We start from the raw sequence: 115,343 nt of genomic DNA, 5'->3' as shown, positions 1-115,343 counted from the left end.
TCGGCCCGACGGACGTCTGCTTCGATCCGCCGAAGCAGAAGCCCGTGCCGCACATCAACCACGTGACGACGGACAAGGCCGTCGAGCACACGTCCGGTAAAACCCTCTTCCAGAACGGCAACGTCGTGCGCGTGGGCGAGGCGATCACGCCGAGTGATCCCGCGCATGGCGACTCGGGCGGCGGCGTCGTGAGCGGCACGTACCGCGAGGAGGCGCGGGCCACGGCCGGCTCGCCCGACGTCCGCGCCGAGGGCAAACCGCCCGCGCGGACCGACGATCCCACGACGCAGAACCACTCGAACACGACGGGCAAGATCCTGCAGGACGTGCCGCCGGAGCTGCTCACGGACAACCCCGAGGAGTTCTTCAAGCGCTGCTCCTACGACACGTCGGAGATCAAGGGCGGCGACGAGGAAGCCCCGTTCGTCGGCAACATGCCGCAGATCGACATCAAGCGCGGCGACGAGATCAAGATCGTCGCGAAGCGGAAGAACGCGAAGGTGCCCGACGCGCCGCCGGACTGCGTCCAGCCGCCGCACATGAAGTGGCTGCTCACCCGATCGGGCGGCCTGACCGCGCTCGGCGCTGCGATCCCGGACAAGACGGGCGAGATGGACGGCGACGAGATCACGCTCGGCGAGGACTGGAACCCGAAGTACGGCGGCCCGATCGAGTTCTCCGGCGAAGCCTCGCAGAACGACTCCGACGCGACGAAACGCCGGCGCATCAACGACAAGAACAACTACGCGCGGCAGAACGCGGCGGCGCGCGGCTCGTCGCGCGTCGAGAACCAGGACGGGCGGCGCGCGTACCAGCAGATCCAGTACGACAAACGGCTGGAGGAATCGGCGCTGAACAACCTGCGCACGCTGGCCGAGTTCCTCTGGGCCTGGCGCGCCTACCAGAACCCGGTCCGCATCCTGATCACCGGCCGCGCGTGCAGCGGCGGGGTCAGCTACGAGGTGCACTGTTATCCCGAGGGCGAGTTCACCTTCGAGCTCCCGCTCGAACCCATCATCCGCGTGGGCCGCTGGATCAACCGCAGCCTCGAGACCGTCCAGCAGTTCGCGCGTCTCGGCCGGGTCGAGACCGAGGGCAGCATCAAGGCCCCCGGCGACGACTTCAAGGTCGAGATCCAGTTCAAGTGGGAGCCGGGCGAGGACGCGGATCTCTACCGGATGGTGCGCACGACGGAGGTCAGCGTCAGCGGCCTCCTCTTCGAGCTGAAGTTCGAGGGGAGCTGCCCGCTCACGAACTTCCTCGCGATCGTCCCGTTCGTCGGCGGCGTCGCCGCGAGCGCGGTCGGCTGGATCATCCAGCGCATGGGCGCCGAGGCGAGCATCGGGTTCGGCGTCGAGGTGAGCATCTCCGCGGCGGCGTACATCTCGTTCAAATGGACGAAGGCGCGGGGCTGGCAATGGGACACGGCGGGCGTGAAGCTGCCGGTCGAGGTCAAGATCTACGCCTTCATCCGCGTCCAGGTGCGTGATTGGCTGCAGATCGAGGGCCGGATCCAGGTCGAGTCGAAGTGGGAGCTGCTCCTCGAAGCGAGCGACGCCGGCCTCGCGCTCAAGTCGGGCGACGGTGAGCTCAAGGCCGGTCTCACGGGCCTCATCAAGATCGACGTCTGGTTCTACAGCTACGAGCAGACGGGCGCGTGGTGGCCCGACTGCCTCAAGACCGAGTTCAAGAAGACCGACCTCGCAACCCTCATCAGCAACTGATGCCCAAGGCCGCGCCTTTTCGCCGCATCCTCGTCGCGGAGTCGCCAGTTCGTCCCCCCGGAGAGCGCCGCGCCAAACCCCTGCCTTGCCATGTCGGCGTCTTGCCCTGGAGCGTCGATCGGAACTGGCTATCGATCTTCGTCGTCGCCACGTTCCGCTTCGATCGGAGCGCGGCGCACCGGCCGATCCCGCTCGAGCCCGCGCCGCCGCGGCGCCTGCATGCAGGCCCGAGCGCGCCCGGCGAGCCCGTGCGCATCGACGATTTCGTCCCCTTGCGCCTCACGGTCGATCTGACGCTCGCGGGGCACGTGGAGATCGTCCCCCTGCCCTCCGGCACGCTCGGGCCGAGCGCCTTGCCGCGCCTCGCCGAGGTGGGCCTCGGGGCGCGGCGCCTCCCGTTCATGGTGCAGGCGGACAAACCCGGGCGAATCCCGCTCCGGCCGCCGCACACGCGGACGCCGCACGGCCGGGAGATCGATCTCGGGCCAGAGGCCTGCCACGACGGATCGAGGCACGATTTCCTGCACCCGGAGACATTCGACCTCAGCGTCTACCAGGCGGGTACGAAGGAGATTTCGTACGAGGTCGACGAAGTGACGTCGATCTACCTCGCGGGGCTCGGGCCGGATCCCGCGGCGGCGTGGGAGATCGCGCTGCCCATGTACGCGCCGCGCGCGCTCGTGGACTATAGCTCCGCCCGCGTGCGCCGCGGAGACGTGGAGCTCTTCATCGACGGCGTCGCGATCGATCTGGATCAATCGACGGTGGACGTGACCTGGCGGGGGCTCGTCGAGACCACGGACAAACCGGACCTCGACGTGGACCGGATCGTGATCGGCTGGGCTCCTCCGCGGCGCTGGAGCGAGGACGCGGCGGGCGCGTGGGACGATGTCCTGCGGGAGCTTCCGCGCGGGCGGTTCCGCTACGCCGTGGAGCGCGAGGACGCGCAAAAGGGCGAGGATCCGCCCGCCCTGAGCCAGGAGGAGCTCCTGATGGCGCGCTACGAGACGTGGGGACACCCGAACGCGGCCGAGCCGGAGATGCTGCCGCACGAGGCCGCGCAGGTAGCGGCCGAGCTCGCCGAGCAGCGGTGGCCCCGCGGCGAGGTGCTCGCGAAACACGGGATCGACGACTACACGTGGGGGATCGAGGAACGCGCGTGGGCGCAGCGGCTCGCGAGCGTGCGCGAGGAGGCCGACGGCGGGCCGAGCGCGGAGTACGTCCGGGCCTACCAGCGCGCCTCGCAAGCGCTCGCGACGCCGCGGGAGGCCGAGATCACGCCCAAGGAGTTCGTGGCGATCGCGGCGAAGATGCGGCGCGAGGATCCGACGAAGGTGCTCGCGAAAGCAGGGCTCGGGATCGCGGCCTTCGGGCGGCTCGAGCGGCGTTTCCGCGAGAAGGCGGCCGAGGACAAGGCGTTCGCCGCGGAGCTCACGCGCCTCGCGGCCGAGGAAGAGGTGCGGTACGAAGGGCCGAAGCTCGGTGAGGCACGCGAGGAGGGCGACCGATGACCACGATGGGCCTCGTCGCAGGCGTGGGGATGTCGACCCCGCTCGGGCTCGACGCGCGGCAATCGGCGCTCGTGCTGCGCGCGCGCAAGCTCTCGCCCGGAAAAACCGGGCATCGGGATCGGCGCGGGAACACGATCGGTGACGTGCGCGCGATCCGCATCGACGACGCCTGCAAGGGGCGCGAGCGGCTGATCCAGCTCGCGGCGCCGGCGCTCGTGGAGGCGACGCGCGGGATCGGCGCGGCGAAGGGCCCGATCCCGCTGTTCCTCTCACTGCCGCCGCGGCGCGCGGAGGAGGAGGAGCCGCTCGGGCCGGACTTCCTCGATCTCCTCGGCAAACGCGCGGGCGTGGCCGTGGCGCTCCCGGCCTCGGAGGCCGTGGTGCTGGGGCACGCGGGCTTCGCGGCGGCGCTCGCGCGAGGCCTCGCGGCGCTCGCGGCGCCCGGGGCGGGGCCGTGTGTGGTCGTGGGCGGCGTCGACAGCCATCACGATCCGGCGGTGCTCGCGGCGCTCGACAAGGAGCGGCGGCTGCACGCGGAGGGGGCGTGGAACGGCTTCATCCCGTCGGAGGCCGCGGCGTTCGTGGTGCTCGCGCGGCAGGACGCGGCGCCGCCGATCGCGCGCGTGATCGCGGTCGCGACGGGGATGGAGCGCGAGGACGGGACGGAGATCGGCGAGGCCGCGACGGAGGTCGCGCTCCGCGTGGCGGGGGCGATGCGCGCGCCCGTGCCGTGGGTCCTGCCGGACGTGAACGGGGAGCGGCACCGCGTGAAAGAGTGGAGCTTCGTGCGCATCCGGAACCGGTCGGCCTTCGACGAGGCCAAGACGATCGAGACGCGCCTCTACGACGAGCTCGGTGACGTGGGCGCGGCGAGCGGCGCGGTGCACGCGGCGTACGCGTGCATGGCGTTTCGCCTGGGGTTCGCCCCGGCGCCGGAGGCGCTCGTCACGCTCGCGTCCGAGGGCCCCGCGCGCGGCGCCTTCGCCCTGGGGGCGCCATGATGTTGCAAGGTTTGCCCGGAACGACGTCGACGCGGCCGCTGCTCGAAGGCGTGCGGTCCGCGCTCGAAGACAGCTTGCTCGCGATCGCCGATCGTTCGGACGCGAACGAGCTCGCCGAGGTGCTCCGCGAGGGGATCGCGCTCTTGAGCCGCCTCGTCGCGGACGAGCCGCGCGACGCGGACGCGCTCGAAGCCCTGTCGCGCACCTCGGCCGCGCTGAAGGCGGCGCGCGAGCGGATCTCGCTCGACGAGGTGGTGGGAAACCGCATCGAAGGCGCGGCGCGCTGGCTCGCGGACGCGAGCGAACGGCTGCGTGGACGGCTGCCGGCGCGCGCGTTGGGAGCGGCCGCGGAGGCTTCGCAGAACAACGAGGAGATCGTCGCGAGCATCGGCGTTCCGCGGGCGCATCCGGTCTTCGTGCCGCCGCCGCGGGTGCTCTCGCGCGAGGAGGCGGCGGCCGCGGCCGGGGCGCGCGGGCGGGCCTTGCTCGAAGCGTCGCGGAGCGCCGCGGGCGACTTCGCGCAGATCCGCGCGATCGCGCGCGATTGCTTCGAGGACATCGCGAGCCTCGGCAGCCTGCGCAGGCTCTACGATCACGAGCCCTGGGTCGACGCCGGCCCCTTCGAGCAGCGCCTGCTCGACAACCTCGACGCGCTCGTCGCGCTCGAACGACCGCTCGATCCGGCCGCGCCTTCGCTCGGGCTCGTCGAGTCGCTCTTCGCGTATGCGATCGAGTGGGTCGTGCCCGATTTCGGCCGGACCTTCGCGCTCGCCTTCACGCTTTGTTGCCTCGCCTCGGAGACGGCCATGCGCTGGGTCGTGCTGGCGCTGCGCCGCTCGCACCCGCGGACGTACCCGGCGTTCGTCGATGCGTTCGCGCTCGGCTCGAACGAGGCGATCGATCGCACCCTCGTCGAGCTCTGCCGCGAGGACGATCCCGCGCTCGTCGAGGTCGCGCTCGCGGCGATGGCGCGGCGCGGTCGTGTGGACGTGGCGAGCGCGGTGCTGCTCCTCATGCGGCCCTCGCCTTCGCCGGCCGTCCTCGACAAGGCGATCGACCTCGCGGCGCGTTTGCCGGCGCAGGCGGCCGCGCCGCTCCTCGCGCGCCTGCTCGACAGCCCCGATCCCGACACCGGCGCGAGCGCCGCCGCGGCCCTCGGCACGCTCGGCGACGCCCGCGGCCCGAAGCACCTCCGCGCCTTGCTCCAGCGGCCCCGCACGGACGACGTCCCCACCTTGCGCGCGCGCCGCATCGCCCTCGAAGCGCTGTGCCTCCTCGGCAGCCCCTTCGATCGGAACCTCGTCGGCACCGAGGCGAGCCTCGATCGCGAGGGTTTGCCCTGGCTCGGCTGGCACGGGCACCCCGATCACGTGCCCGTGCTCATCGAAGGCATCCGCCGCGCGGCCGCGAATGGGGCGTTCGACGAGGCGGATCGGATCGGGCGGGCCCTCGAGCGGATCGGCGGCGGTTCGGCGCCGCGCCCGGGCGCGCTCGCGGGCGGCGATTTCGAGGAGCGGCTCGCGGCGTGGCTACGCGCGTTCGAGGAACGCCGGCCCCTCGACAACCCCCGCATGCGGTTTGGCCAGCCGTGGACGCCGTCCGCGATCGTCACCGAGCTCTCGGCGCGCGGCACGCGCCAGGGCGAACGGCCGATCCTCGCGCGTGAGCTCGCGCTCGTGACGCGCAGGGCCGTGCACCTCGACGTCGCCGGCTGGATCGTCGTGCAGGAGCGCGCGCTCGCGGCGGCCCGCGACGCATTGCCCCGCCAAACCTGACCGAAGGATTCAGTTCAGCCGGAGCATGCGCCCGACGATCTTGTGCACGCCTTCCGCGCGCGACAGGATCCGCTCGGCGTACGTCTCGACCTCGCCGATCGCGCGCAGCACGACGGCCGCGGTTTGCGCCGAGAGCGAGAGCTCCTCGCCGGCGTCGAGCGCGATCCGCTTCGCTTTGATGGTGTAACTCTCGGCCGCGTCCACGCCGGGCGTGGGCTGCGTGCGCAGCGCGCCGATCACGACGAGCGTGCCGTCCGCGTTTTCCTCGACGAGCACACGCTCGCACCGCGCGCGGGCGCCTTCGATCACGGTCGGGTGGACCGACGGATCGAGCTTCGCGGGCGCGGTCGAGTGGCCGATCCCGAGCACGACGCCGTCCTCGCGGAGCGCGTGGACCTCGGCCGTGAACAAGGCGGGACGCCGGGCCGGCCCCGGTACGGGCTGGAGCCGCGGCCCCCGTTTCGCCGACGCTGCTTCGATCCCGCGCACGTTGGTTGCACGCTTCATGGCTCCTCCAGGTGCTTCGATTCTATACGAGTCCGCGGCGCACGCGGATCGCTTCCTCGCGTCATGGCTTCACGCGATTCCGCCGAGGGTCGGCGGCGCGACGCCCGGGGCCTTTGCGGCCTCGAACGCGGCGCAGAGCGCGAGGGCGAGATCACACCGGCCCTCGCGCGCCTCGCCCGCGAGCGCTTCTGCTTGCTGCCGCTCGTGCACGCGCCACGCGACCTCGTCGATCCCGTAGCGCGAAAGCACCTCGTGCAGCGCGTCGCGCGCGCCCCAGAGATCGACCTTGATCCGCGCATACCGCTCGATCGAGAGCTCTCCGCGTTTGACGGGCGGAGGCTCTGGTTCCTCCTTGGGCGGCGCGGGTGCCGCAGGTGCGGGCGACGTCGCAGCAGGCGCGGCGAACGGGAGAGGCGCGGGGCTCCCGAGCGGCGCAGCGAATGCGGGCGCCCCTGCGCCGAGCGGCGCTGAAAAGAGCGGCGTCCCCTGGACCGCAGGCGACGCAGGGATCGCGGGCGGCGCGGGGATCACGGGCGCAGCGACGACCGGCGGCGCAGCGACGACCGGCGTCGGGCGCGCGGAGCTCACGGGCGGCGCGTTCACGGGCGGCGGCGGGGCCGCGGCCGGCGCGGAGAGCACGAACAGCGGCGACGCCGCGGGGCTTGGTTTCCCGAAGGGCAACGCGGCATCGGGCTGGAGCTTCGGCTTCCGCTCGGTCTCCGGATCGGGCTCCTCCGCCGCGGGGGCCGGCGCGGGTGCGGGCGCCGGTGCGCGGAAAGGCAACGCCGACGGCGCGGCTTGCGGACCTCCGAGGACCATGCCTGCCGCCTCGATGCCCGTCATGGTATGCGCGCGCTGGAACGGCAGCGCGGGCGCTGCCGCGGGCTTCGCCGCGGGGACGAGCGTCTGCGTGCCGTCGTCGTCCGGATCGATCTTGCCGGCCGCGACGAACGGCAAGGGCGCGGCCGCGGCGGCCCTCGCCTCGGGGACACGCGTCTCGGTCCCATCGTCGTCCGGATCGAGCAGCGGCAAGGTCCTCGCCGCGGCGGGCGCGGACGGCGAGCTGCTCTCCTGGATCGGGCGCAACGGCGAACGCTGGAACGGCAGGGTCGAAAACCCCTCGGGTTTGCCCACGTTCCCGGTCAGCGTGGGCTCGTCGTCGTCACGCGCGAACGACAGCGATGGGCGCTCTCGCCGCGGCTCGGGCGGAGGCATCGCAGGGGCGCTCGAGGGCGTGAAGGGAAGCGCGGCGGAAGGCTTCGGGGCCGCGTCGCCCAGCATCGTGAGCGTGCGTGGTCCGCGCGGCTTTTCGGGCATCGTCGGGGCGTTCGGGACGCTCGGCGGAACGTTCGTCGGCACGCTCGACACAACGTTTGTCGGGACGCTCGGTGCAACACTCGGCGCAACGTTCGCCGGCACGCTCGGCGGAACACTCGGCGCGACACCCGGCGCCGCGATCCCCCGCGTCGGCGCGACCACCACGACCCCTTCTTCCTTCGCGTACCGGAGCGGCACCGCCGCGCGCCACGTCACGCTGCAGACCCCTCGATCCGTATCGATGAGCAGCGTATCCGCGCGCAGCCACACCTCCTGCGGACTGCCCCCGCTCCGCGTCACCATCGCCCGCGGCCGGACATCCTCGACCACCGCGATCATTCGCGGCAGCTCGGGATGCAGGTGTTCGAGCAGGATCTGCGCCTGCGCAGGCAGCTCGGTGATCTGCTGATCCTTCGGCGCCGCGTTCCAGTACGACGCATCCACGCCCGCCGGCAGCGGCTGCTCGTGCCATCCCTCGTGCGACCACGCGTTCCGGTGCGCCCGCAAATGCTCGGCGCGCGTCGGCCATCGCGCCGCGATCGGCCCGAGCCCGACCGGCGGGATCTCCTGCGTGGGACTTCGCAAAACGAAGCCCACCGGCTCGAAATTCGGCGGATGTCCCGGCGCCTGGGGGTCGACGCTCAGCGGGATCCCCACGGGATTCCACGATCTCGGCCCGCCCGCCGCGCGCATCCAGCGGAGCGGCATCCGCGTGAACGGCACCGCGTCCGACAGCCTCCCTTCCGGGAGCCAATACCGATCGCCGTACACCACGATCGCCTTGTTCACGCCGCCCACCGCGAGCCGCGCCACGAGCGACGGCACGGCCTGGCCGTGGGGCGCCCACGCGTGCCCCACGACGATCACGTCCACGTGCCGCTTGAACGGCGCGAGGTCGTTCGGCAGGCGGACGCTGCGCGGCGAGCCGTCCTGCCAGTACATGTCCATCATCTGCGGCGCGTCCGGCGTACCGAGGAGCTCGCACGGCCCGTTCCGCAGCGCGTACGTCGCCTTGCAGACGACCGTCATCACGAAGGCGTCGGGCCGCGGCTGCCAGACGAGCTTCGCCGCGGCGAGCGGGGGTTTCGCGGAGACGTGCACGGCTCGAGCTTACCATCGCGCCGCTCGCTCGATGGCTCGATGAGGCCTCGGATCACGCGCTGCGGCGCGACTTCCCGGGCCCGGCGCGCGTCATTGACAATCGACCCCATCCGCGCCATCTCGGAGCGCCATGGCCAAGGTCCCCCTCGATCACGCGACCGTCGACGCGTGCCGCGCAGCGGCGGCCGCGATCGCCGACGACGTCCAGCGCTTCATCGACCGCCACACCACCGTGGGCATCGAGCGCACCGTCGCGCGCGCCTACGGCGTCACGGGCGCGGATCCCGAGGGCACGCCGCTGGCGAACGCGCTCGTCGACCGCATCCACAAGGCGGGCCACACGGGCCGCGGCGTCGCCTACTTCCTCGGACGTGCGCTCCTCGAAGGCGCGAGCTCCGCGCAGGAGGCGGCCGAGCAGATCGCCTACGGCGGCGCCACGCTCGACGTCGAGGGAGGCCCCACCACGAACGAATGCCGCGGCGCCCTGGAGCTCGAAACGCAGAGGGCGATCGCCCGCATCGACGAGGCTCGCCGCGCGCGCGAGCGGTTCAAGAGCCGCTTCCCCGAGCCCGAGCTCCCGCTCAAATACGTCATCGTCGCGACCGGCAACATCTACGACGACGCGGTCCAGGCGAAGGCCGCGCGGTTTGCCGGGGCGGACATCGTCGCGGTCATCCGCGCGACGGCGCAATCGCTCCTCGATTACGTGCCCGAGGGCCCGACCACCGAGGGGTATGGCGGGACGTACGCCACGCAGGAGAACTTCCGCATCATCCGCAAGGCCGCGGACGAGGCGAGCGAGGAGACCGGCAAATACCTCGCGCAGACGAACTATTCTTCGGGCCTGTGCATGAGCGAGATCGCGTGGATGGCGGCGGTCGAGCGGCTCGACATGCTCCTCAACGACGCGATGTACGGCATCCTGTTCCGCGACATCAACATGGAGCGGACGTTCGTCGATCAATACTTCTCGCGCCGGATCGTGGCCCGGAGCGGCATCGTCATCAATACGGGCGAGGACAACTACCTCACGACGGCGGACGCGGTCGAGAAAGCCCACACCGTGCTCGCCTCGCAGTTCATCAACGAGGCGTTCGCGCGGCGGGCGGGGCTCTCGGACGATCAGATGGGCCTCGGGCACGCGTTCGAGATCGACCCCTGGCTCGAGGACAGCTTCCTCTTCGAAGTCGCGCAGGCGCAGCTCATCCGGCAGATCTTCGACAAGCACCCGATCAAATGGATGCCGCCCACGAAATTCAAGACGGGCGACGTCTTCCACAGCCACGTGCACGACGCGATGTTCAACCTCGCGGGCATCATGACGCACCAGTCGATCGAGCTGCTCGGCATGTTCAGCGAGGCGATCCACACGCCCCTGCTCATGGACCGGTTCCTCGCGCTGAAGAGCGCGAAATACATTTTCGGCACGGCCAGGCACCTCGGCGACGAGATCCAGTGGAAGCCCGGCGGCATCGTGGAGCGGCGCGCGAAGGAGGTGCTGCACAAGGCGCACGAGCTCCTCGACCAGGTGAAGGGGGACGGCATCTGGGACGCGATCGGCGGGGGCGCGTTCGGCGACGTGAAGCGCAAGCGCACGGGCGGGAAGGGCCACGCCGGCGTGGCGGCGCGTGATCCCGAGTATTTGAACCCGATCCTCGACGAGCTCGAAGGAGGCCGCTGACCATGGCGAAATGGCTACGCGCTTACGGAGACCGTGAAGGCGACGGGATGGTGCAAATGACCTTCACGCTCGCGATCCTGCCTGGGGATCGCGCGCGGGAGGCGGCGAAGCGCTTCGCCGAGGCCCACGGCCTCAAGGATCCGCTCGTCACCACGATGGAGCAATGCTCCCAGCAGCACACGTATTTCGTGGCGTACGGGCACTCCGCGCACCAGGTCGACATCGACGACATCGACGTCGCCGAGCTCGCCGCGAAGCCGCTCTCGCGCGAGCAGATCGAGGCCATGGGCAAGGAGCTCGGCCGCAAGATCGTCGTGGTCGGCGCCTGCACCGGCTCGGACGCGCATACCGTCGGGATCGACGCAATCCTCAATTACAAGGGGTTTGCCGGGGAAAAGGGGCTCGAAAGCTACAAGTGCTTCGACGCGCACAACCTCGGCGCGCAGGTCGAGAACGTCGAGCTCGCCGAGCGCGCGAAGGCGCTCGGGGCCGACGCGATCCTCGTCTCGCAGGTCATCACGCAGAGGAACTGCCACAAGGAGAACGCGGCGGCGCTCATCGATCTCCTGAAAAAGCAGGGCGTCCGCGACAAGTTCCTGCTGCTGCTCGGTGGCCCGCGCATCGACAACAAGCTCGCGCTCGAGCTCGGCTACGAAGGCGGCTTCGGCCCTGGCACGAAGCCCTCGACGGTCGCCGCCTTCGTCGCGGAGGAGATCCTCCGCCGCGCCCGCGGAAAACAGGTCGATCCGAGGCGCTAACGTAATGCCGCCGTGTGGTGCTCCACGTGGTCGCGCATGAACGTCGCAATGAAATAATAGCTGTGGTCGTACCCCGGCTGCATCCGCAAGGTCAGCGGATGCCCCGCGGCCTCGCACGCCGCGCGGAACAGCTCCGGCTGCAATTCCCGCGTGAGGAATTGATCCGCATCGCCCTGATCGATCAAGATCGGCAGCCGCTCCTTCGCCTCGCGCACGAGCGCTGTCGCGTCCCACGCCTTCCACGCCTCCCGGTCCGCGCCGAGGTACGCGGAAAACGCCTTTTCGCCCCACGGCACCCGGCTCGGCGCCACGATCGGCGAAAATGCCGACACCGATCGATACCGCCCCGGATGCTTCAGCGCGAGCACGAGCGCCCCGTGTCCGCCCATCGAATGCCCGAAGATCCCGCGCCGGTCCGGAAGCGCCGGCAGGTGCGCCTCCACGAGCGCCGGCAGCTCCTCGGCCACGTATTCGTGCATCCGATAATGCCGCGCCCACGGCTCCTGGGTCGCGTCCACGTAAAACCCGGCCCCTTGCCCGAGGTCGTAGGCCGGATCGTCCGCCACGCCCTCGCCGCGCGGGCTCGTGTCCGGCGCGACCACGATGATCCCGTGCCGCGCTGCGTGCTCCTGCACGCCTGCCTTCGTCACGAAGTTCTGCTCCGTGCACGTGAGCCCGGACAGCCAGTAGAGCACCGGGCAGCGGCCGGACTCGGCCTGCGGGGGCAGGTAGACGCCCACGTTCATGCTACAGCCGAGCGCGCGTGATTCGTGCCGCAGCACCTTCTGGTGGCCGCCGAAAGAGCGGTTCGTCGAGACCTGGGTGAAGGGGTTCGTCATGGCGGGCGTGAGACTACCCGAGACCGCCCCCGCCGTGCAATTCAGAGCTCCGCGCTCGTCAGCCACTTCGGGTTCTTCTCGGTCCCGTCGAACTGCTTCGTATTCTTGAACGGCTCGTATTGCCCGCTCCGACCCGCCGGCGCCGTCCGCGCGAGCAGCGCGTCCCTCTCCTCGCGCCGCATCGGCTCGAACGTATAGGCCGTATGCAGCGCCTGCTCCAGCACGCCCACCGTGTCGCAGCCCGTGATCACCACCGACGTCGGCAGGGACATCGCGTACCTCAGGCATTCGGGCGCGCTCACCGCGCCGCTCTCCAGAAGGATCCCGGACGCCAGCGGCTTCATCCCGAGCACGCCGATGTCGTGCGCGGCGAGCACCGGCAAGACCTCCTTCTCGAAGCTCTTGTAATGCGGATCCATCGGGTTCAGCGGCATCTGCACCGTGTCGAACGTGAACCCATGGTCGAACCCCGCCTTCAGCATGGCCAGGTGATACGCCGGATCCTTGTGCCCGGTAAAACCGATGTACCGCAGCTTGCCGGCCTGCTTCGCCGCGAGCAGCGCTTCCATCATCCCGTCCGGCCCAAAGACCCGCGCCGGATCGCTTCCGCGGATCACCTCGTGAATCTGCACGAGATCGATCACGTCCGTCCGCAGCCGCTTCAACGATTGATCGAGCTGCTCGGCCGCCGATTGCCGGGTGCGGCCGTCGAGCTTCGTCATCAGGAACGCCTTCTGCCGGTATCCATCCTGCAGCGCCAAACCCATGCGGCGCTCGCTCTCGCCGTCGTTGTAATCCCAGCAGTTGTCCAGGAAATTGATCCCGTGATCCAGCGCCGTGCGGATGATGCGAATGCTCTCCTGGGGGTCGTCCTGCATCCCGATGTGGAACCCGCCGATCCCCACCATGCTCACGCGCTCGCCCGTCCGGCCGAGCACACGCGTCGGCATCGTCGCGCCGGCCGGCAGCTCGATGTCCCCCGCCCGCGGCGCGCCGGGGCGCGGCCCCCGCGGCGGCGTATCGGATGAACCCGACGCGCCGCCGTTGTCTCGCGTGGATGCGCATGCAGCGAGCGCGAGGCCCGCGCCGACCGAACCGATGAACGTACGCCGCGTAAATCGTGCCACCATGCGAGCCCCCGAGGAGGCCGGCATTGCAGGGGCCGTACCGCGGCGCGGTCGGGCGAGCCCAGGCCGCGGCGAAATCGATTACCCCGCCCGCTCGATCGACACGAGCCACGCCTCCGCGTACCCCTTGCCGCCGAGCATGTGCTCGTATCGCGCCGGTCGGATCTCCCGCACGTTCCAGCCGGACGAAAACGCCGCCCGGATCTCCGCCTCCGAGAGCCGCCGCGGCCCCTCCCCGCCCGGCTCCTTGTCGCTCCATACGAGCGCGTAATACATCCCGCCCGGACGAACCACGCGCGAAAGGCTCTCCACGTAGCGCGGCCGCATGTCGCTGCCGAACACGTGCAAGAGCCCCGAATCCAGCACCGTATCGAACGTCCGCCCGAGCATGTCGAGCTCCAGCGCATTGCCGTGCACGAATTGCACGGACACCCCGCTCCGCTGCGCGCGCGTCCGGGCCTTCGAAAGCGCGTTCTCCACCATGTCGAGCCCCGTCACCACGTGCCCCCGCGCCGCGAGGAAAATCGCGTTGTCGCCCGGCCCGCAGCCCACGTCGAGCACGTCCCCGCGGAAGCCCCCTGCCTCCGCCAGCGCCACGATGTCCGATTGCGGCCTGCCGATGTCCCAGGGCGCATGCACGCCCTCCTCGTAGGCACGGTAGAACGCGGAGGGCTCCGGTGCGGCCGTCCTGTCCCTCGTTTCTTCGCCTTCGCTTGCCATCACACGCCTCCTCGGTGTCTCGGGTTGGTCCCCTCTCCATGTGGCGGCGCCTGCTCGTCGGCAAGGTTTTGCGCGCACGCTTTCGTGCGCGACCTCTTCGCGTGGCGCGCCTTTCGGAAGGCTCGACGCCGGCGAGCACGAGCGGTAGGAAAGAAGGCTCCGGCGTCGCCGCCCCAGCGCCATGCGTCTCTCCCAAGCGCCCCTTTGCCTCCTTCCCTTTGCCCTCGCGGGCCTCGTCGGGGCCTGCCCGCGCGCCGCGGCGGCCGCGCCTCCGGAGTCCTCCGCCGAGCAAAAACAGGCTTGCGCCGACGCCTCCGAGCAGGGCCAGGAGTTACGCGACCAGGGCAAGCTCCTCGCCGCGCGCGAGCGCTTCCTCGCTTGCGCCGCGGAAGCTTGTCCGCCCATCGTCCGCAAGGACTGCGCCGACTGGCTCGCCGACCTCGACGAGCGCACCCCCTCCATCGTCCTCGATGCCCGCGGCCCCGAGGGCCAGGACCTCACTGACGTCCGCGTCCTCGAAGGCGAACGCGAGCTCGCCTCGTCCCTCGACGGCAAGGCGATCCCCCTCGATCCCGGCGAGCACCGCCTCCGCTACGAGTGGCCCGGCGCCCCTGCCGTCGAGGAGCGAATCGTCCTCCGCGAAGGCGAACGCCGCCGCCGCCTCTCCGTCCGATTCGCGGCTCCCGCGCCTCCTGCGCCGAAATCCCCCGCGCCCGCCGCGCCTCCGCCGCGCCCCCTTCCCCTCGCGCCCCTCGTCCTCGGCGGCGTGGCCCTCGCGGGCGCTGCGGCATTCACCGGCCTCGCCGTGAGCGCGAAGAGCGATTACGACCACCTCGACACGACCTGCGCGCCGCGCTGTACGGTCGACCTCGTCGATCCCGTGCGCACCAAGCTCATCCTCGCCAACGTCTCCCTCGGCGTGTCCGTCGTCTCCCTGGGTGTCGCGACATTCCTCTGGCTCACCCGCCCCCAGGCTCCGCCCGGACAAACCCCCACGACCGCCTTTGCCATCACGCCCCTCCCCGGCGGCGCCGCGGCCTTCTTCGGCGGCACCCTCCCGTTCGAGCGATCCTCCCGCGCCAGAGTGATGGCCCCGATCACCCCCCCGTGAACGGTTCGATCATCCCCCTCGCCTCGCCCCTCTCTTTCCGGCCGATTTCCTGATCCTGCGCCCCGGCATGCCCGTTGCGATGCGGCTGGGGCATGAAGCACTGGAACCGTCGACGCTTCCTCTCGGGCATGGGCGCGGCCCTCGTCGCCGCCCCCGTCCTCGGCCTCCTCTCGCGTGACATCCGCGCCGAAAATGCGACGCCGGCCCGCCGCCTCGTCGTGTTCTTCTCGCCAAACGGCACCATTCACAAGCACTGGCGCCCGAGCGGCAGCGGGGCGAACTTCTCCTTCCCCGCGGGCAGCATCCTCGAGCCGCTCGCCGCGCACAAGAGCCGCATCATCGTGTGCGACGGCCTCGATTTCCACGGCGTCGACAACCACGAAGCCGGCATGGGCGCCATGCTCACCGGCGGCGGCACCGTCGGCACGGAGACCGCGGGCAAGAGCCTCGATCAATACGTCGCCTCTCGCATCGGCCAGGAGGATCGATTTTCCTCCCTCGAGCTCGGCGTCCAGACGAGCGCCTGGGGCGGCGGCATCCAGACCCGCATCTCTTATGCGGGCCCCGGCCAGTTCGTCCCGCCGGACGACAGCCCCAAGAGCGTCTATACCCGCATGTTCGGCGACGCCGTCGGCGGCCCGGGGGAGCTCGACGCGGCCCTCGCGCGCAAGAAGAGCATCCTCGACCTGCTCCGCGGCGAGCTCGGCACCTTGCGCGGCCGTGTCGGCTCGCAGGAGCGCGAAAAGCTCGACGAGCACCTCGAATCGTTGAAAAAACTCGAAGCCGGCCTCGAAGGCCCGCTCTGCGCCCCGCCCGCGGCCCCGCCCGCCGTCGGCACCTACGACAACGACGCGTTCCCCACGATCGGCAAATCCCAGATGGATCTGCTCGTCCTCGCGCTCGCCTGCGACATGACGCGAGTCGCCTCCGTGCAATGGAACCACACCGTCGGCCCCGTCGTCATGAGCTGGCTCGGCGTCGCCGAGGGGCACCATGGCCTCTCCCACAGCGACGACAGCAACACGAAGGGCGTCTCCGAATTCATCGCCACCGAGCGCTGGTATGCCGAGCAATTCGCCTACCTCCTCGAACGCCTCTCCACCACGGCCGATCCGCAGGGCGGCATGCTCCTCGATTCCACCGTGGTCCTCTGGTGCAAGGAGCTCGGCGACAGCCGCCTGCACGATTGCAAGTCCGTCCCGTTCGTCCTCGCGGGCGGCGGCGGCCTCAATACGGGCCGGTATCTGAACTTCGGCGGCGCGCCGCACAACCGCCTCCTCGTCTCCGTCTGCCAGGCCCTCGGCCTCGACAACAAGACCTTCGGCGATCCGGCAAAAGGCTCGGGTCCCCTGCCGGAGCTCTTCGCGTGAAACCTTTTTTCAGAAACGTGGGAGCCATGGCCATGCTGCGCACTGTCCTTCGCTCGAATTCGATCCGGATCACGGGCGCCCTCGCCCTCACGGCTGCCTTTGCCGGCTGTCTCGGCGGGGAAGACGAAAAAGAAGGGGCGCCGGGCGTCGTCGGTTGTCCGGACGACCTCGCGTTCTTCGAGAACAACATCTATCAGCCGCTGCTCGAAAAGAAATGCTTCGTCTGCCACAGCGCGACGGGTATGGCCGCGGGCAGCCGCCTCGTCCTCACGCCGCGGAGCGAGCCGGACGCGCTCGAAAAGAACCTCGAGGTCGCCCGCGCGCTCGCCGTCGATCAGGTGGGAGGCCTCTCCGTCCTCCTCTCGCGCCCCTCGGGCCAGCACCCGAATGGCCACCCCGGCGGCACCATCTTCGAGATGGGCAGCCCCGAGTATGCGACGCTGAACCTCTTCGTCACGCGCACGACCCGCGGCGAAGGCTGCGCCGCGCCCTCCGCCGCTTGCACCACCGTGCAGCCGGGGCCCCGTGTCCTCCGCCGCCTCACCCGCCGCGAATACGACGCCACGATCCAGGAGCTCTTCGGCATCGACTCGCAATGGGGCGCCTCCTTCGTCCCCGACATCGTCATCGGCGGCTTCGACAACAACGAAGACGCGCTCCGCGTGAGCCCGCTCTTCGCCGACCAGGTCCGCCGCGCCGCCGAGGAGATCGCCACGATCGCCCTGACGAACCCGTCGAGCATCCTGCCGTGCGACCCCGTCGCCGACGGCCCCGAGGCGTGCGCGAAGACGTTCGTCGAGACGTTCGGCAAGCGCGCCTTCCGCCGCCCGCTCAGCGCGGACGACGCCCAGCGTTACGTCGCGCTCTACCAGACGATCGCGGCCAAGGAGGGCTTCAACGAGGGCATCGAGGCCGTCATCACGGCCATGCTCCAGTCGCCGCATTTCCTCTATCGCACCGAGCTCGGCGATGAATCCGTCGCCAGCGAGGGTGGCCGCGTTCGTTTGACCCCCCACGAGATCGCCACCGAGCTCTCCTACATGCTCTGGGGCACGATGCCCGACGACGAGCTCTTCGCCGCCGCCGACGCGAATGCGCTCGGCACGCCGGAGCAGATCGAGGCCCAGGCCAAGCGCCTCCTCCAGGATCCTCGCAGCGACGAGATCCTCGAGCGGTTCGCCATTGCCTGGCTCGAGCTCGACAGGCTCGACGCCGCGCCCAAGGACGCCGCCACCTACCCCGAATGGAACGCCGAGATCCGCGCCGCCATGATCGAGGAGACGCGCCGTTTCGTGCGGCACGTCATCCGCAACGGCGAAGGCACGGTCGCGGAGCTGCTCGACGCCCCCTACACCTTCGTGAGCCCGAAGCTCGCGGCTTATTACGGTTTGCCCGCGCCCGCGGGCGCCGGGGGCGAAAACGATTTCGGCATGGTCGAGCTCGAGGGCTCCGGCCGCGCCGGCATCCTCACGCACGGCAGCGTCCTCGCCACGCACGGAAAGCCGGCCGGCTCCTCGCCCGTGCATCGCGGCAAGCTCGTCCGCGAGCGCCTGCTTTGCCAGCCCTTGCCGCCGCCGCCGCCCGGCGTCGTCGCCGAGCCGCCGCCCATCGATCCGACGAAGAGCACCCGCGAGCGCTACGCGGCACATACCACCGTCGCGCTCTGCAGGAGCTGCCACGACCTCGTCGACCCCATCGGCTTTGCCTTCGAGCATTTCGACGGCATCGGCCGGTATCGCGCCGACGAGAATGGCCTGCCGATCGACGCCTCCGGCGAGATCCTCTCGGCCCCGTCCACGTCGGGCTCGTTCGTGGGCGTCCCCGAGCTCGCGGGCGTCCTCGCGGACAGCCCCGACGCGCAGGGTTGTTATGCACGCTCGTGGCTCCGTTATGCGTACGGACAGCTCGACGAGGGCCGGCTCGCTTGCCTCTCGAGCCAGGTCGCCGACGAGTTCCAGAAAGGAAACCTCCGCGTCCTCGACCTGCTCGTCGCGCTCACCCGCACCTCGCATTTCACCGAGCGTGTCGCGGATCCCCCGGAGCCCGGCGGCAATCCCACGGGCGCGGGCGGCTCCGGCGCCGGCGGCGCGGGCGGCGGTGATCCCACCGGCTCCGGCGGCGCGGGTGCGGGCGGCGGCGATCCCGGCCCCACGCTCCCGTACGTCGTTGCGACCACCGTCGACAGCGATTGGGGCAGCGGGTATCAGCTCACGGTCCAGGTCACGAACATCGGGAAAGAGCCGCTCACCTGGTCCATCCCGATGCAGGTCGACGGCGAGATCGCCAATATCTGGAATGCGAGCTACACGGTGACGGACGGCACGACCCACTTCGTCGGCGCCGACCACAATGCCACCATCGCGCCGGGCATGGCCACGAGCTTCGGCTTCGTCGCGAATCGCTGAACGAGACAAGGCCGACTTTCGATCCGGACGGGCGGGCCCTACGGTTCGCGGGAGACCATGGTCCCCGCGCCGCCCGCCCTCGCCGATCCCGTCGTCGATCTCCCCACGACGTGGTACGGCCCCGCCATCGCGCGTTTCGAGGCCGATTTCCCGGGCAATCCTTACGACCCCGAAGAAAACGACGTCCGCGTCGTCTTCGCCTCCGCGAACGGCGAGCGATTCGAGCGTATCGCCTACCCGGACGGGACGTCCGGCTACGAGGCCGTCCTCGTCGCGCCGAGGCCCGGATCGTATCGGCCGTTCCTCTTTCGTAATGGTGTCCTCCAGTCCATCGAGGCCCGGAGCGGGGACGTTCGTCTGGACGACCGCTTGCCGCGCGGCTTTCTCCGCATCGACGCGCGCAATGCGAACCGTTTCGTATGGGACGACGGCACCCCGTATTATCCGCTCGGCTTCAACCTGGGCTGGCAGATGCCCGACATGCCGCCCATGGCCGAGCAGCTCGCGCGCATGGGCGCGGCCGGGATCCAGTGGACGCGCATCTGGGCGAGCTCCTGGGACGGGAAAAACCCCTTCTGGCCCGTGGACGACCCGGCGGCGCCGCGCGATCGCCTCTGGCAGCCGGCGCTCGCCAAATGGGATGCCCTCTTCGAGGCTTGTGAAAAAGCCGGCATCTCCATGCAAATGGTCCTCTTCAACCACGGCGCCTTCAGCACCCGCGTCAACCCAAACTGGCCCGATCATCCCTGGAATGCGGCCCGCGGCGGCTTTTTGACGGACGCGGCGGACGTCTTCACGGACGCCGAGGCGAAGCGGCGCATGAAGATGTGGCTCCGCCACGCCGTCGCCCGTTTCTCGCATTCACCGTCCCTCTTCGCCTGGGAGCTCTGGAACGAGGTCGAGTGGACGGACGCCTCGTTCGCCGGGCGATTTTCGGACATCACGGCCTGGCACGAGGAAATGGCGCAATTCATCCGATCGCTCGATCCCTACGGCCATCCGGTGACCACGAGCGCGCTCCTCGCGCCGCCGTCGACGTGGCGCACCATGGATTTCCTTCAACCTCACCTCTACACGGACGCCGTCACGCTCTTCGCCCGCCTCGGCTGGCTCCCGACCCGCGCGCCGGCTTTTTTTGGCGAGATCGGCCCATCACACCCCGACCGCGTGAACCTGCGGGCCTTCGTCCGCGACGCCACCTATGCCGGCATGCTCCGCAATCAGGCCGGCACGCCCATGTTCTGGTACTGGGATCTCGTCGAAAAAAACGACCTCTACGGCGAATTCCGCACCGCGGCGAAGGTGCTCGACGCGAGCCGCCTGGTCCTTCATCCTCGCGCCGAGGAGCGAACCGTCGTCGTGATTCCGCCGTCGCGCGCGTTCGCGCTCGCGGAGCGAACCTGGTTGATGATCCGGATCACGGCCGCTTCCCCGGGGGCCGTTCGTATCCTCGGCGCTCGCCTCGACGAAGGCGACTACGATCGCACGACCATCGACCTCGACACAGGACAATCGTTCGGGGGCGTGGTGCATGTCGGACAAACCGGCCTGGAGGTCACCCTCCCGGGGGCCGACGTGGTCATGGTGCTCGACAAGCGCCCCTCACCGTCGACCCTTTGACCTCGTACGTTCGATCGAGCAGGCGCCCGCGGAGCGCCCGGCCTTCGGCGGGGCTTGAAGCCGACCTCAGCCGAGCCCTCGCGCCACGAGCAGCACCCCTCCGCCCACGAGCAGCGCGATTCCCAGGATCGCCCCGACCCTCTTGCCGAGCGCGCCGCCTCCGACCACGACGGCGATCGTCGCTTTCACGATCGTGTTCGTCACGGCCGCGAGCGTGATCGACGTCGCCGCCACCGGCCCCGACAGGCCCATGCGGTGCATCTCGGCGACGGAAAGCGTGATCGCGTCGACCTCCATGAGCCCCGCGAGCACGCTCGACACGTAAAGCCCCCCGGTCCCGAAAAAAACCTTTGCGGCCTTGGCGACGAAGAGCACGACGCCATAAATCAGCCCGAACGTCACGGCCTGCCGGAGCTCGAAGGGATTTCGCAGCTTGAGCTCTTCCTCCGTTCGTTTGTCCTCGGCCGACCCGGGCGCCGCCTTCGCCGCCCGCGCCCCGTGTGTCCAGCGATGATAAAGCAACAGGGACAAGGCGAGCCCCACCCCGCCCATCGTCCCGAGCGCCGGCGTGAGCAGGGGCAAAAGCGGGCGATCCACCACGGCGACGACCGTGATCATGCGGGGGAACATCACGGAGCAGGCGACGGCGATCGCCACCGCGCAAACCGCGGCGATCTTCGGGTCCTTCTTGACCCGCCCCGCGTACGTCAGGGTGACGGCCGTCGACGACACGAGCCCGCCGAGCAGCCCCGTGAGCAAGAGCCCGCGATTCGGGCCCACGAGCCGCGTCGCGAGATACCCGGCGAAGCTGATGCCCGCGACGAGCACGATCATCATGCCGATCTTGAACGGATTCAGCACGTCGAGCGGCCCGTACGTGCGGTTTGGCAGGACAGGCAGCACGATGAGCGCGAGGATCAAGAACTTCACCGTCGCGTACACGTCGTCGGCGGACACGCGGCCGGCGAAGCGGTGCATCGGTCGCTTCAGCGCGAGGAGCGCGAGCGTCGCCACCGCCGAGCTCGCCACGAGCAGATATCGTTGTTCGGGATGGGGCACGAGATCGGGCGTCACCGCGATTGCGCCGAGGACGAACGTCACGAGCCCCGCGATCTCCGAAGAAATGCCGAGTTCGCCGCGGGCCCCGCTCCACAGGTGGGAGACGGCCATGAACGCGATCACGCCGAAGAGCAGCATCCCGAGCAGCCACGCCCCCACGATGGGCCGAGCGAGCGCGCCGAGCGCGCCGAGCAAGGCGATGAGCGGGAACGTCCGGATCCCGCCGAACTCCTGGGGCCGCTCGCGCCCCTCTTGCGCCCGCACCTCGAGGATTTGCGCCTGCTGCCGCTCCGCCCCGATGAGCCCCCCCGCGCCCACGGCCACGGCGAGCGATATCAATGTCTCCTGGAACGTCATCACGCCCCCCTCCGAGCGTACGATGTTCCATCCGACGTACCATGGTAAACTCGTATCGGAGGAAACCCGTGACCGAGATCCCGCTCTACCAGATCGACGCCTTCACGCGCCGCCCCTTCGCCGGCAACCCCGCGGCCGTTTGTCCTCTTTCCGCGTGGCTCCCGGACGAGACGCTCCAGGCGATCGCCGCGGAGAACAACCTCTCGGAGACCGCATTCATCGTGCAGAAGGGCGATCGCCACGAGCTGCGCTGGTTCACGCCCTCGGTCGAGGTCGACCTCTGCGGCCACGCCACGCTCGCCGCGGGATACGTGGTCCTCGAGCTCCTCTCGCCGAGCCTCCCTTTCGTCTCGTTCCACACGCGGAGCGGTGAGCTCGTCGTGCGGCGCGCCGAGGGCCTGCTCTCGATCGACCTGCCCGCGCGCCCGCCCGCGCCCGCGCACGTGACGGACGCGCTCGCCGAGGCGCTCGGCAAGCGGCCGATCGCGGCCCATGCCGCGCGTGACATCGTGGCCGTCTACGAGAGCGCCGAGGACGTGCGCGCGCTCCGGCCCGACATGGCGAAGATCGCGGCGCTCGACACGTTCGCGGTGGGCGTCACTGCAAAAGGCACGGGAATCGACGCGGACGTCGATTTCGTGTCGCGCTTCTTCGCGCCGGCGAAGGGCGTCCCCGAGGATCCCGTGACGGGTTCGCTCCATTGCACGCTCGTGCCTCTCTGGGCCTCCGCGCTCGGCCGCGCGCGACTCCGGGCGCGGCAGGTGAGCGCGCGTGGGGGCGAGCTCGACTGTACGCTCGCGGGTGATCGCGTCCTCCTCGCGGGCGGCGCCGTGCTCGTGATCGAAGGCCGGATGCGCTTCTGAACCGGCTTCCCTGACGCCGCGCGGCAAGGTATCGTGCGGGCGGCTCATGATTGACGTTCTGCGGTGCACCGACCTCGAGCTCACCGATCTCGCCGACGACAAACCCGCGCTCGTCGACCCCGAGACCGGCGAGCCCTCGGGCCTCTCCCTCGTGCAGTGGCTCGGCTCCGGCGGAATGTCCGCCGTATTCCTCGCCGAGCGTGACGCGGATACGCCGGCGCCCGGGCTCTCGGACCTCACGCCCTCGCGGGTCGCGGTGAAGCTCGTCAAGCCCGGGACCGAGCAGGGCCTCGCGCAGATGGGCATGACGAGCCGGGATCTCGCGCAACGCGAGATCGAGGCGCTCGAACGGGTGAAGAACCTCGTCCCGCCCAGCGAATTCGTGATCGGTTATTACGGGCACGGCAGCGCCAAGGTCGCGCTGGACGACGACTCGCCCCTCGTGCTGCCCTGGATCGCGCTCGAATACGTGGAAACGTCGAGCGAGGGCGCGACGCTCACCGACCGCGTCGACAAGGCCCGCGAGACCGGCGTGGATCCGGTGCGCGCGCATCGCCTCGCGCGGGGCATGCTCGAAGGCGTCCGCGTCCTGCACGGCCTCGGCATCCTCCATCGCGATTTGAAGCCCGACAACGTATTCGTCGCGGGCCCGCTGGACGACGAGACGCCGAAAATCGCCGATTGCGGCATCGCGCGGGTCGACGGGCTCGCGCTCGCCACGGTGCAGGGGATCACGCTCGGGTATGGCGGACCCGAGCAGGCGCTCTCGTCGGTCGCGCCGTCGCGGCGCAATCCGCTCGTCGGCCCGTGGACCGACGTGCACGCGCTCGCCTCCACGATCTGGTTCATGCTCACGGGCGAGGAGTGGTGCCGCTCGATGCCCTCGTGGTACGTCGGCGAGCGTCGCAGCCTGCGCACGGCGAAGAAGCTGCACCGCGGCTTTCTGGCGGCCGAGGAGCTCTTCGGCGCGATCGATCTCGCGCTCCGGCAGGGCGCCTCGCCGGTCTTGCCCGAGGGGACGTGGGACCTCGACGGCGCCGCGTTTTACCAGCCACACGCCCGCAAATTGCTCGGCGCCTCGATGTTCGAGGGCGCGCCGCCGCGATTCCCCTCGATCGACGCCTTCGCCGAGGCGCTCCTGCCGCCTCTCGAAGCGGCCGCGACCCGGTGGATCGAAATCGCGGCGCGCGAGCACCAGCCGATGACCTCGTTCCGCAAGACGCGCATCTTGCCATCCGAGGAGGAGGTCTTCGCGGCGATGGATGCGCTCGCGCCGCCGCGCACCACGAGCGAAAAACCCCTCCTCCTCGAGCCGGGCGGCGTCGTGTTCCTCCCCGGCCCCTGGGGATTCGCGCGCTCGGGCAGTGAGCTCCATGGTTTGTCCAAAAAGGAACCACGCACATTCTCCGTCGACGTCCCCCGGCCTTATCGAGCGCAGATCGCCGCGTCGCGGTGGCTCGTGCGTGGCCCGGGCGGCGGCATCGCGCTCGTGGGCCCGGCGCACGTCCTTCTGCAACGAGGCGAATCCTTCGTGCAGGGCACGCTGCCTCGGCGCGCGGACGAGGGGCCCGTCGGCCCGATCGTGGCGGCGCTCGGCGACGGCCGTGCGTTCGGGGTCGTGACGGCCGACGCGGGCGAGGGCGGGCCGGAGTTATGGCTCTCGAACGACGGCGTGCGCTGGGGCGAGCCGCTGCTCTTGCCGCTCGGCGGCGAGGTCTCCGCGATTGCCTCGGGCCCGCTCGGCTTCTTCGTCGCGGGAAGCCTGCGCGGCAAGAAGGCGCGCGCCTTGTGGATCGGATACGACCAGGAGGTCCGCTCCTCCGCGGCGAGCTTGAACGACAAACCCGCCTTGCTCCTCTGCGTGGCGGGCGCCGAGGGCGAGGCGTGGGCTGCGGGCGTGGGCATCGTGATGCGCTTCGATCGCGGCGGCTCCGCGGTCGAGGCCTCTGAAGCGGAGGGCATCCCCGTGGCGATGGGCCTCGACGATGAGGGCGTCCCGTGGCTCGTCACCGAGCGCGAGGTCTTCCGGCGTCACGGCGGCGGCGTCTCGCCGGTGTGGAAGCGTTATCATACGCAGCCGAAGGGCGCGCCGCGGCTCGTGGCGATCGGCTTTCCGCCGGGCGGGGTGCGCGTCGTGGACGCGGTCGGCGGCGGCGCGGTTTTGCGGACGTAGGAATTTCAGCCTTTCCGCAATTGCCGGCGTCGCCAATGGTTTGGCAGAAAGTAACACCACATTGCCCTCACGACCGCAGGCCCCCGTCCTGCTGAACCTTACAAACTCAGGCACTTCCTGAGACGAGTATGGGGGTGTATCCTAGGAAGAACCTTTCTCGCCGCGCGGGGGACCATGACCACCCACATCCTGACCCAAAGTGCGCCCAGTTACGTCGAGTTGGAGCGCCGCAATGCCGAGCTGATGGCCGAGAACCAGGCCCTCCGCATCCAGGTCGAGGAGGCGCGCCAGCTCATCGAGGACCACGCGCTCGCCGACCGGGAGCGGCACCTCAATGCGGAGCGATTCCAGCAGATGTTCGACTGTTCGCCCATCGGGCTGACCATCGTCAGCCTCGAAGGCCGGTTCGTCAGCGTCAATCGCGCGCTCGCCGAGATGCTCGGATACACGCCCGAAGAGCTCCTCGCGCTGACCTTCCAGGACATCACGCACGCCGACGACCTGGCGACCGACGTCGAGCTCGTCGGCAAGACGATCCGCGGCGAGATCCCGCGTTACAAGCTCAAGAAGCGGTACATCCACCGGGACGGCTCGATCATCAACGTCCTGCTCCACGTCGCCCTCGTGCGCGACGAGGACGGCGCGCCGGTCCATTTCATCTCGCAGATCCTCGACATGACCGATCAGAAGCGGGCCTACGAGGCGCTGCAGGCCAGCGAGGAGCGCCTGCGCCAGCTCTCGACGCCCCTGGTCCCGATCCGCGACGACGTCGTGGCCATGCCGCTCATCGGCGCGATCGACGCGGACCGCGCCGACCGGGTGCTCGAGGTGCTCCTCAATGGCATCAGCGGCGGGCGCGTACGCGTGGCCATCCTCGACGTCACGGGCGTGGTCGACCTCGACGAACACGTGGCGGCCGCGCTCGTCCGGACCGCGCACGCCGTGCGCCTGCTCGGCGCGCAGATGATCCTGAGCGGCATTCGCTCCGAGGTGGCGCGCACCCTCGTGGAAATCGGCGCCGACTTCTCGGGTTTCGTCACGTGCGCGAATTTGCAGGCGGCGATCACGCAGGCGCTCCGGCTCTCGCGCGGCCGCGCGGCCTGAAGCTCCAGCAGCCTGTGGAATGATCGTCGCGAGCGCCCCGAAGCTAGGGCGACGGAGCGAGGAATCCTGAAGGATTTCGAGCGATGTCGACCGACGATTCGGGGCGCGCAGCAGATAAGTCCACAGGCTGCTGACGCGCGCGGCAAACCTCGCGCCGGCGCTCGTCGAACCAGGCGCGGGCCTCGGCGTGTGTATCGAGGAAACGGACGGGGAAATCGCTCCTATGGCCGAGGAGCCGGCAAAAGAGGGGCTTCTCGACGTTGCCTGCTTGGCCGCGCGCGTGGCAGGCTTGTTGCTCATCCACGACCCCGACGCTTCCTGCGAGAGTCCCATGATGCGCGTCTGCACACATGAGGTCTTTTCCTCGTGACCCCGAAAGCGCCCGGCGATTCGACGCTGAAGGCCATGGGGCGGGCGCTCCTGCACCGCAATTATCGGCTTTTTTTCTTCGGGCAGGGCATCTCGCTCATCGGGACGTGGCTCACCCGCGTCGCCACGAGCTGGCTCGTGTATCGGCTGACGGACTCCGCGCTGATGCTCGGGCTCGTCAGTTTTGCGGGCCAGATCCCGACGTTTTTCCTCGCCCCGTTCGGCGGCGTGCTCGTCGACCGCTGGGACCGCCACCGCATGCTCGTCGTCACGCAGGCGCTCGCGATGGTGCAATCGGCCCTGCTCGCGTTCTTCTCGCTCACCCACACGATCACGGTCGCGCACGTGCTGGCGCTCTCGGCGTTCCAGGGGGTCATCAACGCGTTCGACACGCCGGCCAGGCAGGCGTTCGTCGTCGAAATGGTGGAGGATCGGGCGGATCTCCCGAATGCGATCGCCTTGAACTCCTCGATGGTCAATGCCGCCCGGCTGCTCGGCCCCTCGGTCGCGGGCGTGCTCATCGCGGCCGTCGGCGAGGGAACCTGCTTTTTGATCGACGCCATCAGCTACATCGCCGTCCTCGCGTCGCTCCTCATGATGCGCTTGCAGCCCGCGGCGCCTACGGCCGCGCGGAGCCGCATCCTCGCGGATCTGCATGAAGGCCTCCGCTACGTGGCCTCGTTCGCGCCCATTCGCGCGATCCTCCTCCTGCTCGCGCTCGTCAGCCTCGCGGGTGTGCCGTACGCCGTGCTCATGCCCATCTTCGCCGCGCGTGTCCTCGGCGGCGGCCCCCATTCCCTCGGGCTCCTCATGGGCGCCTCGGGCATCGGCGCGGTCGCGGGCGCGCTCCTCCTGGCGTCGCGCCGCAGCGTGCTCGGCCTCGGGCGCATGCTGGTCATCGCGGGAGCGCTCTTCGGCGCGGGGCTCGTGGCATTCTCGTTTTCGAGATGGCTGCCCCTCTCCATCCTGCTCATGGTCATCGTCGGAGGCGGCATGATGGTGCAGATGGCGGCGAGCAACACGCTGCTGCAAACGCTCGTCGACGAGGACAAACGTGGCCGCGTGATGAGCTTTTACACGATGGCGTTTTTCGGCATGGCTCCGTTCGGGAGCCTCGTGGCGGGCTGGCTCGGCGCGCGCGTCGGCGCGCCGATGACGGTGCGGCTCGGCGGCTTCTTGACGCTCGTCGGCGTGGCGCTCTTCTTGCGCAAGCTGCCCGCGCTACGCCGCGTGGTGCGACCGATCTACGTCAAGCTCGGGATCCTGCCCGAAATCGCCTCGGGCCTCGGCCAGACGACGAACAAGCAATGAAGGGAGGGCGTCGTCAGTTCCCGACGGGCAGGAGGAGCAGCACGCCGTCGTCGTTCCCGGGGCCCATGCCCACGGCCTTCACCCCGACGATCGCCACGTGTTTCTGATCGGGCGAGACCGCCGCGCCCCAGAACATATCAGCCGCCCCGCCGAGATCGTATTGCTTCAGGCCGTTCGGCGCGAAGGTCGTGTCGGCCGCCCCGTTCTCCGTCAGCACGGCGACCATCGCGTCGACGTTGTCGGCCGTGGGCCTGCCGCCGCCCACGAGCAGCGAGCGTTTGTCGGGGAGCGCGACCATCGTGCGGGCATTGTCGTTTTGACCGGCCAGGTCGACCCGGACGTACCCATTCTGGCCGTACGTCGTATCGAGCTTCCCGTCGCCCGTGATGCGGAGCGATAGCCAGTCGAGATTGTCGCCGCCGCCGTTCGAGCCATACCCCACGGTCACGAAGCTCGATCCTTGCGGCACGAGGTCGTACACCTCGGCCACCGACGCGAGCACGACCTGGTTGAACACGCCGCCCACGCCGAAGGTCGTGTCGAGCTTCCCCGTGGTATCGAGCTTGTACACGACGGGGCTCACGATATTGTCCGCGTCCCGGTTGTACCCGGAGAGGATCGCGCTTCCATCCGCGAGGATCCGGCCCCCGCGCGCGCTCGCATTCTGCTGCGCGATGTCGAGCAGCGCGACGCCGTTCGTCCCGAAGGTATCGTCGATCGTCCCGTCGGCGGTCAGGCGCACGGCGGCGAAATCGGTGTCCGTGCGGCCGGGCGCCTTCTGCGCGCCGACCACGAGCAGCTTGTCGTCTGCGTAAAGGTTGAGGGCCCACTGCGCATCCGCGACGTAGGTATTGCCCACGAGCTCGCCCTCGCTCAGGTCGAGCACGGCGATACCGTTCGTCCCGAAGCTCGTATCGAGCGTCCCGTCGGCGTTGAACCGCGCCGCCGCGAGATCACGATCCCGCGCGTCCGCCGCGCCCACGTGCTCCACCGTCGCCGCGACGACGATCTTCCCCGTCGATTGCACCACGATCCCGCGCGTCACCTCGCCGTTCGACCCGACAGCCAGGTTGTGCGTCGCGATGCCGCCATTGCCGAACGTCGTGTCGAGCTCCCCGTTTGGCTTAAACTTCACGACGATCGTCGAGAAATCCGCGTCCGCGGCCGTGCCCGCCGCCGAGTTGCCGGTCGCGTAGATGTTGCCCTGCGCGTCGAACGCCACGCCGTACAGCCGATCGTGCCCCATCTCCGAAATGGGCACGGTCACGGGCTTCGCCTCCTCGCCCCCGCCTGCGCCGCCCGCGCCGCCCATTCCACCGGCGCCGCCTGCGCCGCCCACTCCTCCGGCGCCGCCCACGCCGCCGACGCCGCCCGTGCCGCCCACGCCGCCGTCACCGCCCGTGCCGCCCGTGCCGCCCATGCCGCCTGTCGCGCCTTGGCCTCCCGAGCCGGTCGTGTTCGGGTTTTCGTCCCCGCATCCGATCGCGAGCGCGCCGAGAAGCAGGCAACCCGAGAGGGGGACGAGGTACGTATTTCGCGCCCACGCGCGGCGGATGGCTCCCGTATTCGCGTTCATTCGACGATCCTCCTTAACGTTCCTTCCGGTCGAGTCCGGTGTGGCGCCCAGCAACCTCGCGCCCAGACCTGAAAAGGAAAATGAAAGACATTTTCAACAACGAGGCTGGGTAGTGCACCGCCCGCATCATGTCAACCGGAAATCGCCCCCCCGATCGTCGCTCTTCCCGCAGAAAGAAAGCTGTTTCACAGATGATTGGTACACAAACGATACAGAACAGATAGCTGGTTCACCAACATTATGTGTACCAACGAACCGGTCCACCCGGGCTCCGTCCAAGTGGCATCTTCCGCCCTGGTAGAACTTGAAAGTAGTTTTCATCTTCGACAAGCGTGCTAACATCCGCCTCCCTGCTCGGGACCAAGCTCCGAAACACAAGAGGATGTCCATGCAGAACCATTCGCAGGTGAGCGCTCCGCCTCCCAGGAGGTGGCTGCAAGGGAGCGTCGCGCGCGCGCTCCTCGGGGGTATTTTCGCCATTGGCCTCGTCGCGGGCTGCGAGCGAATCGCGTTTTACTCGACGGGGCGCCCCCCGCCGGATTCGAATGCGAGCTCCACGACCGCCTCGTCCTCGACCGGCGACAGCAGCGGCGATCCGACCGGCGGAATGGGCACCGTGACCCGCGCGACGCTGCTCGACGCCATTGCCACGTGCAACCTCGAGCTGCTCGACACATTCCAGAAAGCCGCGCAGGAGCTCGCCACGGAGGCCGCCGAAGCCAAGACCGACCCCGCGGGCCGCGCCGAGGCGCAGGCCGCCTGGATCAAAGCCATCGACATCTGGCAACGCGCCGAGCCGTTCCAGTTCGGCCCCGGCGGCCCCACGAACACGCCCGGGGGCCAGGGCCTGCGCGACACCATCTACTCCTGGCCGCTCGTGAGCCGCTGCCTCGTCGAGCAAAACATCGTTTCGAAGTCGTACGAGGGCCCCGATTTCGGCACCACCGCGCTCATCAACATGCGTGGCCTCGCCGCGGCCGAATACCTCCTCTTCTACACGGGCACGGACAACGCCTGCACCCCCGCGTCGGGCATCAACGCCACGGGCTCGTGGGCCGCGCTCGGCGCGGACGAGCTCGCCTCGCGGAAAGCCACATATGCATCGGTCGTATCGACGGGCATCGCCGCGATGGCGGGCAAGCTCCTCGGCGCCTGGCGCCCGGGCGAAGGGGATTTCGCGGCGCAATTCAGAAACCCGGGCAAGAGCGGCTCGGTCTACACGACCGAGCAGATGGCCCTCAATGCGGTGAGCGACGCGATGTTCCACATGGAAACGCACGTGAAGGACCAGAAGCTCGCGCGCCCGCTCGGCATCATGGATTGCAGCAACGCGACCTGCCCCGAGGCCGTCGAATCCCGCTTCGCCCGCCGATCGAGGCCGCACGTGCGGAACAACCTGATCGGCTTCCGCATGCTGATGAGCGGCTGCAACGACGGCGAGGGCGTGGGCTTCGACGACGTCCTCGTCGCGCTCGGCGCGACCGCGCTCGCCGAGAAAATGAACGCCGACGTGAACGCGGCGATCGCCGCGGCCGACGCCGTCCCGAGCGACGATCTCGCCGAGGCGATCGCGCAGGATCCCGAGAGCGTGACGAAGCTCCACGCGGCCGTGAAGCGAATCACGGACAGCCTCAAGACCGAGTTCGTGACGGTGCTCGATCTCGAGCTCCCGCAGCTCTTGGAAGGCGACAATGACTGAACGAGCCGAAGCGGTCCGCCCGGGCCGCCTCGCGCGGCTCGCGTCTCTCCTCCTTCGCCCCGAGGACGCGGCGGCGCTCGCCGCGTTCCGCTTCTGCTTCGGTCTCCTCGGCTGCGTGAGCGCGATCCGCTTCCTCGTGTATGGCTGGGTGGACGAGTTCTTCGTAAAACCCCGATTTTTTCTGTCGTACTGGGGTTTCGACTGGCTCGCGCCGCTCTCCGCGCGGGGCATGCACGCGCTCTTCGTGGCGCTCGCCGTGGTGAGCGCGTGCGTGGCTTTCGGTTTCCTCTATCGCGCCGCGATCGTCCTCTTCCTCCTCGGCTTCACCTACGTCCAGCTCCTCGACGTCACGAACTACCTCAACCATTACTACCTCGTCAGCCTGCTCGCGCTCCTCCTCTCCTTCATGCCCCTCCACCGCGCGTATTCGGTGGACGCGTGGCTCTTCCCGAAGCTCCGCAGCGCGACCTTGCCCGCGTGGTGCACGTATCTGCTCCGCGTCCAGGTCGGCGCCGTCTACTTCTTCGCCGGCCTCGCGAAGGTCAACAGCGATTGGCTCCTCCACGCGCAGCCGCTCAACATCTGGCTCTCGTCGCGCACGTACCTGCCGATCATCGGCCCGCTGCTCGGCGAGCGCTGGGTCGCCTTTGCCATGAGCTGGGCAGGTTGCCTCTTCGACCTCACGGTCGTGGCCTTCTTGCTGATGCCGAGGACCCGCGTCGCCGCCTATGCCGTCGTCCTCTTCTTTCACGCGGTGACGAAACTCCTCTTTCCGATCGGCATGTTCCCGGCGATCATGGTCGTCGCGGCGCTCGTGTTTTTCTCGCCGAGCTGGCCACGAAACCTCATCGGTTTCCTCCGCCGCCGCGCCCCCGCGCCCGCCCCGGCCCTCCCCGCCCGCGTCGCCGCGCCCCTCCCCCCGCTCTTCGGCGCGCGCGTCGCGATCGCCGCGTGTTATTGCGCTTTCCAGCTCCTCTGGCCCCTCCGGACGCACCTCTATGGGGGCAACGTCCTCTGGCACGAGCAGGGAATCCGTTTTTCCTGGCGCGTCATGCTCCGCGAAAAAAACGGGAGCGTCACGTATCTCGTGACCGACCCGCGGACGGGCCGCACCCAGGAGGTCCCCCCGCGCAAGTACCTGAATGGCCGCCAGGAGCGCGATTTCTCCACGCAGCCCGACCTCATCCTGCGGCTCGCGCACCAGATTGCGCGTGATTTCGAGGCGCGCGAGGGCGTGCGCCCGGTCGTCCGGGCGCACGCGCCCGTGTCCCTCAATGGCCGTCCGGCGGAGCTGCTCCTCGATCCGACGGTCGATCTCGCGTCCATCTCCGACGGGCTCGCCAAGGCCACCTGGATCCGGCCCGTCCCCACGGCACCTCCCATTCACCTCGAGTCCCTGGCATGGCATCGCCCCTGATTCGACGCTCGACGCTCCCCGCGCTCCTTTTGCTCTCGTTCTCGCCCGCGGCGCTCGCCCAGACCCAAGGCGAGCCGCCGCCCGCGCCTCCCGAAGCCTCGCCGCAAGACGCGCCGGCCGAGGATGCGAATGCGAAGAGCGCCGAGCCCCCTCCCCCCATTGAAATCTCGGTCGTCGGCACGCGTCTCCAGCAGACGAGCGGCTCGGCGCACGTCGTGACGACGAAGCAGCTCCAGCGCTTCAAGTACGACGATCCCCACAAGATCCTGCTCGGCGTCCCCGGCATCTACGTCCGCGAGGAGGACGGCTTCGGCTTGCGCCCGAACATCGGCATTCGTGGCGCCGTCTCCGATCGCAGCAAAAAAGTCACGATCATGGAGGACGGGGTCCTCCTCGGACCGGCGCCCTACTCGGCGCCCGCCGCGTATTACTTCCCGCTCATCGGCCGCATGGATGCGGTGCGCGTGGTGAAGGGCCCCTCGGCGATCAGTTATGGTCCGCATACCGTCGGCGGCGCCATCGACATGACCACGGCCGCCATTCCCTCCGAGCGCCGCGGCATGCTCGACGTCTCGTTCGGCCAGTACATGCTCCGCAAGGCGCACCTGCGGCAGGGCATCGCCGACGACAAGTACGGTGTCCTCCTCGAAGCCGTGCACCTCGCGAACGACGGTTTCAAGGAGCTCGACGGGGGCGGCGACACCGGGTTTGCCCGTACCGACATCATGATGAAGGGTCGATACACCTTCGATCCCGTGGGCTCCGTGGTGAACGAGTTCGAGCTCAAGGTGGGCTACCAGAACGAGATCTCGAACGAGACGTACCTCGGCCTCAGCGACGCGGATTTCCGAGCGACGCCGTATCGTCGTTACGGCGCGAGCCGCCTCGATCGCATGGAATGGAACCGCACGCAGGTCCAGCTCACGCACCGCGCGCGCTTCCGCCCGAACCTCGAGGTCACGACGATCGCCTATCGCCACGATCTGCATCGGGCCTGGCGCAAGGTGAACGCGTTCCGCGGCATCTCGGTCGCCGACGTCCTGGCAAACCCCACCGATCCGCGCAATGCCCTCTATTACGGCGTCCTCACGGGCGCCATCGCCCCGAGCACGGACGACGAGACGCTCATGATCGGGCCGAACGACCGGACGTTCGTCTCGCAAGGCCTCCAGTCCACCGTGTCGTGGCGCCCGAAGACGGGCCCGATCTCCCACCGCATCGAGTATGGCGTCCGGATCCATTACGACTCGATTCGCCGCCAGCATACCCAGGACGGCTTCCTGATCGAGGGCGGCGTGCCGATCCCCGAGGGGAGCCCCACGCAGACGACGGCCGACAACGACGCATACACCCACGCCCTCTCGATGTACGCGACCGACGCCGCGACCTGGGGCCCGCTCACGCTCACGGCCGGCGCCCGCCTCGAATCGATCCGCAGCGTACTCGAAAATCACCTCACGGGCGAAGAGAACCTGACCATCCAGCAGGTCGTCCTGCCCGGCGCCGGCGTCTTCCTCGCATTGCCGCGCGATTTCGGCCTTCTCGTCGGCGTACATCAGGGGTTCTCCCCCATTCCCCCGGGGCAGAACGACCTCGTCCGGCCCGAAAAAAGCTGGAACTACGAGGCCGGCGTGCGCTGGTCGCCGAAACGCGTGCGCGCCGAGATCATCGGCTTCTACAGCGATTACAAGAACCTCACGAACCTGTGCTCGTTCTCCTCGGGCTGCGTCGAGGAGAACCTCGACCAGCAGACGGACGGCGGAAAGGCGCGTGTGCTCGGCTTCGAGGCGTATGCCGAGAGCGAGATCAAGCTGCGGGAAAACCTCGCGCTCCCCGGCCGGTTGAGCTGGACCTACACGGACGCGCAGTTCACGAACAGCTTCCAGTCGTCCGATCCGATCTTCGGCGACGTCGAGGCGGGCGATGAGCTGCCGTACGTCCCGAAGCACCAGATCGCGGCGTCGGTCGGCGTCGAGACGCCGCGCTGGGGCGTGAACGTGGGCTGCACGTACACGAGCCGCATGCGAGAGCTCGCCTCGCAGGGCGAACCCGCGCCCGGGACGGCGACCGACGATTATCTCCTCCTCGACGCCTCCGTGAACGTCCGTCCGCTGAAATGGCTGACGATTTACGCGCTCGGGCGGAACCTGCTCGACAACGCCTACATCGCCTCCCGCCGTCCTTATGGCGCCCGCCCCGGCGCGCCGCGCTGGCTGCAAGCGGGCGCGCGCGTCGACTTCTGAACGTCCCTGCCGACATCTTGGCCCGCGTCCGCGCCCCCTGCTAGGAGCCGTTCGCCCCCTCATGTCGAGCCAACCCTCGCCCCTCACGCCCGCGCGCCGCGGCGCCTATTTCATCGGCGACAACCTCGACGTCCTGCGGGAGCACGTCCCGGACGCGTCGGTCGATCTGGTCTACCTGGATCCCCCGTTTCAAAGCGGAAGGACGTACCACCTCTACACGGGGGTCGCGGCGGAGGAGCCCGGCGCGGTCGCATTCGATGATACGTGGGCCTGGGGCGAAGCCGCCGCGCGCGCTCTCGCGGCCCTCGCCTCCGGGGGCGAGCCCATCGGGCGGGCGCTCACGGGCCTCCACGGCTTCCTCGGCCCGTGCGACATGATGGCGTACCTCGCCATGATGGCGCCCCGCCTCGTCGAGATGCGCCGCGTCCTCCGCGCCACGGGAAGCGTCTTCTTGCATTGCGATCCCACCGCGAGCCATTACCTCAAAGTCCTGATGGACGCGGTCTTCGGGCCCGATTGCTTCCGCAACGAGATCATCTGGCGCTACCGCCGCTGGCCCGCCCGCGCGCGGCGCTTCCAGCGCATGCACGACGTCCTCCTCTTCTACACGCGCGAGGCCTCGAACGAGCACACGTTCCACGCGCTCTACGGATACGAAGAGCTCGCGGAGTCCACGAAAAAGACGTTCGGCACGAAAAAGCAGCGCGCGGATTTCTCCGCCGGGCACAGGAAGCCGGGCGTCTCGGATGAGGAGACGAAAGGCCCGCCGCTCTCCGACGTCTGGGAGATCGGCGTGATCGCGGCGAAAGGCAAGGAGCGGCTCGGTTATCCGACGCAAAAGCCCGAAGCGCTGCTCGAACGCGTCATCCTCTCCGCCAGCAACGAAGGCGACGTCGTGCTCGATCCTTTTTGCGGCTCGGGGACGACCCTCGCCGTCGCCACGCGGCTCGGGCGTCGCTTCCTCGGGATCGACCGGAGCCCGGAGTCGAGGCGCGTCGTCGAGGGGCGGCTCGGGCGCGCGTTCGGCGAGGCGATCGATTGGGAGATCGTCGATTGCGCGGAGAGCCGACCGAAGCCGCTCGCGCGCACGGACGCGGGAAGAGCCGGCGAGCGAGAGAATCGGTCGCAGGTGGCTTGAGCCGCCTCCGACGTCGCCTCGATTCGAGGAGACGTCCGAAGGCCCCCGAGCACGCTCGCATTCCCCGAACGGATCCCGCGCGCTTTCCTGCCGCGTCGAGGAGCCTTTCCCGCATCCGTCTCCGCGCACATGGCCCGATAGGGACATTGGCGAGCCCGCTCGTTGACCGGGACGGACCCTTCCCTTAAGTGCACACGAGAGGCTGCTGGCTCGTCCACCTGCCGGCGAGAGCTGGAATGGGTGGCTGGACCGTAAAGCCTCGTGATGGGGGACCGAAGCGCTCGCGGCGCGAGCTAGGGGAGGTGTGCAATGAAGTGCCGTTCAGGACTCTTGGGTGCAATGGTGGGAATTGGCCTGACGCTCGGCTCCGCGGCGGCCTTCGCCCGGCCTCCCGGGTGCAGCACGGGCTCTGCAGCGACGATGTACGACGTGGGGGTCGCCAATGGCCGTAGCCTCACGGCGCGGGCCTGGGCACAGGTGAACGATTGTTTCGCGCTCGAGTCCTTCTACAACCTGATCGAGGAAGGCCTGAATCTGCTCAGCGTGGCCCCGGGCTCGGGCAAACTGGCCGCCTGCCGCATCGGCGGAACCGGTGACGGCATCTTCCAGAAGCTCCTGGACATCGACCACACGTGCACGAACCAGTGTATCCAGGCCGGCGAGGAGATCGGCGAGGTCATGGCGAGACTTTATTGCTTGATCTCCATCGCGCTCAACGGCATCGCCCCGGCCCCTGAATTCATTCAAGGGCCGCTCGGGATCTGCGGGATCAACATGAGGCTCACGTGCGAGACGACGTTCTTCGCCACGGCCCAGAGCTACCCGGGCTGCGGCCCTTACACGCGGGGGATGTTCGAGGCTTCGTACAGGGCCGAGATGAACAACGCCTGCTACGCGCCGCCTCCGATCAGCATCGGGGCCCTCGCGCCCGCGGACAGCCCGGAGATACGCCTGGCGGAGCTCTGGAGCCGGATGAACATCGCGCTCTACACCCCCGCGGAGTAGCGGGACGGGAGCGACGCTCGAGAAAGGCACGCCCGCAATACGGGAGCCCTGGCTGCGCGAGGGTCTCGCGCAGCCAGGGGCGGCGTCGAGATTGCAGGGCGAGCCTCCGTGGCAAGGTTCTGTGTCTGTGAGGGGAGGACGAAATGAAGAAGCGCGGACAATTCGGTAAGGTGTTCGGTATCGCAATGCTCTCGCTGGTCGCGACGAGCGCGCGACCTGCCTCTGCGGCACCCCCGGCCTGCGACACCGACACGTTGCAGCGCATGTACGAGGTGGGGTACCAGAACGGCCAGAGCCTGCTGCAGCGCGCCTGGGCCCGGATCAATCGCTGCAGCAAGCTCCGGGATTTCCGTGAAATCGTGCGCGACACGTTCGCCGAGGCCGCGGTCCCGACCACGAGCATGATGGTCGCCTGCCGCATGAGCGGCATGCACGACGGCTATTACGACGCGATCGCGGCCATCGACGCCTCCTGCCGCACCTGCGTCCTGCAGCAGGACTGGGCCGTGGGCGATTATGCGGCCCATACGTACTGCGCGCTCGGGGGTATCTCGGTTCCGGTGGAGCAGCTCTCCTTGGGTCCCCGCCGCGTCTGCGGCGCGCCCGCCCGGATGCAGTGTCGCCGCCAGTTCGACCAATCGGTGCGGAATACCTGCAGCAGCCTGGCGAGCACGAATCCCCCGGACAGGTTCCGCTCGATGGCCTGCACGGCCGAATAGCCGCCCCCGGCGCCGAACACGTCGGCATCGCTTGCCCACGGCCATCCGGGATTCTTCGAACCCTCCAAATCCGGAAGGAAGAGCCCCCATGAAGCTCATTGCAGCTCTCCTCGTGTCGTCGCTCGTCGGCCTCGCATCCGCGCCCGAGGCCCGGGCGGAGCCCCCCTTCGTCCCCCGGAAATGCCGGGGCTCCGCGGAAAAAGCGAGCTTCGAGGCGGGTCGCGGGCCCGGGCGCGCCATCGCCCGGGAAGCGTTCGAGAACGCCGACGTCTGCGAACACCTCGACCGCGTCGCGGAGCGCATCCTGCGGAAAACACGTAGATCGCCGCGCGGGCTACGGAACAACCCGCGCGCGATCTGCGAGTACGTCGGGACGGTCCAGAGTGTCTACGACACGCTCCACGGCGCCTGGGGCAGGTGCAGCGCCTATTGTTGCAGCGAGGGGAAGATCGTCGGCCAGATCGGAGCCCAGGTTTATTGCCACCTCTCCATCGCCCTGGATGGCCTGGGCGTCACGGACTATCTGCCCCGGAAGCCGCCATCCCTTTGCGGCTCGGCATTCGAATCCTGCTGCGAGGCGAGCTTCGGTGAGGTCGCGCAGAGCTATGCCGATCCGGAGGGGCAGCAATGCCGCCCGTACACGGAGGGCACGTTCCTCCCCGCGTGGGAGCAATCGCTGAACGACCAGTGCGCGTTCGCGCTCGAGACCCCGGCGGACACGCCCGAGGCCTCGCTCTCGTCACCGCAGGATCCCCTCGACCTTCGATAACGAAAGCATCCCCTGCGCCACCGTCTGCCCACGCACCTCGACGTCGGCCTCGAAATGCTGCACGTCCGCGCCCTCGCGGATGAGGCGGATCTCGTAGCTCAGCACGTCGCCCGGAAAGACGTTGCGCAAGAAGCGGAGCTGGCTCGCGCCGATCGCGCCCGTGCGCGCGGGGCCCGCCATCGTGATCGAAGCCAGGATGTCCTCGCCGAGGCCGGGCATGAAGCCGGTTTCGAGGCGATATCCGACGTCCGCGTTGCGCAGCGCCGACACGAACTCGGCCGGATTTCGGCCGATTGCCTCGAGATCACGCTGCACAGCCACGAAGATCTGCAGGATGTTCGCCGCCTGCACGATGCCCTCGAGCGCGAGCGCCCGCGGAAGCATGGGAGGCGTCGGGAGCTCGGCCGAGAAAAACGGCTCGTTCACGCTCACCGCGCGCGACGCGTGCAACGTCGGGCGGGGCGCGCGTGAATACCCCTCGATCCGATCCACGAGCAAGAGCGGCGGCCGCTGCGGCAAGAGGAGCATCACGACCGCCGCGCCGAGGGGGAGTGCGTCCGTTTTCGTCTGGGCCATGCGCGGGACGACTATCGCACAGCTTTTCGCCGAGCAAAAGCCCGGGCCACGCGCCGAAACGGCCGGACCTCGTCAACCCCGGGGAAAACCCGTATTCTCGCGTCCCCCTATGCCCTCTCGCTCGTTCGTCCTCGCGCTCGCCTTCGCCGCCGCCGCTTGCACGACGCCGCCCCCGAACGCGCCTTCCCGCTGCCCCGAGCCCACGAACGAGAGCGCGGAAACCTCCGGCGCCAAACCCATCCCCGCGTCGCCGGCTTCTTCCCCGACCCGCGAAGGTCCCGGCCTCGACGTCACGATCCGCCCCGTCCTCGCGGCGGCCGCGATCGACGTGATGCTCGTGTTCCGCGGCGCCGGCGCGTTCCCCGGCCGCACGTTCTCGATACGCACGCCCGATCCGAAGGCCTTTCGAATGAAGGAGGCGCGCGACGCGCGCGGGACGATCGACGCGCGGAACGATCCGCACCCGGATCACGTCACGGTCGAGCTCGCGCGTGCTCCCGAGGGCGAGCTTCGGCTCGTGTACACCGTCGAGTCGCGCGTGACGCCGGGAAAGCTGCCTTTCCTGCTCGCGGATCCCGACCACCTCGAGGCCACCGGCGACGCGCTCCTCCTGCCCGACGCCGCGCGGGATCTGCGCCTCGCCGTGAAGCTCGAAATCGATTTGAGCCCCTACGGAACGCTGGAGAGCGGCGCCTCCGTGAGCGGCGCGGCGACGAGCTTCGGCATCGGAGCGTCACGCGAGGTGAACACGACGGTGGACGAGCTGCGCGGCGCGGTGATGCTCACGGGCCGCATGGGTACGGCCGTCTTCGACACGCTCGAAGGGCACGACGAGGCCGCGTGGTTCGGCTACACGGCCTTCGATCCGCGCCCCGTCTCCGCGGACACCGCCGCGTTCCGCACCGCCGCGGGCGAGCTCTTCGGCGAGCGCAGCCCTCTGCCGCAGACCTTCCTCCTCGTGCCCGAGCCCGGCCCCGTCGGCCGGTTCATCGCGGCGCGACGCACGCGCAGCGTGCTCCTGCACGTCGCCGTGGGCGAACCCTGGTCCGGCCCGCTGCGCATCGCGACCTCGGTGGAGATGCTCCGCGCGTGGATCGGCGAGCGGCTCTGGATCGGGCCCGAAGATCCGGCGCGTCAAGCCGAGGGCGCGTGGTTCGCCGAGGGCGTCGTACGTCACCTCGCGCGGGACATGCTCTTTCGGTTCGGCCTCGTGACGCCGCTCGAAGTGGGCGACGAGGTGAACGGGCTCGAGTCCGTGCTCGCGACCTCGCCACGCAGCAAAGAGGGAAACGCGGCGCTCGCGAAGAGCTTCCGCGAGCCCGGCGTCGTGCCGCTCCTCGTCGCGCGCGGGGCGCTCTACGCGCTCCGCGTGGACGCGGCGATCCGGGCGAAGAGCGGCGGCCAGAAGAGCCTCCAGGACGTCTTGCGCGCGCTCTACGCGAGGGCCAAGGAGCGGCGCGGCCCGCTGCCCGTCTCGGCGTGGACGGGCGCTCTCACGGCCGAGATCGGCCCGGCCGAGGCCGAGGTCTTCGCCGAGGTGATCGAGCGCGGAGGCAAGCTCGATCTGCCCGAGGGCGCGCTCGGGCCTTGTTTCCGCAGGGAAACGCGGCGGTACGAGCGGTACGACCTCGGCTTCGACGAGGTCGCGACGCGCGCGAAGATCCCGGCCGTGCTCGTGGGGGTTCGTCCGGACGGACCCGCGGCGAAGGCGGGCTTGCGCGAGGGCGACGAGCTCGTCGAGGCGTTGACCTCGGCCGGGCGGAGCGACGTGCCGGTGACGATCGTCGTGCAGCGCGGCGACGACCGGATCACGGCGAAATACCGGCCCGCCGGGCCCTCCGCGAGCGGCCGCGGCTGGTCGCGGCGCAAGGACGTGCCCGACGAAAAGTGCACGAAGTGAAGCAGGCAGACAGCCTCGTGTGACCGGGCTCTGGTGGAGCGCCATCCGTCCGTGCGACACTACCGCCGAGCCCGATCGCGTCCATGGCCCGCCTGATTCAGCACATCGTCGAACCCCCGCGCGCCTGCTCGTACATCCCGCCGGTGCGCGCCTCGCTCGAACATCACATCTTGCTCGACGTCGATCCCGAAGAGCTCGACACCCTGCTCGAGCGAGGCATCCGCCGCTTCGGCCCCGATTACTTCCGCCCCGTGTGCCCGTCCTGCGCGGAGTGCGTCCCGACGCGTATCCTCGCGAGCGAGTTCAAGCTGAGCCGCAGCCAGCGACGCGCGCGCAATCGCGGCGCGGAGTTTCGTGTCGTGGTCGGGCCGCCGCGCGTGGATGCGGATCGGATCGCCCTCTATCACACCTGGCACGCCGACCGGGAGCAGGCGCGGGAATGGACGCCGGGCAAGCTGACCTCGCGGGATTATTTCTATCAATTCGCGTTCCCGCACCCGTCCGCGCGCGAGGTCGCGTATTACGACGACGAGGCGGGCGGGCGCCTCGTGGCGATCGGCATCTGCGACGAGACGCCGCGCGCCTGGAGCGCGGTGTATTGTTTTTACGATCCCGCCTATGCCTGGCGCTCGCCCGGCGTGGGCAACGTGCTCACGCTCGTGGAGATCGCCCGCAGGCAGGGCAAACCTTGGGTCTATCTCGGATATCGCGTCGCGGGCTGCCCGTCCTTGCGTTACAAGGCGGCGTTCCACCCGCAGGAGATCCTGCCCCGTTTGCCCGCGGACGGAGAGCCGCCGCGCTGGACGCGGGCGGCCGAGGAATGAACGCCTCGCATCACGGATAGGGATGCGCTGCGGGATCGGGCCGCGGCGGGAACGTCTTGCGCGTCAAGGGATCGGCGACCGTGAGCGAGACGAGCAGCGCGATGAACAGGAACGTCAAAATGACGATGAGCCTGTTCGCGAAGCGCTGCTCGACGAGGTGCATGAAGATGAACAGCACGATGAGCGTCTTCGCGACCGAGATCGAGAGCGCGATGAGGAGCTCCACTTCGCCGAGGCCGAGGCGCGAGGTTCCGAACGACAGGAACGTCAGCACGAGCAGGGCGATCCACGAGCCGATGAGCTTGGGAGTGGTGACGTGCGCGCTGATCATGTCGTCGCCTCAATCCGTGAGGTAGAAGAGGGGCCAGAGGAAAATCCAGACGACGTCGACGAGGTGCCAATAAAGGCCGACGTTCTCGACGGCGACGAACCGATGGGTGCCGTATCTCCCCTTCAAGCAGAGCACGGCCACCGCGGCGAGCATGATCATGCCGGCGATCACGTGCAGGCCGTGCAGGGCCGTCATGAACCAGTAGAGCGTGATCCCGAGGACCACGCCGGCCGGCGGCTGCTCCACGAACGAGTACATCCCGCCGGGGAGCGCATTCTCGTGGATGTGGTGGGCGTACTCGATGCCCTTGACCACGAGGAAGACGCCGCCGAACAAGGTCGACAGGGCGAAGAGCGCCGCCGTGAGGCGAGTTTTCCCCTCGCGAACGAAATGGACCCCGAGGGCCACCGTGAAGCTCGACGTGATGAGCACGACCGTGTTCGTCGTCCCGAGCGCCACGCTGTTGTGGTGGAGCGCCTGGACGAACTCGGACGGGTACATCCCGCGGTAATACGCGTACACGGCGAACAGGGCCCCGAAGAGCAGCGTCTCGCTGCCCAGGAACATCCACATCCCGAGCCGCGCGGCGTGGTCCTGCTTCTCGAGGGTCTCGAATTGCTCAGCGAGCCTTTGCGCGCTCACGGGCCACCTCCTCGGAGAGCGTGTATTCGTAGGCCGAACGTTCGATCTCGGGCGTCTCCTCGAAGTTGTGCTTCGACGGCGGGGACGCGGTGATCCACTCGAAGCTGCGTGATCCCCAGGGGTTCGGCCCGGCGCGCTTGCCCCATTTCAGCGCGACGAGGAGGTTGCCGAGCGCGAGGATGAGCCCCGCCCCGAGCAGCCACGCGCCGCCCGTCGAGAGCACGTTGAGCCACTGGTATCGCTCGGGATACGTGAAATACCGCCGCGGCATGCCGCCGTTGCCCAGGAGGAACTGCGGCAGGAACGTGAACACGAACCCGATGAACACGGCGACCGAGGTCAAGAGGCCGACGCGCTCGTCGTAGAGCCGACCGAACATCTTGGGGAACCAGTAATGCGCGGCCGCGAGGAACGCCGTCAGGGTCCCGCCGACCATGATGAAGTGGAAGTGCGCGACGACGAAATACGTGTCGTGCCAGTGCACGTCGAGCGATTGCGTCGCCACGGCCACGCCCGTCATCCCGCCGAAGACGAACAGGAAGAGGAACCACAGGAAATACAGCATCGGCGTGGCGAAGCTGATCGAGCCGCCGCGGAGCGTCGCGACCCAGGTGAAGACCTTGATGGCCGAGAAGATCGCGACGAACATCGAGAGCGCGCCGAAGACGCCCGCGTCGAATTCGCTGAGGCCCGCCACGAACATGTGGTGACCCCAGGTGAAGAACCCGACGAACGCGATCCCGAGCGACGAATACGCGATGGCGCGGTAGCTCGCCGGCTTGTTGTGCGAGAACGAGCAGACGACCTCGCTGATCACCCCGAACGCGGGGAGGATCATGATGTACACGGCCGGGTGCGAATAGAACCAGAAGAGGTGCTGGAAGAGCACCGGGTCGCCGCCGAACCGCGGATTGAAGAGGCTCAGGCCGAACGTGTGATCGATTGCGATGAGGAGGAGCGACATCCCGAGGACGGGCGTGGCGAAGAGGATGATGATGCTCGTCCCGTAGGACGCCCACACGAAGAGAGGCATCCGGTGCCAGCTCAATCCCTTCGCCCGCAGCGTGTGCGTCGTGACGATGAAATTGACGGACGTCATGATCGACGAGATGCCGTTCACGAAAATGCCGATCCCCATCCAGGTGACGGCCGTCGGCGACGTCGTGCTGTAGGGCACGTAAAACGTCCAGCCCGTGTCCGCGCCGCCCGCGAGCATGGCCCCGAGCAGGATGATCGCGCTGAGGACGTAGACGTAGAAGCTCGCGAGGTTGACGCGCGGGAACGCGAGATCCTTGGCCCCGAGCATGATCGGCAGGACGAAATTGCCGAAGACCGTCGGAATGGCCGGGATCATGAACAACCAGACCATGGTGATGCCATGGAGCGTGAACATCTGGTTGTACGTATTCGCGTCGATGAACGTCTGCTCGGGCGTGAGCAGCTCCGTGCGGAGCACGAGGGCGAAGGTGCCGCCGAGCCCCAGAAAGAGGATCACGCCCACGTAGAACATCAGGGCGATGCGCTTGTGGTCCTTCGTGAGGAGCCACGAGCGCAGGCCGCTGTCCGCACGCAGATAATCCGGATGCTCCGCGCCGACGCCGAGCGCTCCCGGCCTGGTATCGGCGTCGATGGTCGCTTGGCTCATTGCCCCCCCTCCCGCGTCTCCGGAATGGTGACCGTGCCCCAGGGCGCCTGCGCGCCGGGCTTCGGGCGCACGTCACGCAGGCTCTTCATGAGCTCGATGATGGCGCTCGTGTCGGCCGGGCGAATCAGGCCGAGGTAGCTCGGCATGATGCGCTGATAGCCCGCGTGAATGCGCGCGAGCGGATCCATCATCGACTCGGTGATGTACGCCTCGTCGACCTTCACACGGCTCCCGTCTTCGAGCGGGACCGTGGAGCCATAGAGGCCCGCCCAGGTCGGACCGAGGTGCGGCGTGCCGTCGAGGGTATGGCAGCGCAGGCAGCCTTGCTCGGCCGCGGCGCGTTCGCCCTGACGAACCATGTTCACGGGCTCCGGCGGCTCGTACTCCGTGACGACGGACGGGCGCAGGTCGAGCGGGCCCGCCACGGCCGGCCCCGGCGATTTGCCTTGCTGCCAGCGCTCGTATTCCTCGGGCGAGAGCGCGATGATCTCGCCGCGCATGGTCGAGTGGCTGACGCCGCAATACTCCGTGCAGAAGATGTCGTGCCTGCCCGGCTCCTTCACCTCGAACCAGAGCGTGGTGAGGCGCCCCGGGACCACGTCCTCCTTCAGCCGGAAATCCGGGACGAAGAAGCTGTGTATGACGTCGCGCGAGGTGAGGATCAGCTTCACGGGCCGCCCGGCGGGGACGTACAGCGTCGAGATGGAGTTCGCGCCTTGCGGATACGCGAATTTCCACATCCATTGCTTGCCCGTGACGTAGATCTCGAGCGCGTTCTCGGGCGGGACGCGGATGGCCATGAATTGCCAGAATCCGATCACCCACCACATGATGAACATGCCGAAGAGGCCGAGCACGACCACGGCTTCGAGCCAGATGGCCGGCGTCGTCCCGAGCATGCGGCGCGACGGGTCCTTCTGGACGGCCGTGCGTCGATAGCGGAACAAGAACCAGCCGCCGATGAGGGTCACCAGCAAGGCGCCCCCCATCGTCATGATGATGACGAAATAATGGAGCTTGTCGATCGCCTCGGCGATGGTGGACGCCTGCCGCGGCAGAAACAGGATCGTACGGAGCAGATCGTTCATCGGGGTTCCCCCCCTCGTCCCCGGCGCCGATCCCGGCGCCACAACATGCCCAGGGTCGTTCCGACCGTGCACAGAATCAGGAGCGATCCAATGCGGAGAAACCCTGTGATGTACGGCCCGTACCTTCGTGTCGCCGGGTCGTAGCGATAACAGGTGACGAGCACGCGATCGACGATCGTGCCGACCTTGCCCGCCGCGGCCTCGACCAGGGCGAGCCGCAAATCCCGCGCGGAGGGCTCGAGCCCGTAGAGGTACCGCGAGATGCGCCCGTCCGGCGCGAGCACCGTGACGACCGCCGGATGCGCATATTGCTCGGTCGTGGAATCGTAGCCATAACGGAAGCCCACGGCGTCCGCCACGGCGCGCGACGCCTCGGCCGTCCCCACGAGGAACCGCAAGCTCCCGGGCTTCGCGCCGAGCTTCTCGGCGAGCGCGTCCCTGCGTTTCGCGGCGTCGGTCGGAGTATCCTCCGGATCGATGCTGACCGTGACGAGCCGATAATCCTCGCCCGGCGTATACCCCGCCTCCGAAAGGCCCCTCGAAACGCCCGTGAGCAAGAGCGGGCAGAGCATCGGGCAGCGGTAATAAGCGAGCACGAGGACCACGGGGATGTCGCCCCTGAGGAGCTCGCCCGTCTTCACCTCTTCGCCGCGCTCGCCGCGCAGGACGATATCGCGCGGGACGTAGCCGCCGAGGCGCTCGTCGACGTCCGCCTGCCTTGCCGCCATGGGGAGCGCGCGTGTCTCCTCCGCGGCGGCGACCGGCGCGCCCGCGAGCATCATGGAGAGGGCCAAAGCCCAGCCGAATCGTCTCACCAAGAGCTCCCCCTGACGCCGCGCCCCGAAGGGCGCGGCGTTCCTTCGATGCCCCTACCGACCCGCGCCGCTCACGACGAGGTCCATGGCCACGTCAATCGGGACGCGCACCTTCGCGCGGTCCTCGCCGACCCATTCGAATTGCTCGATCGATTGACGTTTCGTGAGCTCGACGATCTGCCCCCGCCCGAGGTTCGAGAAGAGCTCCTCGTGGACGTTCGAGCGCTCTTCGATCGGGCCGAGGTGCATCTCGGGATAGACCCCCGAGGGCCGGAGCGCGGCCTCGCGCGATCGTTGAATGCCGTAGGAGACCCCCGTGAGCACGAGGGCGAACCCGATGGAACCAAGGACCGCGTACATGATCAGGCGCGGCGGGAGGACGTCCTCTTCCTGCTGGACGATTCCGTGGCGCTTTTCGTGCTCGGGGTGGCTCATGTTCAAACGCTCCCGTACCGGAATGCATCCTCGAGCGAGGGGTCGTTTTTCGGGACGATCGGGCGGCCGCGCAGGCGGAACGTGCCGAACGCGAGCGCGGCCCCGCCGACGCAGACGAGCGCGGCAACGTCGAGCCAGTGCACGATGGGCCCCCTGGTGCGCACGGAGGGCATGACGAGCCATTCCATGTCGACCCAGTGCATGAAGAGGATCCAGATCGCGATCGGCGCGAGCGTGCTCGGCTGCTGCTTGATCCGATAGGGCAAGAGCGCGAAGAACGGAACGACGAACCGGCCAGCCGCGACGAGGATGCTGAGCGATGCGAATTCCTTCATGCGTGGCGCATAAAACGACGCTTCGTGGGGCTTGTTCACGATCCAGATCAAGAAGAACTGGAAGAACGCGATGTACGCCCAGAAGATCGTGAAGGAGAGCAGGAGCCGGCCGAGCGCGTAATAATGGGAGCTGCCGACCCGGGTGAGCATTCCCGCGCGCTGCAAGCCGTAGGTCGCGAGCACGAGGAACGCGAGCGCGCCGAGGAAGCCGCCGGCGAACCAGTACACCCCGAACATGGTCGAATACCAGGCGGGGGTCAGGGACATGAGCCAGTCGACGCCCGCGAACGTGAACGCGAGCGCGACCGGAGGCAACCCGAGCGCCGAGAGGGCGCGGAACCGCGGTTTGTCCGTGGCGGCCGGGGCCCAGTCCCCGCGCAGCGACCAGCGCCGGAGGAAATACGAGATGCCGAGCCAGACGCCGAAATACAGGAACGCGCGCACGAAGAACGAGGACGTGTTCAGGTACGGCAGCTTGTGCTCGACGAGCCGCTGGACCTCGTGATCCGGAATCGTCGACGGCGACGTCCAGGGATAGATCGTGGACACGGAGACGGCGATGGGGATGAATCCGATCACCGCGAGCGGCAGGACGCCCGTGACGCCCTCGAGGACGCGGCGGAGGGCGACGGGCCATTTCGCGTCCATCGCGTGGACGATCATCAGGAAGATGAGCCCACCGACGAGCAGGGAGACGAGCCACGCATAGGCCGAGAGGTAGGCATAGAATGCGTCTCGGCCGTGGGCGACGCCGCCCACGACGAGCGCGATGCCGCCGACGAGGAAGGCGAGGACGCCCACGACGATGAGCCGGCCTCCTCCGGTGAAAATGCTGGGTTCGGGGTTCATCGAAGCTCCTCCTGCATCCGCACGCGGACGGGCTCGGGCAAGGTGCCAACGGCGACGCCTTCATTGCGAAGCTGGAGCGCGCGCACGTAGGCGACGACGGACCAGCGCTCCTCGACGCCGAGATCGTGGCCATAGGTGGGCATGAGCCCGTAGCCCTGAGAAATGGCCTGGTAGATGCGTCCCGCGGGGTAATCGAGGACCGGCGCGGTGACGAGGCTCGGGGGTTTGCGCAGCTCCATGTTGTGCGCGACGACGCTCACGCCGTCGCCGCCCACGCCGTGGCAGGGCGCGCAGAAGACCTCGAAGCGCTTCCGGCCGTCGTTCAGCATGGGCCGCGAGAGCGGCACCGGAATGGCCTCGACGAATTTGCCGTCCACCACTCCGTTCATCAGCTCCGGCGGCCCGAGCAAACGATCATGCGGGACCGTGCCCTCGGGAGGCTCGCGCATGGCGCGGCGATCCTCGAAGAACGGGGCCTCCTCGTAATACTCGAAATGCGCCTGGTTCACCATACGCTCGAAATCCATCTCGGGGCCCGAGTTCTTGCAGCTCGCGAGCAGCGGGCCGGCGGCGAGGACGAGCGGGAGGGCGGCAATGGGCTTCACGACTCCTCTCCCTCCGTTCGCTCGAGCCGTTCGTCGAGCTCGGCGTCCGTCGCCGGGTGCACCCCGAGCGGCTCGACGCGGCTCGCGCCGAGCTCCGTGAGCCTCTGCGCGGTCGCCTCGCGGTCGAAGGCGGGATCGAGGTCGGAGACGGCCAGGAAAAACTTGTCGATGCTGGCGCGTTCGAAGCCCGGTACTTCGAAGATCGGCTGCCACAGGGACGGCAAGCCCGACCAGATCGCGAGGATGATGCAGGCCGCGAGCGCCGAGAAGAGCACGGCCATCTCGAACGTGGCCGGGACGAACGCGGGCGGCGCGTGCGCGGGCCTGCCGCCGGCGTTCAGAGGATAATCGACGCCGTTCGTCCACCATTGCACGAGGTAGGCGCCCGCGGCCGCCGCGATGGCAAACGGGAAGACCGCGAATCCGATGCGAGACCGCCCGCGCCCGATGGCCCGTTCGAGGTCGAGGAGGGGGTACGGCGTGTACCCTTCGAGCCTGCGATAGCCGGATTTGCGGAGCTCGTGGGCCGCCCGGATGATCTCCTCGGGCGTGTCGAACGCGCCCACGATCCCGCGCTGTTGCGTCCTCCGCATTTCAGTGTTCCTCCTCGTGCGAGAGCTCGTGCTTGAGCTCCTTCACCTCGGCGAGCGGAACGAACGGGACGAACCGCAAGAAGAGCAGGAAGAGCAGCAGGAAGAAACCCATCGTGCCGAGGAAGATCGACCAGTCGACGTACGTCGGGACGAACACGTCCCAGGCCGAGGGCAGGTAATCGCGCTGCAGGCCCATGACGATGATCACGAAGCGCTCGGCCCACATGCCGACGTTGACGAGGAGCGAGACGAACCAGAGCACGGCGAGGCTATGGCGCGCCTTCCGGAACCAGAAGACCTGCGGGATGACCGCGTTGCAGATCATCATCATCCAGAAGATCCAGGCCCAGGGTCCGAAGGGCCGCGCCTCGAAGAACTGGAAGATCTCGTATTCGTCGCCGCTGTACCACGCCATGAAGAATTCGAGGATGTACGAGTAGGTGACGACCCAGCTCGTCACGAGGACCATCTTGGCGAGGTTGTCGAGGTGCCTCTTCGTGATGACGTTCTGCAGCCGGAACAGGCTGCGCACCGGGATCACCAGGGTGAGCACCATGGCAAACCCCGAGAAGATCGCGCCGGCGACGAAGAACGGCGGGAAGATGGTGGAGTGCCAGCCGGGCACGAGCGTGATCGCGAAGTCCGAGCTCACGATCGAGTGCACGGAGAGCACGAGCGGCGTCGAGAGGCCCGCGAGCAGACCATACACGACGCGGTAATGGCGGTAGGAGCTCGACGCGCCGGTGAACCCGAGCGCGAAGATGCCGTAAATGAATCGCTTCGCCCGTGTAGGCGCGCGATCCCGCATGGCCGCGAGATCCGGGATGAGGCCCGTGTACCAGAAGACGAGCGAGACCGTGAAATAGGTCGAGATAGCCGCCGCGTCCCAGGGGAGCGCGCTCTTGAATTGCGGCCAGACGCCCATCGTGGCGGGGTACGGGAAGATCCAGTAGGCGAACCACGGCCGCCCGAGGTGGAGGACCGGGAACATCGCGGCCTGGAGGATGGCGAAGAGCGTCATCGCCTCGGCGAAGCGGTTGATGCTCGTGCGCCATTTCTGCTCGAAGAGCAGGAGCACGGCCGAGATGAAGGTGCCTGCGTGGCCGATACCGACCCACCAGACGAAATTGATGATGCCGAAGCCCCAGGCGACCGGGATGTTGTTTCCCCACATCCCGATGCCGTACATCACGGTGAGCGTGATCCCGATGAACAGGGACAACGTGCCGAGGATGGCGACGAGGAAGCCGATTTTCCCGAGCCTTCTCCACGGCCGCCAGGCGGTCGAGAGGAGCTGGTCGGAGAGCTCGGCGTCCGTCGGGCGCCCGATGAAGACCGGCTCCGTGGCCATATCAACCCACCTCCGGGTTCGGGTTCTTGATCAGGGCGAGGTATTGAATGCGCGGACGCGTGCCGAGCTCGTGCAGGACGCCGAAGCTGCGCGGCTCCTCGCGCCAGCGGACCATGTCGGTCTCCTTGTGCGCGAGCGAGCCGAACCGGATGGCGCTCGTCGGACAGGCCTGGGCGCAGGCCGTCGTGACCTCGCCCGGGCGAATGGCGCGGCGCTCGATGCTGGCGTCGATCTCGGCGCGCCGGATGCGCTGCACGCAGAACGTGCACTTCTCCATCACGCCACGCTCGCGGACGGTGACGTCGGGGTTTTTCTGGAGCGTACGGATGTCGCCGTTGAATTCGGGCTTCTCCTCCATCCAGTCGAACCAGTTGAACCGCCGCACCTTGTAGGGGCAGTTGTTCGAGCAGAACCGCGTGCCGATGCAGCGGTTGTAGACCATTTCGTTGAGCCCGTCGGGGCTGTGGACGGTGGCGTTCACCGGGCAGACGTACTCGCACGGCGCCTTTTCGCAGTGCTGGCATAGCATGGGCTGGTGCACGACCTCCGGCGTGTCGACCTCGCCCGTGTGATAGGTGTCGATGCGGAGCCAATGCATTTCGCGGCTCCGGAGGACGCCCGCCTTGCCGACGACGGGGATGTTGTTCTCGGCCTGGCAGGCGACGACGCACGCGCTGCACCCCGTGCAGATCGACATGTCGATGCTCATCGCCCACTGCTCGCCCGTGTAATCGACCGCGGGCAGGATCGAGAGCACGGGGCCCTTCTGCTCGCGGGTGAACCCCGGTTTGTCGCGGTATGCTTCGAGCGTCGCGGACAGCGCGATCGGCCGGTCGTGGAGCTCCCAGTGTTTTTGGGTCTGCGCGAGGGCGTGCTTCTCGCCCGTGGGCCGCACGGACGCGCCGTCGAGGAACGAGCGGCCCTGACGGCGGAGCGGCTGGACGTTTGTCCCGACGCCTTCGGCGACGGGCAACGCCGCCCCCCGGCCATAGCCGAGGCGCAAGGAGATCGCCCGGTCGGCATGGCCCGCCATGACGAACGCCGGCAAGACCACGGTCGTGGCCGGCGGAGGGCTCGTCGTGACCGCGGGCACGGCATTATCGAACCCTGGCAGCGTGATCTCGATGAGGTCTCCGTTCATGACCCCGAGCTCGCTCGCCGTGCGGATGCTGATTACGGCCGCATTGTCCCAGGTGATCTTGGTCGTGGGATCGGGCAGCTCCTGGAGCCACGGATTGTTCGCGAAGCGGCCGTCGTGAACCTTGGAATCGTAGTAGAACCCGAGCTCGTAACGATCGGGCGCGGGGGCGGGCGCGGCGGCGAGGGTCGCGAGGGCCGCCACAATGCCGGGCGCCGCGAGATCGGCTCGGACCACCGGGGCCTCGGAGCCGGGCAAAAAGCCACGCCGCAGGGTCGCCTCCCAGCGCGCCTCGAAATCGGTCTCGCCCAGCATCGTCCGCCATTGCTCGCGCACGAGGGCGTGCGCGCTCGGATACGTGGTGCCGAGCAAGGTCGCGAGGATCTCGGCGTCGGTGCGGCCGCCGAAGAGCGGGCGGATGAGCGGCTGCACGACGGACGCGGTGCCGTCCCCCGCGCGGCCGTCGCCCCAGGCTTCGAGGTAATGTGTCTCCGGGACGAACCACGTCGTCCGCGCGCCGGTCTCGTCCGCGTAGAGGCCGAGGTAAAAGCTCTGGCGGACGCTGCCGAGCGCCCCGGCGAAATCGAGACCGCCCGGCGCGGTGTACACGGGGTTGCCCCCCAGGATGACGAGCGTGTCGACGGCGCCGACGCGCATTTCGGCGACGAGCGCCGCGAGATCCTGCCCGGCCGTGCCCGGATTCCAGAGAATGGGGTCGGTCATGGAGACGGTGGAGCCGACGGCGCCGAGGACGGAGTTCACGAGCGCGCCGAGGGCGTGCACGTGCGCCGGTTGCCGGTCGCCGACGACGACGAGGCCGCCATTCCCCGCGCGGACGAGGTCCCTCGCAATGGCGCCGACGAGGGCGCGCTCTTCGCGGCCGAGGAACGGGCGGAGCGCCACGACGATATCGGGCGAGACGGCCGAAGGCGGCTTGCCGCCGAGCAGGATCTCGGCCGCGAGGGCCGCGGCGAACGTGCCGATCTCGCTCGATCGCCGGCGGAGCTTGTGATCGGCGACGGTGCCCGTGCAGCTCGGCATGCTCTCGACGACGTAGAGCCGGTTCATCGTGGGGCTCGGCCAGCCCGGGCGGCGACGCTCGGCGAAATGGCGCGAATGCCGCAAATGCATGCCCTGCCCGTCGAGGAAGTCCGAGTCGAGCGAGACGACGACCGAGGCGTTCCGGAGGTCGAGCTGCGGCACGAGCGGGCGGCCGAAGGCAAGCGTGGCCCCTTGCGCGGCGGCGCCCGTCTCGAACGCCGAATGCACGGTGACGCGCGCGGCCGGATACGCCGCGAGGAGCCGGCCGAGCAGGCTCGCGAGGAGCGGCGAGGCCGTGGGCTCGATCAGAATGCGGAGCCCGGCGCCCCGATCGGTGCGCGGACGTGCGAGCTCCGTCGCGAGCGCATCCCACGACGCGAGCGCGCCTTTTTGCGTGATGGCCCGCGCGCGGTTTGGATCGTACAGGCCGAGGATGGACGCCTGCTCGAGGACGCCCGCCGCGCCGAGGCTGGCCGGATGGTCGGGGTTGCCCTCGATCTTGATGGGTCGCCCGTCGCGGCTCGCGACGAGCAGGCCCGTCGCGAGTCCGTCGAGGGTCATGCTCGTCGCGTAATACCTGGACAGACCCGGCGTGACCTCGGGCGGACGGTGGGTGTAGGGCAGGATCTTCTCGACGGGGTCCTTGACGCAACCCGTGACGCCCGCGAGCGCCATGCTGGCGCCGAGGAGCTTCATGAAGCTGCGGCGCGAGGGTTCGTCCGGACGCTCGTCCGCCCCCTCGGGAAACTCCCTTTGCCTGTCCTCGGGGCTCCCCTCGGAAACGAGCTCGGCGAGGCTGCGCCAGTAATCACGGCCCGTCTTGCCTGCGAGGATCCTCTCCCAGAGCGCGCGTACGTCGTTGCCCAAAGGTGCTCTCCTATCGATGGCAGGCGCTGCAGTTGGTGATACTTCGAACGCCGTATTCGCGGACCAGGTATGGCCCGAGGGTGCTTTGATCCGCGGCCTTCCAGGTCATGTCGGTGATCCGATCGAGCGGGCGGACGTGGCTCTCGGGCTGCCTGTGGCAATTGAGGCACCAGTTCATGCTCAGGTCGGCGACCTGATAGACGCGGCCCATCTCGTCGACGCGCCCGTGGCAACTGACGCACCCGATTCCCTTGTTCACGTGGATCGCGTGATTGAAGTAGACGAAATCGGGGACGTCGTGGACACGATTCCACGGGATGGGCAAACCCGAGAAGTAGCTCCGCCGGACGGGCTCGAGCATGGGGCTCTTGTTCCAGATCTGGTTGTGGCAACCCATGCAGAGGTCGGTCGAGGGAATGCCGGCCGTGGCGGATACCGTCGCCTCCTTGTGGCAATAGAGGCAATCGATACCGTCATCCTGTACGTGATGCCGGTGATCGAACTCGACGGGCTGGTCGATCGCGTCGAACTGCTTTCGCCAGTTCGGCGTGCGCACCCAGATCATGGGGGCGGCCACGAGCGTGATGGCACCACCGACGAGGCCGATCAGCCCGATCCGAAAGGCCGTATTGGTCCAGGGACGAAAGAGAGCCGCCATCCTCGTGCCTTCTCGGACGTCCGCACGGCGAGCGCGCCGCGGGCGCATCCAGCAGCATTCGATGGGAATCGGGGGGGCGGCGTTGCTGCTTTCCGGGGCGAACGAGCGGCCGGTGGAGAGGACGAGCAGGCTGGCAGGCGAGCGGAGAGGAGCGAAAAGGAGCGGCGGGACGAACGGACGGGCGCGGGGAAAACCCCTACGCGGATCAGCCGACGAGCGAGGGCCAGTCGGTGTGCACGGCGCCGAGCTCGGGTTTGTCGACGCGCTCGTAGGTATGGGCGCCGAAGTAATCGCGCTGGGCCTGGGTCAGGTTCTGCGGGAGGCGCTCCGAGCGATAGGTGTCGTAATAGGCGAGGCTCGACGAGAACGCGAGGCAAGGAATGCCGGCGCCCTGCGCGAACGCGATGGCCTTGCGGAAACCGGACTGTGATTTCGCCATCGCCTCGCGGAACCGATCGTCGAGGAGCAGGTTCGGCAGGTCGGGGCGCTTCGCGTAGGCCTCGCGAATGCCGCCCAAGAACTGGGCGCGAATGATGCAACCGCCCTTCCAGATACGCGCGATCTCGCCGAGCGGCAGGTCCCAGTGGAAGGTATCCGAGGCGGTGCGGAGCAGCGCCATGCCCTGCGCGTAGGAGCAGATCTTCGCGGCATAAAGCGCGTCGTGCACGGCCGAGACGATCTCCTCCTCGTCGCCCTGGAATACGCCGGCGCGGGGCCCTTCGAGGACCTTCGCGGCCTCGATTCGCTCATTTTTCTTGCCCGAGAGGAGGCGCGCCATGATGGCGGCGTCGATCGTGGGAATGGCGACGCCGAGGTCGAGCGCGACCTTGGACGTCCAGAGGCCCGTGCCCTTCTGCCCCGCCTTGTCCAGGATGAGGTCGACGAGCGGCGTGCCGGTCTCGGTGTCCTTTGCGCGGAAGATCTTGGCCGTGATTTCGATCAAGAACGAGGAGAGGACGCCCTCGTTCCAGCGCGCGAAGACCTCGGCGAGGCGATCGGCGGAGAAGCCGAGGCCACGATGGAGGATGTCGTACGCCTCGGCGATGAGCTGCATGTCGCCGTACTCGATGCCGTTGTGGACCATCTTCACGAAATGGCCCGAGCCGCCGGGGCCGATGTACGTGACGCACGGGCCGTCGTCGACCTTCGCCGCAATGGCCTCCCAGATCGGGCGAATCTCTTCGTACGCCGCGCGCTCGCCGCCGGGCATGAGCGAGGGGCCCCAGAGCGCGCCCTCTTCGCCGCCGGAGACGCCCGAGCCGAGGAAACGAATGCCCGACGCGCCGAGCTCGCGCTGGCGGCGCTCGGTGTCCTCGTACCAGGAATTGCCGCCGTCGATGATGATGTCGCCGGGCTCGAGGTACGGACGGATCTGGTCGACGGTCCAATCGACGGGCTGGCCCGCTTTCACGAGCAGGATGATCTTGCGCGGACGTTCCAGGAGACGCGCGAGCTCGGCGGGGTTGTGCGCGCCGAAGAAACGGAGGCCCTTCGCGCGCGTCGCGAGCAGGTGGTCCACCTTGTGGGGTTCGCGGTTGTAGACGGCGATGGGAAAACCATGCCGCTCGATGTTGAGGGCGAGGTTTTCTCCCATCACCCCGAGGCCGACGAGGCCGATCTTCGCTTGCGCCGCTTCCATGTCCTCCTCCGACTCCGGGTTCCCTCCCGGGCGGCGCTACTCTAGCAGGTCGCCCGGGAGGTGTCTCCGGCGGAGGACGGCGCCTCGCGGCGCGCGCTCGTCACATCCCGTCGCAGATCGGGGCGGCCGTGATGCAGGCGCTCGTCGCGAGGTCGCAGTCGTTGCTCTCGCACTCGTCGGGGCCCGTGCAGGCCTCGCCGTCGGCCTTCTTGGCCGTGCAAACGTTCGTCATGCTGTCGCAATACGAGTCCTTGCACCCGCCGAAGCCGCTGCACGCCTCGCCGATGGCCTTCAGCTCCTCGCACATGCTCGACGAGAAATTGCAGTAGCCGGTGGCGCAGTCGTCGTCGAAATCGCAGGCCGCTCCGGCCGCGCCGCGCGCCTGGCACTTGCCGAGCTCCGTATCGGTATCACCCACGCAAACGGAGTCGGCGCCCGCGCACTCGTCGTCGCCGCTGCAATCACTGCCGTCGGCCACCTTGCCCAGGAAGACGCTCTGGCATTCGGGGTCCGCCTCGAAAGGATCGCCGTTGATCGCGGTGCAGGATCCGTCGAGCTTGGCGAGACAGCTCGCCGCGAGATCTCCGTCGTAGTCCATCCGGCCCGCCCCGACGGCCTTCTTCAGGCGCGGGAGCACGAGCATGTCGTAAATGCCCTTGAAGACCTGCTTGCACTCGGCCTCGTTCTGAGGCTTGGGGTTGAGGCCCTCGAACGCTTTGTCCTGTTCGGCCGTCGTGCAACAGGAGTAGACCAGCCCGCAGTACAGATCGGCGGTCGCGGTGCCGACGTCGTCGATGGGGATGGAGGCGTCGCCGCCGCCGTTTCCGCCGCCGCCGCCGTTTCCGCCGCCGCCGTTTCCGCCGCCGGTCGTATTGTTCGTGTCGTCGCCGCAACCGATGAGGGAACCCGCGCCGGCGAGGGCCAGCACGATCAAGGAAGTCACAAAACGTTTCATGATTCGTCTCCTGCCCGGGGCCGAGTCCGGAGGGCCGGTCCCCCGGGCGACGAGGGCTAGCACGCATGCGACGTGATGGAAAGCCCGAGCAAGAACGAAGGCATGCTAAACTTCAACCGTGAACTTTCTCCTGCACAGGCACCTCGCGGAGGCGCACACGGGCTCGCGCGCGGCCGGCGCGGGCGCGATGCTGCCTGATCTCTGGCGAATGGCGGACCGGCGTGTGCGGCCGCGCCATCCCGTCGAGGTCTCTGGGTCGCCTGGAAATGGGCTCGCGGAGGTGCTCGCCGGGATCCGGCACCACGTGGCCGTCGACCATTGGTTTCACGGCGACCGGGTCTTCCTCGAAGGAGAAAAGCTCGTCGCGGCGCGCATTCGCGAGGCGAGCCTCGAAGCAAAACGAATGGGGCTCCTCGCGCACGTCACCTGGGAGATGTGCCTGGACGGCGCGCTCCTCCGGCGCGTGGGCTTCGAAACGACACGCGCAGCCCTCGTCGAGGGATTCTCGGCGATCGAGGCAGATTTCGAGGCGGCCGCGACGATGCACCATTTCAGCGCGCACGAGCGGACCGCGGAGGAGCGCGCCACGTTCGACGGGCGAATGAAGCGGCTCCGCGCGGAGATCGAGCGGGGGCCGTGGATCGAGGGATATCAATACGGCGAGGGGATCGCGATTCGTATCTCCGGGGTGCGGGCACGGCTCGGGCTCGCGCCGCTCGACGCGGCCGATCACGCGCGGCTCGGGCAGGCGCTCGACGGCGTGGCGCCCGAGGCCGACGTGATCCTGGAGGAGATCCTGCGGGCGCCCCCGCCGCTCGGCGATGGACGTGCTCGGCGCTCAGCGGCGCTTGCGCTTGGCGCCTGATCTCCGGAACGGGAAACGAAAACGCGGCTTTTGATCGATACGCTCGCCCTCGCGGAGCCAGGCGAAAGGATTGGCGAAGCCGGCCATCCAGGGCAAACGCTTGTAGGCGAGGAAAACGAGCTCGCCGCCGCGAATGCCGGCGTCGAGGCGATCCTGCCAGGCGCCGAGGAGCCGTGGTTCGAGATCCGGGTTCGTCGAGAAAAACGTGCCCTCGTCGATGCGCTCGGGGAAGCGGAAACAGACGCCGCCGGAGACGCAGACGGGGTGGAAGAGCGTGGCGGCGACGCGTGTGATGGCCGCGGCGCGCTCGTCCTCGGGGAGCGCGAGCACGTCGAGGCTGTCCCGCGAGACGATGACGAGCGCGAACGAGCGACCCTCGACGATCGAGAGGTGGAGGTCGTCCACGTCGTATTCGTGGCGCAGGAGATCCGGCGCGGCTTTGGTGGCGCGGTGGACCTTTCGCCGGACGGGGCGAGCGGCGTCGTAGGGGCCTTTTCCCTGGGCAAACAGGGTGCGGGCCCAGTGCCTCGATTCGGCGAGGGCCTGGCCGGGCACGTCGGCGTGGCCGTCGAGCTCGTCGAAGCCCTCGGACTCTGCGGTTTTGATGTCGTCGAACCATTTCATTGGAGTCGCCTCGCGAAACGACGGAAAAACGAGCGGATGCGGTCGCCCACGGTTTCACGGGGCTGCGCTTCACCGCTTCGATATCGCTGCACGATCTTCTCGACCCGATACCCCTCGTCCTCGAGAAACTCCACCCAGACGAGGCCCCAGAAGACCTTGAGGATGTCGTGCCTGGACGAGAGGACGCCGACGCCGCCGCAATAATAACGGGTGATGCCGCCGTACGAGAATTCGAGGCACGCCTCGTACCGGTTCAAGCCTGGGCTCACCTTGCCGTCGGGCAGGCGGGTATGCGAGGGCGGGTAGGTATTTCCTTCCACCACGGGACCGTCCACGAGCGCGGCGGAGAGGCGCTTGTCGCCGACCTGTATCGTCTTCGACAAACCCGCGCGGGGGTCCTCCTCCCAGTCGGCGACGAGGGGCTTTTCGCCGTTGCCCTGGTCCGGATCGGCCCAGACGACGAGTATCCGCGCCTCGCCCGGCGCGCCGATCTGCGCGAGCATGCCACGCACGAGGCGCACGATGGCCTGGCACTCGCCGGAGGCGGCGACGTAGTCGACCATCGGCCAGGCGCCGCCGACGTCGTTGAAATAACGCGGGTGGTCGTACTCCGCGGGCACGTCGGGGCTCGGGAGGAGGGCGTAATACGGGAATCGGCGCAAGAAGCTCTCGACGATGGCGTGTGGATCCAGGCTGTTCGCCTGCTTCGCCCATTCCACGGCCTTCGCCACGCGCCGCGGCGTCGCTCCGTCCTCCTCGTAGGGCGCCGTGGGCGTGGATCGCGGCGGCCCCATCGTGACGAACATGGGAATGGAGGTGACGGCGGGCGCGACGAGCGCGGCCTCGGACGCGGACCAGCGCACGTCGAACGAGAGATCGTCGAGCTTTCGCGCGAGCGGATTCTCGGAGACGAGGGTGATCGAGGACGTCCCGGGAGAGATCGGAAGGGTTTGTCGAAATTGGATCCCTTCCGGGCCTTCGCCGTTCAGGGTGACGGGGCCCGGCAGCGCCGCGCCAGCGTCGAAGGTGAGCTCGAGGCGGACCTTTTCGCCGAGGGTATGGCTGACCGGGACGCGGGACGTGGGCGTCCATTCGGGCTCGGGGCAGGCATGATCGGAGAAACGCCAGCCGCTCGGCTCGTCGCAGCCGCGGAGCGTTCCGTGATCGGAGTCGACCCGGATCGATTCGATTCGAATGGTGCCCTCCGGCCTCGGCGCGGACGTATCCCCTCCGCGCGGCGGCACGCCGCTCGGCTCCCCCACGATGGCCTCCCGGGGCGCGAGGCCAGACCGGAAGCATCACGAGCCTCCGGGCCGCTACGCCGCCCTCACGGGAAACCTCCGGTCGAGCCCCCCCGATCGTCAACTGCCAGGGAGACGGGCCGGGCCGGACACGAATGCGGGAGAAAATGAAATCAGCGGAGGGCCGCGGATTTCTTTCGCTCGGCTTCGAGGTAGGCGCGGCCTTCCTCGGCGGTATCGAAGAACGCGAGCGGCACGCCGTGGCGAAGGAGCGCGTCCGTGGCGCGGTTCAGCATCGTCCCGAGGACGCGTACGGGGAAGGTCGCGCCTACCACGGCGATGCCGCGGATCGCCTTGGCGCCCTTGGCCTCGCAGACGGCCCAGACGCGCGCTTCGCGGGTGACGGAGAGCGAGTGCGCGCTGTCGAAGAGGCAATAGACGGCCGGCTCGTCGCGGCCCATCTCGTCGATGCGCTCGTAGAAGGCTTTCATGTCGTCGAGCGTGACCTCGCCGCTCCAGCGCACGACGAGGATCGCGCCTTCGCGCCTGGACCAGTGCGCCCCCATCCTCTCGAAACCGGCATGCTGGTTCGCCACGACGGAACGAAGATACACGCTCGCGCGTGGTGATGGAAGGAGGGCCGATCCCCTGACGAACAATGTCCTACCACCTACAATTCGCGCGTGACGAGTTCGTCCAATGGATGCAAGATGGACGCGTTCGATGGGTTCGGCGCGGCGCGGACGAGTCGCCGGCGCGCCCGATCTCGCGATCGAGTCTCACGCATCGAGGGCGGCGAAACGTCCTCGCGAAACCCGTACAGATCCCGGCACAGGAGGGCCGGTCGGGGATCCTTTTTCCGGATCGCCCGAGAACCACATCATCATGCCGCGACGAACCGTTCCCGAGCCGTTTGCACTCAAGGTGGGCACCCGTATCCGCGAGCTGCGCAAGGAGCGCGGACTTTCGCTCGGAAAGCTCGCCGACGCCTGTTATCTGTCGAAGGGCCATCTCTCGAGCGTCGAGCACGGGCTCGCGGCCATCACGATCCAGACGATCGAGCGCCTCGCGTTCGGCTTCGGCGTGCCCCCGCTCTACCTGCTCACGTTCGCGGCCGACGACGAGCGCGCGAAGACGGCGGAGCTGCTCCGCGAGATGTCGAACGCCGACGTGCGCAAGATCCGCCGCCGGATCCAGGAGGAGACCGGCGTGCGCGTCAAGCGGAGCTAGGACGAAATTCGTCCTACCGCGCCCCGCGCGCCGCGTCATGGCGCGCCGGGCGCGGTGGGACGAAAAACGTCCGATCGAGGACCATTTTTCGGTACTCCGTGCGTCCGAGGACGTGCATGATGGCTGGCCCGTGTGATCCGGCCGATTCACGCGGGGGATACCATTTCGACGAACTTGTGACTTGCCGGCGTGTTTCGCCGGTCGGGCCGCGCTTTTTCGGCCCGAGAAAGACGAGGACCATGCCCCGACGATCCGTTCCCGATCCGTTTGCGATGCAGGTGGGCGCCCGTATCCGTGAGCTGCGCCTCGAGCGAAACATGTCCCTCGCGGCCCTCGCGGACGCGAGCGCGCTGTCGAAAGGTCACCTTTCGAGCGTCGAGCACGGGCTCGCCGCCATCACGATCCAGACGATCGAGCGCCTCGCGGCAGGCTTCGAAGTGCCGCCGCTCTACATCCTGACGTTCCCGGCCGAGGACGAGCGCGCCCACGTGGCGGAGCTCTTGCGGCAGCTCTCGAACGCCGACGTCAAGAAGATCCGCCGGCAGCTCCAGGTGGATCTCGGCATCAAGAAGGCGCGCTGACGCGCTTCTCGTAGGTGACGTTCCCGTGTACGCTCGAGGGCGTGCACGGGACACGCTTTTCGCTTCACGCTTTGCTTTGGACCGCTTCCTTCGGGCTTTTCGCCTGCGGCTCCGGGGACCCGGCGAATCCGGACCCGGAGCCCGGAAAGCCCCCGCCGCCCTCCGAATGCAACGGCCGCGCAGAGCTCTGCGACAAGCCCTTCGATACGGTCGCGTTCCCCGCGACGCACAATGCCATGTCCTCGTTCGAGCTCGGCTGGGCCGCGCCGAACCAGAACTTCGGCATGAAACGCCAGCTCGAAGACGGCATCCGCGCGATGCTGATCGATACGCACCGCTGGAACGACGATCTCCATCTGTGCCACTCGATCTGCGAGCTCGGACATACGCTCTTCGTGGACGCGCTCGTCGAGATGCGCGTCTTTCTCGACGCACACCCGCACGAGGTGGTGACGCTCATCATCCAGGACGGCATCACGCCCGAGGAGACGGCGGGCGCATTCGAGAAAGCCGGGCTCGCAGGTCGCACGTATGCGCACGAGGCCGGGAGCCCCTGGCCGACGCTGCGGGAGCTCTTGCTCGATGGAAAGCAGCTCATCGTGGGCGCCGAGGACGAGGGGCCGCCGCCCGCGTGGTATCATCACTTCTGGGACATCGCCTGGGACACGCCGTATTCGTTCGAGAGCGTTGAGGATTTCAACTGCGCGCCGAACCGGGGGACACAAGGGAACGACCTGTTTCTGTTGAACCACTGGATCGGGCCGATCCCGACGCCCGAGCGGGGCGAGACGGCGAACGCGTACGAGGTGCTGTCGCCGCGGGCGAAACAATGCCAGACGGAGGGCGGGCAGATTCCGAACTTCGTCGCCGTGGATTTTTATGATCTCGGCGCGCTGTTCCAGGTGGTGGACGAGCTGAACGGATTTTAGCTTCGTACGCGGCGGCCTGCCGCTCGCAAAGCCTGGCTCCCCTACCCCTGCTCGGAAGCCAGCGTCGCCTGCTTGTGGAGCATCAACGCGACCCCGAGCAACATCGCCGCCCCGGCCGCGGCGCCGAGGAACGGAGCAATCGGCGCCACGCGGTTGTACATGAAGCCCCACGTCACGGGCCAGATCGTCCGCGCCCAGCTCCCGGTCGATTGCGCATACCCGAGCACCGTGCCCCGCTGGTCCTCCCGGGCGAACTTCGACGCCAGCGACGAAATGGACGGGTTGTTGATGGCCACGCCCACGCCGACGAGGACGTTCGCGAGGACCATCATCCACGAATGCGTCGAGAATGCCGCGAAGAGCAAGCCCGCAAGCATGAACGCGGCCGCACACTCGACGAGCGTGAGCTCGCTGAAGCGCGCCGAGAGGCGCTTGATCAAAAACCCCTGGATGATGACCCCGGATACGCCGAAGATCGCGAACATGTAACCGACCTGCTTGCCGGTCCACCCGAAACGATCGTGCGAGAGGAGCGGGAACGCGACGTTCAGGACCGTCATGGCCATGAACGTCAAGAAATACATCTGCAGGATCGTCACGACGCGTTTGTCGGCGACGATCTCCGTGAAGGTCGCTTCCTTCCGGGGCTCGTCCCGCGTGGGGCCACGATAAGCGTCGTGCCCGCCGCGCTCGGGCTCGCGCACGGGCCGCGTCTCCGGCATGAGCGCCGCGGCGAGGATCAGGTCCGCGAAGGCCATCACGGCCGCCGCGATCGGCGGCGCCCAGGACGCGATCTCGGCCGTCATGCTGCCGATCACAGGCCCCATGATCATCCCGAGCCCGATCCCCGCCCCGAGACGGCCCATGGCCGCCGCGCGATCCTTCTTGTCCGTCACGTCCGCGATCGCCGCCTGACACGCGGCCAGGTTGCCCGCCGTCGCCCCCGCGAGCACACGCGACACGAATAGACACCAGAGCACCTGGAAGTGCACCGCCGCCGCGAAGAGCACCATGCTCGCCGCATTGCCGAGCAGGCTGAGCACGATGACCGCGCGCCGGCCGAACCGATCGGACAAACGCCCGAGGTACGGCGTCGCCAGCGCCTGCGCCAGCGAATAACTGCTGATCAGCATTCCCGTGACGGTGCCCGACCACTCCTCGGACACCATCGGCTTCACGTAAAACGGGAGCAGCGGAATCGTGATCCCGAACCCGACGAGGTCGAGGAACACGGTCACGACGACGACGAACAGGACGCGGTCGCGCACCTTCTCGCGCGAGGCCGCTTCGGCGGTGGACATGGCTGTATCTGGCATCGGGAGGGGCGTGGGGGGCGTCCCATCCATGCCAGAAAGCCAGGCTCGTGTCACGCGAAAATGTCTAATGCCAGCGGACGAGGCGCGCCGCGTAACGATCCGGCAAGGACTCGTGCGCCGGGATGACGCGGACGCCGAAAGCGTGCTCACCGCTCTCGTGGGTGGGGATTTCGCCCTCGAAGCGATGGCGTCCGCCGCCGAGATCCGCCGCGAGGCGCATCGGAGCGGCCTCCGCGCCGCGGAGCGCGCCGTTCGGGCCCGGACGGCCATAATAAAGCTCGACGACGACGTCGCCCGGCGCGAGGACGCCGAGGTGGATCTCCGCCGCGACGCGCAAAGGTTCGCCGCTCGGGAGGCGCGAGGGGCCGAGCTGCGCCACGGATTCGACACGTACGCAGCCCCAGGCGGCGCGCACGCGGGCCTTCCATTCGCAGACGGCGCGCGCCACGAGGAGGCCGTCCTCCGTCATGCGGCGATGCCGCGCGAGCGCTGGCTCGTAATACCTTTCGGCATACTCGCGCACCATGCGGGTCGTGTTGAACGCAGGGCCGATCGTGGCAATGCTGCGCTTCATGCGGGCGATCCAGTTTCGCGGGAGGCCGGAAGCGTCACGCTCGTAATAAAGCGGGACGATGTCCTCTTCGAGCAATCGATAGAGGGCCTGGGCTTCGACGTGGTCGCCGTGGCCGGTGTCCGCGTATTCCTCGCCGCGGCCAATGGCAAAACCATTGTCGGCCGCGTATCCCTCGGGCCACCAGCCGTCGAGGATGCTCGCGTTGAGGACGCCGTTGAGGCCGGCCTTCATGCCGCTCGTGCCGCTCGCTTCGAGCGGCCTGCGCGGGGTGTTGAGCCAGACGTCGACGCCCGCGACGAGGGCGCGCGCGACGCCCATGTCGTAATCCTCGACGAAGACGATGCGGCCGCGAAAAGGCTCGGCCATGCCCGCGCGCACGATGTCGCGAATGAGCTCTTTGCCGCCCCAGTCCTGCGGGTGCGCCTTTCCGGAAAAGACGAGCTGCACCGGGCGATGCGGCTCGTGGAGGATTCGCGCGAGGCGCGCCGCATCGCGGAGGAGGAGCGTGCCGCGCTTGTACGTGGCGAAGCGGCGAGCAAACCCGATGGTGAGCACCCTCGGGTCGAGGAGGCGCTCGATCCACGCCGGATCCTCGGCGCGCCCCTTCTGCGCAGAAAGGGCGGCGAGGCGGGCGCGGATCTGCTTCACGAGGCGCTCTTTGCGGCGGAGGTGCGCGGCCCAGAGGACCTCGTCGGGGATCTCGACGATTTTCGCCCAGACGCCGGGTTCGGCGGCACGTTCGAGGAAATCGGGGCCGAGGTAACTCGCATACAGCGAGGCGAGCTCGCCGTCGAGCCAGGTGGGGACGTGGACGCCGTTCGTGACGGAGCCGATCGGGATTTCATCGATCGGGAGGCCCGGCCAGAGGACGCTCCACATCGCGCGCGCTTCGCGGCCGTGGAGCATGCTGACGCCGTTGTAATGGTCAGCCATTCGAATGGCGAGGACCGGCATGGAGAATTCGCCGCCGGGCCGCTCGGGTTCGACGCGGCCGAGCCGCATGGCCTCCTCGGCCCCGAGCCCGAGGCCCTCGCCGAGGACCTTCAGATACGGGAGCGCGAGGTCGTGCGCGAATGCATCATTTCCGGCCGGCACGGGCGTGTGCGTGGTGAAGACATGGCCCGCCGCGGCAGCCTCGGCCGCCGCGACGAACGGCGCGCCGGTGCGCGCCATGAGCTGGCGGACCCGTTCAAGTGCGAGGAACGCAGAGTGGCCCTCGTTCATGTGGCAGACGCGTGGCTCCTGGCCGATCGCGGAGAGGAGCCGGACGCCGCCCACGCCGAGCAGGACCTCCTGGCAAATGCGGTGCGCGCGGTCGCCGCCGTAAAGGGTATTCGTGAGCGCGCGATCCTCCGGCGGGTTTTCGGGGATGTCGGCGTCGAGCAAATAAAGCGGGACGCGGCCGACCTGGGCGCGCCAGGCCTGGAGCCTGACCTCGCGCCGGCCCGCCCCCACGCGGGGAGGGAGCTCGACGGAGGTGAAGACGCGGCGGCCCTGGTCGTCGTTCACGGGCGAGACGGGCAAATCGTGCCAGTCGTTCGGCGGATATCGCTCGTTTTGCCAGCCCTCGATGTCGAGGCTCTGGCGGAAATACCCCTGCGAGAACGCGATCCCCACGCCGACGAGCGGTAAGCCCAGGTCACTCGCGCTTTTCAGGTGATCGCCGGCGAGGACGCCGAGCCCCCCCGAATACACGGGCAAACACTCGTGGACGCCGAATTCCATGGAGAAATAGGCCACGGTGCCGCGCGAGGCCGCGGTTTTCCCGTACTTGCGGTCGAACCAGGTGGAGCGGTCGAGGTAATCACGCAGAGAACGCTCGACCGCGGAGAGGGCGCGGAGATATCCGTCGTCCCGCGCGAGCTCGTCGAGGCGGCGCTGCGAGGCGAGCGCGAGGAGGAGGATCGGATTGTGCGCGACGCGCTCGTAGAGGTCGGCGTCAACGCGCCAGTAGAGCTCGCGCGCCGCCGGGGTCCACGTCCACCAGAGATTTTGCGCAATCGTGACGAGCGGCGAGAGCTCCGACGGAATCGTCGGGAAGATCTGGTACCGGTGGACCGTGAACATGGGCGCACCCTAGCCGGAGACATCCCGGAAGGCGAGCCGTGATCAATCGCAGTGGCCGGCTCCGTCCGCGTTGAGAATGCCGGATCGTAGGAAAACCTCGAGGCGGCCGCGCTCGCCCATCCCGAGGAGGCGCGCCCCGCGCGGCGAGACGATGACCGGAATTCGCCGGTCGAACGGGCCCTGCTCCCATTCTTTTTGCCAGGTCTCCAGGGTCCGTTTGTCCGCTTCCCCGACGACGAGCTCGGGCAAACCCGCGACGCGCCGGAGCTCGTCGACCACGCACGAGTCGGAGATGTCCCGGGCGTGAATCCACAAGGCCCGATAAAGGAGCGTCTTCAGGGCCTCCGCGCGGGCCGGGTCGTGCCGGCGAGCGGCCGCGACGAGCAGCGTCGCCCGATCGGTATTCGGTCGCGCCGGCGGAATGCTGATGCTGACGACGGGCTCGCGTTGCCGCACGGAGAGGACCTCGCGCTGGAGCTCTTCGCGCTCGGAGGTCGTATTTTTCGCGGGAATGGGGAGGTGCGGCATGTGGCGGACGCCGCGCCATTCGACCTTGCGCTCCACGCCGAGCTCCAGGAGCCGCTCGTTCTGCGCATGGCAAAACGGGCAATTGAGGTCGCCGTAAAACACGTACGGCGCGCTCGAAGCCGCGCCCTGGGCCGGCTCACTCATGAATGATCACCGTCGTCCCCTCCCCGAAATCCTCGCCCGCGTTCACCGCGTGCCAGCCCTCCGGGACGGGCGGGTCGGTCCAGAGGAATACGCGGTGCGCGTCCACGGGGGAGAGGTTGACGCAGCCGTGGCTGCGCGGCGTGCCGAAGACGTCGTGCCAGTACGCCGCGTGCAATGCGTATCCGCTCTCGAAATACTGGATGTACGGGACGTCGCGGAGCTGGAACGTGCCCTCGCCGCGGCGCCGCGTGACGCCGTATTCGCCGTCGCCCTTCGTCGGGATCTTCTCCGCGCCCCCGGCCGCGGGGGCGGGTTTGGCCTTCGCCGCGCCGGGCTTCACGGCGGCCGGCTTCGCCGCGGGTTTGCCGCCCTTCGCGGCCGCCTTGGGATCGGGCTTGCCGGGTTTCGCGTTCTTGTCGCCGGCCTTCGGCGCCGCGGGCTTGCCACCGCCGTCGGGCGAATGCGAGGCGGCGACGGTCGTGATCTTCGCGCCGCCCACGCTCGACCCTTCATTCGAGTCCATGGTGGCCGTGATGTGCTTGTTGCGAATCTTGAAGACGCCGCGGACCGTGGCCGAGGTCTTCTTGGGATCGTCGAGGCCGGCTTTGCCCGTGGAGACGAGCGTCGCATAAATGGGGCGCTTGCCCTCCCACATCACGAAGGTCTGGTTCGTGATGGAGATCTCGATCCATTTCTTGCCCTTCTCGGCGTCCTCGGGGAACGAGGCGGGCGGGACCGCGAGGCCGACGTCGAGCTGGCTGAGCCAGCGTTTGTCCTTCGTGCGGTAATACTTGACGCCCTCGACGGTCTTCATGGTGCCGGCGAGCGCGTGGGCGCTGCGCCATTCGACGTCGGTATCGGGAATGGCCTTGCCCTTGGAGATGCGGTACGTCTTGGCGCCCTGCGTGCGGACGAACGCGAGCGGGAGCGAGAACTCGTCCGTGAGCTCGAGCCCGTGCCAGGGCGAGCCGAGGTCGGGCTTGATCTTCGTGTGCGGCGCGAGGCGCAGATCCGTGGTGATCGCGAAGCGGCGATTGAGGTTGTCCTCGCCCGTGGGGAAGGAGCCGATGAGCGAGAGGCCCGTGTGGCGGCGCGCGCGGTCGGCGAAGACGGCGAAATCGGGGACCTTGAAATCGCTGATGTTGGGGATGAGGCGCTTGCCGCCTTCGAGCCAGAAAGGAATGGGATCCGAGTCGGTTTCGCCGCCGAGGAGCTGGCCGAGCGCGATCTCCTGCGAGTTTTTGCCGAGGCCCATCTCGCCGAGGTGCTTGCCGGGGATGGGGACGCCGCGATCGTCGATCGGCACGTCGGGCGCGCCGAGGACGACCTGGTTCACCGTGGCCTCGTTCTGCTTGTACCAGTCGAGGTGCTCCTGGAGCTTGAACTCGGAGTCGTACTGCTGCTTGGCCGTGGGGACCTTGATGTACAGCGGGAGGACGGCCCGGACGAACGCATATCGATACGGCAAGGCCGCCTTGAGGTCCGGGCGCTTGGCGGACGCCTTGAGGATGGGGTTTTCGAGGTCGGTCGTGGCCTCTTCGCCGGCGCAAACGAAGCCCTTCGGGTGAATCTCGTACCAGCCGCCCGGACAACCAGCCTTGCCGACGGGCTCTTCCGAGCGGGCGACCTTGGCCCCGACGCGCAGGTAGCCGAGCTTCTTCGCGGTGTCGCGCGGCTCGTCGTAGACGGTGGCGACGAAGGCCGTGATGCCGAGGAGCGGTTTGTCGGGAGGCGGCGGGGGCTCGGGGACCGCGTTCTGGCCCTGGACGGCGGGCGGCGGGGCGGCCGCGTCATCAGGGGCGCCGCCGTCGGCCTGCCCGGCCACGCCGGGGCGCTTGCAGCCGAGGGCGGTGAGGGCCGCGAGGGCCGCGAGAGCCCAGGCACCACGCCGCGCGCGGCCCGATCCCACGGAGTGCGAGGATGCGGAGAGGCGAGCGCGCGGGAGCATGGGGGATGGATGCCAAAAGATGCGGCCGGATGCAAAGGGAAGGTGCGAGGTGGACGGAGAACGATCGGCCCGAGGTGAGATGCGACGTACTTCCGTGCACAGCCGCGCCGTGCGAGGCTTCGCGCCGGAGCCATGATCCACGTGAGCGTGCCTTGCCAATGTGGAGCGGACATCTCGTTCGCGAGCGCGGCCTGCCCCGGCTGCAAGAGCCCGGTGTCGCGTGCGCTGCGCGACGACCTCGACGCGCGGCTGGAGTACGCGCACACGGAGTACGGCGAGGCGAGACAACGCCTGCGCCGGTCGACGATGGCGCTGTTCGTCCTCGGAGCGATCTACGTCGTGATCGCGCTGTTCCTCATTTACGCGCTCGGGAGCGAGCCCGCGGCGTCGATCGATTCGCTGGTCGTCACGCTCCCGTTCCTGTCGAACGGCGTCATCGGCCTCATGTTCATCGCCTGCGCAGCCTGGTCGCGGCGCTCGCCGACCGCAGCATTCTCCGTGGCGCTCGGGATCTGGCTCGTCACGCAGACGCTCATGTACGTGACGCTGCCGGCCCTGTTTCTCATGGCGTTCCTGTCCGCCGGCGGGATCGCAGGGCTCTTCGCGAAGGTGGTCTTGTTGTTCTTCCTCTCGCGCGCGCTCTTCGCGGCGCGGCGCGTGGACGAGATTCGAACGGAAGTGGCGCGCGGATCGACGGCTTGATGGATGGCTACACGAGCAGGCCCGGCAGCGGCCCTTTGCAATAGGCCGGATTGCCGAATGTCGTGACGGGCACGCCCATGGCGTGGGCGATCGCGATCAGAAGATCGTTGTGGTAGGCGCCGGAATGCTTGAACCACCGCCCGGTGTTCAGCGCCCCGCCCGCGCCGCCGAGGAGGAGGAGCGGGACGTCGCGGCGCGCGTGGGTGTTGCCCTGCGCAATGTCGCTGCACCAGAGGATGACGGTGTTGTCGAGGACCGTGCCGTCGCCCTCGGGGACGCTGTCGAGCTTCTGGCAGAGGTACGCGAGCTGCTGCGCGTGCCAGTTGCCAATGTCGATGAGCGCCTGCTGCCGCTTCGTGTCGCCATCGCTCGAATGCGAGAGCGTGTGGTGCGGCTCGTCCTGGCCGAGCCACGTGAAGACCTTGCCCGTCTGGACCGTGGTCCACTGGATGCTCGCGACCCGCGTGAGGTCGCAGATGAGCGACATCGCGAGCAGGTCGAGCTGGGTCTTGGCGATCTCCGGGTAGTTGTCGTTTTCGAGCGGCTCGACCGGCGCGCCGAGGACGGGCGGGTTGCAGGAGCCGCCGATGACGCCGGGCGCGTCGAGGCGCTTTTCGATCTCGCGGACGGCTTCCAGGTGCGCGTCGACCTTCATGCGATCACTCGTGCCGAGGCGCGAGGAGAGGCGCTGGTAGTCGCCCGTGACGGCGTCGAGCACGGTCTTCCTCTGCGCGCGCAGGCGCTTGAGGGCCTCGGGGTCGGTGCCGAGGTCCGAGAAGATACGCGTGTACGCCTGGTACGGGTCGTCCTCGGGCGGGACGGGTTGTCCGGGGCCGCGGTAGGAGATGCGGGCCGAGACGTTGGCGTACTGGACCTGGACGCCGAACTCGAGCGAGGGGAAACGCGTGGTCTGGCCGATCTGGTCCGCGAGGAACTGATCGAGCGAGATACCGCCGCCCCAGCCGACCATCTTGCCGGGGTTACACGCGTACGGGAAGAGCGAGCCCTCCTGGAGCTCGGTGCCCGTGAGCGCGTGGCCGATGCCCTGCTGGTGCGGGTCGCCGGGGCCGTGGTAGGCGGACTCGTAGTCGACGCCTTCGAGGAGGATCGCCTTCTTCTTGTAAGGTTCGAGCGGCGAGAGGATGGGGCCGAAGGTGAAGTCGGTCTCGGTGCCGGTGGGGATCCACGCGGGCTTGACCGTGCCGAGGCCCGTGAAAAAGACGACAAAGCGCTTCGGGAAGGCGGTGGCGCGGGCCGAATCGGCCATGGCCCCGAGGAACGGCAGGCCAACGGCCACACCGCCGAGGCCGCGAAGGAGCGCGCGACGGCTCAGGGTCCTCTGTTTCATGGTGCCTGCGTCACGACGGCCCGGCGGTACCGGAACGCGTCGGTCTGGGTGAGGGCGACGAGCAGCTCCTTGACGTTGAAGCCGCTCGCCGCGAAGGCCTGCTGGATCTCGCTCATCGAGCAACGATCGTCCTCGCCTTCGACGCGGCCGTAGGCGAAGCGGAACCACTGGGTGGCGACACACTGGCGCGCCTCCTCGCTCTGCGCGAGGCGCTGGCCGAGCTCGACGACGCCCTCGAAGGGGCCGTCGATGCCGCGGGTGTCGACGAGCTCGCCGGAGTCGTCGATGGGCAAACCCTGGTCGGTGTCGCGGTAGAGGCCGATGCCGTCGTAGTGCTCGAAGCCGAAGCCGACGGGATCCATCTTGATGTGGCAGCCCGCGCAAGCCGGGTTCTCCGAGTGCTCGGCGAAGCGCTCGCGCGTGGTGGCGTCGGGGCGGACGTCGGGCGCGTTGAAGGCGGCGTTGTTCGGCGGCGGCGGGAGGATCTGGCAGAGGAGGCGCTCGCGGACGAACTTGCCACGATGCACGGGCGAGGTCTGGTTCGGCTTGCCCGTGGCGGCGAGGACGCTCGCGTGCGTGAGGATGCCGGAGGTCTTCGTGGGATCGAGCTCGACGCGCTCGAAGCTCTGCGTGGCCGGGCCGTCTTCGACGCCGTAGAACGAGGCGAGCTCGGCGTTCAGCATCGAGTAGTTGGCGGTGAAGACGCTGCCGATGTCGCCCTGGCCCTCGAAGATGACGTCTTCGAGGAAGGCGAGGGTCTCGGCCCGCCAGAGCGGGCGGATGCCCTCGTAGTACTTGGGGTACGTGGAGCTGTCTTTTTTGATGTTGTCGAGGTGGGAGAGGCCGAGCCACTGGGCGTTGAAGTTCGCCACGGCCTCGCGCGCCCGCGGGTCGTCGAGCATGCGGCGCGCCTCCTTGGCGATCTCTTCTTTCGTGCCGAGGCGTCCCTCGTCCGCGGCGGCGAAGAGCGCCTCGTCCGGCATGGTGCCCCAGAGCATGTACGAGAGGCGCGAGGCCATCTCGTGGTGCGAGAGGGGCACGACGTCGGCCTCGACCGGGTCGGGCATGCCGAACTCGACGCGGTAGAGGAAGTGCGGCGACTGGAGCATCACCTGGAGGACGAGCTCGATGCCCTTCGGAAAACCCTCGTCGCCGCGGCCCCAGGAGAAGACGTCCTGGAGGCGCGAGACCTCGTCGTCCGTGAGGGGGCGGCGATACGCGCGACGCCCGAAGGTCTGGATGAAGGTGGTGGCGCACGCCTGCTCCCCGGCCGTCGCGGGATCACAGGGGAGCAGGGCGCCGAGATCCGACGCCGCGCGGGCGGCGATCTGCTCGGCCGCGACCATGTACTGCTCGGCGAGGATCTGCGTCACGCCGAGGGCCGTGGCCTGGTTGTCGAAGCCCATGGCCTCTTCTTCGGGCACGAAGGCCGAAGCAGGCCGGGTGTCGTCGCCGACGAGGTCGCGGACGGTGTTGTTGTACTCGAACCGGGTCATGCGCCGGATGGGCGATTTGCCGGGGATCGTGCCGACGCACTGGAAGGCGGGGGCCTCCCCGGTATCTTCGCCCGGCGGGTCGCCGATGTGACCCGAGCAAGCCGCGAGAGGCGCCGCCGCGCAGAGGGCGAGGGCGCCACCGAGAAGCCAGGGCAAGCGCACAGCGTGGGTCATGAGCAAGGATCCGCGGGGGCTTGACCGCGGTATCCGGAGAGTAGAAGAAGGTCGGCCGGGCGTCGACCTTTTCCTGATGCCGTACGCGTGCTTCGGCTCGACGGCGAGGGAGAGATCGCTACCCTGCGGGCCGTGCCCAGAAGGGGAATCCGCCGCGCCGCCGGGAAGCTCGTGATCGCGACCGCCGCCGCGACCACATCCGCGGCCGCCACCACCTCCGCCGCCGCTCCGGCTCCCGCCGCCACCGCTCCCGCTTCCGCCTCGCCGGTGGGAGGCAACTTGCGCTTCGGCGTGGAGGTCGCGGCGCGCTGGTTCGCGTACTCGGACCCGCTGAAGGTCGCCACGAATCTGCGGCCGTACGACGTCGTCGGGGTGCCGATGATCTCCCTCGGCGGCGAGCTCCAGCCGCTCCGGTGGACGGGCGTGCCGGTGCTCGAAAGCGTGGGGATCACGGGGGAGTACACGTTCGCGCCGTCCCTCACGTCCGCCGTGACGGAGGGGCGCGATATCCAGACGAGCTGGGATCGAGGGAATCTGGGGCTCCGGGTTCCCATCCGGCTCGGGCGCGGGGAACGCGCGCCGGTGGTCGCGCCGCTCGTGGGCTATGGCTGGCTCGATTTTTCGTTTCAGGAGTCGGGGCCCCTCGCGGCGGAGATCCCGACGGTGAGCTACAGGCTCGTGCGCGTGGGTCTCGACGGTCGAATCCGGATCGCGGGGCCGCTCACGCTGGTGGCGGCGTTCGAGTATCTGGAGCCGATCGAGGGAGGGGCGCTCTACGAGCGGTTCCGTGATGCGACGGTGGGTGGGATCGACGCGGATCTCGGCGTCGCATTCGCGATCACGAAGGGGGCGGAGGTCTCGCTTTCGTTCGGGTATACGCGGTTCTTTTCGACGTTCGTGCCCGTGCCCGGCGACGCGTACGTGGCCGGCGGGGCGCTCGATCAATTCGGCGGTGTGAAGCTTGGGATCGATTATGCCCCGTGAAAACCGTGCCCTCCGGCGCGCGCTCGCCTCCGCGCTCTTGCCGCTCGTGATCACGCTGCTCGCCGCGGGTTGCCCCGGCCGGCTGGAAGACCCCGACCGCTTCCTCGACGGCGGCAGCTTCACCTGCCCGGACATCGTGACGGAGCTGTTTCCGAAGAGCTGCGGCGGGTCGATCTGCCACGAGGGCGCCGAGCCGGCGGCAGGGCTCGATCTGGTCGCGCCGAACGTGGTGGAGCGGCTCGTCGACAAGATGGGACGCGATTGCCCGGGGATTTTGGTGGATCCGGTGGTGCCGGAGTCGAGCCTGCTTTACGAGAAATTGCAGCCGCTGCCGAGCTGCGGGTCGCCGATGCCGATCGGAAAGCCGACGCTGACGCCGGAGGAGCTCGCGTGCGTGCGAGACTGGATCTCGGCGCAGGTGCCGACGGGGGGCGGGGCGGGCGGGGGTGGCGGGACCTGACCGACGGGCTCGCGGAGGGCTCGCGGAGGGCCGGCGGAGCGCCGAAGAGGGGTCGGCGTGGGCCGGGTGGTCGTTGGCGACGCGCCAACGCATGGTCCGGGCGGCCTGGGTGGTCGTTGGCGACGCGCCAACGCATGGTCCGGGCGGCCCGGGGGGGCTTTGGCGAGGCGCCGACGATAGGTAGGAGCGGTCCGGGGGGGGCTTTGGCGATGCGCCAACGATAGGTCCGAGCGCTCCGGGTGCTTCGTGGCGATGCGCCGACGATGAGGAGGAGCGGTCCGGGTGCTTCGTGGCGATGCGCCGACGATGAGAGGAGGAGCGTCAGGGGAGTCTTGGCGACGCCTCCCTTGCGGTTCTCGTGCCTCCTGTGAAAACTTCCGCTTCGTGCACCCATCGCTCACGGAACTCCAGCAGGCTTACGCGCGGGGCGACCTCGTCATCTTCGCGGGGGCAGGCATTTCAGCGGGAGCCGGCCTGCCGTCATGGGCCGAGCTCGTGAAGCGGCTCGTCGCTCATGCGAGGGCTCGCGGAGTGACCGAACATCTGCTGGGTGAAGTCGACGAGCTCGTGGCGGCGCGCCAGTTCATCGATGCTCTGTCGGCATTGAAGGATGCCTTGGGCGGCCCTGAGTTTTGCAACTTCATCGAGCGGCAACTCGACGACAGCACCGTGGCGGTTCATCCCGCGGCGAAGGCCATCGCTGCATTGTCTGCGAACCTGCGCGCCGTGCTCACGACGAACGTCGACCGCATCCTCGAACGCGCCCTGGCTGGGCAGTGGCCGACGTTCTCCAAGGCCACGCCGGACATCGCCCAGCGGCGCGGGTTTCTCCTCAAGCTCCACGGCACCCTCCATGAGCGGAACACCTGGGTCTTCACGCGCGCCGACTACGACCGCGCGATGTACGCGGACCCGCAGATGCAAACCGCCTTCTCTGCGCTCTTCCACGGGCGGACGCTGCTCTTCGTGGGTTATGGGCTCACGGACGACGACTTCGATCAATTGCTGGCGCGCGTGCGCGCGCTGTCGGGGGATCAGCCGCCGCGTCACTTTGCGATCGTCCCCGCCTCGGCGGTCCGGGCGTATAAACGCAAGGTCCTCGAGAGCGCCGGGGTGAGTTTGATCATCTACCCGAACGCGGATGGCTCGCACAGAGAGTTGATCGAGCTGCTCACGGCGATTGCCCCGAATGCCACGCGAGCGACCGTAGACGAGTCAACCCCGCAGCGCGTGCAAAGCAACAGGATACCTGGGGCATCGAATCTCGCCCAGCGGATCGCCGACGAGAAGCCTCGCCATTGGGAAATCAAGCTTTTTGGCCAGGTGCTCTCCGATGAGCTTGCAGCCGCGTCGGTCGAACGGCGCGACTTGCAGTTCGGCGTCTCCTTTGGCCCTCCCGAGTTGCGAGACCCGAAGGACACCCTTTCCTGGATCAGCACACAATTGGCGGCGGCCACTCACACCACGAAAATACTCACGAACCTGGTGAACACCGGCCTTTCCGACGCAATGGGTCCGCCCGGCGAGCACGGCGACGCGCACAAACTCGTATACGTGGCAAACAGAATTGGCCAGGTATACCGTGAAGTCATCTCGTGGACGCTACGATGGCGCCGCCTGCATACGGATGAAGCATTCCGTCCCACCATCGAGCTCGCACAGCTCGCCGGTCACAGGTTCATCTACCGGATCGAGGAATGGAACCAGCGGATCGCAACGACGGTCCGGGAGCACCTCGAAGGGAATAACAACCTACCGCCAGGAACCACGATCGATCTGGGGATCGTGATCGATTTGCCGGACGGGTGGGAGGAGCAGATGCAGGCCCAGATGGCGCAACTTCAACGGCGCTTTCACTGGTGAACCGGTCCCTTTCTGGAGACCGCTGAGCCCACGGGTTTGCCCGCGGAGCGCCGCCCGCGCTAGGGTGGCTCGATGCCGACGCTCGAGCACAACGGCCTCGTCGACATGTTCCGCGAGAACCCGGCCCTCGCGCCGCACCTCGTCGAGCTCCTCTTCCGCGTGGACCTCCCACCGTACACCACGGTCACGGTGGTCGAGACCGCCCTCGATCAGCTCGTGCCCGTGGAGTTCCGCGCGGATCTGGTGCTCGAGCTGCGCGACGAGCGCGGCGCGCTGGTGTTCGCGATCGTCCTCGAAGTTCAGCGCGACAAGGACACACGCAAGAAGTACGCGTGGCCGGTGTACGTCGTGGTCGTGCGGGCGCAGAAAGAATGCCCGACCCTCGTGCTCGTCGTCGCGCCGGACGCCGAGGTGGCCGCCTGGGCCGCGGAGACGATCGATCTCGGCCTCGGCCGTGGGCATATCGATCCGCTGGTGCTCGGCCCTGCCAGCGTGCCCGTGGTGACCGACGCGGCCCTGGCGGAGCAGGAGACGGAGCTTTCCATCCTATCGGCGGCGGCACACGGCAACGGCCCGAACGGGCTCGACGTGGCGCTGGCGGCGCTCGGCGCGCTCGGACGGTTCGACCGGGAACACGCTGCGGTGTACTTTCAGATCGTTTACAATACATTACGCGAGCCCATGCGGAGGGCCCTGGAGGCGCTGATCATGCAACGGCAGAGCGAAGGAAAAGCCACGTTCCCCCCGTTCGCACAGCAGATCTTCGATCGCGGCATGCACGAGGGCGAGCTCAAGGGCAAACTCGAAGGGAAGATCGAAGGGAAGCTCGAGGGCATCCTCGAAGGCAAACGTGGCGTCCTCTTCCGGCTCCTCGCGCGCGCAGGGCTCGCGCTCGCGGACGACGAGCGCGCCCGCATCGAGGCTTGCATGGACACCGATACCCTCGATCGGTGGGTCGAGAACGTCCTCGAAGCGAAGACCACGAGCGACGTCTTCTCGTGACGTAGCCAACCGGCTATCGCGCGCCTCGCAGGTCCGGTCGCGAGCGTCTCCACACCCCGCCCCGATCGGAGGTATACCGCCAGGGACGTATGCCTGAGACCACCCTCGTGGAGCGCTTGCGTGGTGTGGAGCGGCTCTGTCTGCCGGTCTGGGTCTTCGACGTGGAGCGGGCCCGCATGGCCTGGGGGAACGCCGCCGCCCTCGAGATCTGGCGCTCGCCGAACCTCGACGAGTTCCTCGCCCGCGACTACTCCGATGCCTCCACCGCGACCCGCACCCGCAACGAGGGCTTGCTCCGCGACCTGCGCGCGGACCGCGACGCGCGCATCGAGCACACGTTCACGTTCTATCCCCGCGGCGAGCCCTTGCACCTGCGGGTCTTCCTGTCCGCCATCGAGCTCGACGACGGGCGCTTCGCCCTGCTTTACGAAGGCCACGTGCGGACCGAGGCGCAAGACCCGAGGATCCTGCGTAGCGACGAGGCGCTGCGGCACGTCTCCGCGATGGTCGCGCTTCTCTCCACGGAAGGCGCAGTGCTCGTGACGAACCCGGCCACCGAGCGCGCCTTCGGCAGGTCGAGCACGCCGTCGGCCTGGTTCGAGGACACGGGCGCCGTGACGCGGATCCTGCAGGCGGCGGAGAACGACGTGGTGTTCCACGAAGAGCTCGTCGCGCTCACGAACGACGGGCCGCGCTGGCACGCCGTGGAGGCACGGCGGACGAGTGATCCGGCGACCGGGAAGTACGCCGTCGTCGTGCATCAGGTGGACGTGACGGAGCGGCGGGAGCGCGAGGCGCTGATCGAGGCGCAGCAGCGCGAGATCCTGGAGCTGTCGGCGCCGCTGCTCGACGTCGCCGAAGGGGTGGTCGCGGTGCCGATCGTCGCCGCCTTGACCGAGGCGCGGAGCGGGGAGCTCGAACGGCGGCTCTTGCCCGCGGTGGCGGAGCGCGGCGCGCAGGTGGTCGTGTTCGATCTGACGGGCGCGACGGCCTCGGAGGGCACAGGGCTCGCGCAGCTCGTGCGGCTGATCAGCGCCGTGCGATTGCTCGGCGCGCGGCCGATGGTGACGGGCGTGCGGCCGGCGCTGGCGAGGGAGCTCGTGCAGAGCGGCGCGGAGCTCGCGGGCGCGTCGGTGATGCGGTCGCTGCGGGATGCGCTGCCGTTTACCCGCAGAGGACAGAGGCCCTCGCGGCGCTGAAGCGCGCCTGGGCGGCGCGGGTCTGTCTCGGTCGAAGGACTTCGCGTGTTCGGCGGTCTCGATTTTGAAGAATCGGGATGCCATGCCATAATGCGTCTGAATTTTGCGTCGAGCGTCGGGTCGGACGTGACGAATTCGGCCGTGACGGAGGGTCGACGCAGGGGGGGCGGGGGCGCCATGAGTTTGCCGGTCGCAATCGGGGACGTGATCGCGGACAAATACCGCGTCGATCGTCTCCTCGGCTCCGGCGGGATGGGGGTGGTGGTCGCGGCCACGCACCTCGAGCTGCGCACGCGCCGCGCGATCAAAGTGATGCAGCCCCACGTCGTCGCCTCGGCCCTCTGCGTCGAGCGCTTCCTGCGCGAGGCGCGGGCCCTGTCCGAGCTCCGCAGCACGCACGTCGCGCGCGTTTACGACGTCGGACGCCTGCCGAACGAGGCGCCCTTCATGGTCATGGAGTACCTCGAAGGACAAACCTTGCTTTCGCGGCTCGCCGAGATCGGTCCGCTACCCGTGGAGGAGGCGGCGGTTCATGTGCTGCACGCGTGCGAGGCGCTCGCCGAGGCCCACGCGCTCGGCATCGTGCACCGCGACCTCAAGCCCGACAACCTCTTCCTGACCCAGGCCCACGACGGTTCGCCCTGCGTCAAGGTGCTCGATTTCGGCGTCTCGAAGCTCCTCCACGACGAGGGGCCGACACGCACGAGCACCGGCGCGATCGTGGGCTCACCGCTGTACATGTCGCCCGAGCAGATCAACGCCGCGCGCGACATCGACGGGCGCAGCGACATCTGGGCGATGGGGATCATCCTCTTTCAGCTCGTCACGGGGGAATGCCCTTTCGGGGGCAGCAACGTGCTGCAGATCCTCGCCCAGCTCGCGAACAAGAAGCCGCCCGCGCCTTCGTCGCTGCGGCGAGACCTGCCTCCGGCCCTCGACGCGGTGGTCTTGCGTTGCCTGGAGAAGGACCGCGAGCGGCGCTACCCGGACATGGTCGCCCTCGCGCGTGATCTCGCGCCGCTCGCGCGCCCCGACCCGGAGCCGCCCGCGGCGCTCGTCGCGCGTATCGAGCGCGTGCACGCCCTGGCGACGAAAAAAGCCGCGATGTCGACCGCCGCAGAGCCGGAGGCCCATGCGAGCTTCGTGCTGCGCGTCGATCGAGCGAGCGACCTCGGCCGCACGCCGCCGCCCTGGACACGCGCGGGCATTCAAACGACGATTTCGGCCGAGGGCCCCACGCTCCCGTCGCACGCCTTCGAGCCGACCGAGACGCTTGCGGCCAAACCCCGGCGCACCCTGCTGCGGCATTTCGCGGCGGTCACGATCGCGCTCGGGCTCAGCGTGTCGCTCGGGGGATTCTTTTACGAGATGTCGCCCGGGGCCCATACGGCCACTTCGCCGGTCCCCGCCGCATCGTCCTTTTTGCTCCCTCCCCTCCCCGCAGCGCTTCCGAGCACGGGTTTGTCCGCGTCGGAGGAGGCTCCCAAAGAGGCACCCAATGCCGCGACGGCGGCTGCTTCCGTCGGGGTCGTTCCGATTTCGTCGGGGTCGGCGCCTCCTTCGACCACAGGGCGGACGGTTTTTCCACAGAATCGCTCGACACCCCGACCTCCTCCGCGCTATTGACGAACATCTACTGCGCGAGGACGGCTGCGCCATGGCGCACGGGGGCTTGCCTAGAATGGTCCTACTGGCTCGCGTAATCGTCGATAGGAATCACCCCCGCGGCGGGTGGCGTGGGCCCACGGGCCGCGCCGCTGCCCGCTTCCTCGGAGCCGCGTTCGCCGTGACGCTCGCGGGGAGCGCGGCCGCCGAGGGGCCGCCGGATGTCCGCGCGGCCGCGGAAAAACTCTACCAGGACGCCTACGTGCTCGCGCTCGAGGGTCACCACGCGCGCGCTTGCGAGATGTACGAGGAGAGCGATCGGCTCGACCCGGCGAACGGGACGAAGCTCGAGCTCGCCAGGTGTTACGAGGCGACGCAGCGCCCCGCGAGCGCGTGGGCGCTCTACGTCGCCGTGGCCGAGGCCGACAAGGCGACCGGGAAAAACCGGGCGCGCGAGGCCGAAGCACGCGCCCGCGCAGACGCCCTCGAAGCCGATCTGCCGCGCCTCGTGCTGATGGTGCCGGCCTCCGTCGGAGGTCGGAAAGGTTTCACGATCACGCGCGACGCGGTGCCGGTCGGCGAGGCGCTCTGGGGCACGCCGATCCCCGTGGACCTCGGAAAACACACGATCCGCGTCATCTGGCCGGACAAACAGGCCTGGGAGGGCGTCGTGAACGTGTCGAAGAATGGCGAGACCGTGACCGTGGCCATCCCGGCGCCCGCGGCGTGGGCGACGCACGGGCGCGAGGTGCCACGCGGACGCGACGAACGGCGAGGCGTGGGCCCTCCGCCCGTCCTGTCCCTGGCGCTCGGAGGCGTGGCCCTCGCGGGGTTCACGGTCGGCGGCGTGTGCGGCGGGCTGGCCTTCTCGAAATGGGCGGAGGTCGAGCAGATGGCGCCCAGGCAATGCCGCTCGCCCGCGGGTTTGTCCGGGTGCACGCAGGCCGTCGCCGACAAGGGAACGGAGGCCTCGCGGTTCGCGGCGGCGTCGACGACGGGGTTCGTCGTGGGAGGCGCCGCGCTCGCCGCCGGCGCGATCGTCTGGCTCACGGGTGGGTCGGGCAAGCGGCCTTCTGCCGGGCGTATCGAGATCCTGCCGGCCGCGGGGCCGGCGGGCGTGGGGGGTGTCGTGCGAGGAGAATTTTGATGAGAGGCACGGCACGGCCACGTGGTGTTCGTGTTCTCGGGGCGCTCGCCGTCGCGACCACGAGCCTTTCCGCCTGCGGGCTCGTGGTGGGCATCGAGCCCATCGGCGTCACCTCGGGCGCGGGCGGCGGAGGCGGAGGCGGATCAGGCGGCGGCACCGGCGGGGGCGACGCGGACGGCGGTCCCGGAGGCGCGCCTCCACACGGGCTCGGCTGCGACGACGCCATTCCGCTCGTCTTCGTGGACTGGGGCACGGTGGAGTTCGATGCCGAGACAACCGCGGCGCCGAGCATGATCGAGAGTGGTCCGTTCACGGGGTGCACCACGTCGAGCGGTCCGGAGCACGTGTACGTCTTCGACGCGGAGCAGACCGGATATCTCACGGCGAGCCTGCCGGCCACGGCGACGAGCTTCAACAGCGTGCTCTACGCGCGCCGGACGAGCTGCTCGAACCCGGACGGGGTCGTCCTCTGCCACGACCAGGTCGCCCTCGGCGGCGAGTTCCTTTCGTTCCCGGTCACGGCGGGCGAGCGGATCTACCTCTTCGTGGACGGCCGCACGCCGGAGGATCGGGGCGCCTACCACCTGACCGTGAGCTTCTTTCCTGGCACGAGCTGCGCGGGCCCGGTGCCCGTCGTGCTCGGCACGGCGATCGGCACCTCCGCCACCGTGCTCGGCATGAACAAGGCCGGCCCGGACAACGACGCGAAATGCGGGGCGTGCGCCACGAACCCGTGCGCGGGGGAAGGACGACAGACGATTTATTCGATCAAGGCGCCGCTCGCGAAGGAGATCGAGGTGAAGCTCGACGCGACCTTCGACGCCGTGCTCTACGCGCGCACCGATTGCGAGAACGACATGTCCCAGCTCGCGCAGGAGGGGTGCGTCGACGCGCCGGAGAAGGGCGACGAGGTCATCCGCATCCCCGGCGGCGTGACGCCGACGATCCTCTTCGTCGATACCAACGCGGCGAGCCCCGCGGGCCCCTTCTCGATGCTGCTCACCCTGAAATGAGCGATGGTCCGGCGGGCAGGCCCATCCGGCGTCCATGCTTCCGGTTGGTCCCCGAAGACCCCAGGTACGCCGCCGGGGGGAATCATGAAGCAAGCCGCGATGAAGGATCCCAAGGACCTCGGGCAGAAGCCTCCGTTCCCGGCGCAGGAGCAGGAGTACCCAGGCGTCGAGTCGGGCATGCAGCCTCGACCGGACCACGGGGAGACGTCCTACCGAGGGCTCGGTCGGCTGAAGGATCGCGTCGCGCTGATCACGGGCGCCGACAGCGGCATCGGGCGCGCCGTCGCGATCGCCTACGCGCGCGAGGGTGCGGACGTGGGCATCGCGTACCTGAACGAGCACGAGGACGCGAACGAGACGAAGCGCCTCGTGGAGGAGGCGGGGCGGAAGGCGGCGCTTTTCCCCGGCGATCTCTCGTCGGACGCGGCGTGCAAGAAGCTCGTGGAGGACGCCGCGAAGGCGTTCGGCCGCATCGACATCCTCGTGAACAACGCGGCCGAGCAGGGCAAGACCGTCGAGAACTTCGAGGAGCTCGACGCCGAGCGCGTGGAGCGCACCTTCCGCGTGAACATCCTCGCGATGTTCCACATCGTCCGGCACGCGCTGCCGCACATGAAGCCGGGGAGCGTCATCATCAACACGTCGTCGATCCAGGCCTACCAGCCGAGCCCGGAGATCCTCGACTACGCGGCCACGAAGGGCGCGATCGTGACGTTCAGCAAGGGCCTGTCGCAGGCGCTGATCGGGCGCGGGATCCGGGTGAACACGGTGGCGCCGGGGCCGGTGTGGACGCCGCTCGTCGTGCAGTCGTTCCCGGCGAACAAGAACGCGCGCTTCGGGGAGAACAGCCCCATGGAGCGGCCCGCGCAGCCGGCGGAGCTCGCGCCGGCGTACGTGTTCCTCGCGTCGAACGAGTCGAGCTACGTGAACGGCGAGGTGCTCGGGGTCACGGGCGGCAAGCCCCTCGGCTGACCCAAGCGGCCGGCCGCCCTTTGGCCCACCGGCCCCCCTTCCGCTACCCTGCCGGGCGATGTCCTGGCCCACCCGCTCGCTCTGGATCGCGGCCCTCGCCGTGGCGTACGCCGCGGTCGCGGGGCTCTGGGCGACGGGCGGGGACGCGAGCACGTGGATCGCGCTGCTCTTGCCGCTCGCATGTGTGGTCGGCTGGAGGCTGACCGCGGAGGACAGGCGCGGCGACGATACGCTCGATCCAGGCGCGCGCTCGGCCGCGCGGCTCACGATCGCCGGCGCCTCGCTCTTCGCCGCCTCGCGGTGCGGGGCGAACACGCCGGGCTTCGTCGCGGGCGAGAACCTCGGCGTGGCGATGGCGGCGCTCGGCTCGCTCTGGGCCATCGCCCGGATCAAACCTCTCGGCGGGCTCGCCGAGCCGAGTCCTTCGGCGCGCAGGCTCGATGCGGCCGCGTTCGCCGCGCTTTTCTGGGTGGTCGCGGCGGCGCTGCCCGGCGCGGCCGCGATGTTTCCCGAGCGCACCGAGGGGCTCGATCCGCTGCTCATCGATTACGCGACCGTGGCCGCGTCGATCGGCTCGCTCGGCGTTTCGCTCTTCGCGGCGGCGCGGCTCGCGGCCACGCGGCGCGCGGAGATCGGCGTGGCGGAGCGGGCGCAGGCGGCGCTCTGGCTCGGCTCGATCGCGCTCGCCGTGGGCATCCTCGCGGCCGCGGCGCGTGTCCTTCCGCCCGAGCGGGTCCTGCCGATCGCGGTGGTGCTCGCGTCGCTCGGCGCGGCGTTCGCGGCGGCGAGCCGCGAGCCGGAGACGGTGCTCTCGGTCCTTCGGCTCACGCTGGCGACGACGGGACTCGCCGCGCCGATCGCGCTCGGCGCGGTCTACGCGGCGCACGTGCGGCCGGCCTTGGCGGGGCCGGTCGCGTTCGGGGCGGCGGGGGCGGCCGCGATGGCGGCGCTCGTCGCGCAGAGGATCGCGCATCGGGCGGGGCCCGGGAGTGGTCGGCTCCTGCCGGCGCTCGAGGCCGCCACGCGCGCGGCAATGACGCCCGATCCGGAGGAGGCGCTGCGGTCGGCGCTCTTCGAGCTGCGCGGCGCGCTCGGGCAAGGCGGCGATCCGCCTGCGCTCTACCGGTTCTTCCCGGCGGAAGAGGTGAGCGTCGATCGCGCCGGCTTCTTGCACACGAAAAAGGCCGAGATGCCGCCGCGTCTGGTCTCGCTCGCGGACGCGGAGCCCGAGCGGATCCTGCGGATCGAGGTGATGCACGCGGTCTCGGTGCGAAAGCCCGAGGTGCGTCCGCTCATCGCGTGGATGGAGGACAACCACCTCTCGGCCGTGAGCGTGGTGCGCGACGTGGACGGCCCGATCGGGGCGCTCACGGTCCCTGCGGGGGCGCGGGTCGCGCCGAAGACGCTCGCGGACGTGCGGGCGCTGCGGCAGCTCTCGGATCGGCTGGCCGCGGTGCTCGGCGTGTCGTCGATGCTGTCGCGCTCGCGCGAGCGTGAGCTCGTGGCGCGGGACGACCTCGACAAGCTCGAAGCCGAGCGCGCGCGCCTCGCCACGGAGCTCGGGCGCATCGAGGGCCAGTTCGAGGCGGTGGCGAAGGGCTTCGAGCAGCGGGCGCGGGTCGCGCTCTACAGCCCCGCGGCGCAGGCGGCGGTGCAACGGCTGGAGCAGCTCGCGGCCGCGGACGTGCCCGTCACGCTGCTGACGTCGCCCGGCATCGACGCGGTCGCGTGGGCGGCGCTCGTGCACCTCGCGTCGGCGCGGAAGAAGGGCGTGATGGTGATCGTGGACGGGACGAACCCGGCGGAGCACGACCCGGCGAAGTGGCAGGATCGGGCCGGCTCGCCGCTCGTGCTCGCCGCGGGCGGGACGCTCGTCTTGCTCGACGCGCACGTGCTGCCGGAGCTCGTGCAGATGCGGATCGCCTCGGGCCTGCCTTCGGACGTGGGGCTCGTGGTGGCGCTGCCGGGCACGGTGGACTCGCTCGCGGCGAGCGGGAAGCTCTCGGAGGCGCTGGCGGATCGGCTCGGCGATCGCTCGGTGGCGCTGCCGGTGCTCGCGTCGCGCGGGGAGGATCTGTCGCTGCTCGTGCTGGAGGCGCTGACCCGCATCGGCAAGCGCCTGCGGCAGGCGCCGCTCGGGATCGATCCGCGCGCGCTCGCGGCGCTCGTGGACCACGAGTTCCCGGGCAACGACGCGGAGCTCGAAGCGATCCTGTTCCGGGCCGCGCTCGCGACGCCGCCGGAGGCGCGTGCGGTGACGATGCGGGAGCTCGAAGCCGCGGGGTTCTCGCCGCCGCCGGGGAGCGAGCGCAGGGCGCGCGGGACGGGGCCGTTGCCGCAGCCGCGGAGGAAGCGGTCGTCGAAGACGACGTAGCGGGGCGGGAACGAAAACGGCCGTCCATCGCCATGGCGCGTGTGGTGCCTACACGCGACCACGACGTAAGTTCACCCGGATCCCTCGTCGACGAGACCCCGGAGGAGATCGGACCTCGTCGGGTGCCTGGTCGACGAGGCCCCGGCGAGGTCCGATCAGGGCGGGGGGCTCGACGACGAGGCAGCGGGCGGAGTCCGATCACGGCGGGGGCCTCGACGACGAGGCAGCGGGCGGAGTCCGATCACGGCGGGGGGCTCGGCCGCGAGGCAGGTCACGTCGGTTTGTGCCGATGGCCGCGCCTGGCTAGTCTCCGGCCATCATGGCAGACGCGATTTCGCCCCACGTCGTTCAAGCCCTGGCGCCGACCGGACAGCTCCGCGCGGCGATCAATTTCGGCAATCCTGTCCTGGCGCAGAGGGACCCGATCACCGGCGAGCCGCGCGGGGTCTCCGGCGAGCTCGCGCGCGAATTCGCCAAACGACTCGGCATCCCGATCGAGTTCGTCACCTTCGACGCCGCTGGCAAGGTATTCGAGGCTTTGAAGCGCGGCGAATGGGACATCGCCTTCCTGGCGATCGATCCCGTGCGCGCGGCCGAGATCGACTTCACGGGGCCTTATGTGCTGATCGAGGGCGCCTACGTCGTGCCGAAGGACTCGCCCATCCAGATTACCGACGAGGTGGACCGCGACGACATCCGTGTCGCCGCCGCCAAGGGCAGCGCGTATGAACTTCATCTGACGCGGACACTTAAGCGCGCCAAGGTCGTCACACAGCCGACCGGCTCCGAGGCCTGCAAGATGTTCCTGCGCGACAAGCTGGAGGTCGCCGCCGGCGTGAAGCAGCCGATGACCAAGTTCGCCGAGGAGCATCCCGAGACGCGCCTGATCCCCGGCCGCTTCATGGCGATCGAGCAGGCGATGGGCATGCCGAAGGGCCGCGACGCAGGCGTGCGCGTGCTCCGCGCGTTCGTCGAGGAGATGAAGGCGTCCGGCTTCGTCGCGAGGGCGCTCGAGCAGAGCGGCCAGAACGAGGCGGTCGTCGCGCCGCCGACGCCGATTTGATCCGCGCGTATTCACCGTCGCGGGGGTGGCGCGTGTCCTCGCGCCCTCACCCGGCGCACGCGATGCGCGGAGCTTGCGCGCCGAGCGCGCCCGTCTTCGGCAGGCGGAACCAGAATCGGCTCCCGCGGCCGAGGACGCTGTCGACGCCCACGGTGCCGCCGTGCGCCTCCACCACCTCGCGCACGATCATGAGCCCGAGGCCCGTGCCCGCCATGCCGGTGTTTGCCCGGGCGTAACGCTGGAACAGCTTCGGGATCTCGTTCGCCGGGATGCCGGTGCCCGTGTCCTCCACCGCTGCCTCGATGTACGTGTCCGTCTCTTCGAGCGTGGCCGTGATCATGCCGCCGCGCGGGGTGAACTTGATGGCATTCGAGAGGAGGTTGGCGACGACCTGCCCGAGCCGCCGGCGATCGGCGACCACCGCGGGCCGCTCCGCGCGCCGCATCTCGAACGAGAGCTCGCCCGAGACGAGCAGCGGACGCAGTACGTCGGCGACGGTATCGACGAGCGACACGAGGTCGATCTCTTCCTTGACGAGCTTGAAATGCCCGCCTTCGAGGCTCGCGAGGTCGAGGAAGTCGTTGATCATCCCCACGAGCGCGCGGATCGAGCCCTGCATCTTGTGCAGATCGACGACGGCCTCGCGCGGGATGGGCCCGTGTTTGCCCATGAGGATGAGCTCGGAGCGCATCAGCATCGCGCTGAGCGGCGAGCGCAGGTCGTGCGCGATGATCGAATAAAAATCCAGCCGCCGCACCTCGGCCATCCGCCGCGCGGTCACGTTGCGCAGCGCGAGGATGGTCGAGCCTCCGCCGAGGTCGACGGGAAAAACGCGGACCGTCGGCGCGTACACCTCGTCGCTGATCGTGATGTCCGGCAGTGCAAATGCGGACGCGCCCGCGGCGGCCGCGAAGAGCTCGGCGGAGAGCTCCGGCAAGAGATCGCAGATCGACTGACCGACGAGCCTCTGCGGCGAGAAACGATGGAGCGCCTTTTGCGCCTCCGGGTTCGCATACGTGATTCGTTGCGCTTCCCCCAGGACCAAAAGTGCGTCCGGAACGTTCGCCAATACCTGGCGCACCGCCACCTCGGCTTTTTCGGCGCGTTCGAGCAACGTTATCGAGCGCACGAGCGCGTCCACGCGGGCCTCGAGCTCGCTCGTCGCGTATGGCTTCGATATGTAGTCGTTGGCGCCGGCCGATAGCCCCTCGACCACCTGCTCGGTTTGCTGTCGGGCCGTGAGCAGCAAAATGCCCATGCGGGCGTGCGTACTGTTCGCTCGAACGAACCGACAAACTTCGATACCGGAAACACCTGGCATCAACCAATCGAGCACGAGCACGTCGGGCCGCGCCTGATGGCTCCCCAGCGATTCCAGGACGGCCGTGCCATCGGGAAAAACCTGAACGTCGTAATGATTTACCAGGGCGCGGCGAGCGCGCTCGGCATCGAGAGCGGAGTCATCGACGATCCAGACGACCCGCCTCTGGGGAACGCGATTTGCAGCGGACATGGCCCTCACATCGCTACACTGCGGCCGTCTCCCTGTCAATGTGCCGAGGCCGGATTCCCGGCTCCAGCGAACGCGCGCACGCTGCAATGTGTCCATGGATGATTGGACGTCAAAACGAGTACGCGCATTGTACATGAGCGCGCTTGACGGGCTCGGAGAAGGAGGTTAATGGACGGACCTCGGGGGGCCGGGGGCGCGTGACGGAAATACTCGTCGTAGACGACAGCAAAGTGATGCGTGAAATGATCGTCGCGTGCCTGCGCGTGATCGAGGCCTTCACCTTCACGCACGCCGCGAGTGGTCTCGAGGCCATCGAAAAGCTGGCGCTCAAAGACTTCGATCTCGTGGTCCTCGACCTCAACATGCCCGACATCGGCGGTTTCGAGGTCATCGAGTTCATCCGCGGCCAGGACAAACTCAAGCGCCTGCCCATCCTCGTCGTGACGACGCGAGGGGATGAAGGATCGCGATCGCGCGCCCTCGGCGCCGGCGCCTCGCAGTTCATGACGAAACCTTTCACGCCCGATGCAATCCTGGCGAACGTGCAATCCATGCTCCGCCAGGATGCGGCGGGATTCCATGAGTAGCGCGTTCGACGCGAGCGAATTTCTGGCCGGGTATCTGGTCGAGGCCGAGGAGCACCTCTCGGCCTCGACGATGAACCTGCTCGCCGTCGAGGGCTCGCTCCGCAAAGGCGAGAACAATCCGCGGGCCGTGCGCGAGCTCTTTCGCTCGCTCCACACGATCAAGGGCCTCTCCGCAATGGTGGGCGTCGAGCCCATCGTGGACATCGCCCACGCCATGGAAACGGTGCTGCGCCAGGCCGATCGCGCGGCCGGGGCGCTGTCGGCGAAAGCGGTCGAGGCCCTGCTCGCGGGGCTACGCGCCATTGGGGAGCGCGTGCGCGCGCTGTCGACGAACGCGCCCGTCGCGCCCGCGCCCCCGCACCTGCTCGATGCGCTCGCGGCGCTGGAGATCACGAAAAACGAGGTGCCCCAGGCGGTCGAGCTCGACCTCGAGCCCGCCGTGCTCGGCAAGCTCTCGGCCACGGAGAAAGCCCAGATCATTCAGGGCGCGGAAGGCGGGCGGCGCGCGTTGCGGGTCGACTTCGTGCCGTCGCCGGCCCGCGCGGCCGAGGGGATGACCATCACGACCGTCCGCGAGCGCATCGGCACGTTCGCGGAGATCGTGAAGGTCGTGCCGCTCTCGATCCCGATGAGCGACGCGGCCCCCGGCGGGCTCGCCTTCGCCCTGCTCGTTCTCACGGACGTACCCGACGAAGAGCTCGCGGCGGCGGTCGGCACCACGCCGGAGCTCGTCCGGAGGGTGCTCCACCCCCGGCCCGAAGGCGGGGCGGATCCGCTCGACGAGCCGTCGAGCGCCGAGGAAGACGTCGGCGAGACCGAGGGGCGGAGGCGTGGGGTCGTGCGCGTCGACGTGGCGCGCCTCGACGACGCGCTCGAACGGCTCTCGGCGCTCGTGATCACCCGCTTCCGCCTGGCGCGCGCGGTGGATGCGCTCGCCGCGCAGGGCGTGGCCGTGGGCGAGCTCGGCGACATCGTGAAGAGCTACGGCCGGCAGGTGCGGGATCTGCGCGGCGCGATCATGCGCGCCCGGATGGTGCCCGTCGCCGAGCTGCTCGAGCGCGTGCCGCTCATCGTGCGAGGGCTGAGCCGCACCACGAAGAAGCCGGTCCGCGTCGCGATCGACGCCGGCAAGGCCGAGCTCGACAAGGCGGTGGCGGAGCGGATCTTCCCGGCGATCGTGCACCTCCTCCGCAACGCGGTCGACCACGCGATCGAGCCCCCGGCCGAGCGGCGGCACCTCGGAAAGCCCGAGGAGGGCCTCGTGCGGGTGACGTGCTTCGAGCGCTCCACGAACCAGCTCGAGCTCGGCATCATCGACGACGGGCGCGGCATCGACCGCGAGGCGGTCGCGCGCAAGGCATCCCGCCCCGTGCCCGAGAACGACGCGGCCCTGCTCGATCTCATCACCCAGCCGGGGCTGACGACGCTCGAACAGGCGACGAAGACGAGCGGGCGCGGGCTCGGGATGGACATCGTGCGGCGCGCGGTGGTCGAAGAGCTCGGCGGCGAGCTGTCGCTGCGCACCACGCCCGGCGTGGGCACGACGTTCACGCTGCTCATCCCCCTGACGATCACCATCGTCGACGCTTTCTCCTTCGTTTGCGGCGATCAGACGTTCGTGGCGCCGGTCGCGGCGATCGAGGAGGTCGTCGAGGTCGCGCCGGCGGGGCTCGTGCGCGGGCCTTCGCGGCATACACGCTTCGGCGAGGTGAGGTTCATGGAGCGGCGCGGGGAGATCGTGCCGCTCGTGAACCTCGCGTCCGTCTTCTCGCTCGCCTCCGGGGACGAGCCGAAGGCGCTCGTCGTGCGGCGCAACGGGACGCCCCTCGCGTTCGGGATCCAGCGGATGGTCGGGCAGCAGGAGGTCGTGATCCGGCCGCTCGAAGATCCGCTCGTCAAGGTGACCGGCGTCTCCGGCTCGACCGATCTCGGCGACGGCCGGCCCACGCTGGTCCTCGACCTCGTGGCGCTGAGCGGCGCGCTTTCCCAGAACCGCACGGAGGTGCCCGTATGAGCGAGCTCTACGTCGTCTTCAAGGTCGAGGACGGCGAATACGTTCTTCCGGCGTCGGACGTCTTGCACATGGAGTCGTTCGCCGGCGCGACGAAGGTGCCGGGGACGCAGTCGTACGTCGCGGGGCTGATCCACATCCGCGGCCGCGTCGTGCCGGTCGTCGATCTGCGCCTGCGCTTCGGATTGCCGAGGATCGAGCCGACCCTGGATTCACGGGTCATCGTGGTCCAGAGCGGCGAACGCACGGTGGGGCTGCTCGTCGACAGCGCGCGCGAGATCATGAAGATCGCGCCGGAAGGCCTCTCGGCGCCGCCGTCGTGGATGGGGGGCGAGAGCGCCGGGTTCGTGAAGAGCGTGGCCCACGTCGAGCGCAGGCCGGGCGAGAAGCGCCTCGTGATGCTGGTCAATTTCTCGAAAATCATCGGTCAGGAAGGCATCTATGTCGACGAACGGAACGTCTGAGATCGACCTCGCACTCTCGAAGGCGGCAGAGGCGGAGCGCGAGCTGCGCCGGACGGCCACGCAGGCGAACGCACTCGAGCAAGCCGCGTCGCGCCTCGCCGCGGGGACCGAAGGACGGGCGTCGTCGGGTGAGGAGCTTCGCGCCTCCCTGGACGAGCTCGCGGACGAGGTCGAGTCGACGAGCCTCTCGCTGCAGGCGCTCGCGCGCGCCGAGCAGCGGATCCGCGAGGACGCGGGCGAGGTGCTCCGGGGCCTCGAAGCCACGGCGACGGGGCTGCAACAGCTCGCGCCGAGCATCGGCAGCGTCCGGAGCGACACGGAAGCGCTCGCGGCCTCGGCGGAGGGGACGGCGGCGGGCACGGAGGAGATCGCTCGTTCGATCAAGGGCGTCGGCCAGAACGCCGAGGAGCTCGCGACCGCGAGCGAGGAGCTGCTCGCGACGTCGCTGGCGAACACGAAGGACCTCGCCGATCTCGCCGAGCGGGGCGAGTCGAACGCGGTTTCGATGGAGGAGGTCGCGACGACGATCGAGCAGATGGCCAAGGGCATCGGGCGGCTCTCCACGGACGCCAAGGGCGTCGGCGAGCGGATCCTCGGCATGGCCACGGCCGTGACGAGCGCGGGCACGACGCTCGAACGGGTGACGCGGGACGCCGCCGAGATGGCGAGCGCGGTCGAGGAGACGTCGGCCACGGCCGAGCAGATGGCGCGGTCGATCAAGAGCGTCGCCGATCATGCGAAGGGGCTCGAAGAGGCCGCGGCGGGGAACGCCAGCTCGATCACCGAGATCGCGGCGTCCGTGGAGCAGGTCGCGGTGACGGCCGAGCGGAACGCCGCGGTGATCGAGGCGAACGCGGCAGCCGCGGAGCAACTCGCGCGCTCGGCGCAGTCGATGGCGCAAGGCGCCGAGCAGATCAACCAGCTCGCCGCGACGAGCGCCGCGGCGTCGGCGCAGGTCGAGGCCTCCACGCGGCGCATCGTCGAGATCGCCGTGAGCGCGCGCAAGACCGCCGACGAGAGCGTGGCGACCGCGCGGGAAGGGGCCGCCACGGTGGGGAAATCCATCTCGGGCCTCGGCAACATCCGCCAGGCGATGGTCGAGTCGGCGGGCGTGATGAAGGAGATGGGCCGCCGCGCCGAGGAGATCGGCGACATCGTGCAGACGATCAACATGATCGCGGACCGCACGAACCTCCTCTCGCTCAACGCGAGCATCGAGGCTGCGCGGGCAGGCGAGCACGGGCGAGGTTTTGCCGTCGTCGCCGAGGAGATCCGCGCCCTGTCGGATCGCGCGGCCGCGGCGAGCGCCGACATCGCCAAGATCGTCCGGGGCCTGCAGGGCACCGCGCGCGAAGCCGTCAGCGCGTCCGTGGAGGGCGTGAAGACCGCAGAAGACGCCTCGCGCCTCGCCGTCGACGCCGAGCGCGCGCTCGGGACGATCCTCGAAGGCGTGGAAGGGCTCGGCCGGTCGGTCCGGGAGGTCGAGCGGGCGAACGGCGAGCAGGTCCAGGCCGTGACCTCGATGGCCCAGATCGCCGCGCGCGTGAACGACGAGGGCAAGGCGATCGCGCGCGGAGCCGCCGAGCAGACGAGCGCCATCCAGTCGCTCGCGCAGGGCAGCAGCGAGATGCGCCGCATGGCCCGGCAGACGAAGGAGGCGACGGGCGAGCAGGCCCGCAGCCTGCGCGACGTCGTCCGCGCCAACACGCTCCTCACGCAGAACGCCGAGAAGGTCTCGCGGGCGATGAGCGAGCAAGCAGCCGGGGCCGTGCAGCTCGCCAAGGCGGCCGTGCAGATGCGCGCGCTGACGCACCAGACGAGCGCGGCGATGGCCGAGCAGACACGGGCGCTCACGGGCGTGGGCGCGCTCGCGCAGGAGGTCACGAGCGCGGCGCAGCGGATGATCACGGGCCTCGGCGAGCAGGCGGCCGGCGCGGCCGAGGTGGCGCGGGCGGTGGACGACGCGCGCAAGCAGGCCCTGCAGGTCGCCCGCGTCGTGGCCGAGCGTTCGCGCGCGGCCAAGCAGGTCGACGCGGCGTCGCGTCAGGTCGCCACGCTGGCGGCGGCGGTGAAGGCCGCGGCCATCGAGCAGACGAAGGCCACCGCGGCCCTCGCGAAGGAGGGCGAGGCCGTGCGGCGCATCGCGAAGCAGGCCGCGCGCGCGGTCGCCGAGCAAGCGGAGACGGTCGCGATGCTGGCCACGAGCGCGACGCGGCAGACGACGGCCATGCAGACGATCGCGGGCTCCTCCTCGGAGCAAGCGAGCGCCGCCGAGAAGCTCGCGAAGGCGTTCGTCGACTTGCGCGGGCGCACGCGCGCCGCGGCCGGCGCGCTGCTCGTGCAGGCGCGGGATGCGCTCGCCGCGCGGGACACGCTGGGGCAGGTCGTCGATCAGGTGGCGCGCCTCCGGGACGCGAGCGCGGGGCACGCCGACACCGTGGCGAGCCTGTGGTCGGCGCTCTCGAGGCTACGGCCGCCCACGAACGGGGCCGCCGGAGGAGCGACATCGGAGTCATGAGCACGGACCCAGGGAGTTTTACGTTCTCGGACGCGGAGAAGGAGCGCATCGAGGAGATCCGCAGGCTCGAAGCGATGGGCGCTTCCGGCGCGCCGGAGCTCGTCGAGATGCTCGTCGACCCGAGCTGGACCGTGAGGCGCAGGGTGGTCGCCGCGCTCGCCGCCATGGGCGACGTCGCGGTGGCGCCGCTCTGCGACGCCCTGCGCGACAGGCGCGACAACGAGGCGCGTATCGCCGCCGCCGTCGACGCCCTCTCGGCCTCGGCCGGGAATGCCGATCCGGTGGTGCTCGAGCTCGCCGACGCCGAGAGCCCGGCCGTCCTCGCGGACGCGGCGCAGATCCTCGGCCGTCGCAAGAGCACGCTCGCGCTGCCCCGGCTCGCCGAGCTCGCCTCGCATCCCGACGACAACGTGGCCGTCGCCTCGATCGAGGCGCTCGGGCGCATCGGGGGCCGGCGCGTGGTGGAGGCGCTCGTGCGGGTCGTGACGGGCGGCAACTTCTTCCGCACCTTCCCGGCCATCGACGTGCTCGGCCGCAGCGGCGATCCCCGCGCCGTCGCGCCGCTCGCCGATCTGCTCCTCGACATGCGGTACATGCTCGAAGCCGCGCGCGCCCTCGGCCGCACCGGCAATCGTGCCGCGGTCGCGCCGCTCGTGCGTCTGCTCACGCGGCCCGGCGACGCGATCGTCCGCGCCGTGGCCCTCGCGCTCGCGGAGCTGCGCGAGAGGCACGCCGAGCTCTACGGTGTGGTCGCGCCGATCGACGAGGCGCTGCGCCGCGCGGTCCCCGTGCCCCAGACCGTGCGGCGATTCGTCCAGGGCCTGCGCGGCGCGGGGCAGGCCGAGCAGATCGCGATCTGCGCGGTGCTGGCAGCGCTCGGGAGTGAAGCCGCGATCCCGGATCTCCGGCCGCTGCTCGACGGCCCGCCCACCGTCGCGGCCGCGGCCGCCGACGCGCTCGTCCAGCTCGGGCAAAGCTCGGACGCGCGTGTCCTCGACGCCCTGCGCGACGGCGACTCGCCTCGTCGCCTGCTCCTCCTGCCGCTCGTCACGAGCCGCGCCGCGATGACGGAGGTCATCCGCTGCCTCGGCGACATCGACCCCGAGGTTCGGTCCGCGGCGTGCGACGCGCTCGGCCGCATCGGCGATCCCTCCGCGGTCCGCGTGCTCTTTCCGCTCCTCGCGGACCCGAACGGCCGTGTCGTGCACGCGGCGAGCTCGGCGATCCAGTCGCTCGGCAGCACGGACACCGAGGCGCTCGCGCTTTCGGCCGCGCGGAGCGAGCGCCCCGCCGTCCGTCGGGCCGCGCTGCGGATCCTCGGGTATTTTGGCTACGACGCGGCGCTGCCGGTGTTCCTCGACGCCCTCGGCGATCCCGACACGCGTGTCCGCGAGGTCGCCATCGCCGGGTTGCCTTACCTCGACGCGCCGGCGGCCCTCGACGCCCTGTTCGCGCTGGCGACCGGGCCCGATGCGCGCACGCGCGCCGCGGCGGCGCGTGCCCTCGGGCAATCGACCGCGGAGCCGCGTGTCGTCGCCTGCCTCGTGGACGCGCTCGGCGACGTGGACGCGTGGGTCCGTTATTTCGCCTGCAAATCGCTCGGCCGGCTGGGAGACGAGGATTCGGCTCCGCGCATCGCCGCGCTGCTCGACGACGAGGCGGGGCACGTGCGGGTCGGGGCGGTCGAGGCGCTCGCCTACCTGCGGGGCGAGGTCGCCGCCGTTGCGCTGCAGAAGGCGGCCGAGGAGCGTGATCCCGACGTCCAGCGTGCTGCGCTCATCGGCCTCGGCCTCATGGCACGGCCCGAGCTGATCCCGCACCTCGTGGCCGGCATGGCCTCGCCCGACGTCGCGACCCGGATCGTGGCGGTCTCGGCGATCGCGGGCGTGCCTTCACCCGAGGCCCTGCCGGCGCTCGTGCGGGCGGCCGGGGACGGGGACGAGAGCGTCGCCGCGACGGCGATGGGCATCCTCGCGCAGCGGCCCGGGGTCGAGGCCACGCGGGCGCTCGTCGAGCTTTACGCCGCGAATCCGTCGGCGCAGCGGGCGTTTGCCGCGCTCTCTGCGCCCTTGCCGGGCCGGATCGAGGGCCTCCTTTCGGCGCTCGCGACGGCGGACGACGAGCTTTCTGCGCGGCTCGCCTCGGCCCTCGCGCGGATGCGCCGTGACAGCGCGAACGAGGCGCTCCTCTCGGCGCTCGGCCTTCCGAACCCTGCGGCGCGCAAGGCGGCCGCGACCACGCTCGCGGCGCTCGGCACGCGGCAGGCCCGCGCCGCGCTCGAGCAGGCGGCTTCGGTGGACCCGGATGCCGAGGTCCGGCGGGTGTGCTCGCTCGTCGTGGCGCAATGGGGCGCATGAGCGGATTGCCGATATCTCCCCAAGTCTTCGCCATCCTCAGCGCCTTGATCGAGGAAAAACTCGGCATCCATTACGGACCCCTCGACAAGGACCTGCTCGGCGACAAGGTCGCGTCGCGGGCCGTCGAGGCGGGGTTCGATTCATTGCTCGATTATTACTATTATCTGCGTTACGACCCGGCGGGACCTGTCGAGCTCGATGCGCTGGCCGAGGTCCTCGTCGTCGGCGAGACCTATCTCTTCCGCGAGCTCGATCAGCTCGACGCTTTGGTGCGTCAGATCCTCGTGCCCCTCGCCGAGGCCTCGGGATCACGCGCGGTCCGGGTCTGGTCGGCTGCTTGCGCGACCGGGGAGGAGCCTTACAGCATGGCCATGCTCCTCGCCGAGCGTGGTTTGCTCGATCGGGTGGAGATCGTCGCGAGCGACGTGAGCGCGCGCTCCCTCGCGGCGGCGCGGGCGGGCGAATACGGCCCTCGTTCGCTGCGCAGCCAGGTGAACGTCCCGCCCGTCGCCTGGCGCTTCATGCAGAGACATGGCGAACGTATCGTGGTGAATGACGAGATCCGCCGAGCCGTCGATTTTCGTCGCATCAATCTGCTCGACGGAGATGGCATCGAAAAACTCGGGCGCTTCGACGCCATCGTTTGTCGAAACGTACTCATTTATTTCCAGGACGCGACGGCGCGGCGCGTGATCGACGCGCTCACGCGGGTCCTCGTGCCGAACGGCGTCCTGCTCGTGGGGGTATCGGAGTCGCTCTTGCGGCTCGGCACGGCGCTCCGGTGCGAAGAGCGCGGCGGGGCCTTCGTCTACCGAAAGGTAGGCTGAGGGCTCCGGCATGGGAACACCCATCCGGGTCCTCGTCGTCGACGATTCGGCTTTCGCGCGCAAGGTCTTGCGGGAGGTTTTGAGCAAGCAGCCGGGCATCGTGGTGGTCGATATCGCGCGGGATGGGCTCGACGCGCTCGAAAAGATCGCCGAGCACCACCCCGACGTCGTCGTGCTCGACCTGGTGATGCCGCACCTCGACGGCATCGGCGTATTGCGCGCGCTCCCGACGACCGGCGCGCCCGCGGTCGTGGCGGTCAGCATCTCCGACGCGGAGAGTGAGCTCGGCAAGAAAGCGCTCGCGTACGGGGCGGTCGATCTGGTTCAGAAGCCCACCTCGCTCGCGACCGATCGGCTGTACGAGTTATCGAACGACCTCGTGGTCCGCGTCCTTGCAGCGGCCCAGACCCGGCGAAGCATGGCGCCGGAAATGGAAGCGCCGGCCGTGCAGCCGTCCTTGCATTCGACGAGCCTCGTCGTCGTCGGGGCCTCCACGGGCGGCCCGCAAGCGCTCACGCGCCTGTTCACCTCGCTTCCGCGCGATTTTCCGGTGCCCGTCGTCGCGGCCCTGCACATCCCGGCGGGGTATACCGATGCGCTCGCGCGTCGCATGGACGAAGCGAGCGCGGTCTCCGTCAAGGAGGTCACGGACGAGCAGGAGCTCTCCCCCGGCCTCGTGATCCTCGCGCGTGGAGGCACGCACGTACGGGTTGAGCGACGGGCGGGGCGGCCCTATGCGTGCACCGAGGAAGGCCACATCGAGGCCTTGCACCGCCCGTCGGTGGATCTCCTGTTCCGGAGCGCAGCCGACGCATTCGGCGCCGGCGCGCTCGGCATCGTGCTGACGGGAATGGGCGACGACGGCCTCGCGGGAGCACGCGCCATTCACGCGGCGGGCGGGAGGCTCCTCGTCGAATCGGAATCGTCGTGCGTCGTTTATGGCATGCCGCGCTGTGTTCGGGAAGCGGGCCTCGCCATCGGAGAAGCGACGATCGACAAGATGAGCGAGCTGCTCCTGCGGCACGTCGCCTGAGCTTCAGCCCGCTCCGCCCGCCATCCGCATTCGCTCGTACAGCGCGTGATAAAGCCCATTCCCCAGGGCCCGACGCACCGCCGCCTTCGCCCCGCCGAGCACGCGGGCCGGGAGGAGCCATGCCGGCGATGCGGTCGCGAGGGCCTCGAATTCGCGGGGCGACGTGCCCTGACGAACCGCGAGCCGGCAGAGCACCACGCCCTCGGGCAAACGCCCCGGCCTGTGCGCGCCGATCCGCGAGGAATGGAACACGCGATAACCGAGCAGGATCCCCGCCTCCACGTCGCGCGGGCGGAATCGGCCGCCGGGGAACGAGATCTGCTCCACCACGCGGCCCACGTGGTCCTCGATCGTCGCCTTGGAATCGCGGAGCTCCGCGCGCGCCTCGTCCTCCGGCAGGTCGTCGAGGAATCGATGCGTCCGCCCGTGGGAGCCGATCGACATGCCGAGGTCCGCCATCTCGCGGAGCTCGGACCACCCGCAAAATCCCGGACGTTTTCCGATGAAATCGGACGTGACGAAAAACGCAGCACGGAGCCCCCGCCGCAAGAGGCGCGGCAAAGCGTGCCGGTGGTTGCTCGCGTGGCCGTCGTCGAACGTGAGCACGACACGATTCCTCGTATCGAGCCCTCGGGGAAGCACGGCAGGGTCGGCCACCGGGAGCCCTTTTCGCGCCAGGATGTCGAGCTGCGCCTCGAATGCGTCCACGGAGACGGCGTACGGACGATCCGCCGCGTCGATCGCCAAAAGCTCCCGCTCGCCCTCGTAGAGCGCGTGATACATCAGGACGACGAGTCGGCTCATGTCTTCTCCCACCGCGCGTCGGTGCGACCTTCGAGGTAGTTGCGGAGCGCCAGCACCGAGGCCCGGTTCAATTCGACGAACACCTCCGCGAAGCTCACGAGCCGGCTGCGCCGCAGCGCCGGGATGGCCGCGCCCACGAAGGAGAGCGTATAAAACGCGCCCTGGAGCGTCGCCGCGGCCCGGTAAAACGGCCCGGGGGCCAGCACGGAAGACACGTACATCACGCCGAGCGCGTAAGGCACGAGGAGCCGGAACCATTTGTGCGAGACGAACTGCACCCAGAGCGGGTTCTGCCACGGCACGAACAGCCACCGGTGCCGCGCGAACGACTGGAAATTGCCGGTGAGCGTGCGAATCTTCCGTTTTCGCTCTCCGTCCACGTCTTCCTGCAGCTCGTCGTACATCATGGCCCGCGGCTCGAAGACCACGCGGCGACCGCGGCGCGCGAGGTGCATCGGTTGCTCGAAATCGTCGAGCAGCGTCCCCGGTTCGAGCGGCGTGTAATCCTCGCGCCGGATCGCATACAGCGCGCCCGTGACGCCGACCGTCGAGGCGAAGCGGCTCTCCGCCTTCCGGATCCATTTCTCGTATCGCCAGTAAAGCCCGATGTGCGCCGCGGCCCGCGTCCTCGGATCGACGTGCAAGAGCTCTCCGCTCACCGCCCCGACGCCGGGCTGCAGCAAGCGGGCCACGAGGTGACGCAAGGCCTGCGGCTCGATCCGCTGGCGAACGTCCGCGAACACGACGATCGGGGTCTCCACATGGGCCATCGCCACATTCAATGCGTACGCCTTGCCCCGCCGCTCCGGGACCCGGAGGAGCGTCACGTCGGGCTCGCGTTCGAGGATGGACTCCGTCGCGTCCGTCGACCCATCCGAGACGAAAAGGAAACGCAGGCGACCCTGCGGATAATCGAGCGCGCGGAGGTTCTCGACCTTGGCCTTGGCCCGCGCCGCTTCGTCATGAACCGCGATCACCACGGTCACGGCGGGCCATTCGCCCACGACGTCCGGCTCCGTGGGCTCCTCGTGTCGAAATCGGGACAGAGCCCAGATCCCGACCGGATATCCGGCATAGGTGTATGCCACGAACGCAAATGCCAACCAGAACAAGAGATCCATGGCCCCCCGCCCCCGGATCGCGGGCGCCCGACCCCCGGCGCGCCACGCGTGACCCCAGCCGGTCTCCCACACGTATCTCTAGCGTCCCTCCCCGGCCAGCGCACCTCGCTTTGAGGTCGAAATATCGGAGGCCGGCAACCAGGCTCCCGCGAACGCCTCTCAGCGAAGCTCGACGAGCTCGCCGTCCGACGGAGCGACCTCGACGATACGCGCGCCCTCGGCGCCGCGGACCTCCACCTTCGTGACCGGCTCGCAGCTCCCCGCCGTGCATCGACCGAGCGCGCACGTTCCCTGCTTGCACGGCCCCGCGCCCCTCGACGGGATCGTGATCCACAAAGGCGAGACGCCGAGCTTCTTGCCCCCGACGAACACGTCCAATCCCGGCGGATCCGTCCGCAGCTCGACGGCCGTTTTTCCGGCCGTGACATTGGGCCTTGGCCCCTTCGCCTTTTCGAGCTCCGGCGGGGGCGGAGGCGGCACGGGGAGCAGCGGCGGCGTGGGCAACACGGGCGGCGAGACGACCTCGACCCGGGGCTCCGGGACCGGGGGCGGAGGCGGCGCCGTTTGTCCGAGGAGGTTTGCCCCCACGAGCGCTGCCGGCACCGAGACACCTCCGAGCACGGCGCCGCCCACGCGCCACGGCGAGACGGGATAACGAGGCGCATGCACCCGCCGGTCCGTCCCGAAGACCCAGAAGCTCCGCGTTTCCTTGCCCCAGCGATAACGCCCCTCGTACACGGGCACCGCGCGCACCACGAGGCGCTGACCGTGGAGCTTTTCGTTTTCCGGAAAGACGTGCGAAGCAATGAGCGCGTTCGCCGCCGCCTCCACGTCGGCGTTCACCCGCGTGAAAGCTCCGCGATACGGACCGGCCCCGCCTTCCCCGCCGCGCCCCGGCTCGATGCGGGCCTCTTCCTCGCTGTGGATCACGTCCCCGCCGGCGAGCCCCACGAGATCATCCGGGAGATCCGTCTTCTCGATTTGCCGCGAATTCGTGCGCGTCGACCAGCACACGTGGACACGCCGGAAATGACAGAGCCGCCCGAGCCCCGCGCAAGGGCTGCACGTGACGTTGCCGCTGCCGTTGCAGGTCGAGCACGTCACGCGCCCGCTGCCCCAGCACCCCGAGCAGGTCGACGTGTACGTCTCGGTCCGCGTCGACGTATTGCCCTGCGCGTCCGTCTCCGTGATGGTGCGTGTCTCCGTGGTCCGGCCGTCGCCCCCGCAGGACGAGCACGTCACGCGCCCGCCGCCGCTGCACGTGCTGCACGTGACGCGGCCGGCGCCGGTGCACCGATAGCAGGTGCGCACCTCGTCGGTATGCGGCACGCGCACGATGACGCGGTGCTCCTTCGTGAAGAGCGGCGGCATTTGCAGGAGAATCTCCCACGGCCCCGGCGCCCGCCCGTTCTCGCGCCCGTCGACGGGCCCGCCGCTGTACGGCTCGTGTGTCTCCTCCGGGACGCGTGTCTCCGTGTACGATTGAAACACGACGTCGAATGCGCCGCTCCGCTCGAACGAGGTCACGTCGAGCCGCGCCGCGAGCCCGCGCCGGCCCCACGTCGTCGTGCGTACGTGTTGCTCCAGAAAGAGGCGCGCGTCTTCGAGGGTGAGCGCGTCGGGGGACGTGGGCGAGGTCGCGGCGGGAGCGTCGTGCATCGGGTCCGGGACGCCGAGTCTACCCGAGCCGCCTTGGCAACGCACCGACATCGCTGTAACGTCGACGCGCTCGCAAACGATGGCTTTCTGGATCCGGCAAGACCAATTCGAGGTGCTGGAGCGCGACGTCGGCATCGCGGAGCTTCAGCGGGACGTGATCCGCAGGCTCGGCGAGCGCTCGCCCGGCTGCTTCGCCATCGTGCCGGAGCGCGCGATCGCCGCGGTGACGCGGCTCGGCGTCGAGCGCGCCGCGCGCCGCGGGCTCACCCGCGTGGGGCCGGTGCGTCTCTTCGTGGAGATGATGATCCTTTTCGGCTCCGCCTTCGACGACGACCCGCTCTTTCCCTGGGCCGAGGCCGTGCTCGTCGAGGCGCACCCGACGCAGGGCCAGAAGGCCGATCGCCTGCACGACGCGATGATGGAGTACCTCCGCGCCGTGCCCGGAATCGACCAGGAGCGCACGCTCGCGGCGATGCGACGGTTCGAGCCGATCGCCACGCGTGTGCTCTCCATGGACGTCTCGCCCGAGGCGATGCGCGAGGTGATCTTGCGGGAGACGCGCGCGCTTTCGCCCGAGCGGCTCGGCTACCTCGGGCCCGCGGGCGAGGCGAGGGCGGTCGATACGTGGGCGCGGCTCGCGGAAGCGCACGGATTGCGCGGCGGCGGGGCGGTCGTCTACGCGCTCCTCGCATGCCTGCTCGGACACGGCTTCGCGACGGACCCGCTCTTCGCGTGGGCGGACACGAAACTCCGCGGGGGCGACATGCAGGCGATCGTGGGCGAGGCAGGTCTTTATTGCGAGCGGATCCTCCGCTTCATGCACAAGGAGTGAGTGCGATGGGATTCGTGGCCGGAGGCACCCCGGAGAAAGCCTCGTCGAACGGAGAAGCGGACTCGAAGCAGGTCTCGTCGCCGGACGAGGGCAGCGCGGTCAAGCCTTGCCCCTGCGATCCGGAAAAGACGATGAGCCCGCAGATGAAGGCCGACATCGCCGCGGTCAACGCGAAGCTCGACACGGCCATCACGAACAACCAGAACAACCTCGATTCGAAGATCGCCTCCTACAAGAAGAAGGGCTGGCCGACCGAGGGTGATCCGAACCTCGAGAACCTCAAGCGGCGCGGCGACGAGCTCAAGCAACGCAAGAAGGACCTGAACGACAAGATCAACGAGTGCGCCTGCCACGGCGACGGCCTCATGAACCTGGCGAACGTCGTGTACAACGAGGCGGGCTCGCACAGCATGAACGCGAAGACGGCCGTGGCCTACGCGTACATGAACCGCACGAAGGGCGTCGCGCGCGCGCCGGTCAGCAGCTCCGAGATCTCGCATTACAAATCGATCGGGACGCGCGCGCAGGGCATCACCGACAGCACCTCGGGGCTCTTCGCGAAGCAGATGACGGACTCGATCGAGGCCGCCTGCCGCAGGCTCCGCGACAAGGATCCGGCGAAGAACGATCCGACGAACGGCTCGACGCACTGGGTGAGCCCCGACGCGCTGCCGGCCTCGGCCAACGGCTGCGGGAACGGCTTCTTCGCAAACGGGGGGCGCTGCTTCCCCACCTGGACGGACAAACGCTGGGAGCCCGGCGTCCTCGAGACCGAGGCCGAAGGCGTGCGCCGCGGCGAGTTCATCTTCTACCGCGGCGTCCGTTACTAGAGGCTCAAACGAACAGGCGATCGAGCCACGCCGCGAGTTTTTCCTCGTCCGCCGGCTGGCTGCGATAACCGACGTACCCGTCGGGCCGCACCATGTAAATGCTCTCGGAGCGCGCGCCGAAGCGCCGGTGCAATTCCCCGTCCGGATCGGAGAGGACGGGCACGTCCGCGGGCAAAGCCGTGGGGACCTCGGTTCCCGGGACGATGACATACGCCCGCACGCGCTCGCCGAGCCGCGCACGCGCCGCGTTCACGATGCGCCCGAGCCGCTCGTAGCCCTCGTTCGTCGCGGCCGCGCCGTCGAAGCAGAGCAGCGTGTGCTGCGTGCCGCGGAGGAGGTTGTGCAGCGTGTCGCTCCCGACGGGCATGTCCGGCACGCGCGCCCCGGGCGCGGGTCCGTCGCCGAAATGGATCCAGTCCGACAAACCCGGGCGTTCGTCCGAGCCAGTCAGGCGGATGTTCCACAAGGACGATTGATCCTGCCCGACGATCGGGCTCTTCGGATAAGCGACCTCGATCTGCGACACCGTCCGCCCGGCGCGCTCCTTCACGAAGCCGAGGCTCGTCACGAAGTTCATGAGGTGGTTTCTGATCCCGATCGTGAGCGGGCTCTTCAGCGAAAGCGCTGTCTGGAGGCCGCGCGTGCTCACGTCCGTGAAGCGGAGCGTCTCCGCGGCCACGGGCCGCCGTTCGGCCTCGTACGAGTCGAGGAGCGCGTCTCTCCCCACGCCGCGCGCCACGAGCGCGAGCTTCCAGGCGAGGTTGTACGCGTCCTGGATCCCCATGTTCATCCCCTGCCCGCCCGCCGGGCTGTGAATATGCGCCGCGTCGCCGGAGAGGAACACACGGCCGACGCGGTAATGCGGCGCGAGGCGACAATGAATGCGGAAGTCGATCATCCACGCCGGATCCCCGAGCGACGAGCCCGCGGGGCCGCGCTCTTTCAAGAGCGCCTGGAAGGTCTCCAGTTCGACGGGGCGATCGTCGCTCGGGTCGACGAACGTGAGCATGCGATACCGCCCCTCGCCCGGCAGCGGGAAGAAGCCGAGCATGCCGTTCGGCCCGAGGAAAATCGCGATCTCGTCGTCGTGCACGGCGACCGGGAGCTCGACGCGGACGTCGGCCTGCATGAGGCGCACGTCGTACGTCGAGCCCTCGAACGGCAGGTCGAGCGTCTTGCGGACGGTGCTGTGCGAGCCGTCGCAGCCGAGCAGATACGGCACGCGCACCTCCTCGACCCAGCCGTCCTCGGCCGCGAGCGCGGCCGTCACGCCGCCCTCGTCCTGCGAAAAACCCTGGAGCTTGACCTTGCGCTCGACCTTCACGCCGTACGCGCGCTCGAGGTGCTCGGCGAGCACGATCTCGGTCTCGCGTTGCGACAGGCTCAGCAGAAAGGCATAAGGCGAGTCGATCCCGCCGATCTCGACCCGCGCGATACGTTCGAGCGTGGGCGACAGGATGCGCGCCCCCGCGACCTGCCGGCCGCGCGCGAGGATGGGGTCGATCACGCCCATGTCGTGGAAACATTCGAGGGTGCGGGCGTGGATGATCTGCGCTTTCGACCAGATCGAAGGGCCTTCGCCCTGGTCGATGATCCGGCACGAGAGCCCGTGCCGCGAGAGCTCCGCCGCCATCACGAGCCCCACGGGGCCCGCCCCCACCACGAGCGCATCCAAAGCCATCGCCGCTCCCTCCGTTCGCCGCGCCGAACGCCGCGGCCCTCCGGCATCATACTAGGAAATCGGCATGTTCGAGGGGTAGGATTCGCACGATGCCGGAACGAAAGGACTTCGGGGATGCCCTCGTGAAGGCCGCGCGCGCGCCGATCCAGGCCGCGAACGTGCGCCTCGGCGAGGGAGCGATCGGCGAGGGGATCGCCGCGCTCTCGAAGGCCGATCTGCTCGCCGGCCTGCGGCAGGGCATCGAGAATGCCGCCGCGGTCTTCAAGTTCCGGAGCGTCGACGTCGAAGCGCTGCTGCCGTGGGACGCGCTCCTGCCCGCGCTCGATCGCCTGGAGGCCGCCCAGATCGCCGCGCTGCGCGCCGTGCAGCAGCATGCGATCGCGGTGGGCGGGCCGCTCTCGGGCCCCACGCGAGGCGCGCCCTTCGACGCGCGAAAGCAGACGGGCGCCGAGGCGCTCTTCAAGGTCTCGAAGCGGTTCGCGACAGAGCCGCTGATCTCGGGGCCGATCGAGCTGCTCGGCACGGAGGTCTCCGGGTGGGAGACGCTCGTCTCGCAGTGCGGCGATCGCCTCGAATCGAGCCCGCTGCACGCGCGGTATACGCGGCGGAGGCTCCTCGTCCGCGCCGCGCTCGTGGTGGTCATCCTCGGCTCGTTCTCGGTCGCGGGGCGATCGGCCTACAAGACGAAGCAGATCGAGAACGCGCGCGCCCGGGTCGACGCCGCGCTCCGCGCCGAGGATCCGTGCGCGGTCGAGAAGCTCGCGCCCGAGGACATCGCGCTCGCGATCCCGGAGCAGGTGACGGCCGAGAAGTCGCGCCTCGAAGCTTGCGCGTCCGGCCGGGCCCGCGCCAAGTACGTCGCGGCGTGCGAGACGCTCGCGAAAAACTTCGAGGCGGGCAAGCTCTCGCCGGACGACCTCGCGCTCGCCAAGGAGGCGGGGCCGCGCCTCGAACGCGCGCAGAAGCGCGAGCTCGGTGAGGGCGATCTGCTCGCGACGCCGAAGGACATGCCTTGCCAGGACAGCCCCTCGAAGGACCGGTTCTTCGGGACGTACGCGACGGCGGCGGCGGAGTCGAAGAAGGTGTGGACCGAGGCGACGCGCGCCTCGGACGACCTGCGCGACGCGCTCGGCGGCAAGGACTTCGCCACGAAGCCGTACCGGGACGAACTCTCGCGGCGCGCCGAACCGGCGGCGGCGAAGGCGATCCTGAGCGGAAAACCCGAGGACATGGAGCTCGGCCAGAAGCTCTGCGACTTCGCGGCGTCGTTCGGGATCGAGCGCGGGAAAAAATGCACGGGGCTCGCGGCGGTCCTGGCGAAGAAGCGGTGAGAGGGAGGCTTCCTTGAACCTCGAACGGTTTTGCCTGGCCCACCCGGGCGCTTTCTTGATCCCGGCCGAACACCTCGACGAGGGCTCCGTCTCGGCCGACGTGCGGGCGCTGCTCCGCGAGGGGCGAGGTTTGTCGGAACAGCATATCTCATTGTTCGAACGTGGCTATCGGCTCTACCGCGAGCGCGCGGCCTCGCTGCACGCGCGCGCGCCGGGCTCGTGGCTGCCGCCGCGCAAGGCGAACGTCCTCCTCGTCACGGATCCCTCGCGCGTCCGGCCGTACAGCGCGCCTTTCCTCGGCGTCACGTGGACGCTCTATGCCTCGGACCTCGACCCTCTGCGCTCGCACGAGGAGTTCGTCTGTCATCAGATCTTCCACGTCGAGCGCCTCGCCTTCCTCAAGGCCCTGCGCGCGGCCGTCTGCTTCAACCTGAGTTATTTCCTCACGCGGACCGAGGACGAGCTGCACGATTTCTCGCGGGCTGCCTCTCGCTCGACGCGGCCCGACGCGCCGGCCTTCGTGGCCCTCGCCCGCGCGCTGCCCTGGATCCGAACGCTTTATCACCTCCCGCTGCGCGAGCCGCCTGCCGCGATGAGCGAGTCGCTCGGCCACGTCGACGGCGCAGATCTTTTGATCCCCAAGGGAACACGTCCGGACCTGCTCGCCCTCTTCGGCGCGTTCGACGCGGCGGCGCGCGAGATGGAGGCAACGTTTCTCGCGGCGCAGGCGCCCCGCAGAGCGGAGCAGGAGGCGGTCGATTCCGTGTGCGGTTTTCTTTCGGAGGAGCGGCCGGACGTCCTCGTCGTGGAGCCACCCGATCGGGTGGTGTACCGGCCGGAGGACGCGACGAACCTCGACGAGGCCCGCCGAGCGCTCGCGCCCCTCACCTCCCCGCGCGTGGCCGAGAGCTTGCGCGATGATCTCCGGCTCGTGAGTGACAAGAGTCGCGCCGTGCTCGCGACGCTGCGGGATCCGGACGTCTTATCGCGGACGAGCTCCGAGGTGGAGCTCGGAGGCGGCGTATACGTGCGGGCGGATCTGCGCCGCATCGTGTACGAGTTGCGCCAGCCCGGCTTCGATCCGCTCCGCGAGGAAGGGCCGCCGTACCACCGTCAGCTCCTCGCCGCCCGCGTGGTCCACGAATGGGGCCACCTCGTGCACGAGGCCGGCCTCGTGCGTATCCCCGAGGCGCGAATGCCCGAATACGCCGAGGCCCTCGCCGCGCTCGAAACGAGCTGGGACGCGCTCGTCGCCGCCATGCCCGCCCGCCTCGCCGAGGACGTGAACAGCGAGCTCGACGAGATCGGCGCCGACCCTGCGCACCCCGGGCGCGCGCTCGCCCGGGTCATGCTCACGCGGATCACCGATTACGCGTCGAACGTGTTTTTCCGGAGCTACCTGCGGAGCGAGGAGCTCGAATCGTACGTCCGGACGAACGTGCGCCACCACCTGAACGAGGACCTCGGCCCGCTCGCGCAGCTCGCGCGGCACGCGGTCGAGGTGCAGTACCTCGGGCTCGCGTCGTTCGAGGACCCGATCCGTTACTTCCTGGACACGTCTTATTTCGAGGCGTATTTCGTCCGGACCGGGGTCTTTTCCGAGGCGCACGTGCGGGCGCTCTTCGCGGCGACGGCGCGGCTCTGCGCCTGCTACGAGCTCGATCACGAAGCATTCGTCGACATGCCTCGAGCGGCGGACGACGGCGCTTCTCGAAAATGAGACGGGCCGTCGCAAAGATGCGACGAAAGGTCCCTCGACGCCGCGCCGTAGCTTGGGTAGGGGGGCGCATGCGAGCGGCATCTCTGACATCGATCGGGCTCTTGTTCGTCCTCGGGGCGACGGCGTGCGGGGAGCGGAGCGGCGCACCCGAGGAGCGACCGGGTGACATTGCGGCACGGCCGAGCGCCGCGCCGGCGGAGATGCCGATCGCGCTCCGTGCCGCGGTGATCACGGCGAGGCAGGCCGAAGCCGGGGAGGCGTATCGTTTCGCCCGGAGGGAGCCGGGGCGACCGCTCCGCGCGGACAATCCGGCGCAAGGGTTCGTCGCGGAAATGGACGCCGCGTCCGTTCGGATCACGAGCTCCGCGGGCGTTGGCGAGGCCTTCCAGGCTTCCATGACGTTCGCGGGTTTCGGCTGCGAAGGCGACGTCCGCGCGCCGGCCCCCGCCGAGCCCACGGCCACGGAGAACCGCACGGAATACCGGCGCGGCGACGTGACGGAGTGGTACGTGAACGGCCCGCTCGGGATCGAGCAAGGCTTCGACGTCGCGAAGGCGCCGGGCTGCAAGGACGGGCTCTCGCTCGAAATGGCCGTGTCGGACGGGCTCGCGCCGGCGCTCGCGCCCGAGCGGGACGCGATCGAGCTCGTCGATGACGGAGGCCTCGCGCGGCTTCGTTACGGCGAGCTGTTCGTCACCGACGCGACGGGCAAACCCGTGCCGGCCTCGCTCGGCGCGCAGGGCGGGCGCATCACGATCCACGTCGACGACGCGGGCGCCGTGTACCCGCTCCACGTGGATCCGCTCGTGGCCATCCCGCGCTTCAAGATCGTCGTGTCCGGCAACCAGGGCGCGGATTATTTCGGCAGCGCCGTCGCGATCGACGGCGACACCGCGATCGTCGGCATGTTCGGGAACAACAACGCGAACGGCACGGACGCCGGCGCGGCCTGGGTGTTCGTCCGCAATGGTTTCAACTGGAACCCGCAGAGCAAGATCCTCGCGCCGAGCGGCGCCACGACCGACTATTTCGGCCGGTCCGTCGCGGTGCACGGGAACACGGCGATCATCGGCGCCGACGGCGACGACACCCCGGGCGGCGCGGACGCCGGCTCGGCCTACGTCTTCGTCCGCAGCGGCGGCTCGTGGACGTTCCAGTCTCAGCTCCTCGCGTCCGACGGCACGGCGGGGGACGGGTTCGGCTCGGCGGTCGCGGTCAGCGGCGACACCGCCCTCGTGGGGGCCCATTTCGCTCGACCCGGAGCGATTTACGACGCGGGCTCGGCCTATGTCTTCGTGCGGAATGCGGGCGTCTGGACGGAGCAGACGAAGTTCGTCGCAAATCCAGGCAACTCGGGGGCCTGGTTCGGCCACACGGTCGCGCTGGAGGGCGACACCGCGCTCGTCGGCGCGCCGCAAGGAGGCACGGCGGGCGAGGCCTACGTGTACGCGCGGAGCGGGGGCGTGTGGACCGAACAGGCGAAGCTCGTCTCGGGGGATGCGGCGTCGGGCGACGGCTTCGGCAATTCGGTCGCGCTCAGCGGCGAGACGATCGTCGTCGGCGCGCCGTACGACGACACGGCGGCGGGCGCGAACGTCGGGTCGGCATACGTCTTCGTGCGGAACGCGGGCGTCTGGTCGCAACAGGCGAAGCTCACCGCGAGCAACGCCGCGACGAGCGCGCTCTTCGGCAACGCCGTCGGCGTCAACGCAAACACGGCCGTCATCGGCTCGTGGGACGCCGATTTCGCGGCGGGCCAGAACTCCGGCGCGGCATACGTGTTCCTGCGGAACGGCGTCACGTGGACGGAGCTTTCGCCCATCGTGGCGACGGATGCGGCCTCGGGCGATTTCTTCGGCCGCAGCGTGGCCGTGAGCGGCAAGCACGTCCTCGTCGGGGCCGATTACGACGACATCGGCTCGAACGGCAACGCCGGCTCGGCGCACGTCTTCGAGATCTTCCAGCAGCTCCCGAACGGCGCGGCCTGCAACGTCGCCCTGGAGTGCGAGAGCGGCTTCTGCGTCGACGGCGTCTGCTGCAACAGCGCCTGCGGAGCCAGCAATGCGGGCGATTGCCAGGCGTGCAGCGTGGCCCAGGGCGCGGCCGTGAACGGCACGTGCAGCCCGCTCGCGAGCGGCACGGTTTGCCGCGCGGCCGTCAGCGTTTGTGACGCCGCGGAGACGTGTAACGGCGTGGCGACGTCCTGCCCGGCCGATGTCTACGCGCCGGCCGGCACGACGTGTCGCGCGGCGGCGGGCGGTTGTGACGCGGTGGAGACCTGCACCGGAAACAGCACCACCTGCCCGGCCGACGCCCTCATCCCCGCCGGCACGACGTGCCGCGCGGCGGCGGGCGCCTGCGACGTCGCCGAGGTGTGCTCGGGCAGTAACGTGGATTGCCCCGTCGACGCCTTCAAGGCGACCGGCACGTCCTGCCGCGCCTCCGCGGGCACCTGCGACGTCGCCGAGGTGTGCCCCGGCAACGCAGCCGCTTGCCCCCAGGATACCTTCAAGGCCGCCGGGACCACCTGCCGCGCCTCCGCGGGCACCTGCGACGTCGCCGAGCTTTGCACTGGCAACGCCGCCGCTTGCCCCGGCGACGCCTTCTTCGCCGCAGGCACCACCTGCCGCGCTGCCGTGGGCGCCTGCGACGTCTCCGAGGTGTGCTCGGGCGCTACATCGGCGTGCCCCGCCGATACCTTGATGCCCGCCGGGACCACCTGCCGCGCCGCCGCGGGCGCCTGCGACGTCGCCGAGCTTTGCACCGGCAACCTCCCGGCCTGCCCCGGCGACGCCTTCGTGCCTGCCGGCACCACCTGCCGCGCCTCCGCGGGCGCCTGCGACGTCTCCGAGGCGTGCTCGGGCGCTGCAGCGGCCTGCCCTGCCGACACCTTGGTGCCCGCCGGCACCACCTGTCGCGCCTCCGCGGGCGCCTGCGACGTCGCCGAGGCGTGCACCGGCGCCAGCGTGGCCTGCCCTGCCGACGCGCTCGCGGGACCTCTCACGATCTGTCGTCCCGCGGGTGGACCTTGCGACGTGGCCGAGACGTGCACCGGCGCGAGCCTCGACTGCCCGTTCGACGTCGTGGCCGACGTGATGACGATCTGCCGCGACATGGCCGGCCCGTGCGACATCCCGGAGAAATGCGACGGGGTCAGCAAGGCCTGCACGGCGGATTTGATCGCCGACACGACGGTCACGTGCCGACCGGCCGCGGATGCGTGTGACGCGACGGAGAAATGCACCGGCGTGGGCGTGGCGTGCCCGCTCGATGTGTCGGCCCCCGATGGGACGGCGTGTGGCAATGGGGTTTGCCTCGACGGCGAATGCTCGGGCGCGGGCGGCAGCGGTGGCGCAGGCGGCAGCGGTGGCGCAGGCGGCAGCGGTGGCGCAGGCGGCAGCGGCGGCGCAGGCGGCAGCGGCGGCGCAGGCGGTAGCGGCGGCGCAGGCGGCAGCGGCGGCGCAGGCGGCAGCGGTGGCGCAGGCGGCAGCGGTGGCGTGGGCGGCAGCGGCGGCGCAGGCGGCGCAGGTGGCGCAGGCGGCAGCGGCGGCGCCGAGGAGGTCGATCCCTCGGACCAAAGCGGCTGCGGCTGCCGTGTGGTCGGCATGCGCGACGAGCGCGATTCGACCATCCCGCTCGCCTTGTTTTCGCTCCTCCTCGCCGCGGCGACACGTCCCTTCCAGCGACGCCGCTCCCGGTCCTAACGAACCCGCTCCCGCAGATCCGGCTGCGTCCGCGGATCCTTGAAGGTCACGTCGCTCGTCGAATACGCGTTCGACACGCCCCCCAGGACGGCCGAAATGGGCAAGAGCAACACGAGCCCGGTGAAACCCACCGCCGAGAACGCGGTCTGCGCGCCCTTGTCCTCGACGAACGGGGCGCCGATCGCCCCCGTGAGCATGAGGGCGCCGCCCGCGATGATCGTGCCGATGAAGACACGATACAGCGTGTCGTGCGTCGATTGAGGCGTCGTCTTCACGTCGAGCCAAACCACGGGATCCTGCGGCGAGTAGAGGTCGAAGCTCCGCGTGGGGCCGGCCCCGGAGGCCTCGACGTGAAACGACGCGCCCTTGCGCACCGGGATCACGCGCTCGCAGGGCGCGGCGCAGACGGGGACATCGTTGTCGTTTCGCTCCTCGACGAGCTTCGCGGCAGGATGATCCGCGTCGATCCGGACGAACACCCGTTGCTCCGGCACGACGGCCACGCTCTCGGGCCTCGGCCCGCTCGGCGGGCGGCGCGGCGGCGCGCAGGCCACGAGCCCGAGGAGGAGCGTTGCGCCGAGACAAACCGTTTTTCCGTGTAGAACAGAGGTCATCGGGCGCCTCAGAACCGGACGGTGACCATGCCGCTGGCCGCGCCGCGTACGGGATCGGGGCGCACCTCGACCGTGGTGTTCGAAAGGACGAACAGCGGAATGCCGACTGCCATGGCGACGCCGCCGCCGATCGCGGCGCCGAGGCAGCCGTATTTGATCCCGTCCTCGACCCCGTCCCCGCTCCCGAGCGCGTCGCCGACGGCCGCGAGGACGAAGATGACCCCGGACATCACCGCCGCGCCGCCGCCGAGCACCGTCAAGACGCCCCCCGTGTAGAGACCCGCGTGGCTGCCCGTGTCGACGCGCAGCCGGACCCGCGGCCCCGCGGCCCCGATCGAAAACAAAGGCGCGCTGGGAAAGGTGCCCTCGACCGAAAAACGATCCGCCGGATCGAAGCGAATGATCCGATCGCAAGGCGCCGTGCAAACGACGTCGCCGAAGCGGCCGACGTTGCGCCGTAGCGAGAGCGGCGCGTCGGACTCGATGTGCACGAAGGCCTCGGCCGTGGGCGTGGGGCGCGGATCGGGCGCGTCGTCGCCCCGCGCGTACGGGCTCCCGAGGAGAAACGCGAGGCCGAGGAGGAGGGGGTGCAAACGCATGGAGGCCCGAAGGCCTCCATTCTACATGGGAGCGGACGAATCAGTCGATCGAAGGCTTCACGCCGAGCTCTTGCAGGACGTTGTCCGCCCCCTCGACGTCCATCACCCAGAGCACGTACCGCAGGTCGACGTGGATCGTCCGCGTGATCTCCGGCAGGAAGATCACGTCCGAGGCCATCGCCTCGTAATTGCCGTCGAACGCGAGGCCCACGAGCTCGCCCTTGCCGTTCAGCGTCGGCGAGCCGGAGTTGCCGCCCGTGATGTCGAGGTCGCTCAGGAAATCCACGGGCACCTCGCCGAGCGACGCGTCCACGTACGGCCCCCACTTCTTCGCCTTCACCGCCGCGAGCAGCTTCGAGGGCGCCTCGAACGGCTCCTTGCCCGTGTGCTTCTCGGCCATCTGCGAGGTGGTCGTGAACGGCGTGTAGATCGGCGCGTCCTTCGTCGGCCGATAGCCACGCACGCTGCCGTACGTCACGCGCAGCGTCCCGTTCGCGTCGGGCGCGATCTGCTGGCCCATCATCTTCTGGAGCGCCTCGAAATACTTCGGCCGGAGCAGCGCCATCGCGCCGTCGAACGATTTGCCCCGATCCTCGGAGGCCTTGTACGCGGGGCGCAGGGCCAGGGCGAGCTTGATGAGCGGGTCCTTGCTCTTCTTCAAATCGTCGAGCTTCGCCGTTTTGAAGAGCTCGAGCCGCGCCTTCTCGTCCTCGAGCTTCGTCCCCTCGTAAAGGCCCTTCACCGCCTTCTCGATCGACGCCGCGTCGAGCTTCTTGCCCACGATCGTCGCGACGAACGCCGGCCGCTCCTTCTCGGGCAGCTTCGCGATCCGCTCGAGGGCGAGCTTCAGCATCGCCTGGTCGATCGACCGGTCGTACGAGACCGACAGGCGCGCCATCTTTTGCTCGTGGCGCTTCCAGTTGCGCTCCTGGAACTCCGGGTCGCGATCGGCGTCGGCCTTCGGGCGCTCCTCCGCGATCCGCACGATCGACGAGGCCGCCTGGATCAGGCTCGCGCTCATCATCACGTCGCCGAGCGCCATGTCCTCCTCGCGCGTCTTCTTCCGCTCCGCGACGAGCGCCTCGATCTTGGCGATCACGTCGCCATAAGCGGCCTTTCGCTCCGCGTCCCCGCCGATCCACGACGCGAGCTCGGCGTCCTTCTTCGCGCGCTCCGCGGCCACGCCGCCCTTGCCGAGGCCCTCGGCCAGGCCCTTGATCTTCGTGAGCGCGTTCGAGATGCCGCGCAGGAAGGGGTTCGCCTTGATCGCGATCTCCTCCTTTTGCTTGCTCAGCGACTCGAGCACCTTCACGCCCTCCTCGAAGGCGGCGATGCGGCGCGGATATCCCCATTCGAGCGCTTCCTTGATCTCGAACGAGGTGCGCAGCCGGTTCGTGGTGCCCGGGTAACCCGCGACCATCACGAAGTCGTTCGGGGCGAGCGGCTTCTGCGCGAGGCGCAGGTAGTGCGCGGGCTTGTACGGGACGTTCGTCTCCGCGTGATCCGCGGGCTTCTGATCCTTGCCCACGTAGGCGCGCAGGAACGAGAAGTCGCCGCCGTGGCGAGGCCAGCGCCAGTTGTCGATCTCGCCGCCGAAGTTGCCGACGCCCTCCGGCGGGGCATACACGAGGCGCACGTCGCGGATCTCGAGCTGCTCGACGAGCAGGTACTGCGCACCGCCGAAGTACGCCTTCAGCGAGCATCGCACCTCGGGCCGATCCTTCTCACACGCCCCGACGAGGCTCTTCTCGCGCGCCTCGATCTGGTCGCTCCGCGCCCGATCGTTCGGCAGCTTGTCGAGGCCGTCGCGGACCTCCTTCGTGACGTCCTTGAACGAGCGGGTCACGAAGATGCGGTTCGTGGGCCCGGCCCACTTCTCGTCGGCCCGCGTCTTCGCGAGGTAGCCGTCGTTCACCACGTTCTGCTTCGGCGTCGCGTTGAACTGCAGGATGCCGGTCACGCAGTGGTGGTTCGTGACGATGAGGCCATCGGGCGACACGAACGAGGCCGAGCAGCCGCCGAGGCTCACGACCGCGCCGAGCGGGGGCTGCATCGGATCGGTGAGCGCCTTCGGATCGAGCTCGAGGCCCGCGCCCTTGAGCTTCGCGTCATGCTCGGCGAGCTGCGAGGGCACCCACATGCCGCCGGGATTCTCGAAAGGCTTGCGCTCGGGTCCCTTCACCTCCGCCGCCTTCGTGTCCTCCTTCGGCCCTTCCTTCACGCCGTCGGTCGACGACGAAGACGTGGCCGATTCAGCGGGGGGCACAGGCTCGGCGCCGCAGCCGAGGCCGAGGCCGAGGGTGGAAACGAGCAGCGCCAGTGCAGAAAAAGAGTTCGTCGGGCGAGGCATGGCGAGCCCTGTAGCACCTTTCTTCTGTTGACGCAGTCCCGCGCAGGCGGCGATCCTCTCGGACCATGCGCACCCTGACGGCGATCCTTGCTTGCTCGTTTCTCCTTGTCGCGATCCCCTTCGTCGGCTGTTCGGGAGGCGGCGCGAATAACAATACTTCGTCGACGGGAAACTTCTCCGGCGCGGGCGGCGGTGGCCAGAGCAACGGCTGCAACAACAACCAGCCGGATGGTTTCTGCAACTACCACGGCCAGAACCCCGAGACCTGCGAGTGCCCCGACTGCGTCGATCAGGCCGCGTGCGTCGGCACCTGCCAGGACAACGACACCTGCGACAACGGGGAGATGGGGACCGAAGATTGCACGTGCAACGATTGTTACTTCAAGGTCGCCAGTTGTCCCCCGGCAAACGTCGGCTGTGACGACGACGGCGAGTGCTTGATCAACGAGGACTGCACCTGCGGCGATTGCACGAATACCGACCGGTGCACGATGAACTGCACGAACAACGGCTCGTGCGTCGAGTACCTCGAAGGTTGCTCCTGCAACGATTGTAAGCCGCTCGAGAAGTGCGGCGGCAGCGGCGCCGCGTCGAGCACGAGCGCATCGTCGAGCACCGCGGCGTCCACGGGCGCGGGCGGCGCGGGCGGCGCGGGCGGCGCCGGTGGGGCCGGCGGCGCGGGC

91 protein-coding genes (1 of these 91 running past the window's edge) are annotated in these 115,343 nt (G+C 69.2%); 52 read left to right on the top strand and 39 right to left on the bottom strand.

Annotation, left to right across the window (positions count from 1 at the left end; genetic code table 11):
* The 4 genes in view from QHF84_RS30545 to QHF84_RS30530 are tightly spaced (each overlapping or abutting the next) and all read left to right on the top strand, a layout consistent with a single transcriptional unit that may run on beyond the window.
* Window positions 1-1,724, top strand: the 3' portion of a protein-coding gene (locus QHF84_RS30545; RefSeq protein ID WP_281316992.1) for a PAAR-like domain-containing protein. Its footprint begins 70 nt before the window's first position; the window shows 1,724 of its 1,794 coding nt (coding positions 71-1,794); its start codon lies beyond the left edge, outside the window; it ends in the stop codon at window positions 1,722-1,724.
* Complete coding sequence (locus QHF84_RS30540; protein ID WP_281316991.1) at window positions 1,724-3,235, top strand: DUF2169 domain-containing protein; 1,512 nt, start codon at window positions 1,724-1,726, stop codon at window positions 3,233-3,235. Before QHF84_RS30545 ends, QHF84_RS30540 begins: the two co-directional genes overlap by 1 nt.
* The gene (locus tag QHF84_RS30535; protein WP_281316990.1) at window positions 3,232-4,236 is read left to right on the top strand and encodes a hypothetical protein; all 1,005 of its coding nucleotides are present in this window, start codon (window positions 3,232-3,234) and stop codon (window positions 4,234-4,236) included. Before QHF84_RS30540 ends, QHF84_RS30535 begins: the two co-directional genes overlap by 4 nt.
* On the top strand, window positions 4,233-6,011 hold the full coding sequence (locus tag QHF84_RS30530; protein WP_281316989.1) for a HEAT repeat domain-containing protein: 1,779 nt from the start codon (window positions 4,233-4,235) through the stop codon (window positions 6,009-6,011). Before QHF84_RS30535 ends, QHF84_RS30530 begins: the two co-directional genes overlap by 4 nt.
* Before the next feature lie 9 nt (window positions 6,012-6,020).
* On the opposite strand, the gene QHF84_RS30525 is transcribed toward QHF84_RS30530, so the two are convergent.
* Window positions 6,021-6,518 (bottom strand): hypothetical protein, encoded by a 498-nt coding sequence (locus tag QHF84_RS30525; protein WP_281316988.1) that lies wholly within the window; start codon window positions 6,516-6,518, stop codon window positions 6,021-6,023.
* A 69-nt stretch (window positions 6,519-6,587) separates the two neighbouring features.
* The gene (locus QHF84_RS30520) at window positions 6,588-8,936 is read right to left on the bottom strand and encodes a DUF2169 domain-containing protein (protein WP_281316987.1); all 2,349 of its coding nucleotides are present in this window, start codon (window positions 8,934-8,936) and stop codon (window positions 6,588-6,590) included.
* Window positions 8,937-9,066: 130 nt separating this feature from the next.
* Here QHF84_RS30520 and QHF84_RS30515 point away from each other — a divergent pair, with 130 nt between their 5' ends.
* Both QHF84_RS30515 and QHF84_RS30510 read left to right on the top strand, forming a co-directional pair.
* Window positions 9,067-10,617, top strand: coding sequence for a lysine 5,6-aminomutase subunit alpha (locus QHF84_RS30515; protein ID WP_281316986.1), 1,551 nt, complete (start codon window positions 9,067-9,069; stop codon window positions 10,615-10,617).
* A 2-nt stretch (window positions 10,618-10,619) separates the two neighbouring features.
* Window positions 10,620-11,375 (top strand): OAM dimerization domain-containing protein, encoded by a 756-nt coding sequence (locus QHF84_RS30510; RefSeq protein WP_281316985.1) that lies wholly within the window; start codon window positions 10,620-10,622, stop codon window positions 11,373-11,375.
* Here QHF84_RS30510 and fghA read toward each other — a convergent pair.
* From fghA to QHF84_RS30495, 3 genes are all read right to left on the bottom strand, one after another.
* Entirely contained in the window at window positions 11,372-12,214 is an 843-nt protein-coding gene (gene fghA / locus QHF84_RS30505; RefSeq protein ID WP_281316984.1) for an S-formylglutathione hydrolase, read from the bottom strand. The genes QHF84_RS30510 and fghA overlap by 4 nt on opposite strands.
* 41 nt (window positions 12,215-12,255) lie before the next feature.
* A complete protein-coding gene (locus tag QHF84_RS30500; RefSeq protein WP_281316983.1) occupies window positions 12,256-13,344 on the bottom strand; it encodes an aldo/keto reductase in 1,089 nt (362 codons plus the stop codon).
* 78 nt (window positions 13,345-13,422) lie between these two features.
* On the bottom strand, window positions 13,423-14,061 hold the full coding sequence (locus tag QHF84_RS30495; RefSeq protein WP_281316982.1) for a class I SAM-dependent methyltransferase: 639 nt from the start codon (window positions 14,059-14,061) through the stop codon (window positions 13,423-13,425).
* Window positions 14,062-14,242: 181 nt separating this feature from the next.
* Between QHF84_RS30495 and QHF84_RS30490 the strand changes: the two genes are divergently transcribed.
* The 4 genes from QHF84_RS30490 (at window position 14,243) to QHF84_RS30475 (ending at window position 20,567) form a co-directional block, all read left to right on the top strand.
* Window positions 14,243-15,172 carry a hypothetical protein gene (locus QHF84_RS30490; RefSeq protein WP_281316981.1) on the top strand — a complete coding sequence of 310 codons (930 nt, stop codon included), beginning with the start codon at window positions 14,243-14,245 and terminating at the stop codon, window positions 15,170-15,172.
* A 92-nt stretch (window positions 15,173-15,264) separates the two neighbouring features.
* Window positions 15,265-16,542: a DUF1552 domain-containing protein gene (locus tag QHF84_RS30485; RefSeq protein WP_281316980.1), complete on the top strand. Its 1,278-nt coding sequence runs from the start codon at window positions 15,265-15,267 to the stop codon at window positions 16,540-16,542.
* 26 nt (window positions 16,543-16,568) lie between these two features.
* Window positions 16,569-18,947 carry a DUF1592 domain-containing protein gene (locus QHF84_RS30480; protein ID WP_281316979.1) on the top strand — a complete coding sequence of 793 codons (2,379 nt, stop codon included), beginning with the start codon at window positions 16,569-16,571 and terminating at the stop codon, window positions 18,945-18,947.
* Between the two features lie 57 nt (window positions 18,948-19,004).
* Window positions 19,005-20,567, top strand: coding sequence for a hypothetical protein (locus tag QHF84_RS30475; RefSeq protein WP_281316978.1), 1,563 nt, complete (start codon window positions 19,005-19,007; stop codon window positions 20,565-20,567).
* Window positions 20,568-20,633: 66 nt separating this feature from the next.
* On the opposite strand, the gene QHF84_RS30470 is transcribed toward QHF84_RS30475, so the two are convergent.
* On the bottom strand, window positions 20,634-21,983 hold the full coding sequence (locus QHF84_RS30470; RefSeq protein WP_281317042.1) for an MgtC/SapB family protein: 1,350 nt from the start codon (window positions 21,981-21,983) through the stop codon (window positions 20,634-20,636).
* A 68-nt stretch (window positions 21,984-22,051) separates the two neighbouring features.
* Between QHF84_RS30470 and QHF84_RS30465 the strand changes: the two genes are divergently transcribed.
* The 4 genes from QHF84_RS30465 (at window position 22,052) to QHF84_RS30450 (ending at window position 27,803) form a co-directional block, all read left to right on the top strand.
* Entirely contained in the window at window positions 22,052-22,846 is a 795-nt protein-coding gene (locus QHF84_RS30465; RefSeq protein ID WP_281316977.1) for a PhzF family phenazine biosynthesis protein, read from the top strand.
* Between the two features lie 46 nt (window positions 22,847-22,892).
* Complete coding sequence (locus QHF84_RS30460; RefSeq protein WP_281316976.1) at window positions 22,893-25,019, top strand: protein kinase; 2,127 nt, start codon at window positions 22,893-22,895, stop codon at window positions 25,017-25,019.
* Between the two features lie 174 nt (window positions 25,020-25,193).
* Window positions 25,194-26,123, top strand: a complete 930-nt coding sequence (locus tag QHF84_RS30455) for a PAS domain S-box protein (protein WP_281316975.1) — start codon at window positions 25,194-25,196, stop codon at window positions 26,121-26,123.
* A 405-nt stretch (window positions 26,124-26,528) separates the two neighbouring features.
* Complete coding sequence (locus tag QHF84_RS30450) at window positions 26,529-27,803, top strand: MFS transporter (protein WP_348652896.1); 1,275 nt, start codon at window positions 26,529-26,531, stop codon at window positions 27,801-27,803.
* 13 nt (window positions 27,804-27,816) lie between these two features.
* Here QHF84_RS30450 and QHF84_RS30445 read toward each other — a convergent pair whose 3' ends face one another.
* On the bottom strand, window positions 27,817-29,379 hold the full coding sequence (locus QHF84_RS30445) for a hypothetical protein (protein ID WP_281316973.1): 1,563 nt from the start codon (window positions 29,377-29,379) through the stop codon (window positions 27,817-27,819).
* 388 nt (window positions 29,380-29,767) lie between these two features.
* Between QHF84_RS30445 and QHF84_RS30440 the strand changes: the two genes are divergently transcribed.
* The 7 genes from QHF84_RS30440 (at window position 29,768) to QHF84_RS30410 (ending at window position 38,369) form a co-directional block, all read left to right on the top strand.
* Complete coding sequence (locus QHF84_RS30440) at window positions 29,768-31,078, top strand: imelysin family protein (protein WP_281316972.1); 1,311 nt, start codon at window positions 29,768-29,770, stop codon at window positions 31,076-31,078.
* Window positions 31,071-32,495 carry an HTTM domain-containing protein gene (locus QHF84_RS30435; protein ID WP_281316971.1) on the top strand — a complete coding sequence of 475 codons (1,425 nt, stop codon included), beginning with the start codon at window positions 31,071-31,073 and terminating at the stop codon, window positions 32,493-32,495. The genes QHF84_RS30440 and QHF84_RS30435 overlap by 8 nt, the downstream gene beginning before the upstream one ends.
* Window positions 32,480-34,738, top strand: a complete 2,259-nt coding sequence (locus QHF84_RS30430; RefSeq protein WP_281316970.1) for a TonB-dependent receptor — start codon at window positions 32,480-32,482, stop codon at window positions 34,736-34,738. Before QHF84_RS30435 ends, QHF84_RS30430 begins: the two co-directional genes overlap by 16 nt.
* 61 nt (window positions 34,739-34,799) lie before the next feature.
* Window positions 34,800-35,876 (top strand): DNA methyltransferase, encoded by a 1,077-nt coding sequence (locus tag QHF84_RS30425; protein ID WP_281316969.1) that lies wholly within the window; start codon window positions 34,800-34,802, stop codon window positions 35,874-35,876.
* Window positions 35,877-36,185: 309 nt separating this feature from the next.
* Complete coding sequence (locus tag QHF84_RS30420; RefSeq protein WP_281316968.1) at window positions 36,186-36,881, top strand: hypothetical protein; 696 nt, start codon at window positions 36,186-36,188, stop codon at window positions 36,879-36,881.
* A 143-nt stretch (window positions 36,882-37,024) separates the two neighbouring features.
* On the top strand, window positions 37,025-37,600 hold the full coding sequence (locus tag QHF84_RS30415; protein ID WP_281316967.1) for a hypothetical protein: 576 nt from the start codon (window positions 37,025-37,027) through the stop codon (window positions 37,598-37,600).
* A gap of 88 nt (window positions 37,601-37,688) precedes the next feature.
* Window positions 37,689-38,369 carry a hypothetical protein gene (locus tag QHF84_RS30410; RefSeq protein WP_281316966.1) on the top strand — a complete coding sequence of 227 codons (681 nt, stop codon included), beginning with the start codon at window positions 37,689-37,691 and terminating at the stop codon, window positions 38,367-38,369.
* Here the strand turns inward: QHF84_RS30410 and QHF84_RS30405 are convergent.
* A complete protein-coding gene (locus QHF84_RS30405) occupies window positions 38,340-38,945 on the bottom strand; it encodes a hypothetical protein (protein ID WP_281316965.1) in 606 nt (201 codons plus the stop codon). The two genes, QHF84_RS30410 and QHF84_RS30405, sit on opposite strands and share 30 nt — an antisense overlap.
* Before the next feature lie 109 nt (window positions 38,946-39,054).
* On the opposite strand from QHF84_RS30405, the gene QHF84_RS30400 reads away from it, so the two are divergent.
* A complete protein-coding gene (locus QHF84_RS30400; protein ID WP_281316964.1) occupies window positions 39,055-40,845 on the top strand; it encodes a hypothetical protein in 1,791 nt (596 codons plus the stop codon).
* Between the two features lie 83 nt (window positions 40,846-40,928).
* A complete protein-coding gene (locus QHF84_RS30395; RefSeq protein WP_281316963.1) occupies window positions 40,929-41,669 on the top strand; it encodes a GNAT family N-acetyltransferase in 741 nt (246 codons plus the stop codon).
* A 10-nt stretch (window positions 41,670-41,679) separates the two neighbouring features.
* On the opposite strand, the gene QHF84_RS30390 is transcribed toward QHF84_RS30395, so the two are convergent.
* The 14 genes from QHF84_RS30390 to QHF84_RS30325 form a co-directional block, all read right to left on the bottom strand.
* A complete protein-coding gene (locus QHF84_RS30390) occupies window positions 41,680-42,000 on the bottom strand; it encodes a cytochrome C oxidase subunit IV family protein (protein WP_281316962.1) in 321 nt (106 codons plus the stop codon).
* A 9-nt stretch (window positions 42,001-42,009) separates the two neighbouring features.
* Window positions 42,010-42,642, bottom strand: coding sequence for a cytochrome c oxidase subunit 3 (locus QHF84_RS30385; RefSeq protein WP_281316961.1), 633 nt, complete (start codon window positions 42,640-42,642; stop codon window positions 42,010-42,012).
* Window positions 42,620-44,287 carry a cbb3-type cytochrome c oxidase subunit I gene (locus tag QHF84_RS30380; protein ID WP_281316960.1) on the bottom strand — a complete coding sequence of 556 codons (1,668 nt, stop codon included), beginning with the start codon at window positions 44,285-44,287 and terminating at the stop codon, window positions 42,620-42,622. Before QHF84_RS30380 ends, QHF84_RS30385 begins: the two co-directional genes overlap by 23 nt.
* Window positions 44,284-45,375 (bottom strand): cytochrome c oxidase subunit II, encoded by a 1,092-nt coding sequence (coxB, locus tag QHF84_RS30375; protein ID WP_281316959.1) that lies wholly within the window; start codon window positions 45,373-45,375, stop codon window positions 44,284-44,286. Before coxB ends, QHF84_RS30380 begins: the two co-directional genes overlap by 4 nt.
* Window positions 45,372-46,190, bottom strand: coding sequence for an SCO family protein (locus QHF84_RS30370; protein ID WP_281316958.1), 819 nt, complete (start codon window positions 46,188-46,190; stop codon window positions 45,372-45,374). The genes coxB and QHF84_RS30370 overlap by 4 nt, the downstream gene beginning before the upstream one ends.
* Window positions 46,191-46,244: 54 nt before the next feature.
* Window positions 46,245-46,625 carry a hypothetical protein gene (locus QHF84_RS30365; RefSeq protein ID WP_281316957.1) on the bottom strand — a complete coding sequence of 127 codons (381 nt, stop codon included), beginning with the start codon at window positions 46,623-46,625 and terminating at the stop codon, window positions 46,245-46,247.
* A gap of 2 nt (window positions 46,626-46,627) precedes the next feature.
* Complete coding sequence (locus QHF84_RS30360; protein ID WP_281316956.1) at window positions 46,628-47,809, bottom strand: hypothetical protein; 1,182 nt, start codon at window positions 47,807-47,809, stop codon at window positions 46,628-46,630.
* On the bottom strand, window positions 47,806-48,414 hold the full coding sequence (locus QHF84_RS30355; RefSeq protein ID WP_281316955.1) for a cytochrome c: 609 nt from the start codon (window positions 48,412-48,414) through the stop codon (window positions 47,806-47,808). The genes QHF84_RS30360 and QHF84_RS30355 overlap by 4 nt, the downstream gene beginning before the upstream one ends.
* Entirely contained in the window at window positions 48,411-49,007 is a 597-nt protein-coding gene (locus QHF84_RS30350; RefSeq protein WP_281316954.1) for a DUF3341 domain-containing protein, read from the bottom strand. The genes QHF84_RS30355 and QHF84_RS30350 overlap by 4 nt, the downstream gene beginning before the upstream one ends.
* Window position 49,008: 1 nt before the next feature.
* A complete protein-coding gene (gene nrfD, locus QHF84_RS30345; RefSeq protein WP_281316953.1) occupies window positions 49,009-50,358 on the bottom strand; it encodes an NrfD/PsrC family molybdoenzyme membrane anchor subunit in 1,350 nt (449 codons plus the stop codon).
* Window position 50,359: 1 nt separating this feature from the next.
* The gene (locus QHF84_RS30340; RefSeq protein ID WP_281316952.1) at window positions 50,360-53,404 is read right to left on the bottom strand and encodes a TAT-variant-translocated molybdopterin oxidoreductase; all 3,045 of its coding nucleotides are present in this window, start codon (window positions 53,402-53,404) and stop codon (window positions 50,360-50,362) included.
* A gap of 10 nt (window positions 53,405-53,414) precedes the next feature.
* Window positions 53,415-54,062, bottom strand: a complete 648-nt coding sequence (locus QHF84_RS30335; protein WP_281316951.1) for a cytochrome c3 family protein — start codon at window positions 54,060-54,062, stop codon at window positions 53,415-53,417.
* Between the two features lie 205 nt (window positions 54,063-54,267).
* Entirely contained in the window at window positions 54,268-55,701 is a 1,434-nt protein-coding gene (gene gnd, locus QHF84_RS30330; RefSeq protein ID WP_281316950.1) for a decarboxylating NADP(+)-dependent phosphogluconate dehydrogenase, read from the bottom strand.
* A gap of 100 nt (window positions 55,702-55,801) precedes the next feature.
* Complete coding sequence (locus QHF84_RS30325; protein ID WP_281316949.1) at window positions 55,802-56,656, bottom strand: hypothetical protein; 855 nt, start codon at window positions 56,654-56,656, stop codon at window positions 55,802-55,804.
* Between the two features lie 118 nt (window positions 56,657-56,774).
* On the opposite strand from QHF84_RS30325, the gene QHF84_RS30320 reads away from it, so the two are divergent.
* Window positions 56,775-57,521, top strand: a complete 747-nt coding sequence (locus QHF84_RS30320; RefSeq protein ID WP_281316948.1) for a hypothetical protein — start codon at window positions 56,775-56,777, stop codon at window positions 57,519-57,521.
* Here the strand turns inward: QHF84_RS30320 and QHF84_RS30315 are convergent.
* From QHF84_RS30315 to QHF84_RS30305, 3 genes are all read right to left on the bottom strand, one after another.
* On the bottom strand, window positions 57,495-58,145 hold the full coding sequence (locus tag QHF84_RS30315; protein ID WP_281316947.1) for a hypothetical protein: 651 nt from the start codon (window positions 58,143-58,145) through the stop codon (window positions 57,495-57,497). The genes QHF84_RS30320 and QHF84_RS30315 overlap by 27 nt on opposite strands.
* Window positions 58,142-59,407, bottom strand: a complete 1,266-nt coding sequence (locus tag QHF84_RS30310) for a hypothetical protein (RefSeq protein WP_281316946.1) — start codon at window positions 59,405-59,407, stop codon at window positions 58,142-58,144. The genes QHF84_RS30315 and QHF84_RS30310 overlap by 4 nt, the downstream gene beginning before the upstream one ends.
* 152 nt (window positions 59,408-59,559) lie before the next feature.
* Window positions 59,560-59,982: an STAS/SEC14 domain-containing protein gene (locus QHF84_RS30305; RefSeq protein WP_281316945.1), complete on the bottom strand. Its 423-nt coding sequence runs from the start codon at window positions 59,980-59,982 to the stop codon at window positions 59,560-59,562.
* Between the two features lie 289 nt (window positions 59,983-60,271).
* Between QHF84_RS30305 and QHF84_RS30300 the strand changes: the two genes are divergently transcribed.
* From QHF84_RS30300 to QHF84_RS30290, 3 genes are all read left to right on the top strand, one after another.
* The gene (locus QHF84_RS30300) at window positions 60,272-60,616 is read left to right on the top strand and encodes a helix-turn-helix transcriptional regulator (RefSeq protein WP_281316944.1); all 345 of its coding nucleotides are present in this window, start codon (window positions 60,272-60,274) and stop codon (window positions 60,614-60,616) included.
* 239 nt (window positions 60,617-60,855) lie between these two features.
* Window positions 60,856-61,197: a helix-turn-helix domain-containing protein gene (locus tag QHF84_RS30295; protein ID WP_281316943.1), complete on the top strand. Its 342-nt coding sequence runs from the start codon at window positions 60,856-60,858 to the stop codon at window positions 61,195-61,197.
* Between the two features lie 41 nt (window positions 61,198-61,238).
* Complete coding sequence (locus tag QHF84_RS30290; protein ID WP_281316942.1) at window positions 61,239-62,126, top strand: hypothetical protein; 888 nt, start codon at window positions 61,239-61,241, stop codon at window positions 62,124-62,126.
* 41 nt (window positions 62,127-62,167) lie between these two features.
* Here the strand turns inward: QHF84_RS30290 and QHF84_RS30285 are convergent, their stop codons facing one another.
* The 4 genes from QHF84_RS30285 to QHF84_RS30270 all read right to left on the bottom strand — a co-directional run bounded on the left by QHF84_RS30285 (window position 62,168) and on the right by QHF84_RS30270 (window position 68,703).
* Window positions 62,168-63,427 carry an MFS transporter gene (locus tag QHF84_RS30285; RefSeq protein ID WP_281316941.1) on the bottom strand — a complete coding sequence of 420 codons (1,260 nt, stop codon included), beginning with the start codon at window positions 63,425-63,427 and terminating at the stop codon, window positions 62,168-62,170.
* Between the two features lie 79 nt (window positions 63,428-63,506).
* On the bottom strand, window positions 63,507-66,083 hold the full coding sequence (gene glgP, locus QHF84_RS30280; RefSeq protein WP_281316940.1) for an alpha-glucan family phosphorylase: 2,577 nt from the start codon (window positions 66,081-66,083) through the stop codon (window positions 63,507-63,509).
* A gap of 42 nt (window positions 66,084-66,125) precedes the next feature.
* On the bottom strand, window positions 66,126-66,755 hold the full coding sequence (locus QHF84_RS30275) for a DsbA family protein (RefSeq protein WP_281316939.1): 630 nt from the start codon (window positions 66,753-66,755) through the stop codon (window positions 66,126-66,128).
* On the bottom strand, window positions 66,748-68,703 hold the full coding sequence (locus tag QHF84_RS30270) for a L,D-transpeptidase (RefSeq protein WP_281316938.1): 1,956 nt from the start codon (window positions 68,701-68,703) through the stop codon (window positions 66,748-66,750). Before QHF84_RS30270 ends, QHF84_RS30275 begins: the two co-directional genes overlap by 8 nt.
* A 132-nt stretch (window positions 68,704-68,835) precedes the next feature.
* On the opposite strand from QHF84_RS30270, the gene QHF84_RS30265 reads away from it, so the two are divergent.
* Window positions 68,836-69,405 carry a hypothetical protein gene (locus QHF84_RS30265; RefSeq protein WP_281316937.1) on the top strand — a complete coding sequence of 190 codons (570 nt, stop codon included), beginning with the start codon at window positions 68,836-68,838 and terminating at the stop codon, window positions 69,403-69,405.
* 7 nt (window positions 69,406-69,412) lie between these two features.
* Here QHF84_RS30265 and QHF84_RS30260 read toward each other — a convergent pair whose 3' ends face one another.
* Entirely contained in the window at window positions 69,413-70,753 is a 1,341-nt protein-coding gene (locus tag QHF84_RS30260; RefSeq protein WP_281316936.1) for a DUF1552 domain-containing protein, read from the bottom strand.
* Window positions 70,750-72,423 carry a DUF1592 domain-containing protein gene (locus QHF84_RS30255; protein WP_281316935.1) on the bottom strand — a complete coding sequence of 558 codons (1,674 nt, stop codon included), beginning with the start codon at window positions 72,421-72,423 and terminating at the stop codon, window positions 70,750-70,752. Before QHF84_RS30255 ends, QHF84_RS30260 begins: the two co-directional genes overlap by 4 nt.
* Before the next feature lie 132 nt (window positions 72,424-72,555).
* On the opposite strand from QHF84_RS30255, the gene QHF84_RS30250 reads away from it, so the two are divergent.
* The 11 genes from QHF84_RS30250 to QHF84_RS30200 all read left to right on the top strand — a co-directional run bounded on the left by QHF84_RS30250 (window position 72,556) and on the right by QHF84_RS30200 (window position 86,105).
* The gene (locus QHF84_RS30250; RefSeq protein WP_281316934.1) at window positions 72,556-73,407 is read left to right on the top strand and encodes a hypothetical protein; all 852 of its coding nucleotides are present in this window, start codon (window positions 72,556-72,558) and stop codon (window positions 73,405-73,407) included.
* The gene (locus tag QHF84_RS30245) at window positions 73,397-73,867 is read left to right on the top strand and encodes a hypothetical protein (RefSeq protein ID WP_281316933.1); all 471 of its coding nucleotides are present in this window, start codon (window positions 73,397-73,399) and stop codon (window positions 73,865-73,867) included. Before QHF84_RS30250 ends, QHF84_RS30245 begins: the two co-directional genes overlap by 11 nt.
* Before the next feature lie 384 nt (window positions 73,868-74,251).
* Window positions 74,252-75,730: an SIR2 family protein gene (locus QHF84_RS30240; RefSeq protein ID WP_281316932.1), complete on the top strand. Its 1,479-nt coding sequence runs from the start codon at window positions 74,252-74,254 to the stop codon at window positions 75,728-75,730.
* Between the two features lie 72 nt (window positions 75,731-75,802).
* Window positions 75,803-76,732: a hypothetical protein gene (locus QHF84_RS30235; protein WP_281316931.1), complete on the top strand. Its 930-nt coding sequence runs from the start codon at window positions 75,803-75,805 to the stop codon at window positions 76,730-76,732.
* Between the two features lie 89 nt (window positions 76,733-76,821).
* On the top strand, window positions 76,822-77,931 hold the full coding sequence (locus QHF84_RS30230; protein WP_281316930.1) for an STAS domain-containing protein: 1,110 nt from the start codon (window positions 76,822-76,824) through the stop codon (window positions 77,929-77,931).
* Window positions 77,932-78,108: 177 nt separating this feature from the next.
* The gene (locus QHF84_RS30225; protein WP_281316929.1) at window positions 78,109-79,557 is read left to right on the top strand and encodes a serine/threonine-protein kinase; all 1,449 of its coding nucleotides are present in this window, start codon (window positions 78,109-78,111) and stop codon (window positions 79,555-79,557) included.
* Window positions 79,558-79,717: 160 nt separating this feature from the next.
* Window positions 79,718-80,683 carry a hypothetical protein gene (locus tag QHF84_RS30220; protein WP_281316928.1) on the top strand — a complete coding sequence of 322 codons (966 nt, stop codon included), beginning with the start codon at window positions 79,718-79,720 and terminating at the stop codon, window positions 80,681-80,683.
* Window positions 80,683-81,696, top strand: a complete 1,014-nt coding sequence (locus QHF84_RS30215; protein WP_281316927.1) for a hypothetical protein — start codon at window positions 80,683-80,685, stop codon at window positions 81,694-81,696. Before QHF84_RS30220 ends, QHF84_RS30215 begins: the two co-directional genes overlap by 1 nt.
* Before the next feature lie 84 nt (window positions 81,697-81,780).
* A complete protein-coding gene (locus tag QHF84_RS30210; protein WP_281316926.1) occupies window positions 81,781-82,668 on the top strand; it encodes an SDR family oxidoreductase in 888 nt (295 codons plus the stop codon).
* 58 nt (window positions 82,669-82,726) lie between these two features.
* On the top strand, window positions 82,727-85,042 hold the full coding sequence (locus tag QHF84_RS30205) for a hypothetical protein (RefSeq protein WP_281316925.1): 2,316 nt from the start codon (window positions 82,727-82,729) through the stop codon (window positions 85,040-85,042).
* 319 nt (window positions 85,043-85,361) lie between these two features.
* The gene (locus tag QHF84_RS30200; RefSeq protein ID WP_281316924.1) at window positions 85,362-86,105 is read left to right on the top strand and encodes an ABC transporter substrate-binding protein; all 744 of its coding nucleotides are present in this window, start codon (window positions 85,362-85,364) and stop codon (window positions 86,103-86,105) included.
* A gap of 46 nt (window positions 86,106-86,151) precedes the next feature.
* Here the strand turns inward: QHF84_RS30200 and QHF84_RS30195 are convergent, their stop codons facing one another.
* Window positions 86,152-87,618: an ATP-binding protein gene (locus tag QHF84_RS30195; RefSeq protein WP_281316923.1), complete on the bottom strand. Its 1,467-nt coding sequence runs from the start codon at window positions 87,616-87,618 to the stop codon at window positions 86,152-86,154.
* A 197-nt stretch (window positions 87,619-87,815) separates the two neighbouring features.
* Between QHF84_RS30195 and QHF84_RS30190 the strand changes: the two genes are divergently transcribed.
* The 7 genes from QHF84_RS30190 to cheB are packed head-to-tail and all read left to right on the top strand — an operon-like array spanning window position 87,816 to window position 97,415.
* Entirely contained in the window at window positions 87,816-88,205 is a 390-nt protein-coding gene (locus QHF84_RS30190) for a response regulator (RefSeq protein WP_281316922.1), read from the top strand.
* Window positions 88,198-90,219: a chemotaxis protein CheW gene (locus QHF84_RS30185; protein WP_281316921.1), complete on the top strand. Its 2,022-nt coding sequence runs from the start codon at window positions 88,198-88,200 to the stop codon at window positions 90,217-90,219. Before QHF84_RS30190 ends, QHF84_RS30185 begins: the two co-directional genes overlap by 8 nt.
* A complete protein-coding gene (locus QHF84_RS30180) occupies window positions 90,216-90,680 on the top strand; it encodes a chemotaxis protein CheW (protein ID WP_281316920.1) in 465 nt (154 codons plus the stop codon). Before QHF84_RS30185 ends, QHF84_RS30180 begins: the two co-directional genes overlap by 4 nt.
* Entirely contained in the window at window positions 90,658-93,198 is a 2,541-nt protein-coding gene (locus QHF84_RS30175) for a methyl-accepting chemotaxis protein (RefSeq protein ID WP_281316919.1), read from the top strand. Before QHF84_RS30180 ends, QHF84_RS30175 begins: the two co-directional genes overlap by 23 nt.
* The gene (locus QHF84_RS30170) at window positions 93,195-95,555 is read left to right on the top strand and encodes a HEAT repeat domain-containing protein (protein WP_281316918.1); all 2,361 of its coding nucleotides are present in this window, start codon (window positions 93,195-93,197) and stop codon (window positions 95,553-95,555) included. Before QHF84_RS30175 ends, QHF84_RS30170 begins: the two co-directional genes overlap by 4 nt.
* The gene (locus QHF84_RS30165; RefSeq protein WP_281316917.1) at window positions 95,552-96,382 is read left to right on the top strand and encodes a protein-glutamate O-methyltransferase CheR; all 831 of its coding nucleotides are present in this window, start codon (window positions 95,552-95,554) and stop codon (window positions 96,380-96,382) included. Before QHF84_RS30170 ends, QHF84_RS30165 begins: the two co-directional genes overlap by 4 nt.
* A 10-nt stretch (window positions 96,383-96,392) precedes the next feature.
* The gene (gene cheB, locus QHF84_RS30160) at window positions 96,393-97,415 is read left to right on the top strand and encodes a chemotaxis-specific protein-glutamate methyltransferase CheB (protein WP_281316916.1); all 1,023 of its coding nucleotides are present in this window, start codon (window positions 96,393-96,395) and stop codon (window positions 97,413-97,415) included.
* A 3-nt stretch (window positions 97,416-97,418) separates the two neighbouring features.
* Here cheB and QHF84_RS30155 read toward each other — a convergent pair whose 3' ends face one another.
* The 3 genes from QHF84_RS30155 to QHF84_RS30145 all read right to left on the bottom strand — a co-directional run bounded on the left by QHF84_RS30155 (window position 97,419) and on the right by QHF84_RS30145 (window position 100,999).
* Entirely contained in the window at window positions 97,419-98,219 is an 801-nt protein-coding gene (locus QHF84_RS30155) for a polysaccharide deacetylase family protein (RefSeq protein WP_281316915.1), read from the bottom strand.
* On the bottom strand, window positions 98,216-99,340 hold the full coding sequence (locus QHF84_RS30150; RefSeq protein ID WP_281316914.1) for a glycosyltransferase family 2 protein: 1,125 nt from the start codon (window positions 99,338-99,340) through the stop codon (window positions 98,216-98,218). Before QHF84_RS30150 ends, QHF84_RS30155 begins: the two co-directional genes overlap by 4 nt.
* A 159-nt stretch (window positions 99,341-99,499) precedes the next feature.
* On the bottom strand, window positions 99,500-100,999 hold the full coding sequence (locus QHF84_RS30145; RefSeq protein WP_281316913.1) for a hypothetical protein: 1,500 nt from the start codon (window positions 100,997-100,999) through the stop codon (window positions 99,500-99,502).
* Window positions 101,000-101,078: 79 nt separating this feature from the next.
* Here QHF84_RS30145 and QHF84_RS30140 point away from each other — a divergent pair, with 79 nt between their 5' ends.
* Complete coding sequence (locus tag QHF84_RS30140) at window positions 101,079-101,831, top strand: hypothetical protein (RefSeq protein ID WP_281316912.1); 753 nt, start codon at window positions 101,079-101,081, stop codon at window positions 101,829-101,831.
* A gap of 5 nt (window positions 101,832-101,836) precedes the next feature.
* A complete protein-coding gene (locus QHF84_RS30135) occupies window positions 101,837-102,661 on the top strand; it encodes a hypothetical protein (protein WP_281316911.1) in 825 nt (274 codons plus the stop codon).
* Window positions 102,662-102,665: 4 nt separating this feature from the next.
* On the opposite strand, the gene QHF84_RS30130 is transcribed toward QHF84_RS30135, so the two are convergent.
* Window positions 102,666-104,342: an FAD-dependent monooxygenase gene (locus QHF84_RS30130; RefSeq protein WP_281316910.1), complete on the bottom strand. Its 1,677-nt coding sequence runs from the start codon at window positions 104,340-104,342 to the stop codon at window positions 102,666-102,668.
* Between the two features lie 89 nt (window positions 104,343-104,431).
* On the opposite strand from QHF84_RS30130, the gene QHF84_RS30125 reads away from it, so the two are divergent.
* The 3 genes from QHF84_RS30125 to QHF84_RS30115 all read left to right on the top strand — a co-directional run bounded on the left by QHF84_RS30125 (window position 104,432) and on the right by QHF84_RS30115 (window position 111,097).
* On the top strand, window positions 104,432-105,673 hold the full coding sequence (locus QHF84_RS30125) for a hypothetical protein (protein WP_281316909.1): 1,242 nt from the start codon (window positions 104,432-104,434) through the stop codon (window positions 105,671-105,673).
* A 13-nt stretch (window positions 105,674-105,686) separates the two neighbouring features.
* On the top strand, window positions 105,687-107,393 hold the full coding sequence (locus QHF84_RS30120; RefSeq protein ID WP_281316908.1) for a hypothetical protein: 1,707 nt from the start codon (window positions 105,687-105,689) through the stop codon (window positions 107,391-107,393).
* 68 nt (window positions 107,394-107,461) lie between these two features.
* On the top strand, window positions 107,462-111,097 hold the full coding sequence (locus tag QHF84_RS30115) for a hypothetical protein (RefSeq protein ID WP_281316907.1): 3,636 nt from the start codon (window positions 107,462-107,464) through the stop codon (window positions 111,095-111,097).
* Here the strand turns inward: QHF84_RS30115 and QHF84_RS30110 are convergent.
* The 3 genes from QHF84_RS30110 to QHF84_RS30100 are packed head-to-tail and all read right to left on the bottom strand — an operon-like array spanning window position 111,094 to window position 114,660.
* Entirely contained in the window at window positions 111,094-111,711 is a 618-nt protein-coding gene (locus tag QHF84_RS30110; RefSeq protein ID WP_281316906.1) for a hypothetical protein, read from the bottom strand. The two genes, QHF84_RS30115 and QHF84_RS30110, sit on opposite strands and share 4 nt — an antisense overlap.
* Window positions 111,712-111,719: 8 nt before the next feature.
* Window positions 111,720-112,310 carry a hypothetical protein gene (locus tag QHF84_RS30105; RefSeq protein WP_281316905.1) on the bottom strand — a complete coding sequence of 197 codons (591 nt, stop codon included), beginning with the start codon at window positions 112,308-112,310 and terminating at the stop codon, window positions 111,720-111,722.
* Between the two features lie 40 nt (window positions 112,311-112,350).
* Window positions 112,351-114,660: a S46 family peptidase gene (locus QHF84_RS30100; protein ID WP_281316904.1), complete on the bottom strand. Its 2,310-nt coding sequence runs from the start codon at window positions 114,658-114,660 to the stop codon at window positions 112,351-112,353.
* A gap of 65 nt (window positions 114,661-114,725) precedes the next feature.
* Here QHF84_RS30100 and QHF84_RS30095 point away from each other — a divergent pair.
* On the top strand, window positions 114,726-115,343 hold a 618-nt coding region (locus tag QHF84_RS30095), incomplete at its 3' end, for a hypothetical protein (protein WP_281316903.1).

Origin of the sequence: Polyangium sp. y55x31, from assembly GCF_029946505.1 — a bacterium.
Taxonomy (GTDB): domain Bacteria; phylum Myxococcota_A; class Polyangia; order Polyangiales; family Polyangiaceae; genus Polyangium.
This window is presented reverse-complemented; position numbering and strand designations above follow the sequence as displayed.

Excerpts from the sequence above, each read along its gene's own strand:
- QHF84_RS30420 (WP_281316968.1), top strand. The coding sequence starts at position 36,186 with ATGAAGTGCCGTTCAGGACTCTTGGGTGCAATGGTGGGAATTGGCCTG.
- QHF84_RS30510 (WP_281316985.1), top strand. The coding sequence starts at position 10,620 with ATGGCGAAATGGCTACGCGCTTACGGAGACCGTGAAGGCGACGGGATG.
- QHF84_RS30460 (WP_281316976.1), top strand. The coding sequence starts at position 22,893 with ATGATTGACGTTCTGCGGTGCACCGACCTCGAGCTCACCGATCTCGCC.
- QHF84_RS30440 (WP_281316972.1), top strand. The coding sequence starts at position 29,768 with ATGCAGAACCATTCGCAGGTGAGCGCTCCGCCTCCCAGGAGGTGGCTG.
- QHF84_RS30500 (WP_281316983.1), bottom strand. The coding sequence starts at position 13,344 with ATGGTGGCACGATTTACGCGGCGTACGTTCATCGGTTCGGTCGGCGCG.
- QHF84_RS30135 (WP_281316911.1), top strand. The coding sequence starts at position 101,837 with ATGGGATTCGTGGCCGGAGGCACCCCGGAGAAAGCCTCGTCGAACGGA.
- cheB (WP_281316916.1), top strand. The coding sequence starts at position 96,393 with ATGGGAACACCCATCCGGGTCCTCGTCGTCGACGATTCGGCTTTCGCG.
- QHF84_RS30450 (WP_348652896.1), top strand. The coding sequence starts at position 26,529 with ATGGGGCGGGCGCTCCTGCACCGCAATTATCGGCTTTTTTTCTTCGGG.
- QHF84_RS30115 (WP_281316907.1), top strand. The coding sequence starts at position 107,462 with ATGCGAGCGGCATCTCTGACATCGATCGGGCTCTTGTTCGTCCTCGGG.
- QHF84_RS30335 (WP_281316951.1), bottom strand. The coding sequence starts at position 54,062 with ATGGCGGCTCTCTTTCGTCCCTGGACCAATACGGCCTTTCGGATCGGG.
- QHF84_RS30415 (WP_281316967.1), top strand. The coding sequence starts at position 37,025 with ATGAAGAAGCGCGGACAATTCGGTAAGGTGTTCGGTATCGCAATGCTC.
- QHF84_RS30525 (WP_281316988.1), bottom strand. The coding sequence starts at position 6,518 with ATGAAGCGTGCAACCAACGTGCGCGGGATCGAAGCAGCGTCGGCGAAA.
- QHF84_RS30455 (WP_281316975.1), top strand. The coding sequence starts at position 25,194 with ATGACCACCCACATCCTGACCCAAAGTGCGCCCAGTTACGTCGAGTTG.
- coxB (WP_281316959.1), bottom strand. The coding sequence starts at position 45,375 with ATGAACGATCTGCTCCGTACGATCCTGTTTCTGCCGCGGCAGGCGTCC.
- QHF84_RS30200 (WP_281316924.1), top strand. The coding sequence starts at position 85,362 with ATGGCAGACGCGATTTCGCCCCACGTCGTTCAAGCCCTGGCGCCGACC.
- QHF84_RS30130 (WP_281316910.1), bottom strand. The coding sequence starts at position 104,342 with ATGGCTTTGGATGCGCTCGTGGTGGGGGCGGGCCCCGTGGGGCTCGTG.
- QHF84_RS30255 (WP_281316935.1), bottom strand. The coding sequence starts at position 72,423 with ATGACCCACGCTGTGCGCTTGCCCTGGCTTCTCGGTGGCGCCCTCGCC.
- QHF84_RS30275 (WP_281316939.1), bottom strand. The coding sequence starts at position 66,755 with ATGAGTGAGCCGGCCCAGGGCGCGGCTTCGAGCGCGCCGTACGTGTTT.
- QHF84_RS30495 (WP_281316982.1), bottom strand. The coding sequence starts at position 14,061 with ATGGCAAGCGAAGGCGAAGAAACGAGGGACAGGACGGCCGCACCGGAG.
- QHF84_RS30530 (WP_281316989.1), top strand. The coding sequence starts at position 4,233 with ATGATGTTGCAAGGTTTGCCCGGAACGACGTCGACGCGGCCGCTGCTC.
- QHF84_RS30285 (WP_281316941.1), bottom strand. The coding sequence starts at position 63,427 with ATGTCCACCGCCGAAGCGGCCTCGCGCGAGAAGGTGCGCGACCGCGTC.
- QHF84_RS30390 (WP_281316962.1), bottom strand. The coding sequence starts at position 42,000 with ATGATCAGCGCGCACGTCACCACTCCCAAGCTCATCGGCTCGTGGATC.
- QHF84_RS30490 (WP_281316981.1), top strand. The coding sequence starts at position 14,243 with ATGCGTCTCTCCCAAGCGCCCCTTTGCCTCCTTCCCTTTGCCCTCGCG.
- QHF84_RS30405 (WP_281316965.1), bottom strand. The coding sequence starts at position 38,945 with ATGGCCCAGACGAAAACGGACGCACTCCCCCTCGGCGCGGCGGTCGTG.
- QHF84_RS30100 (WP_281316904.1), bottom strand. The coding sequence starts at position 114,660 with ATGCCTCGCCCGACGAACTCTTTTTCTGCACTGGCGCTGCTCGTTTCC.
- QHF84_RS30205 (WP_281316925.1), top strand. The coding sequence starts at position 82,727 with ATGTCCTGGCCCACCCGCTCGCTCTGGATCGCGGCCCTCGCCGTGGCG.
- QHF84_RS30230 (WP_281316930.1), top strand. The coding sequence starts at position 76,822 with ATGCCTGAGACCACCCTCGTGGAGCGCTTGCGTGGTGTGGAGCGGCTC.
- QHF84_RS30210 (WP_281316926.1), top strand. The coding sequence starts at position 81,781 with ATGAAGCAAGCCGCGATGAAGGATCCCAAGGACCTCGGGCAGAAGCCT.
- QHF84_RS30170 (WP_281316918.1), top strand. The coding sequence starts at position 93,195 with ATGAGCACGGACCCAGGGAGTTTTACGTTCTCGGACGCGGAGAAGGAG.
- fghA (WP_281316984.1), bottom strand. The coding sequence starts at position 12,214 with ATGACGAACCCCTTCACCCAGGTCTCGACGAACCGCTCTTTCGGCGGC.
- QHF84_RS30485 (WP_281316980.1), top strand. The coding sequence starts at position 15,265 with ATGAAGCACTGGAACCGTCGACGCTTCCTCTCGGGCATGGGCGCGGCC.
- QHF84_RS30195 (WP_281316923.1), bottom strand. The coding sequence starts at position 87,618 with ATGTCCGCTGCAAATCGCGTTCCCCAGAGGCGGGTCGTCTGGATCGTC.
- QHF84_RS30400 (WP_281316964.1), top strand. The coding sequence starts at position 39,055 with ATGCCCTCTCGCTCGTTCGTCCTCGCGCTCGCCTTCGCCGCCGCCGCT.
- QHF84_RS30155 (WP_281316915.1), bottom strand. The coding sequence starts at position 98,219 with ATGAGCCGACTCGTCGTCCTGATGTATCACGCGCTCTACGAGGGCGAG.
- QHF84_RS30145 (WP_281316913.1), bottom strand. The coding sequence starts at position 100,999 with ATGCACGACGCTCCCGCCGCGACCTCGCCCACGTCCCCCGACGCGCTC.
- QHF84_RS30270 (WP_281316938.1), bottom strand. The coding sequence starts at position 68,703 with ATGCTCCCGCGCGCTCGCCTCTCCGCATCCTCGCACTCCGTGGGATCG.
- QHF84_RS30535 (WP_281316990.1), top strand. The coding sequence starts at position 3,232 with ATGACCACGATGGGCCTCGTCGCAGGCGTGGGGATGTCGACCCCGCTC.
- QHF84_RS30165 (WP_281316917.1), top strand. The coding sequence starts at position 95,552 with ATGAGCGGATTGCCGATATCTCCCCAAGTCTTCGCCATCCTCAGCGCC.
- QHF84_RS30470 (WP_281317042.1), bottom strand. The coding sequence starts at position 21,983 with ATGACGTTCCAGGAGACATTGATATCGCTCGCCGTGGCCGTGGGCGCG.
- QHF84_RS30110 (WP_281316906.1), bottom strand. The coding sequence starts at position 111,711 with ATGACCTCTGTTCTACACGGAAAAACGGTTTGTCTCGGCGCAACGCTC.
- QHF84_RS30445 (WP_281316973.1), bottom strand. The coding sequence starts at position 29,379 with ATGAACGCGAATACGGGAGCCATCCGCCGCGCGTGGGCGCGAAATACG.
- QHF84_RS30245 (WP_281316933.1), top strand. The coding sequence starts at position 73,397 with ATGCCCCGTGAAAACCGTGCCCTCCGGCGCGCGCTCGCCTCCGCGCTC.
- QHF84_RS30125 (WP_281316909.1), top strand. The coding sequence starts at position 104,432 with ATGCCGGAACGAAAGGACTTCGGGGATGCCCTCGTGAAGGCCGCGCGC.
- QHF84_RS30235 (WP_281316931.1), top strand. The coding sequence starts at position 75,803 with ATGCCGACGCTCGAGCACAACGGCCTCGTCGACATGTTCCGCGAGAAC.
- QHF84_RS30410 (WP_281316966.1), top strand. The coding sequence starts at position 37,689 with ATGAAGCTCATTGCAGCTCTCCTCGTGTCGTCGCTCGTCGGCCTCGCA.
- QHF84_RS30260 (WP_281316936.1), bottom strand. The coding sequence starts at position 70,753 with ATGAAACAGAGGACCCTGAGCCGTCGCGCGCTCCTTCGCGGCCTCGGC.
- QHF84_RS30360 (WP_281316956.1), bottom strand. The coding sequence starts at position 47,809 with ATGAACCCCGAACCCAGCATTTTCACCGGAGGAGGCCGGCTCATCGTC.
- QHF84_RS30365 (WP_281316957.1), bottom strand. The coding sequence starts at position 46,625 with ATGAGCCACCCCGAGCACGAAAAGCGCCACGGAATCGTCCAGCAGGAA.
- QHF84_RS30150 (WP_281316914.1), bottom strand. The coding sequence starts at position 99,340 with ATGGATCTCTTGTTCTGGTTGGCATTTGCGTTCGTGGCATACACCTAT.
- gnd (WP_281316950.1), bottom strand. The coding sequence starts at position 55,701 with ATGGAAGCGGCGCAAGCGAAGATCGGCCTCGTCGGCCTCGGGGTGATG.
- QHF84_RS30180 (WP_281316920.1), top strand. The coding sequence starts at position 90,216 with ATGAGCGAGCTCTACGTCGTCTTCAAGGTCGAGGACGGCGAATACGTT.
- nrfD (WP_281316953.1), bottom strand. The coding sequence starts at position 50,358 with ATGGCCACGGAGCCGGTCTTCATCGGGCGCCCGACGGACGCCGAGCTC.
- QHF84_RS30225 (WP_281316929.1), top strand. The coding sequence starts at position 78,109 with ATGAGTTTGCCGGTCGCAATCGGGGACGTGATCGCGGACAAATACCGC.
- QHF84_RS30380 (WP_281316960.1), bottom strand. The coding sequence starts at position 44,287 with ATGAGCCAAGCGACCATCGACGCCGATACCAGGCCGGGAGCGCTCGGC.
- QHF84_RS30140 (WP_281316912.1), top strand. The coding sequence starts at position 101,079 with ATGGCTTTCTGGATCCGGCAAGACCAATTCGAGGTGCTGGAGCGCGAC.
- QHF84_RS30425 (WP_281316969.1), top strand. The coding sequence starts at position 34,800 with ATGTCGAGCCAACCCTCGCCCCTCACGCCCGCGCGCCGCGGCGCCTAT.
- QHF84_RS30475 (WP_281316978.1), top strand. The coding sequence starts at position 19,005 with ATGGTCCCCGCGCCGCCCGCCCTCGCCGATCCCGTCGTCGATCTCCCC.
- QHF84_RS30395 (WP_281316963.1), top strand. The coding sequence starts at position 40,929 with ATGGCCCGCCTGATTCAGCACATCGTCGAACCCCCGCGCGCCTGCTCG.
- QHF84_RS30325 (WP_281316949.1), bottom strand. The coding sequence starts at position 56,656 with ATGAAACGTTTTGTGACTTCCTTGATCGTGCTGGCCCTCGCCGGCGCG.
- QHF84_RS30350 (WP_281316954.1), bottom strand. The coding sequence starts at position 49,007 with ATGCGGAGGACGCAACAGCGCGGGATCGTGGGCGCGTTCGACACGCCC.
- QHF84_RS30105 (WP_281316905.1), bottom strand. The coding sequence starts at position 112,310 with ATGCGTTTGCACCCCCTCCTCCTCGGCCTCGCGTTTCTCCTCGGGAGC.
- QHF84_RS30215 (WP_281316927.1), top strand. The coding sequence starts at position 80,683 with ATGAGAGGCACGGCACGGCCACGTGGTGTTCGTGTTCTCGGGGCGCTC.
- QHF84_RS30540 (WP_281316991.1), top strand. The coding sequence starts at position 1,724 with ATGCCCAAGGCCGCGCCTTTTCGCCGCATCCTCGTCGCGGAGTCGCCA.
- QHF84_RS30295 (WP_281316943.1), top strand. The coding sequence starts at position 60,856 with ATGCCCCGACGATCCGTTCCCGATCCGTTTGCGATGCAGGTGGGCGCC.
- QHF84_RS30300 (WP_281316944.1), top strand. The coding sequence starts at position 60,272 with ATGCCGCGACGAACCGTTCCCGAGCCGTTTGCACTCAAGGTGGGCACC.
- QHF84_RS30185 (WP_281316921.1), top strand. The coding sequence starts at position 88,198 with ATGAGTAGCGCGTTCGACGCGAGCGAATTTCTGGCCGGGTATCTGGTC.
- QHF84_RS30175 (WP_281316919.1), top strand. The coding sequence starts at position 90,658 with ATGTCGACGAACGGAACGTCTGAGATCGACCTCGCACTCTCGAAGGCG.
- QHF84_RS30515 (WP_281316986.1), top strand. The coding sequence starts at position 9,067 with ATGGCCAAGGTCCCCCTCGATCACGCGACCGTCGACGCGTGCCGCGCA.
- QHF84_RS30315 (WP_281316947.1), bottom strand. The coding sequence starts at position 58,145 with ATGAAATGGTTCGACGACATCAAAACCGCAGAGTCCGAGGGCTTCGAC.
- glgP (WP_281316940.1), bottom strand. The coding sequence starts at position 66,083 with ATGTTCACGGTCCACCGGTACCAGATCTTCCCGACGATTCCGTCGGAG.
- QHF84_RS30435 (WP_281316971.1), top strand. The coding sequence starts at position 31,071 with ATGACTGAACGAGCCGAAGCGGTCCGCCCGGGCCGCCTCGCGCGGCTC.
- QHF84_RS30430 (WP_281316970.1), top strand. The coding sequence starts at position 32,480 with ATGGCATCGCCCCTGATTCGACGCTCGACGCTCCCCGCGCTCCTTTTG.
- QHF84_RS30265 (WP_281316937.1), top strand. The coding sequence starts at position 68,836 with ATGATCCACGTGAGCGTGCCTTGCCAATGTGGAGCGGACATCTCGTTC.
- QHF84_RS30480 (WP_281316979.1), top strand. The coding sequence starts at position 16,569 with ATGGCCATGCTGCGCACTGTCCTTCGCTCGAATTCGATCCGGATCACG.